The 113,476-nt window shown below is 55.3% G+C and carries 110 protein-coding genes, 1 other RNA gene and 1 other annotated feature (2 of these 112 only partly in view); of the genes, 58 read left to right on the top strand and 53 right to left on the bottom strand.

Translation table 11 applies throughout. From position 1 onward, the window contains the following. From nrdR to thiL, 5 genes are all read left to right on the top strand, one after another. Positions 1 to 279, top strand: the 3' portion of a protein-coding gene (nrdR, locus tag ECL_RS05700) for a transcriptional regulator NrdR (RefSeq protein WP_008503337.1). 171 nt of this gene lie to the left of the window's left edge; only the last 279 of its 450 coding nucleotides appear in the window; its start codon lies off the left edge, out of view; its stop codon occupies positions 277 to 279. A gap of 4 nt (positions 280 to 283) precedes the next feature. Continuing rightward, positions 284 to 1,387: a bifunctional diaminohydroxyphosphoribosylaminopyrimidine deaminase/5-amino-6-(5-phosphoribosylamino)uracil reductase RibD gene (gene ribD, locus ECL_RS05705; protein ID WP_013095839.1), complete on the top strand. Its 1,104-nt coding sequence runs from the start codon at positions 284 to 286 to the stop codon at positions 1,385 to 1,387. 87 nt (positions 1,388 to 1,474) lie between these two features. Then, on the top strand, positions 1,475 to 1,945 hold the full coding sequence (gene ribH / locus ECL_RS05710; RefSeq protein ID WP_003859098.1) for a 6,7-dimethyl-8-ribityllumazine synthase: 471 nt from the start codon (positions 1,475 to 1,477) through the stop codon (positions 1,943 to 1,945). 21 nt (positions 1,946 to 1,966) lie between these two features. Next, positions 1,967 to 2,386: a transcription antitermination factor NusB gene (gene nusB / locus ECL_RS05715; protein WP_006809908.1), complete on the top strand. Its 420-nt coding sequence runs from the start codon at positions 1,967 to 1,969 to the stop codon at positions 2,384 to 2,386. A 77-nt stretch (positions 2,387 to 2,463) separates the two neighbouring features. Beyond that, positions 2,464 to 3,435 (top strand): thiamine-phosphate kinase, encoded by a 972-nt coding sequence (gene thiL, locus ECL_RS05720; RefSeq protein ID WP_013095840.1) that lies wholly within the window; start codon positions 2,464 to 2,466, stop codon positions 3,433 to 3,435. A gap of 74 nt (positions 3,436 to 3,509) precedes the next feature. Here thiL and ECL_RS05725 read toward each other — a convergent pair whose 3' ends face one another. From ECL_RS05725 to xseB, 4 genes are all read right to left on the bottom strand, one after another. Next, entirely contained in the window at positions 3,510 to 4,484 is a 975-nt protein-coding gene (locus tag ECL_RS05725) for an aldo/keto reductase (RefSeq protein ID WP_013095841.1), read from the bottom strand. Between the two features lie 63 nt (positions 4,485 to 4,547). Then, complete coding sequence (gene dxs, locus ECL_RS05730; protein ID WP_013095842.1) at positions 4,548 to 6,410, bottom strand: 1-deoxy-D-xylulose-5-phosphate synthase; 1,863 nt, start codon at positions 6,408 to 6,410, stop codon at positions 4,548 to 4,550. Positions 6,411 to 6,434: 24 nt separating this feature from the next. Further along, positions 6,435 to 7,334, bottom strand: coding sequence for a (2E,6E)-farnesyl diphosphate synthase (gene ispA, locus ECL_RS05735; RefSeq protein ID WP_013095843.1), 900 nt, complete (start codon positions 7,332 to 7,334; stop codon positions 6,435 to 6,437). Next, positions 7,335 to 7,577: an exodeoxyribonuclease VII small subunit gene (xseB, locus tag ECL_RS05740; RefSeq protein ID WP_008503331.1), complete on the bottom strand. Its 243-nt coding sequence runs from the start codon at positions 7,575 to 7,577 to the stop codon at positions 7,335 to 7,337. A 191-nt stretch (positions 7,578 to 7,768) separates the two neighbouring features. Here xseB and thiI point away from each other — a divergent pair, with 191 nt between their 5' ends. Beyond that, positions 7,769 to 9,217: a tRNA uracil 4-sulfurtransferase ThiI gene (thiI, locus tag ECL_RS05745; protein ID WP_013095844.1), complete on the top strand. Its 1,449-nt coding sequence runs from the start codon at positions 7,769 to 7,771 to the stop codon at positions 9,215 to 9,217. A 135-nt stretch (positions 9,218 to 9,352) separates the two neighbouring features. Here the strand turns inward: thiI and yajL are convergent, their stop codons facing one another. After that, complete coding sequence (yajL, locus tag ECL_RS05750) at positions 9,353 to 9,946, bottom strand: protein deglycase YajL (RefSeq protein WP_013095845.1); 594 nt, start codon at positions 9,944 to 9,946, stop codon at positions 9,353 to 9,355. Beyond that, the gene (gene panE, locus ECL_RS05755) at positions 9,909 to 10,820 is read right to left on the bottom strand and encodes a 2-dehydropantoate 2-reductase (RefSeq protein ID WP_013095846.1); all 912 of its coding nucleotides are present in this window, start codon (positions 10,818 to 10,820) and stop codon (positions 9,909 to 9,911) included. The genes yajL and panE overlap by 38 nt, the downstream gene beginning before the upstream one ends. 128 nt (positions 10,821 to 10,948) lie before the next feature. Here panE and ECL_RS05760 point away from each other — a divergent pair, with 128 nt between their 5' ends. After that, positions 10,949 to 11,440: a YajQ family cyclic di-GMP-binding protein gene (locus tag ECL_RS05760; RefSeq protein ID WP_008503327.1), complete on the top strand. Its 492-nt coding sequence runs from the start codon at positions 10,949 to 10,951 to the stop codon at positions 11,438 to 11,440. A gap of 32 nt (positions 11,441 to 11,472) precedes the next feature. Here the strand turns inward: ECL_RS05760 and ECL_RS05765 are convergent, their stop codons facing one another. The 8 genes from ECL_RS05765 to ECL_RS05800 all read right to left on the bottom strand — a co-directional run bounded on the left by ECL_RS05765 (position 11,473) and on the right by ECL_RS05800 (position 20,347). Beyond that, positions 11,473 to 12,834 carry an MFS transporter gene (locus ECL_RS05765; RefSeq protein WP_013095847.1) on the bottom strand — a complete coding sequence of 454 codons (1,362 nt, stop codon included), beginning with the start codon at positions 12,832 to 12,834 and terminating at the stop codon, positions 11,473 to 11,475. 149 nt (positions 12,835 to 12,983) lie between these two features. Continuing rightward, positions 12,984 to 13,871, bottom strand: a complete 888-nt coding sequence (cyoE, locus tag ECL_RS05770) for a heme o synthase (RefSeq protein ID WP_013095848.1) — start codon at positions 13,869 to 13,871, stop codon at positions 12,984 to 12,986. 11 nt (positions 13,872 to 13,882) lie between these two features. Beyond that, positions 13,883 to 14,209 carry a cytochrome o ubiquinol oxidase subunit IV gene (locus ECL_RS05775; protein WP_006176899.1) on the bottom strand — a complete coding sequence of 109 codons (327 nt, stop codon included), beginning with the start codon at positions 14,207 to 14,209 and terminating at the stop codon, positions 13,883 to 13,885. After that, on the bottom strand, positions 14,209 to 14,823 hold the full coding sequence (locus ECL_RS05780) for a cytochrome o ubiquinol oxidase subunit III (RefSeq protein ID WP_003859057.1): 615 nt from the start codon (positions 14,821 to 14,823) through the stop codon (positions 14,209 to 14,211). Before ECL_RS05780 ends, ECL_RS05775 begins: the two co-directional genes overlap by 1 nt. Beyond that, positions 14,813 to 16,804: a cytochrome o ubiquinol oxidase subunit I gene (gene cyoB / locus ECL_RS05785; RefSeq protein WP_013095850.1), complete on the bottom strand. Its 1,992-nt coding sequence runs from the start codon at positions 16,802 to 16,804 to the stop codon at positions 14,813 to 14,815. The genes ECL_RS05780 and cyoB overlap by 11 nt, the downstream gene beginning before the upstream one ends. Before the next feature lie 16 nt (positions 16,805 to 16,820). Continuing rightward, complete coding sequence (cyoA, locus tag ECL_RS05790) at positions 16,821 to 17,768, bottom strand: cytochrome o ubiquinol oxidase subunit II (RefSeq protein ID WP_013095851.1); 948 nt, start codon at positions 17,766 to 17,768, stop codon at positions 16,821 to 16,823. A 479-nt stretch (positions 17,769 to 18,247) separates the two neighbouring features. Further along, positions 18,248 to 19,723: a muropeptide MFS transporter AmpG gene (ampG, locus tag ECL_RS05795; RefSeq protein WP_013095853.1), complete on the bottom strand. Its 1,476-nt coding sequence runs from the start codon at positions 19,721 to 19,723 to the stop codon at positions 18,248 to 18,250. Positions 19,724 to 19,768: 45 nt separating this feature from the next. Then, entirely contained in the window at positions 19,769 to 20,347 is a 579-nt protein-coding gene (locus tag ECL_RS05800) for a lipoprotein (RefSeq protein ID WP_013095854.1), read from the bottom strand. Positions 20,348 to 20,650: 303 nt separating this feature from the next. On the opposite strand from ECL_RS05800, the gene bolA reads away from it, so the two are divergent. The 11 genes from bolA to ECL_RS05855 all read left to right on the top strand — a co-directional run bounded on the left by bolA (position 20,651) and on the right by ECL_RS05855 (position 31,731). Beyond that, positions 20,651 to 20,968 (top strand): transcriptional regulator BolA, encoded by a 318-nt coding sequence (gene bolA, locus ECL_RS05805; protein WP_013095855.1) that lies wholly within the window; start codon positions 20,651 to 20,653, stop codon positions 20,966 to 20,968. Between the two features lie 330 nt (positions 20,969 to 21,298). Then, a complete protein-coding gene (gene tig, locus ECL_RS05810; RefSeq protein ID WP_013095856.1) occupies positions 21,299 to 22,597 on the top strand; it encodes a trigger factor in 1,299 nt (432 codons plus the stop codon). Between the two features lie 258 nt (positions 22,598 to 22,855). Continuing rightward, a complete protein-coding gene (gene clpP, locus ECL_RS05815; RefSeq protein WP_013095857.1) occupies positions 22,856 to 23,479 on the top strand; it encodes an ATP-dependent Clp endopeptidase proteolytic subunit ClpP in 624 nt (207 codons plus the stop codon). A 127-nt stretch (positions 23,480 to 23,606) separates the two neighbouring features. Then, positions 23,607 to 24,881 (top strand): ATP-dependent protease ATP-binding subunit ClpX, encoded by a 1,275-nt coding sequence (gene clpX / locus ECL_RS05820; RefSeq protein ID WP_013095858.1) that lies wholly within the window; start codon positions 23,607 to 23,609, stop codon positions 24,879 to 24,881. A 184-nt stretch (positions 24,882 to 25,065) separates the two neighbouring features. Further along, positions 25,066 to 27,420 carry an endopeptidase La gene (lon, locus tag ECL_RS05825; RefSeq protein ID WP_013095859.1) on the top strand — a complete coding sequence of 785 codons (2,355 nt, stop codon included), beginning with the start codon at positions 25,066 to 25,068 and terminating at the stop codon, positions 27,418 to 27,420. A 210-nt stretch (positions 27,421 to 27,630) separates the two neighbouring features. Beyond that, complete coding sequence (gene hupB, locus ECL_RS05830) at positions 27,631 to 27,903, top strand: nucleoid-associated protein HU-beta (protein WP_002444653.1); 273 nt, start codon at positions 27,631 to 27,633, stop codon at positions 27,901 to 27,903. Between the two features lie 212 nt (positions 27,904 to 28,115). Then, positions 28,116 to 29,987 (top strand): peptidylprolyl isomerase, encoded by a 1,872-nt coding sequence (gene ppiD / locus ECL_RS05835; RefSeq protein ID WP_013095860.1) that lies wholly within the window; start codon positions 28,116 to 28,118, stop codon positions 29,985 to 29,987. Between the two features lie 148 nt (positions 29,988 to 30,135). Further along, complete coding sequence (locus ECL_RS05840; protein ID WP_013095861.1) at positions 30,136 to 30,516, top strand: helix-hairpin-helix domain-containing protein; 381 nt, start codon at positions 30,136 to 30,138, stop codon at positions 30,514 to 30,516. Positions 30,517 to 30,615: 99 nt separating this feature from the next. Further along, complete coding sequence (locus ECL_RS05845) at positions 30,616 to 31,014, top strand: YbgC/FadM family acyl-CoA thioesterase (protein WP_013095862.1); 399 nt, start codon at positions 30,616 to 30,618, stop codon at positions 31,012 to 31,014. A 47-nt stretch (positions 31,015 to 31,061) separates the two neighbouring features. Next, positions 31,062 to 31,415 carry a type II toxin-antitoxin system RelE/ParE family toxin gene (locus tag ECL_RS05850; RefSeq protein ID WP_044158855.1) on the top strand — a complete coding sequence of 118 codons (354 nt, stop codon included), beginning with the start codon at positions 31,062 to 31,064 and terminating at the stop codon, positions 31,413 to 31,415. Continuing rightward, positions 31,402 to 31,731 carry an addiction module antidote protein gene (locus ECL_RS05855; RefSeq protein WP_013095863.1) on the top strand — a complete coding sequence of 110 codons (330 nt, stop codon included), beginning with the start codon at positions 31,402 to 31,404 and terminating at the stop codon, positions 31,729 to 31,731. The genes ECL_RS05850 and ECL_RS05855 overlap by 14 nt, the downstream gene beginning before the upstream one ends. 2 nt (positions 31,732 to 31,733) lie before the next feature. On the opposite strand, the gene queC is transcribed toward ECL_RS05855, so the two are convergent. Both queC and ECL_RS05865 read right to left on the bottom strand, forming a co-directional pair. Then, complete coding sequence (gene queC / locus ECL_RS05860) at positions 31,734 to 32,429, bottom strand: 7-cyano-7-deazaguanine synthase QueC (RefSeq protein ID WP_013095864.1); 696 nt, start codon at positions 32,427 to 32,429, stop codon at positions 31,734 to 31,736. Positions 32,430 to 32,495: 66 nt separating this feature from the next. Further along, positions 32,496 to 34,196, bottom strand: coding sequence for an SgrR family transcriptional regulator (locus ECL_RS05865; protein ID WP_013095865.1), 1,701 nt, complete (start codon positions 34,194 to 34,196; stop codon positions 32,496 to 32,498). A 101-nt stretch (positions 34,197 to 34,297) separates the two neighbouring features. Here ECL_RS05865 and cof point away from each other — a divergent pair, with 101 nt between their 5' ends. Beyond that, on the top strand, positions 34,298 to 35,116 hold the full coding sequence (gene cof / locus ECL_RS05870; protein WP_013095866.1) for an HMP-PP phosphatase: 819 nt from the start codon (positions 34,298 to 34,300) through the stop codon (positions 35,114 to 35,116). 41 nt (positions 35,117 to 35,157) lie between these two features. Here cof and ECL_RS05875 read toward each other — a convergent pair whose 3' ends face one another. Next, positions 35,158 to 36,204 carry a PLP-dependent cysteine synthase family protein gene (locus ECL_RS05875; protein WP_013095867.1) on the bottom strand — a complete coding sequence of 349 codons (1,047 nt, stop codon included), beginning with the start codon at positions 36,202 to 36,204 and terminating at the stop codon, positions 35,158 to 35,160. Positions 36,205 to 36,319: 115 nt separating this feature from the next. On the opposite strand from ECL_RS05875, the gene ECL_RS05880 reads away from it, so the two are divergent. From ECL_RS05880 to amtB, 5 genes are all read left to right on the top strand, one after another. Next, a complete protein-coding gene (locus tag ECL_RS05880; protein ID WP_013095868.1) occupies positions 36,320 to 36,778 on the top strand; it encodes an Lrp/AsnC family transcriptional regulator in 459 nt (152 codons plus the stop codon). A gap of 30 nt (positions 36,779 to 36,808) precedes the next feature. Beyond that, the gene (locus ECL_RS05885) at positions 36,809 to 38,581 is read left to right on the top strand and encodes a SmdA family multidrug ABC transporter permease/ATP-binding protein (protein WP_013095869.1); all 1,773 of its coding nucleotides are present in this window, start codon (positions 36,809 to 36,811) and stop codon (positions 38,579 to 38,581) included. Beyond that, positions 38,574 to 40,355, top strand: coding sequence for a SmdB family multidrug efflux ABC transporter permease/ATP-binding protein (locus tag ECL_RS05890; protein ID WP_013095870.1), 1,782 nt, complete (start codon positions 38,574 to 38,576; stop codon positions 40,353 to 40,355). Before ECL_RS05885 ends, ECL_RS05890 begins: the two co-directional genes overlap by 8 nt. Before the next feature lie 222 nt (positions 40,356 to 40,577). After that, on the top strand, positions 40,578 to 40,916 hold the full coding sequence (gene glnK / locus ECL_RS05895) for a P-II family nitrogen regulator (protein ID WP_008503304.1): 339 nt from the start codon (positions 40,578 to 40,580) through the stop codon (positions 40,914 to 40,916). Between the two features lie 35 nt (positions 40,917 to 40,951). Then, entirely contained in the window at positions 40,952 to 42,238 is a 1,287-nt protein-coding gene (amtB, locus tag ECL_RS05900) for an ammonium transporter AmtB (RefSeq protein ID WP_013095872.1), read from the top strand. Between the two features lie 614 nt (positions 42,239 to 42,852). On the opposite strand, the gene tesB is transcribed toward amtB, so the two are convergent. Continuing rightward, positions 42,853 to 43,713, bottom strand: coding sequence for an acyl-CoA thioesterase II (gene tesB, locus ECL_RS05905; RefSeq protein ID WP_013095873.1), 861 nt, complete (start codon positions 43,711 to 43,713; stop codon positions 42,853 to 42,855). 203 nt (positions 43,714 to 43,916) lie between these two features. Here tesB and ECL_RS05910 point away from each other — a divergent pair, with 203 nt between their 5' ends. Further along, positions 43,917 to 44,444 (top strand): YbaY family lipoprotein, encoded by a 528-nt coding sequence (locus tag ECL_RS05910; protein WP_013095874.1) that lies wholly within the window; start codon positions 43,917 to 43,919, stop codon positions 44,442 to 44,444. 29 nt (positions 44,445 to 44,473) lie between these two features. On the opposite strand, the gene ECL_RS05915 is transcribed toward ECL_RS05910, so the two are convergent. Further along, on the bottom strand, positions 44,474 to 44,785 hold the full coding sequence (locus ECL_RS05915) for an MGMT family protein (protein WP_013095875.1): 312 nt from the start codon (positions 44,783 to 44,785) through the stop codon (positions 44,474 to 44,476). 169 nt (positions 44,786 to 44,954) lie between these two features. On the opposite strand from ECL_RS05915, the gene ffs reads away from it, so the two are divergent. The 3 genes from ffs (at position 44,955) to ECL_RS05930 (ending at position 45,781) form a co-directional block, all read left to right on the top strand. Further along, positions 44,955 to 45,051: signal recognition particle sRNA small type (gene ffs / locus ECL_RS05920), an RNA gene on the top strand. A gap of 266 nt (positions 45,052 to 45,317) precedes the next feature. Then, complete coding sequence (locus ECL_RS05925; RefSeq protein ID WP_013095876.1) at positions 45,318 to 45,569, top strand: hypothetical protein; 252 nt, start codon at positions 45,318 to 45,320, stop codon at positions 45,567 to 45,569. Continuing rightward, positions 45,566 to 45,781, top strand: a complete 216-nt coding sequence (locus ECL_RS05930; RefSeq protein ID WP_013095877.1) for a hypothetical protein — start codon at positions 45,566 to 45,568, stop codon at positions 45,779 to 45,781. The genes ECL_RS05925 and ECL_RS05930 overlap by 4 nt, the downstream gene beginning before the upstream one ends. A gap of 78 nt (positions 45,782 to 45,859) precedes the next feature. Here ECL_RS05930 and yczR read toward each other — a convergent pair whose 3' ends face one another. Continuing rightward, positions 45,860 to 47,281, bottom strand: coding sequence for a MocR-like transcription factor YczR (gene yczR, locus ECL_RS05935; RefSeq protein ID WP_013095878.1), 1,422 nt, complete (start codon positions 47,279 to 47,281; stop codon positions 45,860 to 45,862). An 85-nt stretch (positions 47,282 to 47,366) separates the two neighbouring features. Here yczR and yczE point away from each other — a divergent pair, with 85 nt between their 5' ends. The 3 genes from yczE to ECL_RS05950 all read left to right on the top strand — a co-directional run bounded on the left by yczE (position 47,367) and on the right by ECL_RS05950 (position 52,322). Further along, positions 47,367 to 47,978 (top strand): membrane protein YczE, encoded by a 612-nt coding sequence (yczE, locus tag ECL_RS05940; RefSeq protein WP_013095879.1) that lies wholly within the window; start codon positions 47,367 to 47,369, stop codon positions 47,976 to 47,978. 77 nt (positions 47,979 to 48,055) lie between these two features. Next, positions 48,056 to 49,126: a LacI family DNA-binding transcriptional regulator gene (locus ECL_RS05945; RefSeq protein ID WP_013095880.1), complete on the top strand. Its 1,071-nt coding sequence runs from the start codon at positions 48,056 to 48,058 to the stop codon at positions 49,124 to 49,126. A gap of 103 nt (positions 49,127 to 49,229) precedes the next feature. Next, a complete protein-coding gene (locus ECL_RS05950) occupies positions 49,230 to 52,322 on the top strand; it encodes a beta-galactosidase (RefSeq protein WP_013095881.1) in 3,093 nt (1,030 codons plus the stop codon). Positions 52,323 to 52,355: 33 nt separating this feature from the next. Here ECL_RS05950 and ECL_RS05955 read toward each other — a convergent pair whose 3' ends face one another. Then, positions 52,356 to 53,159, bottom strand: coding sequence for a nickel/cobalt efflux protein RcnA (locus tag ECL_RS05955; protein WP_013095882.1), 804 nt, complete (start codon positions 53,157 to 53,159; stop codon positions 52,356 to 52,358). Between the two features lie 134 nt (positions 53,160 to 53,293). On the opposite strand from ECL_RS05955, the gene ECL_RS05960 reads away from it, so the two are divergent. Then, positions 53,294 to 53,569 carry a metal/formaldehyde-sensitive transcriptional repressor gene (locus tag ECL_RS05960; protein ID WP_014830896.1) on the top strand — a complete coding sequence of 92 codons (276 nt, stop codon included), beginning with the start codon at positions 53,294 to 53,296 and terminating at the stop codon, positions 53,567 to 53,569. Here the strand turns inward: ECL_RS05960 and ECL_RS05965 are convergent. After that, positions 53,550 to 55,127, bottom strand: coding sequence for an EAL domain-containing protein (locus tag ECL_RS05965; protein ID WP_013095884.1), 1,578 nt, complete (start codon positions 55,125 to 55,127; stop codon positions 53,550 to 53,552). The genes ECL_RS05960 and ECL_RS05965 overlap by 20 nt on opposite strands. 231 nt (positions 55,128 to 55,358) lie before the next feature. Here ECL_RS05965 and ECL_RS05970 point away from each other — a divergent pair, with 231 nt between their 5' ends. Further along, on the top strand, positions 55,359 to 55,619 hold the full coding sequence (locus tag ECL_RS05970; protein WP_006176933.1) for a type B 50S ribosomal protein L31: 261 nt from the start codon (positions 55,359 to 55,361) through the stop codon (positions 55,617 to 55,619). A 2-nt stretch (positions 55,620 to 55,621) separates the two neighbouring features. Further along, entirely contained in the window at positions 55,622 to 55,762 is a 141-nt protein-coding gene (gene ykgO / locus ECL_RS05975; protein WP_003859006.1) for a type B 50S ribosomal protein L36, read from the top strand. On the opposite strand, the gene ECL_RS05980 is transcribed toward ykgO, so the two are convergent. Beyond that, positions 55,759 to 56,469 carry a GNAT family N-acetyltransferase gene (locus tag ECL_RS05980; protein WP_013095885.1) on the bottom strand — a complete coding sequence of 237 codons (711 nt, stop codon included), beginning with the start codon at positions 56,467 to 56,469 and terminating at the stop codon, positions 55,759 to 55,761. The genes ykgO and ECL_RS05980 overlap by 4 nt on opposite strands. 101 nt (positions 56,470 to 56,570) lie before the next feature. On the opposite strand from ECL_RS05980, the gene pdxR reads away from it, so the two are divergent. Then, on the top strand, positions 56,571 to 58,031 hold the full coding sequence (gene pdxR / locus ECL_RS05985) for a MocR-like pyridoxine biosynthesis transcription factor PdxR (protein ID WP_013095886.1): 1,461 nt from the start codon (positions 56,571 to 56,573) through the stop codon (positions 58,029 to 58,031). Here the strand turns inward: pdxR and ECL_RS05990 are convergent. From ECL_RS05990 to acrA, 6 genes are all read right to left on the bottom strand, one after another. Further along, a complete protein-coding gene (locus ECL_RS05990; RefSeq protein ID WP_013095887.1) occupies positions 58,003 to 58,470 on the bottom strand; it encodes a YlaC family protein in 468 nt (155 codons plus the stop codon). The genes pdxR and ECL_RS05990 overlap by 29 nt on opposite strands. A 115-nt stretch (positions 58,471 to 58,585) precedes the next feature. Then, positions 58,586 to 59,137, bottom strand: a complete 552-nt coding sequence (gene maa / locus ECL_RS05995) for a maltose O-acetyltransferase (protein ID WP_013095888.1) — start codon at positions 59,135 to 59,137, stop codon at positions 58,586 to 58,588. Positions 59,138 to 59,346: 209 nt separating this feature from the next. Beyond that, a complete protein-coding gene (locus ECL_RS06000) occupies positions 59,347 to 59,565 on the bottom strand; it encodes an HHA domain-containing protein (RefSeq protein ID WP_013095889.1) in 219 nt (72 codons plus the stop codon). Positions 59,566 to 59,592: 27 nt separating this feature from the next. After that, positions 59,593 to 59,967 (bottom strand): Hha toxicity modulator TomB, encoded by a 375-nt coding sequence (gene tomB / locus ECL_RS06005; RefSeq protein WP_008499288.1) that lies wholly within the window; start codon positions 59,965 to 59,967, stop codon positions 59,593 to 59,595. Positions 59,968 to 60,479: 512 nt separating this feature from the next. Continuing rightward, positions 60,480 to 63,626 (bottom strand): multidrug efflux RND transporter permease subunit AcrB, encoded by a 3,147-nt coding sequence (acrB, locus tag ECL_RS06010; RefSeq protein WP_013095890.1) that lies wholly within the window; start codon positions 63,624 to 63,626, stop codon positions 60,480 to 60,482. Positions 63,627 to 63,648: 22 nt separating this feature from the next. Further along, positions 63,649 to 64,842, bottom strand: coding sequence for a multidrug efflux RND transporter periplasmic adaptor subunit AcrA (acrA, locus tag ECL_RS06015; RefSeq protein WP_013095891.1), 1,194 nt, complete (start codon positions 64,840 to 64,842; stop codon positions 63,649 to 63,651). A gap of 141 nt (positions 64,843 to 64,983) precedes the next feature. Here acrA and acrR point away from each other — a divergent pair, with 141 nt between their 5' ends. Next, positions 64,984 to 65,637 (top strand): multidrug efflux transporter transcriptional repressor AcrR, encoded by a 654-nt coding sequence (gene acrR / locus ECL_RS06020; RefSeq protein ID WP_013095892.1) that lies wholly within the window; start codon positions 64,984 to 64,986, stop codon positions 65,635 to 65,637. Positions 65,638 to 65,750: 113 nt separating this feature from the next. Then, a complete protein-coding gene (gene mscK / locus ECL_RS06025; protein WP_013095893.1) occupies positions 65,751 to 69,098 on the top strand; it encodes a mechanosensitive channel MscK in 3,348 nt (1,115 codons plus the stop codon). A gap of 1 nt (position 69,099) precedes the next feature. Here the strand turns inward: mscK and rsmS are convergent, their stop codons facing one another. Next, positions 69,100 to 69,291 carry a pleiotropic regulatory protein RsmS gene (rsmS, locus tag ECL_RS06030; protein ID WP_013095894.1) on the bottom strand — a complete coding sequence of 64 codons (192 nt, stop codon included), beginning with the start codon at positions 69,289 to 69,291 and terminating at the stop codon, positions 69,100 to 69,102. Positions 69,292 to 69,303: 12 nt separating this feature from the next. Next, entirely contained in the window at positions 69,304 to 69,831 is a 528-nt protein-coding gene (gene priC, locus ECL_RS06035) for a primosomal replication protein N'' (protein WP_013095895.1), read from the bottom strand. Positions 69,832 to 69,881: 50 nt separating this feature from the next. On the opposite strand from priC, the gene ECL_RS06040 reads away from it, so the two are divergent. The 9 genes from ECL_RS06040 to ECL_RS06080 all read left to right on the top strand — a co-directional run bounded on the left by ECL_RS06040 (position 69,882) and on the right by ECL_RS06080 (position 79,246). Beyond that, a complete protein-coding gene (locus tag ECL_RS06040; protein WP_013095896.1) occupies positions 69,882 to 70,259 on the top strand; it encodes a DUF454 family protein in 378 nt (125 codons plus the stop codon). A gap of 151 nt (positions 70,260 to 70,410) precedes the next feature. Continuing rightward, positions 70,411 to 70,962: an adenine phosphoribosyltransferase gene (gene apt, locus ECL_RS06045; protein ID WP_000127359.1), complete on the top strand. Its 552-nt coding sequence runs from the start codon at positions 70,411 to 70,413 to the stop codon at positions 70,960 to 70,962. Between the two features lie 88 nt (positions 70,963 to 71,050). Beyond that, positions 71,051 to 72,976 (top strand): DNA polymerase III subunit gamma/tau, encoded by a 1,926-nt coding sequence (gene dnaX / locus ECL_RS06050; RefSeq protein ID WP_044158848.1) that lies wholly within the window; start codon positions 71,051 to 71,053, stop codon positions 72,974 to 72,976. After that, positions 72,306 to 72,370, top strand: a sequence feature (DnaX frameshifting element). It overlaps the preceding gene by 65 nt. A 53-nt stretch (positions 72,977 to 73,029) precedes the next feature. After that, positions 73,030 to 73,362: a YbaB/EbfC family nucleoid-associated protein gene (locus ECL_RS06055; protein ID WP_003858972.1), complete on the top strand. Its 333-nt coding sequence runs from the start codon at positions 73,030 to 73,032 to the stop codon at positions 73,360 to 73,362. Next, positions 73,362 to 73,967: a recombination mediator RecR gene (recR, locus tag ECL_RS06060; RefSeq protein WP_013095898.1), complete on the top strand. Its 606-nt coding sequence runs from the start codon at positions 73,362 to 73,364 to the stop codon at positions 73,965 to 73,967. Before ECL_RS06055 ends, recR begins: the two co-directional genes overlap by 1 nt. 110 nt (positions 73,968 to 74,077) lie before the next feature. Beyond that, positions 74,078 to 75,952: a molecular chaperone HtpG gene (gene htpG / locus ECL_RS06065; RefSeq protein ID WP_013095899.1), complete on the top strand. Its 1,875-nt coding sequence runs from the start codon at positions 74,078 to 74,080 to the stop codon at positions 75,950 to 75,952. 195 nt (positions 75,953 to 76,147) lie between these two features. Continuing rightward, on the top strand, positions 76,148 to 76,792 hold the full coding sequence (gene adk, locus ECL_RS06070; RefSeq protein WP_006809841.1) for an adenylate kinase: 645 nt from the start codon (positions 76,148 to 76,150) through the stop codon (positions 76,790 to 76,792). Positions 76,793 to 76,916: 124 nt separating this feature from the next. Then, the gene (gene hemH, locus ECL_RS06075) at positions 76,917 to 77,879 is read left to right on the top strand and encodes a ferrochelatase (RefSeq protein WP_013095900.1); all 963 of its coding nucleotides are present in this window, start codon (positions 76,917 to 76,919) and stop codon (positions 77,877 to 77,879) included. A 62-nt stretch (positions 77,880 to 77,941) separates the two neighbouring features. Continuing rightward, positions 77,942 to 79,246, top strand: coding sequence for an inosine/guanosine kinase (locus ECL_RS06080; protein WP_013095901.1), 1,305 nt, complete (start codon positions 77,942 to 77,944; stop codon positions 79,244 to 79,246). Between the two features lie 92 nt (positions 79,247 to 79,338). On the opposite strand, the gene ybaL is transcribed toward ECL_RS06080, so the two are convergent. Next, positions 79,339 to 81,015 carry a YbaL family putative K(+) efflux transporter gene (ybaL, locus tag ECL_RS06085; protein ID WP_013095902.1) on the bottom strand — a complete coding sequence of 559 codons (1,677 nt, stop codon included), beginning with the start codon at positions 81,013 to 81,015 and terminating at the stop codon, positions 79,339 to 79,341. Between the two features lie 228 nt (positions 81,016 to 81,243). Then, entirely contained in the window at positions 81,244 to 82,464 is a 1,221-nt protein-coding gene (locus ECL_RS06090; protein ID WP_013095903.1) for an MFS transporter, read from the bottom strand. 163 nt (positions 82,465 to 82,627) lie between these two features. Between ECL_RS06090 and ushA the strand changes: the two genes are divergently transcribed. Beyond that, a complete protein-coding gene (ushA, locus tag ECL_RS06095) occupies positions 82,628 to 84,280 on the top strand; it encodes a bifunctional UDP-sugar hydrolase/5'-nucleotidase UshA (RefSeq protein WP_013095904.1) in 1,653 nt (550 codons plus the stop codon). A gap of 122 nt (positions 84,281 to 84,402) precedes the next feature. Here ushA and ybaK read toward each other — a convergent pair whose 3' ends face one another. From ybaK to copA, 3 genes are all read right to left on the bottom strand, one after another. Beyond that, positions 84,403 to 84,882: a Cys-tRNA(Pro)/Cys-tRNA(Cys) deacylase YbaK gene (gene ybaK / locus ECL_RS06100; RefSeq protein WP_010428207.1), complete on the bottom strand. Its 480-nt coding sequence runs from the start codon at positions 84,880 to 84,882 to the stop codon at positions 84,403 to 84,405. 199 nt (positions 84,883 to 85,081) lie between these two features. Beyond that, positions 85,082 to 85,876 carry a TraB/GumN family protein gene (locus ECL_RS06105; RefSeq protein WP_013095905.1) on the bottom strand — a complete coding sequence of 265 codons (795 nt, stop codon included), beginning with the start codon at positions 85,874 to 85,876 and terminating at the stop codon, positions 85,082 to 85,084. Positions 85,877 to 85,970: 94 nt separating this feature from the next. Beyond that, positions 85,971 to 88,469 (bottom strand): copper-exporting P-type ATPase CopA, encoded by a 2,499-nt coding sequence (gene copA / locus ECL_RS06110; RefSeq protein ID WP_040021500.1) that lies wholly within the window; start codon positions 88,467 to 88,469, stop codon positions 85,971 to 85,973. A 108-nt stretch (positions 88,470 to 88,577) separates the two neighbouring features. Here copA and cueR point away from each other — a divergent pair, with 108 nt between their 5' ends. After that, on the top strand, positions 88,578 to 88,988 hold the full coding sequence (cueR, locus tag ECL_RS06115) for a Cu(I)-responsive transcriptional regulator (protein ID WP_013095907.1): 411 nt from the start codon (positions 88,578 to 88,580) through the stop codon (positions 88,986 to 88,988). Here cueR and ECL_RS06120 read toward each other — a convergent pair. Both ECL_RS06120 and ECL_RS06125 read right to left on the bottom strand, forming a co-directional pair. Beyond that, positions 88,985 to 89,437 carry an NfeD family protein gene (locus tag ECL_RS06120; protein WP_013095908.1) on the bottom strand — a complete coding sequence of 151 codons (453 nt, stop codon included), beginning with the start codon at positions 89,435 to 89,437 and terminating at the stop codon, positions 88,985 to 88,987. The two genes, cueR and ECL_RS06120, sit on opposite strands and share 4 nt — an antisense overlap. Then, positions 89,434 to 90,348 carry an SPFH domain-containing protein gene (locus ECL_RS06125; RefSeq protein WP_008499312.1) on the bottom strand — a complete coding sequence of 305 codons (915 nt, stop codon included), beginning with the start codon at positions 90,346 to 90,348 and terminating at the stop codon, positions 89,434 to 89,436. The genes ECL_RS06120 and ECL_RS06125 overlap by 4 nt, the downstream gene beginning before the upstream one ends. A gap of 162 nt (positions 90,349 to 90,510) precedes the next feature. Here ECL_RS06125 and fetA point away from each other — a divergent pair, with 162 nt between their 5' ends. Continuing rightward, positions 90,511 to 91,182, top strand: coding sequence for an iron efflux ABC transporter ATP-binding subunit FetA (gene fetA / locus ECL_RS06130; RefSeq protein ID WP_013095909.1), 672 nt, complete (start codon positions 90,511 to 90,513; stop codon positions 91,180 to 91,182). Further along, positions 91,175 to 91,957 (top strand): iron efflux ABC transporter permease subunit FetB, encoded by a 783-nt coding sequence (gene fetB, locus ECL_RS06135; protein ID WP_013095910.1) that lies wholly within the window; start codon positions 91,175 to 91,177, stop codon positions 91,955 to 91,957. Before fetA ends, fetB begins: the two co-directional genes overlap by 8 nt. A 48-nt stretch (positions 91,958 to 92,005) precedes the next feature. On the opposite strand, the gene ECL_RS06140 is transcribed toward fetB, so the two are convergent. From ECL_RS06140 to tesA, 3 genes are read right to left on the bottom strand one after another with little or no spacing between them, the layout of a single operon-like run. After that, positions 92,006 to 92,860, bottom strand: coding sequence for a co-chaperone YbbN (locus tag ECL_RS06140; RefSeq protein ID WP_013095911.1), 855 nt, complete (start codon positions 92,858 to 92,860; stop codon positions 92,006 to 92,008). Between the two features lie 58 nt (positions 92,861 to 92,918). Then, positions 92,919 to 93,689 (bottom strand): SDR family oxidoreductase, encoded by a 771-nt coding sequence (locus ECL_RS06145; RefSeq protein ID WP_013095912.1) that lies wholly within the window; start codon positions 93,687 to 93,689, stop codon positions 92,919 to 92,921. A gap of 28 nt (positions 93,690 to 93,717) precedes the next feature. Then, a complete protein-coding gene (gene tesA, locus ECL_RS06150; protein WP_013095913.1) occupies positions 93,718 to 94,341 on the bottom strand; it encodes a multifunctional acyl-CoA thioesterase I/protease I/lysophospholipase L1 in 624 nt (207 codons plus the stop codon). Here tesA and ybbA point away from each other — a divergent pair. The 3 genes from ybbA to ECL_RS06165 all read left to right on the top strand — a co-directional run bounded on the left by ybbA (position 94,312) and on the right by ECL_RS06165 (position 98,737). Further along, a complete protein-coding gene (gene ybbA / locus ECL_RS06155; protein WP_013095914.1) occupies positions 94,312 to 94,998 on the top strand; it encodes a putative ABC transporter ATP-binding protein YbbA in 687 nt (228 codons plus the stop codon). The two genes, tesA and ybbA, sit on opposite strands and share 30 nt — an antisense overlap. Then, positions 94,995 to 97,409 carry a putative ABC transporter permease subunit YbbP gene (ybbP, locus tag ECL_RS06160; RefSeq protein ID WP_013095915.1) on the top strand — a complete coding sequence of 805 codons (2,415 nt, stop codon included), beginning with the start codon at positions 94,995 to 94,997 and terminating at the stop codon, positions 97,407 to 97,409. The genes ybbA and ybbP overlap by 4 nt, the downstream gene beginning before the upstream one ends. A 182-nt stretch (positions 97,410 to 97,591) precedes the next feature. Further along, positions 97,592 to 98,737: a porin gene (locus tag ECL_RS06165; protein WP_013095916.1), complete on the top strand. Its 1,146-nt coding sequence runs from the start codon at positions 97,592 to 97,594 to the stop codon at positions 98,735 to 98,737. Between the two features lie 123 nt (positions 98,738 to 98,860). Here the strand turns inward: ECL_RS06165 and mnmH are convergent, their stop codons facing one another. From mnmH to ppiB, 7 genes are all read right to left on the bottom strand, one after another. After that, a complete protein-coding gene (mnmH, locus tag ECL_RS06170; protein ID WP_013095917.1) occupies positions 98,861 to 99,931 on the bottom strand; it encodes a tRNA 2-selenouridine(34) synthase MnmH in 1,071 nt (356 codons plus the stop codon). Positions 99,932 to 100,026: 95 nt separating this feature from the next. Further along, positions 100,027 to 101,094: a 5-(carboxyamino)imidazole ribonucleotide synthase gene (gene purK / locus ECL_RS06175; RefSeq protein WP_013095918.1), complete on the bottom strand. Its 1,068-nt coding sequence runs from the start codon at positions 101,092 to 101,094 to the stop codon at positions 100,027 to 100,029. After that, complete coding sequence (purE, locus tag ECL_RS06180) at positions 101,091 to 101,600, bottom strand: 5-(carboxyamino)imidazole ribonucleotide mutase (protein WP_013095919.1); 510 nt, start codon at positions 101,598 to 101,600, stop codon at positions 101,091 to 101,093. The genes purK and purE overlap by 4 nt, the downstream gene beginning before the upstream one ends. A 160-nt stretch (positions 101,601 to 101,760) precedes the next feature. Next, the gene (locus tag ECL_RS06185; RefSeq protein WP_013095920.1) at positions 101,761 to 101,946 is read right to left on the bottom strand and encodes a hypothetical protein; all 186 of its coding nucleotides are present in this window, start codon (positions 101,944 to 101,946) and stop codon (positions 101,761 to 101,763) included. Positions 101,947 to 102,011: 65 nt separating this feature from the next. Beyond that, positions 102,012 to 102,221: a YdgH/BhsA/McbA-like domain containing protein gene (locus tag ECL_RS06190; protein ID WP_013095921.1), complete on the bottom strand. Its 210-nt coding sequence runs from the start codon at positions 102,219 to 102,221 to the stop codon at positions 102,012 to 102,014. Positions 102,222 to 102,360: 139 nt separating this feature from the next. Further along, complete coding sequence (lpxH, locus tag ECL_RS06195; protein WP_013095922.1) at positions 102,361 to 103,083, bottom strand: UDP-2,3-diacylglucosamine diphosphatase; 723 nt, start codon at positions 103,081 to 103,083, stop codon at positions 102,361 to 102,363. Positions 103,084 to 103,086: 3 nt separating this feature from the next. Further along, positions 103,087 to 103,581 (bottom strand): peptidylprolyl isomerase B, encoded by a 495-nt coding sequence (gene ppiB / locus ECL_RS06200; protein WP_013095923.1) that lies wholly within the window; start codon positions 103,579 to 103,581, stop codon positions 103,087 to 103,089. Positions 103,582 to 103,755: 174 nt separating this feature from the next. Here ppiB and cysS point away from each other — a divergent pair, with 174 nt between their 5' ends. Further along, the gene (gene cysS, locus ECL_RS06205) at positions 103,756 to 105,141 is read left to right on the top strand and encodes a cysteine--tRNA ligase (protein WP_013095924.1); all 1,386 of its coding nucleotides are present in this window, start codon (positions 103,756 to 103,758) and stop codon (positions 105,139 to 105,141) included. A gap of 89 nt (positions 105,142 to 105,230) precedes the next feature. On the opposite strand, the gene ECL_RS06210 is transcribed toward cysS, so the two are convergent. The 5 genes from ECL_RS06210 to folD all read right to left on the bottom strand — a co-directional run bounded on the left by ECL_RS06210 (position 105,231) and on the right by folD (position 109,748). After that, complete coding sequence (locus ECL_RS06210) at positions 105,231 to 105,758, bottom strand: metal-dependent hydrolase (RefSeq protein ID WP_013095925.1); 528 nt, start codon at positions 105,756 to 105,758, stop codon at positions 105,231 to 105,233. 74 nt (positions 105,759 to 105,832) lie between these two features. Further along, positions 105,833 to 106,849, bottom strand: a complete 1,017-nt coding sequence (gene malI / locus ECL_RS06215; RefSeq protein ID WP_013095926.1) for a Mal regulon transcriptional regulator MalI — start codon at positions 106,847 to 106,849, stop codon at positions 105,833 to 105,835. A gap of 83 nt (positions 106,850 to 106,932) precedes the next feature. Continuing rightward, positions 106,933 to 108,432, bottom strand: coding sequence for a PTS transporter subunit EIIC (locus ECL_RS06220; protein WP_013095927.1), 1,500 nt, complete (start codon positions 108,430 to 108,432; stop codon positions 106,933 to 106,935). A gap of 235 nt (positions 108,433 to 108,667) precedes the next feature. Further along, positions 108,668 to 108,880: a ribosome-associated protein YbcJ gene (ybcJ, locus tag ECL_RS06225; protein WP_013095928.1), complete on the bottom strand. Its 213-nt coding sequence runs from the start codon at positions 108,878 to 108,880 to the stop codon at positions 108,668 to 108,670. Position 108,881: 1 nt separating this feature from the next. Next, complete coding sequence (folD, locus tag ECL_RS06230; protein WP_013095929.1) at positions 108,882 to 109,748, bottom strand: bifunctional methylenetetrahydrofolate dehydrogenase/methenyltetrahydrofolate cyclohydrolase FolD; 867 nt, start codon at positions 109,746 to 109,748, stop codon at positions 108,882 to 108,884. Between the two features lie 310 nt (positions 109,749 to 110,058). On the opposite strand from folD, the gene fimA reads away from it, so the two are divergent. The 4 genes from fimA to ECL_RS06250 form a co-directional block, all read left to right on the top strand. Continuing rightward, on the top strand, positions 110,059 to 110,622 hold the full coding sequence (gene fimA, locus ECL_RS06235; RefSeq protein WP_013095930.1) for a type 1 fimbrial major subunit FimA: 564 nt from the start codon (positions 110,059 to 110,061) through the stop codon (positions 110,620 to 110,622). Between the two features lie 68 nt (positions 110,623 to 110,690). Beyond that, positions 110,691 to 111,236 (top strand): type 1 fimbrial protein subunit FimI, encoded by a 546-nt coding sequence (gene fimI / locus ECL_RS06240; protein WP_013095931.1) that lies wholly within the window; start codon positions 110,691 to 110,693, stop codon positions 111,234 to 111,236. A 34-nt stretch (positions 111,237 to 111,270) separates the two neighbouring features. Beyond that, positions 111,271 to 111,963 carry a type 1 fimbria chaperone FimC gene (fimC, locus tag ECL_RS06245; protein WP_013095932.1) on the top strand — a complete coding sequence of 231 codons (693 nt, stop codon included), beginning with the start codon at positions 111,271 to 111,273 and terminating at the stop codon, positions 111,961 to 111,963. Between the two features lie 14 nt (positions 111,964 to 111,977). Then, positions 111,978 to 113,476, top strand: the 5' portion of a protein-coding gene (locus ECL_RS06250) for a fimbrial biogenesis usher protein (RefSeq protein WP_013095933.1). Its footprint extends 1,066 nt past the window's final position; the window shows 1,499 of its 2,565 coding nt (coding positions 1–1,499); it begins with the start codon at positions 111,978 to 111,980; its stop codon lies beyond the right edge, outside the window.

Below are 113,476 nucleotides of genomic sequence, written 5' to 3' on the forward strand. Positions count from 1 at the left end.
CGCGAGCCGTTTAACGAAGAGAAACTGCGCAGCGGAATGCTTAAGGCGCTGGAGAAACGCCCCGTCAGCGCGGATGACGTCGAAATGGCGTTAAACCACATTAAATCTTACCTTCGTGGTCTGGGTGAACGTGAAGTGCCCAGCAAGATGATCGGCAATCTGGTGATGGAGCAGTTGAAAAAGCTCGATAAGGTTGCCTATATCCGCTTCGCCTCTGTCTACCGCAGTTTCGAAGATATCAAAGAGTTTGGCGAAGAGATCGCCCGCTTACAGGATTGAGTCCATGCAGGATGAGATGTACATGGCGCGCGCCATGAAGCTGGCGCAGCGCGGTCGATTTACCACCCATCCCAACCCCAACGTCGGGTGCGTCATTGTTAAAGATGGCGAGATCGTGGGCGAAGGTTTCCACTACCGCGCGGGCGAGCCCCATGCTGAGGTGCATGCCCTGCGTATGGCGGGTGAAAAAGCGCGCGGAGCTACGGCCTATGTGACGCTTGAGCCGTGCAGCCATCACGGGCGCACGCCGCCATGCTGTGAAGCGCTGATCGCGGCGGGAGTGTCACGCGTTGTCGCTGCGATGCAGGATCCTAATCCCCAGGTGGCCGGACGTGGTCTGTACCGTCTGCAGCAGGAAGGGATCGATGTTAGCCACGGCCTGATGATGCAGGACGCGGAAGCGATTAACAAAGGCTTCCTGAAGCGTATGCGTACCGGGTTCCCGTATATTCAGCTCAAGCTGGGCGCCTCACTGGATGGCCGCACGGCGATGGCGAACGGCGAAAGTCAGTGGATCACCTCGCCGCAGGCAAGGCGCGATGTGCAACATCTGCGTGCGCAAAGCCATGCTATCCTCACCAGCAGTGAAACGGTTCTCGCGGACGATCCGGCCATGACCGTGCGCTGGAACGAACTGAATGCCGATACCCAGGCGCTGTATCCGCAGGAAAACCTGCGTCAGCCGCTGCGTATTGTCATTGATAGCCAGAACCGCGTCACGCCTGAACACCGCATTGTGCAGCAGCCCGGTGAAACCTGGATTGCCCGCACAAAAGAAGATTCACGCGACTGGCCGGAAAGCGTGCGCAGCATTATGGTGCCGGAGCACAACGGTCATCTGGATTTAGTGGTGCTGATGATGCTGCTGGGTAAGCAGCAGGTGAACAGCATCTGGGTGGAAGCCGGCCCGACGCTGGCAGGCGCACTGCTCCAGGCAGGTCTGGTCGATGAACTGATTGTCTACGTTGCGCCTAAACTGCTGGGTAGCGACGCGCGTGGCCTGTTTGTGCTGCCCGGCCTTGAAAAACTGGCCGATGCACCACAACTCAAATTTAGCGAGATTCGTCCGGTGGGTCCGGATGTTTGCCTCCATTTAACGACAGCGTAATTGCTCCTGAAATAGGGAAGCAGTGCGCAAAGTATTATGATAAAATCCGCCCCCCTGCGGGGCCAAATGAACCCGTAAAGGAAGAGTATGAACATTATTGAAGCTGCTGTAGCTACCCCGGACGCTCGCGTCGCCATCACCATTGCGCGTTTCAACAACTTCATCAACGATAGCCTGCTGGAAGGTGCGGTTGACGCCCTGAAACGTATCGGCCAGGTTAAAGATGACAACATTACCGTTGTGTGGGTTCCAGGTGCTTACGAACTGCCACTGGCAGCGGGCGCGCTGGCGAAAACCGGTAAATACGACGCGGTGATTGCGCTGGGTACCGTTATTCGTGGCGGCACTGCGCACTTCGAATACGTTGCGGGCGGTGCAAGCAATGGTCTGGCGCACGTTGCACAGGACGCTGAAATTCCTGTCGCGTTCGGCGTGCTGACCACCGAAAGTATTGAACAAGCCATCGAACGTGCTGGCACTAAAGCCGGTAACAAAGGTGCAGAAGCTGCACTGACCGCGCTTGAAATGATCAATGTATTAAAAGCCATCAAGGCCTGATTTTTTTGTAAGGGGAATTCCGTGAAACCTGCTGCTCGTCGCCGCGCCCGTGAATGTGCCGTTCAGGCACTTTACTCCTGGCAGTTGTCCCAGAACGACATCGCTGATGTTGAATACCAGTTCCTGTCAGAACAGGACGTGAAAGATGTTGACGTTCTGTACTTCCGTGAACTGCTGTCGGGAGTGGCGACTAATAGCGCGTATCTCGATGGTCTGATGAAACCCTACCTCTCCCGTCTGCTCGAAGAGCTGGGTCAGGTAGAAAAAGCAGTGCTGCGCATTGCGCTGTTTGAGCTGTCTAAACGTGATGATGTGCCGTACAAAGTGGCCATCAACGAAGCGATCGAACTGGCGAAAACCTTCGGCGCTGAAGACAGCCACAAGTTTGTAAACGGCGTTCTTGATAAAGCAGCACCTGCGATCCGTCCCCACAAAAAGTGATCCGCAAACCGGAGCTCTGCATTGCCTGACGGGCAGTGCGGCTCCGGTTTTTTCTTTTATTTGCTGAGGCATAACGTATGGCATGCGGCGAATTCTCCCTGATTGCCCGTTATTTCGACCGTGTCAGAACTTCTCGTCTTGATGTTGAAACCGGCATTGGCGATGACTGTGCACTTCTCAATATTCCCGAAAAACAGACGCTGGCAATCAGCACCGACACCTTAGTGTGCGGGCGCCATTTCTTACCTGATATCGATCCTGCCGATCTGGCGTATAAAGCGCTGGCGGTCAACGTGAGCGATCTGGCTGCGATGGGGGCCGATCCGGCGTGGTTAACGCTGGCCCTGACGCTGCCAGAGGTCGATGAACCCTGGCTTGAAGCCTTTAGTGACGCTCTGTTTGAGCAGCTTAACTACTACGACATGCAGTTGATTGGCGGCGATACCACGGCGGGGCCGCTATCGATGACGCTCGCGATCCACGGTTATGTGCCGGCTGGGCGCGCGCTGAAACGCTCCGGGGCGAAACCTGGCGACTGGATCTACGTCACCGGTACGCCGGGCGACAGCGCAGCGGGACTGGCGATCCTCCAGGATCGCTTAACCGTGAATGACACTGACGACGCGGCGTATCTGGTCAAACGCCATCTGCGGCCAACGCCGCGTATTCTTCACGGCCAGGCGCTACGCGAACGGGCAAGCTCAGCTATCGATCTCTCGGACGGGTTAATCTCAGACCTCGGTCATATTCTGAAGGCCAGCGGTGTCGGCGCGCGCGTTGACCTGGATCTGTTCCCGCTATCAGAGCAGTTGCTTCGACACGTCGAGCCTGAACAGGCGCTGCGCTGGGCGCTCTCCGGTGGAGAAGATTATGAGCTGTGCTTTACCGTGCCTGAGCTCAACCGTGGGACGCTGGACGTGGCGTTAGCGCATCTCGGCGCGAAGTTTACCTGTATCGGCCAGATCATGCCGGAGAGTGAAGGGCTGAAGTTTGTGAAAGATGGTGCGCCCGTTACGCTGGACTGGAAAGGGTACGATCACTTCGGGTGATGTTGTGCGATCTGTACTGCCGGGTGGCGGCTTCGCCTTACCCGGCTTACGTATTTGAGGGTTAGGGAGAGGGATTACTTAAACCCTACCACCGGATGCTGCTGATACGGTGTCTCCAGCTCGGCAATCTGCTCCGGCGTCAGCGTGATATCCACCGCATTCAGCAATTCATCAAGCTGCTCTTCCCGCGAAGTGCCAATAATCGGTGCCGCGACGCCGCGTTTACCCAGCAGCCATGCCAGCGCGACCTGGGCGCGGGTTGCTCCGGTATCGTCGGCGATCCCGGCTAACCGTTCGGCAATTAACGCATCGCTGGCTTCTGTACTGGAATAAAGATTTTTTCCTACTTCATCCGATACCAGGCGGGCCGTGGTTTCCCCCCACGGACGGGTCAGACGACCACGTGCCAGCGGGCTCCACGGGATCACCGCCACGCCTTCCTGATAGCAGAGCGGTAGCATCTCGCGTTCTTCTTCGCGATAGATCAGGTTGTAGTGATCCTGCATGGTGACGAAGCGCGCCCAGCCATGTTGCGCCTGCAGAGCCAGCGCCTGAGCAAACTGCGACGCGTGCATAGACGATGCGCCGATGTAGCGCGCTTTACCGGCTTTCACCACATCATTGAGCGCTTCAAGCGTCTCTTCAATGGGCGTGTTGTAATCCCAGCGGTGAATTTGCAGCAGGTCGACATAGTCCATGTTCAGGCGTCGAAGGCTGTCATCAATGGAACGCAGGATCTGGGCGCGAGAGAGCCCCTCAGCCAGATCGCCCACCGGGTAATAGACCTTGGTGGCGACGACGATTTCATCACGACGCGCAAAATCGCGCAGGGCACGGCCGACGATCTCTTCACTGCTGCCGTCGGAGTAGCTGTTGGCGGTGTCAAAGAAGTTAATGCCACCTTCAATGGCGCGTTTGATGATAGGGCGGCTGCTCTCTTCCGGCAGCGTCCAGGCGTGATTACCCCGGTCAGGCTCGCCAAAGGTCATACAGCCCAGGCAAAGTCGGGAAACGTTAAGATCCGTTTTTCCTAATGTCGTGTATTGCATGGTTCCACTCCTGCTTTTTTAAACAATACGTTTAAGCATAGCAGGAGCGGAAAAGGGGAAGGATCAGGCAAGCCAGCTACGAATTTTGGCTTCAATACCTGCGGCGTCCAGGCCAATTGCCGCGCGGGCTTCGTCCTGAGTACCTTGCGGAATGAAGTGATCCGGCAGACCAAGGTTCAGTACCGGAACGGCTTTACGGTTCGCCATCAGCACCTCGTTCACGCCGCTGCCTGCGCCGCCCATGATGGCATTTTCTTCCAGCGTCACCAGCACCTCATGGGTTTCTGCCATTTCCAGGATCAGGGATTCATCGAGCGGTTTCACAAAGCGCATATCCACTAGAGTGGCATTCAGCGCTTCAGCGACCTTAGCGGCCTCTGGCATCAGGGTACCAAAGCTCAGAATTGCCACTTTCTCACCGCGACGTTTCACCAGACCTTTACCTATCGCCAGTTTTTCCAGCGGTTGCAGCTCAACGCCCACCGCGTTACCGCGTGGATAGCGAACCGCGCTTGGACCATCCTGGTAGTGATAGCCGGTATACAGCATCTGACGACATTCGTTTTCGTCGCTTGGCGTCATGATAACCATGTCCGGGATGCAGCGCAGGAACGAAAGATCGAATGCACCCTGGTGCGTCTGGCCGTCAGCACCCACGATGCCTGCGCGGTCGATCGCAAACAGCACCGGCAGCTTCTGGATGGCAACGTCGTGGATCACTTGATCGTAGGCACGTTGCAGGAAGGTGGAGTAGATCGCCACCACAGGTTTGTATCCACCAATCGCCAGACCCGCCGCGAAGGTGACTGCGTGCTGCTCGGCAATCGCCACGTCAAAATACTGGTCAGGGTATTTTTTGGAGAACTCGACCATGCCGGAACCTTCTCGCATAGCCGGGGTGATCGCCATCAGCTTGTTGTCTTTCGCCGCGGTTTCACATAACCAGTCGCCGAAGATTTTGGAATAGCTCGGCATACCGCCGCTGCTTTTTGGCAAACAACCGCTGGTCGGATCGAATTTAGGTACCGCGTGGAAAGTGATCGGATCTTTTTCCGCTGGTTCGTAACCACGGCCTTTCTTCGTCATGATGTGCAGGAACTGCGGGCCTTTCAGGTCGCGCATGTTCTTGAGCGTGGTGACCAGCCCCAGCACGTCGTGCCCATCAACCGGGCCGATATAGTTAAAGCCCAGCTCTTCAAAGAGTGTGCCCGGCACGACCATGCCTTTGATGTGTTCTTCGGTGCGCTTGAGCAGCTCTTTGATTGGCGGTACGCCAGAGAAGACTTTCTTGCCGCCTTCGCGCAGCGTGGAGTAAAGCTTGCCGGAGAGCAGCTGTGCCAGATGGTTATTCAGCGCGCCGACGTTCTCGGAAATCGACATTTCGTTATCGTTCAGGATAACCAGCATGTCCGGCTTGATATCGCCCGCGTGGTTCATGGCCTCAAAGGCCATCCCGGCGGTGATGGCGCCGTCGCCGATCACGCAGACGGTGCGGCGCTGCTTGTTCTCTTTTTCGGCGGCCACGGCAATACCGATACCCGCAGAGATGGAGGTGGAGGAGTGGCCGACGCTTAAAACATCGTACTCACTCTCACCGCGCCACGGGAACGGATGCAGGCCGCCTTTCTGGCGGATCGTGCCAATTTGATCGCGACGACCCGTCAGAATTTTATGTGGATAGGCCTGATGGCCCACGTCCCAGATGAGCTGATCGAACGGGGTGTTGTAGACGTAGTGCAGCGCAACGGTCAGCTCGACCGTGCCAAGCCCGGAGGCGAAATGTCCGCTGGAGCGGCTTACGCTGTCGAGCAGATAGCGACGCAGCTCGTCGCACAGCTTCGGCAGGTTCTCTTTCGGCAACAGACGCAACTCCTGGGTGGAGTCAACTAACGCCAGTGTCGGGTATTTGGCAATATCAAAACTCATCAAAGGCTCATCGAGATAGTGTGTTTATTTATCACGCTGGATTATATAGTCCGCTAGCGCTTCCAGTGCCGAGGTATCGAGAGACTGCGCGGCCAGTTCATTCAGCGACTGGCGGGCTTCCTCTATCAGATCCCGGGCTTTACGCTGGGCTTGCTCAAGACCCAGCAGGGCGGGGTAGGTACTTTTGCCAAGCTGCTGATCCGCACCCTGACGTTTACCCAATGTTGCAGTATCGCCCACCACATCCAGAATGTCATCCTGAACCTGGAACGCCAGACCGATACTTTCTGCGTATCTGTCCAGAATCGGCAGGGCTTTGCGCCCCTGTACACCCGCGCTCAGTGCGCCCAAGCGTACGGCGGCACGGATGAGTGCGCCCGTTTTATGCCGGTGAATACGCTCCAGCTGTTCCAGATTAACCTGACGTCCTTCTGCCTCCAGATCCAGCGCTTGCCCACCGCACATGCCGGCAACGCCGCTGGCCATCGCCAGCTCGGAAACCATTGCCAGACGGTCGCGATCGCTGACTTCTGCCATCGGCGCATCGCTCAGAATAGAGAATGCCAGCGTTTGCAGGGCATCCCCCGCCAGGATGGCATTCGCTTCGCCAAACTTAATATGGCAGGTTGGCTGACCGCGACGCAGATCGTCATCATCCATCGCCGGTAAATCATCGTGGATCAGCGAGTAGGCATGGATGCACTCAACGGCGGCAGCCGGGGCGTCCAGCGTAGTATCGCTGATACCAAACATATTGCCTGTGGCGTAGACGAGGAACGGGCGCAGGCGCTTTCCACCCAAGAGTGCGCCATAGTGCATGGCCTCAACCAGTGGAGTGTTCTGAAAAGGTTGTGGCGCAATAAAACGGCGCAGGGCGTCGTTGGCGCGTATGACTCGCGCCTGAAGCTCGTTAGCAAAATCCATTTACTCGGCGTCCGGTGTGAAAGGCGTTGTCTTAGCGTCTTCGCTATCGGAAAGCAGGATCTGCACACGCTGCTCGGCCTGCTGCAGTTTAACCTGCCCCTGGCGCGCCAGCTGCACGCCACGCTCGAATTCATTGAGCGCCTCTTCCAGCGGTAGATCACCGCTCTCAAGGCGGGTGACGATCTGCTCCAGTTCACTCAGCGCAGTTTCAAAACTGGCCGGTGCGTCGTTCTTCTTCGGCATAGTGAATTGACTCTTATATTCTCAGCCCCGACATGGTAACGGACTCGGGGCAATTATCAAATAACGCGCAATGTGCACAGGAACGGCGCGATGGTGGTATACTTGCGCGCCTGGATGCAGCCACGGGTGTGGGCTGTAATATTATTTTCCATTACAAGCCTTAATACGCTTGCCTAAGAAACATTGCCGCCATGAAGTTTATCATTAAATTGTTCCCTGAAATCACCATCAAAAGCCAATCTGTGCGTTTGCGCTTTATTAAAATTCTCACCGGGAACATTCGTAACGTTTTAAAACACTACGACGAAACCCTCGCCGTGGTGCGCCACTGGGATCACGTTGAAGTTCGCGCGAAAGATGAAAACAAACGTCAGGACATTCGCGACGCGCTGACCCGTATTCCGGGTATTCACCATATTCTGGAAGTGGAAGATGTTCCGTTCACTTCCCTGCATGACATCTTCGAAAAAGCGCTGGTGCAGTATCGCGACCAGATCGAAGGCAAAACCTTCTGCGTGCGCGTGAAGCGCCGCGGCAAGCACGAATTCAGCTCTATCGAGGTGGAACGTTACGTTGGCGGCGGTCTGAACCAGCATGTTGAAACGGCGCGCGTGCGTCTGACCAACCCGGATGTCACTGTGAACCTGGAGATCGAAAACGATCGCCTGCTGCTGGTGAAAGGGCGTTATGAAGGTATCGGCGGCTTCCCAATCGGTACCCAGGAAGATGTGCTGTCCCTGATTTCCGGTGGTTTCGACTCTGGCGTCTCCAGCTACATGCTGATGCGTCGCGGCTGCCGTGTGCATTACTGCTTCTTTAATCTGGGCGGCGCGGCGCATGAAATCGGCGTGCGTCAGGTGGCACACTATCTATGGAATCGCTTTGGCAGCTCGCACCGCGTGCGCTTTGTGGCGATCAACTTCGAGCCAGTGGTTGGCGAAATCCTGGAGAAAGTGGATGACGGCCAGATGGGCGTGGTCCTCAAGCGTATGATGGTGCGTGCGGCCTCTAAAGTAGCGGAACGCTACGGTGTGCAGGCGCTGGTCACCGGTGAAGCGCTGGGTCAGGTTTCCAGCCAGACGCTGACCAACCTGCGTCTCATCGACAATGTCTCTGACACCCTGATCCTGCGTCCGCTGATCTCTCATGACAAAGAGCACATCATCGATCTGGCGCGCGAAATCGGCACTGAAGATTTTGCCCGTACCATGCCAGAGTACTGCGGCGTGATTTCGAAGAGCCCGACGGTCAAAGCGGTAAAAGCGAAGATCGAAGCGGAAGAAGAGCACTTCGATTTCAGCATTCTGGATAAAGTGGTGGAAGAAGCCTCCAACATCGACATCCGTGAGATTGCCCAGCAGACCGAGCAGGAAGTGGTTGAAGTTGAAACCGTGAGCGGTTTCGGTGCCAACGACGCGATTCTGGATATCCGCTCCGTTGATGAGCAGGACGACAAGCCGCTACAGGTGGAAGGGGTGGAAGTGGTTTCTCTGCCGTTCTATAAGCTGAGCACCAAATTTGGCGACCTCGACCAGAGCAAAACATACCTGCTGTGGTGTGAGCGTGGGGTGATGAGCCGCCTGCAGGCGCTGTATCTGCGTGAGCAGGGCTTTGCGAATGTGAAGGTGTATCGCCCGTAGTTTTTTGCGGGTGTGTGTGTGGCTTGATGCCCTCACCCCGACCCTCTCCCACGGGGAGAGGGCGCAAACATTAAAAACGGCAACCTGAGGTTGCCGTTTTGCTTTTACCTACCGCCACCCCGGCTTTTCTTTGCACTACTCTTCATAGTAGTTATAAATCCCCGCCGCCATCACCAGCGTTGAGGCGACTTCGTAGGCTTTCTCTCGCCCGACCAGCAGGTCAACAATCTTTAAGCCAAAGTCTATCGCGGTACCTGGCCCCTGGCTGGTGAGCAGGTTGACGCGCGGATCCCAGACGACGCGTTTATCCACCCATTGCTCTTCCGGGATGGTCTCTTTCAGCCCCGGGAAACCGGTCATGTTACCGATGGGAAAGATATTATGCGGAACCAGCACGGTACCGGCGGCGGCACAAATGGCAGCAACGATACGTCCCGACAGATGAAACTGTCTGACGGTTTCGACTAACAGAGTGCTGTCGCGAAAATACTCCGCCCCTTTCAGGCCGCCGGGCAGCACGATGATGTCATAGTCCCCGTCGGCCACCTGTACCAGTGGCGCATCCGCGAGGAGTTTCACTCCTCGGGAGCAGGTAATAGCCAGGTTGCCATCGCTGGCGACGCTGGCGGTGGTCACCTGAATACCACCACGCACCATGATATCGATGGTGGTGACCGCTTCTGTCTCTTCGCTACCAGGGGCGAGGCAAACCAGTGCCGACGCGCTCATATTCACTCTCCTTACGTTTTACCAGGTCATACAGGCGGGCGTTTTCCGGCACAGTGATACCGTGTGCGCGGGCGCGTTTTAACAGATAGCCGGTGATGTAGTCGATTTCCGTGTGGCGTAGCGCCCGAACATCCTGCAACATGGATGAGATATTTTCTGCCGTACTATCAATAACCTGCTCAACATAATAGCGTAAATCATCCGCCGATGTGTGTAAGCCTTCACGCTCGATCACCGAGGCGACTTCAGCACAGAGGGTGGCAACCTCCTGCGGATGGTGCTTCAGTTCCCCGTTCGGGCAGTCCCACAGCGCCGTCAGCGGATTGATCACACAGTTAACGGCCAGCTTACGCCACAGCTGAGGGCGGATGTTGTTGTGCCAGGCCACGTCCGGAAGCACCGTTTGCAGGGTGTCTGCCAGATAACTGTAGTCGCCGTCCTCATCCCGGGCAGGTCCAATATGCGTGACGCCGCTGGCCACGTGCACAATGATATTGCCGTCGCGGCGCGCGGCATGCGTGGTGGTGGCCATCAGCAGCGGCTGCACAATGCTTTTCAGTTCATCAATCGTCCCCATGCCGTTATGCAGTAATAAAACGGGCGACGTGGGGGGAAGCTGGGCGGCCAGCGCTTTTACTGCATCTGAAACTTGCCACGCTTTGAGCGTCACCAGCAGCAGGTCGCTATGCGCCAGGAAATCAGGATCGTTCGCGGTGAGGGATTCGTTAAAGATACTTCCGTCTTCACCAATCAGGTTTACACTGCAATAGGGCTGAGGTACGCGCAGCCAGCCCTGAACTTCGTGTCCGTGCTTGCATAGTGCGGTCAGCCAGAGTTGACCAAGGGCTCCGCATCCGAGCACTGTAATTTTCATTGTTCCTCCTCACCTGCAACTGCGCCAGGTGTTACGGCCTAAGTATAGCGCCGTCAGCTAAGCTTCTGTTGAGTTATGCCTCGTAGCGGGTATTATGCAACGCAACAAAAATGAAGGGAGAAGAAAAGATGCCATCTTTCGATATTGTTTCCGAAGTTGATATCCAGGAAGTTCGCAACGGCGTAGAAAACGCAACCCGCGAAGTTGAGTCACGTTTCGATTTTCGTGGCGTTGAAGCCTCGTTTGAGCTGAACGATGCCAATAAGACCATTAAGGTGCTGAGCGAATCTGATTTCCAGGTCAACCAGCTGCTCGATATTCTGCGTGCCAAGCTGTTAAAACGCGGCATTGAAGGGACCTCGCTGGATGTACCGGAAGAGTTCGTGCACAGCGGTAAAACCTGGTTTGTTGAAGCCAAACTGAAGCAGGGCATTGAGAGCGCGGTTCAGAAGAAAATCGTTAAGCTCATCAAAGACAGCAAGCTGAAGGTTCAGGCGCAGATCCAGGGCGAAGAAATTCGTGTTACCGGAAAATCCCGTGATGATCTGCAGTCCGTCATGGCGCTGGTGCGCGGCGGCGATCTGGGACAACCGTTCCAGTTTAAAAACTTCCGCGATTAAAACGAAAAAGCCCGGTTTAACCGGGCTTTTTTTCAGGCTTTCAGCGCCTGTTCAACTTCAAAGCGGTTTGTCACCTTACTGTCTATTTTGACATACGCGCTGCGCTCTTCTGCCGCGAGAAGCACTTCACTCACGCCCTCTGTCGATGCAAGACGCTGTTTCAGCGCATCGTTAATCTCAACGTCGTCAGGAATTTCTACCCGCAGGCTACTGACGTAGCGCGGCTCTTTCATGGTACCGGCAACCAGCAGCCAGACCGTCGCCAGCAGTGCGCCTGCGAGGAAGACGGTTTGGGAATCAAACAGGCCGTCGACCCAGCCGCCGAGGGCACCGCCAATGGCCACGCCGATGAACTGGCTGGTGGAGTAAATCCCCATCGCCGTGCCTTTATAACCGGCAGGGGATTCTTTGCTGATCAGTGACGGCAGCAGGGCTTCCATCAGGTTAAACGCCAGGAAGAAGAGCTGCACACCGGCAACCAGTTCCCAGAAGTGGGGGCCAGCGCCCCAGAGCACGATCTCGGCAATCAGCAATACCGCCACACAGCCAATGAAAACGCGCTTCATTTTGCGCTTCACTTCGGCATAGATAATAAACGGTACCACCGAGACGAACGAAATCACCATCGTCACCAGATAGATTTTCCAGTGTTCTGCCGCCGGGAAACCTGCGGCAGCCAGTTGACCGGGCAGGGCGACAAAGGTCGACATCAGCAGAATGTGTAGACACATAATGCCGAAGTTAAGCTTCAACAGGCGCGGCTCAACCAGTACCTTGCTAAAGCAGCCTTTGACCATCCCGGATTCACGGTTGAGGACGTGGTTTTTGCTGTCCGGTACCACCCACAGCGTTAAGGCAATACCGATGGTCGCCAGCACGGCAATCATCCAGAACAGGGCGTGCAGGCCAAGCGTGTGGGTAATAATGGGGCCGAGCACCATCGCAATCGCAAACGTGACGCCAAAGCTCACGCCGATAAATGCCATCGCTTTGGTACGGTTCTGTTCACGGGTTAAATCCGACAGCAGCGCCATCACGGCGGCGGCAATCGCGCCGGAGCCCTGCAGGGCGCGGCCAAGAATAATTCCCCAGATGGAGTGGGAGAGGGCGGCGATGATGCTACCGAGCACAAAAACCAGCAAACCACCGACAATGAGCGGCTTGCGGCCGACGCGGTCAGAGAGCAGACCAAACGGGATCTGGAATACCGCCTGAGCCAGACCATAAATACCAATCGCCAGGCCAATCAGCGCTTCGCTGGCGCCCTGCAATGCCATGCCGTATGTGGTCAGAACAGGCAGGACCATAAACATGCCAAGCATCCGTAGCGAGAAAACAGTCCCTAAACCCCAGGTCGCACGCAGCTCGCCCGGTGTCATTTTATAATCGTTCATTGCCACCTCAATTCAAAAGCAGGCCATAGTGTAGTGCGGGGAAGGGGCGGGGTAAATAAAGGGTTATTTAACAAATATTACATGCGTTATTGATAGATTCAGTGAATAAAAAAGGGTGCCGAAGCACCCCTTTATTCACCTGTTGTGGCTTACCAGACGTAAGTCAGCAGGTTATGCGAATCCGGCACCATAAAGTCCACGGACATCATCACGGACAGCGAGGTGATGGCAACAATCGAGAACACAAACAGTTTGCGCGCCCAGACTTTGTCATCTTCCACTTTGTAACCGCGCAGGGCCATACCGAGCCACCAGACGCTTACCGCTGCGGCCACCGCCAGATATTTATACCCGGCGTAACCTCCCAGCGAGAGCATCAGCGTTGCCACGGCAAAGGCGATGATGTACAGCGTGATGTGGTTCTTGGCAACGGAAATACCTTTCACGACCGGCAGAACCGGAATGTTCGCTGCCTGATAATCCTTAAAGCGGAAAATCGCGATGGCATAGGAGTGCGGCATCTGCCACAGGCTAAAGATAGCCAGCAGGATCAGCGCACCGCTGTCGAACTCGTTCGTGACGGCGCAGTAGCCAATCACCGGCGGCGCAGCGCCGGAGAGAGAACCAATCAGCGTGCCGTAGACGGAGTGACGCTTCATATACAGGCTGTAGACGCCCACATACACCACGAACCCCATCACCCCCAGCCAGCAGGCCAGCGGGTTAGCACCAAACCACAGCAGCATAAAGCCAGCAATACCCAGCAAGGTGGCGTACACCAGCGAGACGGAAGGGGCGATCAGGCCTTTCACCAGCACCCGATTTTTGGTCCTTTCCATCTTCTTGTCGATATCCATGTCGATGTAGTTGTTAAATACACAACCGGACGCAACAACCAGTGACACACCGACCAGCGTGTAGATAAAGAGGGTGTAATCAATGCTGCCTTTGGAGGCCAGCAGGAACCCTCCGATCACGGAGATCAGGTTGCCAAAGATGATGCCTGGTTTCGTTACTTGCAGGTATTGCTTAAACATACTCGCCGCTCTTAGTGAACCATCATGTTGTAGTTAAGGTTCCACATAATCCAGATGGAACCGACTACCAGGATAGCGATGATAATCACGGTAAAGATGAAAGCCGTCATGTTCCAGCCTTCATCGGACTTGGTGTTCATGTGCAGGAAGCAAACCAGATGCACCAGAATCTGAATCACCGCGGTCACCAGGATTGCACCCAGAATAACCGGCTTAGACGCAGAACCGCTCATCACCATCCAGAACGGGATCACCGTCAGGATGATCGACAGGATAAAACCTGTCATGTAGGTTTTTACGCTACCGTGGGAAGCGCCATGATCGTTTGAATGACTCATTACATCGCCCCCATCAGATAGACAACAGAGAACACACAGATCCAGACCACGTCCAGGAAGTGCCAGAACAGGCTCAGGCACATGATACGGGTACGGTTAGTGCTGGTCAGGCCGCGACGGGAGATCTGGAACATCAGAACCGCCATCCAGATCAGACCGGAGGTCACGTGCAGACCGTGGGTACCGACCAGTGCGAAGAACGCAGACAGGAAGCCACTGCGATCCGGCCCGAAGCCTTCCATAATCAGGTGATGGAATTCATAGATTTCCATCCCGATGAATCCAGCACCAAACAACCAGGTCAACGCCAGCCAGGAGACAACCTGGCTCTTGTTGTTTTTGTACATGGCGATAGCCGCCATGCCGTAGGTGATGGAGCTGAATAACAGCAGTGCGGTTTCAACCAGAACGAACGGCAGTTCAAAAATGTCCTTGCCGGTCGGGCCGCCCGCTGTGCCGTTCACCAGAACGGCATAGGTTGCGAACAGACAGCAGAACAGAATGCAGTCGCTCATCAGGTAGATCCAGAACCCGAAGACTTTCGTCGGTCCTGTATCGTGGTGCGCATGTTCATGCGCGTGGGCAGTCGAGTGCGCCAGAGTATCAGTTGCCATTTTTCAGCCCCGCTTTAGAAATCTCGTCGAAATGCTGATTTTCCAGCTTTTCAACTTCACGGACTGGTACGTAGTAGTCCACGTCCTCGTCAAAGCTCTTCACAATCCAGCTGATTACGATGCCAGCGAAGCCAACAATCGCCATCCACCAGATGTGCCAGATCATTGCGAAACCAAATACCGTTGCGAAAGCGGCAATCACGATGCCCGCTGCGCTGTTTTTCGGCATATGGATCTCTTCGTAATGGTCAGGTTGCTTGTACGCTTCACCTTTTTCTTTCATTTCCCAGAATGCATCACGTTCGTGAATGTGCGGCACTACGGCAAAGTTATAGAACGGAGGTGGAGAAGAGGTCGCCCACTCCAGCGTACGGCCACCCCATGGGTCACCGGTCAGGTCGCGGTTCAGGTTACGGTCACGGATGGACACGTAGTACTGAATCAACTGGCACAGAATACCGCAGGCAATCAGCGCGGCACCGCCCGCTGCAACCATCAGCATTGGGTGGAACTGCGGATCGATCTGCTGGCTCAGACGACGGGTCATACCCATGAAGCCCAGCACGTACAGCGGCATAAATGCTACGAAGAAGCCAATGATCCAGAACCAGAACGCGCGTTTACCCCATTTCTCGTTCAGCGTGAAGCCGAACGCTTTTGGCCACCAGTAGGTTACGCCAGCGAAGCAGCCGAAGACCACGCCACCGATGATAACGTTATGGAAGTGCGCAATCAGGAACAGACTGTTGTGCAGAACGAAGTCAGCACCCGGTACCGCCAGCAGTACGCCGGTCATCCCACCTACGGAGAAGGTGACGATGAAGCCGATGGTCCACAGCATCGCTGAGTGGAACACGATACGGCCCTGGTACATGGTGAACAGCCAGTTGAAGATCTTCACCCCGGTAGGGATGGCGATAATCATGGTGGTAATACCGAAGAAGGCGTTTACGTTCGCGCCCGCACCCATAGTAAAGAAGTGGTGCAGCCAAACGATGAACGACAGAACGGTAATACAGACGGTTGCCCACACCAGAGAGGTGTAACCAAACAGACGTTTACGCGAGAAGGTTGCTGCGATTTCGGAGAACACACCGAAGACAGGCAGAACCAGAATGTACACTTCCGGGTGACCCCAGGCCCAAATCAGGTTGATGTACATCATCATGTTGCCACCCATGTCATTCGTGAAGAAATGGGTGCCCAGGTAGCGGTCCAGGGTCAGCAGCGCGATGGTGACGGTTAGAATTGGGAAGGATGCGATAATCAGTACGTTGGCGCACAGAGATGCCCAGGTAAATACCGGCATCTTGAACATGGTCATACCAGGCGCACGCATCTTCAGGATGGTCACGAAGAAGTTGATACCGGTCAGGGTGGTACCGACACCGGAGAGCTGAAGCGCCCAAATCCAGTAGTCAACGCCAACGCCCGGGCTGTACTCAATTCCTGACAGCGGTGGGTAAGCCAGCCAGCCGGTCTGAGCGAATTCGCCCACGCCCAGTGACAGGTTAACCAGGATAACGCCGACAACCGTAAACCAGAAGCTCAGGTTGTTCAGGAACGGGAACGCAACGTCGCGCGCGCCAATTTGCAGCGGAACGACAACGTTCATCAGACCGATAACCAGCGGCATCGCCACGAAGAAGATCATGATAACGCCGTGAGCGGTAAAGATCTGGTCGTAGTGGTGCGGTGGCAGGAAGCCGGCTTCACCCGCAGACGCGAGTGCCTGCTGGCTACGCATCATGATCGCATCCGCAAAGCCACGAATTAACATGACGATACCGACGATGCAGTACATGATACCGAGTTTTTTGTGGTCAACCGAAGTCAGCCACTCGTTCCACAGGTAGCTCCACTTACCGAAGTAAGTGATTAAGGCCAGTAAGGCCGCGCCACCGATGATAATGGCAGCCACCGTAACCATGATAATCGGTTCATGGTAGGGCACTGCATCCAGTGTCAATTTTCCGAACATTTTCTTCCTCGGCCCCTTAGTGAGCGGTTTCCGCGTGGCTCATGTCCATGCCTTCCATACCTTCATGTGCGCTATGCTCGCCTTCAGGCTGGGTCATGTCCATGCTCTTGCCGTGATCCATAAATTTGCCAATAACGTCTTTGAACAAATCAGGTTTCACGTTAGAGAAGTACTCCACCTTGTTGTATTCGCTAGGTGCAGCCACTTTTTCGAACGCCGCCATGTCAGACATGGTGTTTGGAGACTGCTTCGCTTTTGCAACCCATTGGTCGAAAGCGGCACGGTCCGGCGTCGCAATAGCTTTGAACTTCATACCTGAGAAGCCCGGGCCGCTATAGCTGGCGGAGATACCATCATAGGTGCCTGCTTCATTCGCGATCAGGTGCAGGTTGGTCTGCATACCAGCCATCGCGTAAATCTGGCTACCCAGACGTGGGATGAAGAAGGAGTTCATTACGGAGTTGGAGGTCACTTTGAACTGAACCGGAGTGTTCGCCGGGAAGGCGATTTCATTCACGGTAGCAATGCCCTGCTCTGGATAGATGAAGAACCATTTCCAGTCCATGGAGACCACTTCGATGGTAATTGGTTTTTCATCGTGAACCAGCGGTTTGCTTGGCTCAAGTGCGTGAGTGGTTTTCCAGGTCAGCACAGCGAGGAACAGGATGATCAGAATAGGAACCGTCCAGACCACAGCTTCCACTTTATTGGAGTGTGACCAGTTAGGGCTATACTTCGCATCTTTATTGCTCGCACGATACTTCCAGGCGAAACCAACAGCCATCAAAATGGCTGGAATAACCACAATCAACATCAGGCCAAATGCCGTCAGTATCAGTGAACGTTGTTCCAGTCCAATCTGTCCTTTGGGGTCAAGTAGTGCAGAATCGCAGCCACTGAGTAATACAGTGCCTGCGAATAATGACAACCATCCCAAACTTTTATTGTATTTCCTGAGTCTCATTTAACGACCTCAATTCCACGGGAGTCTGGTGGCGTTTAAAGTGTGGGGGCATTTTACGGGAAGGTTACATTACTGTAAACATCATTAGGCCTGTGTCAGGAAGGTGTTACCGGGTTCTGCCGCACGTGTCACAAGTGTTGCAAATTATGTCGGTTTTTATGACCGAAGCCGCATGGCATGGGCTTTATAACGAAAGGACCCCCAAGCATACTCTAAAAGGGGCAATTGGTATAACCATTGTTAAAAATAAACAAAAAATTAACAATTAATTATCAATAAAAAGACAATTAAAAAACGAAAATTCAATCTTTCCTAAGCTGAATCGTTTAATGAAAAATAGCCTGAAAGAAATGGCTCCAATAATTTCCGAATCCTATCCCGCACAAAACAACAAATATTTTTTTTAGCGTTTGTCGGTTATTTCACCGTTATAATTTCGGCCGGTGATTACAACGGGAAATAACCTTTCGCTTTTATCTTCAGGTTGTCTGCGTTTTACGCAGAGCCAGAAAATCGAGCAGCCCACCGAGCAGGATCCCGACGACCGCCAGCAGGGCGCCGACATCAAGGAGAAGGGCTTCAAGAGGAAGCACCAGGGGGGTAGTGGCATTGATGATGAGCACCACGAGCCATAACCCCAGCGTCAGACATCCCACCATTAACAGGCGTAGCGCAAAACGGTAGGCGCGCTGATATTCCGTTCGCGGCATAAAGTGTTCTGTTCGCTGGGTATATTCCAGCGTCTGGCGGCAGACCAGCAACAATAAAATGCCTGGCACGGCTGCAACCACGGAGAAGAGATAAAACGTTGGCCAACCGTGCGCTTCAACAAACCAACCGGCAATCGGCCCCACATATACGCGGCCCACGGCAGAAAGCGCCGAGAGCAGGGCGAACTGCGTTGCAGAAAACGACTTGTTGCAGAGCGTCATCAGCAGGGCGACAAACGCCGCGGTACCCATTCCGCCACACAGGTTCTCAAAGAACACTGCTGCCGCCATGCTAATCATATGTTTATCGGTAATCGACAGCAGCCAGTAACCCGCGTTAGACGCCCCCTGCAGAATGCCGAAGATCAGCAACGCCCGGAACAAGGTCAGGCGCTGCATCAACACCCCGCCGTAAAGTGCGCCGACGATAGTGGCAAACAGCCCGAGGGTTTTGTTAACCACTCCCACTTCACCGGCATCAAACCCGACGCCGCGGATCAGGAACGTGGTGGTCAGGCTCATCGCGAAGGCATCACCCAGCTTATAAAGGACGATGAGCAGCAGGATCAGCCAGGCATTGTTGCGGCCAAAGAAATCACGCAGCGGTTCGGCAACGGCCTGCTCCAGAGAACGGGGGACCGGAATCACGTCGCTCGGTTCAGGGGCGAGGAGGGTGGCAATAATGCACGGGATCAGCAGGGCGGCCATCAGCCAGTACATGCCCTGCCAGCCCATATAGCGGTCAGCCAGCCACAGCGCCAGCCCACCAGATACCAACATGCCGAGGCGATAGCCCAGCACGCTGATGGCTGCACCGGCTCCACGCTCTTCTGCGGGTAACACGTCCGTTTTCCAGGCATCAAACACGATATCCTGTGACGCGGAACAGAAGGCGATCACCACCGCAAGCGCCGCCATCCAGCGAAGCTGTGTCGACGGCTCAAGGAATCCCATGGCGGCAATGGCCAGCAACAGCAGGACCTGCGTCATCACCAGCCAGCCACGACGACGGCCCAGGAACGGCGGGGTGTAGCGATCCATCACCGGCGACCACAGGAACTTAAAGACATACGCCTGGCCGACGAGCGAGAAGAAGCCAATGGTTTTGAGATCGATATTCTCAACCGTCATCCAGGCCTGCAACGTGCCGGAAGTGAGCGCGAGGGGTAAACCGGAGGCAAAGCCAAGGATCAGCAGAATGGCTGATTTGGGTTGCTGGAAAATGCGTAAGTAATGACTGGACATGTTCTTAAAAACTGACCCGGTAGAACACCGGGTCAGTCAGCAGGATTAACGCGCGTTTTGCTTGATAAAGTCGTGAATGCTGGTGTCCTGCGCCATATCGGCGATGGTATCGGTCAGCACGCTGTTTACGGCGTTCGCAATGTTTTGGTTAGAGGCCTGGAAAGCACCTTCTACGGAGTAGCTGGCACGATAGTTTTTGGTCATCTTGTTGCCGTTCTTCGCGGTAGCGATGATGGCGATGTCCGCTTTGGTGGAGATGTTGTAGCGCACGTTACCCTGGGAAACGTCAGCGTACAGGTTGTTAACGATGATCTGCAGATCAACCGCGCCGCTTGGGCCAATCATGTAACCACGAGAGGTCATCTGTTTCTCCAGCACTTCCTGCAGCAGGAAACGCAGGTCACGGGAAGCGGTCAACGTCACCAGCTGGTTGTCGCGGGTCACTTTCGCCAGGGCCTGATCCTGACGCTGATCGGCACCGTTAATGCTCACGGTCACGCCCATCAGGCTTGGATCCTGCTGAGGCAGCGTGATTTTTGGTGAGACATCAATAGTTGTTGGCGGGGTAGCGCAGCCTGCCAGCATAAAGAGGGCTACCAACGGAAAGAAGAGTTTTTTTAACATTTTCGGGTTCTCAACGAATCGTAAGCATATAGAGAAAAATTGCCGCCATCATAACATCGCTAACGGCCAGGGGAAGTGGTCAACGCATGTAAATTCATCGCCTTGTCTGAAAACTGACCAGTTCGCCCTTTTTCTCAACCTGTGTGTGACAAAACGTATGAGCCTCACAGTGAACTTCATTCGTTTGAATGAGAAAATAAGACGAAAGCTAAATATTTGTTGTCTTGTTGTAATGGAACCGGTAAAAGCGGCTAACATTTAAAGGGATGGGTGACATCCTGGCGTTGTCGGAGGAGTAATTTCATGATGATACGTGAGCAGATAGAAGATAAATTAAGGGCAGCGTTCAACCCTGTGTTCCTCGAAGTCGTCGACGAAAGCTATCGTCATAACGTGCCGGCAGGTTCTGAAAGCCACTTCAAAGTGGTTCTGGTTAGCGATCGCTTCACGGGAGAACGTTTCCTGAACCGACACCGCTTGATCTACAGCACCTTGACGGAAGAACTCTCCACAACCGTACATGCGCTGGCATTGCATACCTACACCATTAAGGAGTGGGAAGGCTTGCAGGATACGGTTTTTGCATCCCCGCCTTGTCGCGGTGCAGGCACCATCGCCTGATAAATCGGATTTGCAACCGCTGGAGTTTTTCCAGTATGTTGCTTACAGATTTCCTCAAAACGGCCTTCGGGCCGTTTTGTTTTGTCTGAGTTTTGAGCGGATGGTGCGATTTTAAGGCTAAAAATAGCCTTAAAGTGTGAAAAAAGCCGCAGCAACATGCCCCAACCGTTCTCGACTCACCTAAGTGATGCCGCTATAATGCCGCGTCTTATTGAATGTCTTCGGGATGATTCTGGCGACAGGGAATGTGAATCTGCACTAAGAGAGCATCCCGGTAAAACAGACAGATTCAGAGTTGACCGAGCACTGTGATTTTTTTGAGGTAACAAGATGCAAGTTTCAGTTGAAACCACTCAAGGCCTTGGCCGCCGTGTAACGATTACTATCGCTGCTGACAGCATCGAAACTGCTGTGAAAAGCGAGCTGGTCAACGTAGCAAAAAAAGTACGTATTGACGGCTTCCGTAAGGGCAAAGTACCAATGAATGTTGTTGCTCAGCGTTATGGCGCTTCCGTGCGTCAGGATGTGCTGGGTGAACTGATGAGCCGCAACTTTATCGATGCGATCATCAAAGAAAAGATCAATCCGGCCGGTGCGCCGAACTACGTTCCAGGCGAATACAAACTGGGCGAAGACTTCACCTACTCTGTAGAGTTCGAAGTGTATCCGGAAGTAGAACTGAAAGGTCTGGAATCTATCGAAGTTGAAAAACCGATTGTTTCCGTGACCGACGAAGATGTTGACGGCATGCTGGATACCCTGCGTAAGCAGCAGGCTAACTGGAAAGAGAAAGAAGGCGCTGTTGACGCTGAAGACCGCGTCACCATCGACTTTACCGGTTCTGTAGACGGCGAAGAGTTCGAAGGCGGCAAAGCGACTGACTTCGTACTGGCAATGGGTCAGGGTCGTATGATCCCGGGCTTCGAAGACGGTATCAAAGGCCACAAAGCGGGCGAAGAGTTCACCATCGACGTGACCTTCCCTGAAGAGTACCACGCTGAAAACCTGAAAGGTAAAGCAGCGAAGTTCGTCATCAACCTGAAGAAAGTGGAAGAGCGCGAGCTGCCAGAACTGACTGAAGAATTCATCAAGCGTTTCGGCGTGGAAGATGGTTCTGTTGCCGGTCTGCGTACTGAAGTACGTAAAAACATGGAACGCGAGCTGAACGGCGCTGTGCGTAACCGTGTGAAATCTCAGGCTATCGAAGGTCTGGTGAAGGCGAACGAAATCGACGTTCCAGCTGCGCTGATCGACAGCGAAATCGACGTACTGCGTCGTCAGGCTGCACAGCGTTTCGGTGGCAACCAGCAGCAAGCGATGGAACTGCCACGCGAGCTGTTCGAAGAGCAGGCAAAACGCCGCGTTGTTGTTGGTCTGCTGCTGGGCGAAGTGATTCGTACCCACGAGCTGAAAGCTGACGAAGAGCGTGTGAAAGGCCTGATCGAAGAGATGGCTTCTGCATACGAAGATCCATCAGAAGTTATCGAGTTCTACGGTAAGAACAAAGAGCTGATGGACAACATGCGCAATGTTGCCCTGGAAGAGCAGGCTGTTGAAGCGGTACTGGCGAAAGCGAAAGTGACCGAAAAAGCGACCTCTTTCAACGAACTGATGAACCAGCAGGCGTAATTTCGCCCCGAAGGTTTAAAGTTTGAACAAAAACCCGTTGCCTTCCGGCAACGGGTTTTTTTTATCGCACCAATAGCCCTGGAAGGGTGCTAAAACGCCCTTTCGGTGTTAGCGTAACAACAAAAGGTTGTTATGCTTGAAATAGGGCAATGTAAACCCCATAAGTGTGTAATCAGATGAATGAGACTGGCTGATAATCCGTCCGTAAGGTTACAATCAGTACAGCAGGTGTTTTCAATTTTGATCCAGGAGACGGAAATGTCATACAGTGGCGAACGAGATAACTTTGCACCCCATATGGCTCTGGTGCCAATGGTTATTGAACAGACCTCACGTGGTGAGCGTTCTTTTGATATCTATTCCCGTCTGCTCAAGGAACGCGTTATCTTTCTGACCGGCCAGGTGGAAGACCACATGGCGAACCTGATCGTGGCGCAGATGCTGTTTCTGGAAGCGGAAAACCCGGAAAAAGACATTTACCTGTACATTAACTCCCCAGGCGGCGTGATTACGGCAGGTATGTCCATTTATGACACCATGCAATTCATCAAGCCTGATGTGAGCACTATCTGTATGGGTCAGGCAGCATCTATGGGTGCCTTCCTGTTAACCGCAGGGGCAAAAGGCAAACGTTTCTGCCTGCCGAATTCCCGTGTGATGATTCACCAGCCGCTGGGTGGTTACCAGGGGCAGGCGACGGATATCGAAATCCACGCCCGCGAAATTCTCAAAGTAAAAGCGCGCATGAATGAACTTATGGCGCAGCATACGGGTCAATCTCTTGAGCAGATCGAGCGCGATACCGAGCGCGATCGCTTCCTCTCTGCTTCAGAGGCAGTTGAGTACGGCTTAGTCGACTCCATTTTGACCCATCGTAATTGATGCCCGCGACGCGAGTGTGCCGCTATACTAAGGTAAAGCGGCACTCTGCTTGAGAGCAGCTTGCGTCTGAAAATGGCATTTGCGTCGTCATGTGCGGCACAAAGAACTTAAAAAGAGGTTTGGACTCATGACAGATAAACGCAAAGATGGTTCGGGCAAACTGCTGTACTGCTCTTTTTGCGGCAAAAGCCAGCATGAAGTGCGTAAACTGATTGCCGGGCCGTCCGTGTATATCTGCGACGAATGTGTTGATTTATGTAATGACATCATTCGCGAAGAGATTAAAGAAGTAGCGCCTCACCGTGAGCGTAGCGCGCTGCCGACACCGCATGAAATTCGTCATCATCTTGATGACTATGTCATCGGTCAGGAGCAGGCTAAGAAAGTGCTGGCGGTAGCGGTATATAACCACTACAAACGCCTGCGTAACGGTGATACCAGCAATGGCGTTGAGCTGGGTAAAAGTAACATTCTGCTGATTGGCCCAACCGGTTCCGGTAAAACGCTGCTGGCTGAAACGCTCGCACGCCTGCTGGATGTGCCGTTCACCATGGCGGATGCCACCACCCTGACCGAGGCCGGTTACGTGGGTGAAGATGTGGAAAACATCATCCAGAAACTGCTGCAGAAGTGCGATTACGACGTACAGAAAGCCCAGCGCGGGATCGTCTATATCGATGAGATCGACAAGATCTCCCGTAAATCAGACAACCCGTCTATCACCCGTGACGTATCAGGGGAAGGTGTACAGCAGGCATTGCTGAAGCTGATCGAAGGGACCGTTGCCGCAGTGCCCCCGCAGGGTGGCCGTAAACATCCGCAGCAGGAGTTCCTGCAGGTTGATACCTCCAAGATCCTGTTCATCTGTGGCGGTGCTTTCGCCGGTCTGGATAAAGTTATCTCCCACCGTGTTGAAACCGGCTCCGGCATTGGTTTTGGCGCAACGGTGAAGGCCAAATCCGAGAAAGCGAACGAAGGCGAACTGCTGTCTCAGGTTGAACCAGAAGATCTGATCAAGTTTGGTCTGATCCCAGAATTCATTGGGCGTCTGCCGGTTGTGGCTACGCTGAATGAACTGAGTGAAGAAGCCCTGATCCAGATCCTGAAAGAGCCGAAAAACGCGCTGACCAAGCAGTATCAGGCGCTGTTTAACCTGGAAGGCGTTGAGCTGGAATTCCGTGATGAAGCGCTGGATGCAATTGCGAAGAAAGCGATGATCCGTAAAACCGGTGCCCGTGGTCTGCGTTCCATCGTTGAAGCCGCGCTGCTTGATACCATGTACGACCTGCCTTCCATGGAAGATGTCGAAAAAGTGGTTATCGACGAGTCCGTTATCGGTGGTCAAAGCAAGCCGCTGCTGATTTACGGGAAACCGGAAGCGCAGCAGGCATCTGGCGAATAATTCACCAAATCATACAAGCAGTTAATCAAAAAGGGGGGATTTTATCTCCCCTTTACTTTTTCCGTATTCATGGCGTTGAATGTGTGGGAAACATCCCCATATACTGGATTACATGTTAATGGTTGTGTGAAGCACAGTTACATGACCAGTTTACCTGGCGGACACTAAACTAAGAGAGAGCTCTATGAATCCTGAGCGTTCTGAACGCATTGAAATCCCCGTATTGCCGTTGCGCGATGTGGTGGTTTATCCGCACATGGTCATACCCTTATTTGTAGGGCGGGAAAAATCTATCCGTTGCCTCGAAGCCGCCATGGATCATGATAAAAAAATCATGTTGGTTGCGCAGAAGGAAGCTTCGACGGATGAGCCGGGTGTAAACGATCTTTTCACCGTCGGGACCGTGGCCTCTATTTTGCAGATGCTGAAGCTGCCTGACGGCACCGTTAAGGTGCTGGTAGAAGGCCTGCAGCGTGCGCGTATTACCACCCTGTCTGACAATGGCGAACATTTCTCTGCCAAGGCAGAGTACCTTGATTCGCCTCAGCTTGATGAGCGCGAGCAGGAAGTGCTGGTGCGCACCGCGATTAGCCAGTTTGAAGGCTATATCAAGCTGAACAAGAAAATCCCACCAGAAGTGCTGACGTCGCTGAACAGCATCGACGATCCCGCACGTCTGGCGGACACCATCGCAGCGCATATGCCGCTGAAGCTGGCGGACAAACAGTCCGTGCTGGAGATGTCCGACGTTAACGAACGTCTGGAATATCTGATGGCGATGATGGAGTCTGAAATCGATCTGCTGCAGGTTGAGAAGCGTATTCGCAATCGCGTAAAAAAGCAGATGGAAAAATCGCAGCGTGAGTACTATCTGAATGAGCAAATGAAAGCCATTCAGAAAGAGCTCGGCGAGATGGACGACGCGCCGGACGAAAACGAAGCGCTGAAGCGTAAGATCGACGCGGCAAAAATGCCGAAAGAGGCCAAAGAGAAAGCGGAAGCTGAACTGCAGAAGCTGAAAATGATGTCTCCGATGTCGGCTGAAGCGACGGTGGTGCGTGGCTACATCGAGTGGATGGTTCAGGTGCCGTGGAATGCCCGCAGCAAGGTCAAAAAAGACCTGCGTCAGGCGCAGGAGATCCTGGATACCGACCACTACGGCCTGGAGCGTGTTAAAGACCGCATCCTTGAGTACCTTGCGGTACAAAGCCGTGTAAACAAACTGAAAGGCCCAATCCTCTGTCTGGTTGGACCGCCAGGGGTAGGTAAAACCTCTCTGGGTCAGTCGATTGCGAAAGCGACCGGACGTAAATATATCCGTATGGCGCTGGGTGGCGTACGCGACGAAGCGGAAATCCGCGGCCACCGTCGTACCTACATCGGTTCTATGCCGGGTAAATTGATCCAGAAGATGGCGAAAGTAGGGGTTAAAAACCCACTGTTCCTGCTCGATGAGATCGACAAAATGTCGTCGGATATGCGTGGCGATCCGGCCTCGGCTCTGCTGGAAGTGCTTGATCCAGAACAGAACGTGGCGTTCAGCGATCACTACCTGGAAGTGGACTACGATCTGAGCGATGTGATGTTCGTGGCAACCTCCAACTCCATGAACATTCCGGCACCGCTGCTGGATCGTATGGAAGTGATCCGTCTGTCTGGTTATACCGAAGACGAGAAGCTGAATATTGCGAAGCAGCATCTGCTGCCGAAACAGATTGAGCGTAACGCACTGAAAGCCAACGAACTGACCGTCGAGGACAGCGCGATTATCGGCATCATTCGCTACTACACTCGCGAAGCGGGCGTGCGTAGCCTTGAGCGTGAAATCTCTAAACTGTGCCGTAAGGCGGTGAAACAGCTGCTGCTGGATAAGAGCCTGAAGCATATCACCATTAACGGCGACAATCTGCATGCCTATCTGGGCGTTCAGCGTTTCGACTATGGTCGTGCGGACAACGAAAACCGCGTGGGTCAGGTCACCGGTCTGGCATGGACGGAAGTGGGCGGCGATCTGCTGACCATCGAAACCGCCTGTGTACCAGGTAAAGGTAAGCTGACCTACACCGGTTCTTTGGGTGAAGTCATGCAGGAGTCCATCCAGGCGGCCTTGACCGTGGTTCGCGCACGTGCGGAGAAACTGGGGATCAACCCGGATTTCTACGAAAAACGTGACATTCACGTTCACGTCCCGGAAGGGGCAACGCCGAAAGATGGCCCAAGCGCCGGTATCGCGATGTGTACCGCACTGGTCTCCTGTCTCACAGGGAACCCTGTGCGCGCTGATGTCGCAATGACTGGTGAAATTACCCTGCGTGGTCAGGTTCTGCCAATTGGTGGGTTAAAAGAAAAACTGCTGGCGGCACATCGTGGTGGGATCAAAACCGTATTGATTCCTTACGAAAATAAACGCGATCTGGAAGAGATTCCGGACAACGTGATTGCCGATCTGCAGATCCATCCTGTTAAGCGAATTGAGGAGGTTCTTACTCTCGCATTGCAGAATGAACCCTCCGGAATGCAGGTTGTGACCGCAAAATAGTGACCTCGCGCAAAGAGCGTCAATAAAAACAAGGCTGGTAAGTCATTTCGCACTTGCCAGCCTTTTTTTGTATAGCTAATTTAGATTGCTGATTAGGTCAGCCATCAACAACGGGTGTTGTAAGGTCATGGCAGGCCTGATATAACTGCTGCGCGGTCGCGTTGTGAAGGATTCAGGCGCGATATAAATTATAAAGAGAGGAAGAGAACAGTGAATAAATCTCAACTGATTGACAAAATTGCTGCTGGTGCTGATATTTCTAAAGCTGCAGCTGGACGTGCGTTAGATGCATTAATTGCTTCTGTTACTGAATCTCTGCAGGCTGGGGACGACGTTGCACTGGTAGGCTTCGGTACTTTTGCTGTTAAAGAGCGTGCTGCCCGTACTGGCCGCAACCCTCAGACCGGTAAAGAGATCACCATTGCTGCCGCTAAAGTGCCGGGTTTCCGTGCAGGTAAAGCGCTGAAAGACGCAGTAAACTGATTGCTTTCCCGTTTCAGGGAAGCCGAAAAGTACAAGGGCGCATCATTTGATGTGCCTTTTTTATTTGTCCAGACCTGATTTGTGCGAGTTTATGCGAGTTGTGGGCTGACAATCGCCCCGTTTTCTTGTCACAATACGCCTTTACGCGCGACGGTCAGGATTTTCCGTTAGCGTCAGGTAACCAGTCACCTACAGCGGAGTGTTGTTACACCATGATGGACAGCTTACGCACGGCTGCTAACAGTCTCGTGCTCAAGATTATTTTCGGTATCATTATCGTGTCGTTCATATTGACCGGCGTGAGCAGTTACCTTATCGGCGGTGGCGCAAACTATGCCGCAAAAGTGAACGGCCAGGAAATCAGCCGCGGTCAGTTCGAGAACGCGTTTGCCGGTGAACGTAACCGTATGCAGCAACAGCTGGGCGACCAATTCTCTGAGCTGGCTGCGAACGAAGGATACATGAAAACCCTGCGCCAGCAGACGCTGAACCGCTTGATTGACGAAGCGCTCCTCGATCAATATGCCAAAAAACTGGGTCTGGGTATCAGCGATGAGCAGGTTAAAAAAGCCATCTTCTCGACTCAGGCTTTCCAGTCTAACGGCAAGTTCGACAACGCTCGCTATAACAGCATTGTGAATCAGATGGGCATGACGGCCGATCAATACGCGCAGGCGCTGCGTAACCAGCTGACGACGCAACAGCTCATCAATGCGGTGGTTGGTACTGATTTCATGCTTAAGGGTGAAACTGACGAACTGGCAGCCCTGGTGGCACAGCAGCGTGTTGTGCGTCAGGCGACCATCGATGTGAATGCGCTCGCGGCGAAGCAGCAGGTGAGCGACGCAGAGGTTAACGCCTGGTACGAGCAGAATAAAAACAGCTTTGTTGCACCTGAGCAGTTCCGCGTGAGCTATATCAAGCTGGATGCTGCTGCGTTGCAGGAAACCGCGACTGATGCAGAAATCCAGTCTTACTACGATCAGCATCAGGATCAGTTCACTCAGCCGCAGCGTAACCGCTACAGCGTGATTCAGACCAAAACCGAAGCCGATGCCAAAGCGGTGCTGGATGAGCTGAACAAAGGCGCAGATTTCGCCACCGTTGCGAAAGCAAAATCCACCGACATCATTTCTGCCAAAAATGGCGGCGATATGGGCTGGCTGGAAGCGGCGACTACGCCGGATGAGCTGAAAAATGCCGGTCTGAAAGACAAGGGTCAGCTGTCGGGTGTGATTAAATCGTCCGTTGGTTTCCTGGTTGCGCGTCTGGATGATATCGAAGCCGCTAAAACCAAACCTCTGGCTGAGGTGCGTGATGATATCGCCGCCAAAGTGAAGCAGGAAAAAGCGCTTGATGCGTACTATGCCCTGCAGCAGAAAGTGAGCGATGCGGCGAGCAACGACAACGAATCTCTGGCCGGTGCAGAGCAGGCTGCTGGCGTGAAAGCGGTTGAGACCGGCTGGTTTGGCCGTGACAACCTGCCGGAAGAGCTGAACTTCAAACCGGTTTCGGATGCCATCTTCAACGGTGGTCTCGTGGGTGAGAACGGTACGCCGGGCAGCAACTCCGATATCATTACCGTTGACGGTGACCGTGCGTTTGTTCTGCGCGTGAGCGAGCACAAGCCTGAAGCGATAAAACCGCTGGCGGAAGTGAAAGATCAGGTTGTGGCGCAGGTTAAACATAGCAAAGCGGAACAGCAGGCAAAACTGGATGCTGAGAAGATCCTGGCTGACCTGAAAGCCGGTAAAGAAGACGCCCTTAAAGCGGCGGGTCTGAGCTTCGGTGACGCGAAAACGCTGAGCCGTACCGGTCAGGACCCAATCAGCCAGGCTGTGTTTGGTCTGAGCCTGCCAGCGAAAGACAAACCGAGCTTCGGGACAACAACCGACATGCAGGGGAACGTCGTTCTGCTGGCGCTGGATGAAGTGAAAGCCGGCACCATGCCAGAAGCGCAAAGGAAAGCAATGGTTCAGGGTATCACCCAGAACAATGCCCAGATTGCTTTCGAAGCGATGATGAGCAACCTGCGTAAAGAAGCCAAAATCAAGCTGGGCGATGCCATCACTCAGCAGCAATAATTACGTATCTGCTCGCAGATTTTCGTAACGCTCTGCAAACCCTGAAGGCCGCTTTCGCGGCCTTTTCCATTTCTGCAAATGCATGTTTGAGCCTCTTTTGGCTGACGGCTATGGTGACATGGCTGTCAACAAACAAGGAGATAACAGCATGAAATGTGGAATCAAAGCACTGCTAATCACACTGGCTATTGCCACTACCGGAATGAGCGCAGGCGCACTGGCGGCGGCCCCCGCAGCCAAAACGCAGTCTGTACAGAGCAAAACTGACCCCGCTGCACAGGCATCTGCCCAAACTAAAGCCGCTGAACCTGGCAAAAGCACAGAGGACGACGGTACACGCGTCAGCATCAATACGGCCTCGGCTGAAGATCTCGCCCGCGTGATGAACGGCGTAGGGCTCAAAAAAGCGCAGGCTATCGTCAGCTACCGTGAAGAGTACGGCCCGTTTAAAACGGTTGACGACCTCAGGCAGGTTCCGGGGATGGGCAATTCACTGGTTGAGCGCAACCTCTCACACCTGACGTTGTAATCTCAGTTTTACTTGCACAGCAGCAAAAGTTTGCCAGGATAAAGAGGTCATACCAGTCTTGACCTCTTATCCTATAACAACAGTAAAGGCTATTGCGCTATGCAGACAAAAATCAAAGTACGCGGTTTTCATCTTGATGTTTACCAGCACGTGAATAACGCCCGCTATCTCGAATTTCTGGAAGAGGCGCGCTGGGATGGGCTGGAAAACAGCGAAAGCTTCCAATGGCTGACCGCGCACAACATCGCGTTCGTGGTCGTCAACATCAATATCAACTACCGTCGCCCGGCCGTGCTGGGGGATGTGCTTACAGTGACCAGCCAGGTGCAACAGCTAAACGGGAAGAGCGGCGTGCTCAGTCAGATCGTGACGCTGGATCCGGAAGGGCAGGTGGTAGCCGATGCGCTGATCACCTTCGTTTGTATCGATCTGAAAACGCAGAAAGCACTGCCGCTGGAAGGGGAGTTGCGGGAAAAGCTGGAGCTGATGATCGTGTGATTTTTTGTCTTTTATAAAAGACAAAATGTTTTTCCAGGGATAGAATAATGGACAGGGACTATGTTGTTGAGCGTTATCGGACCCGTGACGGCAAAGTGCCGTTTGAGGAGTGGATAACCAGGATGCGTAGAAAGGGTCCGGAGACTGTTTTACGGATCCTTATGCGTATTAACCGTGCAATAAAGCATAATTTTGGTGATTACAAATACCTTAGAGAAGGTGTTTGGGAGATGCGAATTGATAGTGGTCCCGGTTACAGGATCTATTTTGCCGTAGAGCATCAGAGGGTCTTGTTGTTACTCATCGGTGGTGACAAGAAGAGTCAAAAACAAGATGTTAAACAGGCGGTAGATTTCTTGAAAGATCATCTATCTAAAGGAAAAACAGATGAGCACTTCTAAACGACACTATTCAAGTTCTGTTAACCATCACGATGCGGTTGTAAAAATGCTTCGTGAAAACCCTTCCTACGCTCAACTTTACCTGCAAATAGCACTGGAAGAAATTTATGAGGATCAGGGGATCCCTGCCTATCTCATTGCACTCCGCCAGGTCATCGAATCCCGCGGCGGCATAGGTGAAATTGCTGCCAAAGCAGGTCTTTCCCGCCAGCAGCTATACCGAACCTTGTCTGATAATGGCAATCCAACACTGACGACGCTAATGAAAGTCACGCGTGCTGCCGGTGTAAAACTGTTCGACAGCACGGTCAAATAACCCTATTTCAGCCCGGTTTTTTTCTGCATTGCGGCCATCACACCGGCTTTATCTGCCAGGTAGTGATTCAAGCCATTGGCACGCAGGTTACAGGCGGCGCACTGGCCGCATCCGTCGCCCTTGATGCCGTTGTAGCAGGTCAGGGTTTCGCTGCGAACCAGATCCAGCTTGCCCCAGTAGTCCGCCAGTGCCCAGGTTTCCGCTTTATCAAGCCACATTAGCGGCGTTTCAAAGCGCGTCTCCTTGGCCATCCCCAGATTTACCGCATGATTAAGCGCTTTTACAAACTCGTCGCGGCAGTCCGGGTAACCGGAGAAGTCGGTTTCGCAAACGCCGGTGATCACCGCTTCGGCTTGCACCTGGTAGGCGTAGATGGCCGTCAGGGTCAGAAAAAGAATATTACGGCCCGGCACAAAGGTATTGGGAATACCGCTGGCGTCAGGTTTGTAATCAGGAACAGGAATACTGTCGCGAGTGAGGCTGCTGACGGCCAGTTCGTTTAACAGCGTGACGTCCAGCACCTTATGCGCGCGTGCGCCCAGTTTCAGCGCCAGTTCGCGGGCAACGTCGATTTCAGCGCGATGGCGCTGGCCATAATCGAAAGTGACACAATGCACTTCATCGTACTGGTGAAGCGCCTGAACCAGGCAGGTAGTGGAATCTTGTCCTCCGCTGAACACGACGACGGCACGTTTCATAAATCATCTCGACAGTTACGGTAAAAACATTATGTTACCGTCTGACTTCGGCGACGACCAGCTTCTTCACGACCGGGGGGCTGGAAGCCAGGCTTCAGTGAAATCAAACCAGCCACGGGTATTCAGTCGTATTCCGTTTACTCCCGGTGGTGCGCTGATTTGATACTGGTAGTTAAACAGCGGCGTCAGCACCGCATTATCCATCAGCCGGGTAAAGATGGCTCTCAGGCCAGCGTGTCTTGCCTGCTCATCGGCCTGAGTCTGTACGGCATCCAGCGTGGCCTGCAGATGCGCAACTTGCGGCGCGCTTAGCAGATGCGGCCAGAGGGTATCGCACCGAAGCCACTGTTCAAGCGTGTACTCCGGCGCTTCGCCAATCAGCCTGTCTCCCATCATCATGTCCGCATCGGCAAGCTGCGGACACCCGTCCCACGTCTTCGCATCGTGAAAGATAACGGTCAGTTCGCAGCCCTGCTGCGCAAGGTACTGTTTTAGCTGGTTTGCCATGGTGTGTAACTCAACGGGCAAATGGTAAACGAGGGTTAACGCTGCCGGTAAAGGAACGTGCGTTAAATCCGGCCACCGGGGAATAGGCAGGCCTGGAAGCAGCTCTTCTGTTGGGGTAATCAACCCTTCGTTCAGCGGGAGCGTATGCAGCAGCGTTGAGAGATGGATGATATTAATTAGCCGTCGAGCCTGCAGTTCATTCATCCGGTCGCGCTGTTTCAGGGTGAGATAACAGAAGCCCAGGCTGGTGCTGTTACTTACCAGCCGCAGGCTCTCCAGTTCATCAGGCTCGCCAATGGCAATCTGGACCGGATGACGACAGCTGGTCCCCAGTCCGTAATCAAATAGCGTCGGCGTGATCCAGTATTCAATCGCCTTGATCAGCGGGTGGCTAAGATGGTACTGCTCGTGGCTTTCCAGACGCACCAGCTCGGAATCAAACACGCTCAGCCTGAAAGGGCCGCTGCCCGTCATGGGCTGATCGGGGTGGGCCAGACGGCTACAGTAGGTCGCCAGACGATGGGGCAACCAGTAGTCCGGTTGATGCAGGGTAAACGTCAGGCACTGCGGGTGAGTGACCTCGATATCTAATACGCTCTGGAACAGTTTGCGCAGGGCTGGCAGCATAAGCAGGGCCTTCAGGCTCCGCTGCAACTGCGTTGTCTCAATTTTGTCGCCATTATGCCAGTGCAGGGTCGAGCGGATATAAAAATGCCAGCGCAGGCCGCCATCCGTGACTTCCCAGTGATGGGCAAGATCGCCCGTCGGTTCGCTGCTGTTGCCGTTAAAGCGCGTCAGCCCGGAGAAAACCTGGCCTGCCAGGTGCTGCTCCGCCCGGCCGGGTAAAAAGCCAGGCTGCAGCGCATCCAGCGAGCGGTAATAGGGAATGCGCAGCGTCGGCGTATCGTTTTGCCACTGTCCGCCCAAAAAGGGATGCAGCAACTCCCGCAACTCTTCCGGCGCAAGCTGGGCTAGCTCCAGGGCGTTATGCTGCTGCCCATGCTTCAGCGCTTCTTCCATCATCGTATTGCGCAGTGATTCCGGGCTGACATAAAACCTGAGCTCGCCGCGCTTGCCGCGACCAGGCTGCGCATGCCAGTTCAGCCAGCCAGCCTCCTGCGCCTGACGCAGCAGGGTGCGAACATGCCGCTCGCTGCAAAAACAGCGGCTGGCGAGCTCCGCAATGGTGACCTGCTGCGGTGCCCCTTCGGAGGGCTGCCACAGGCGTTGATACTGTTTGAGGCGGTTGAGCTGGCGCATAATAAACCCGGAACAATAATTCTCATCTATTCACTATTACTTCCGTATATCCCACGCAATACTGATGCACAAGTTAATCGCATCACATTTCGGGAGTTATGATGGCTCGGCTCGCTGCATTTGATATGGACGGCACGTTGTTAATGCCGGATCACCGTTTAGGGGAGAAAACCCTGAACACCCTTAAGCGCCTGCGTGAGCGTGATGTAACCCTGACGTTTGCCACTGGCCGTCATGTGCTGGAGATGCGCCATCTGCTGGGCGCATTTTCCCTGGATGCATTTCTGATTACCGGCAACGGAACACGAATTCATTCGGTCGAAGGGGAGGTGCTGCACCGTCAGGATCTCAACCCGGAAGTGGCGGATATCGTGCTGCACAGTACCTGGGATACCCAGGCCAGCGTTCATGTCTTTAACGATAACGGCTGGTTTACCGGTCGTGAAATCCCTCAACTTCTCCATGCGCATGTCTACAGCGGTTTTCGCTATCAGCTGATGGATCTGCGCCGCATACCTGCCCACGCGGTGACCAAGATCTGTTTTTGTGGCGATCACGACGATCTCTGCCGCTTACGTATTCAGTTGAATGAGGCGTTAGGCGACCGGGCCCATCTGACCTTTTCGGCGGTGGATTGTCTGGAAGTGTTGCCGGTGGGGTGTAACAAAGGTTCTGCCCTGGCGGTCCTGAGCGACCACCTGGGCTTGACGCTGCAGGAGTGTATGGCGTTTGGTGACGCCATGAACGACCGCGAGATGCTGGGCAGCGTCGGGCGCGGTTTGATTATGGAGAATGCTATGCCGCAGCTGATCTCTGCGCTTCCTCATCTGCCGGTTATCGGACACTGCCGTAATGAAGCGGTGTCCCATTTTTTAACACATTGGCTGGACAACAACACCCTCCCATATTCCCCCGAATAGTGAGACCCTTCCAGCAAGCCAGACTTCGGTCTGGCTTTTTTTTATTTCACCAGCTGTGCGATTTGCGCTTGCCACGGCGCAATATCACCAATGTTTGCCTGCACCCACTCCGCGTTGTAATAGGTTTCCAGGTAGCGCTCCCCGCTGTCGCACAGCAGCGTGACGATAGAGCCCGTGCGGCCCTCTTCACGCATGCGTGCTGCCAGCTGCAGCGCACCCCACATATTGGTACCGGTAGAGGCACCCACCTTGCGGCCCAATTGCGTCTCCAGCCAGTGGGCCGTCGCGACGCTGGCGGCATCCGGTACGCGGAGCATTTCATCCACTACATCAGGAATGAACGACGGCTCAACGCGCGGGCGGCCAATCCCTTCAATTTTACTGCCCACCGGACTGCGCAGGTCGGCATTGCGGCTTTGCCAGTAGTCGAGGAAGACCGAGTTTTGCGGATCAACCACCATCAGTTGCGTATCGTAGCCCTGACAGCGGATATAGCGGCCAATGGTGGCCGAGGTTCCGCCCGTACCGGCGCTCATGACGATATATGACGGAACCGGATGAGGCTCATGAGTCATCTGGCGGAAAATACTGTCCGCAATATTATTATTGCCACGCCAGTCGGTTGCACGCTCGGCGAAGGTGAACTGATCCATATAGTGGCCGTTCAGCTCACGGGCCAGCATTTCCGAGGCGGCGTAAATTTCGCAGGCGCTTTCTACAAAGTGGCAGCGTCCGCCATAAAATTCGATCTGTTCGATTTTGCGTTTCGCGGTGCAGGAGGGCATGACAGCGATAAACGGCAGGCCCAGCAGACGGGCGAAATAGGCTTCGGAGACGGCGGTCGAACCGGATGACGATTCAATAATTGTCGTGCCTTCTTTAATCCAGCCGTTACACAAGCCATACAGGAATAGCGAACGCGCCAGACGATGCTTCAGGCTGCCCGTAGGATGGGTACTTTCATCTTTCAGATACAGCTGAATCCCCGCAAACCCCGGCAGGGCGAGGCGGATTAAATGGGTGTCGGCCGAGCGCTGGTAGTCGGCATTGATTTCGCTGATGGCATGTTTAACCCAGTTGCTATTCATCGTAATTATCCGTTTGTCATTTTGTGCCCAGCATAGCGAAAAGCACAGAAAAAATTGTTGCTATCTGGCCTTTAAAATAGAATGAAGGGAGAAAAATTTTCTCTGTGAGGTGGGTATGCTAGATAAAGTTGACCGCAAGCTGCTTTCATTGCTGCAAAGTGACTGCACCCTCTCTTTGCAGGCGCTGGCAGATGCCGTTAATCTGACCACCACACCGTGCTGGAAGCGCCTCAAGAAGCTGGAAGATGACGGCATTCTGCTGGGGCGTGTCGCGTTATTAGATCCCGAAAAACTGGGGCTGGGCCTGACGGCCTTTGTCCTGATAAAAACGCAGCACCACAGCAGCGAATGGTATTGCCGCTTCGTAAACCAGGTCTCTGACATGCCGGAGGTTCTCGGCTTCTGGCGTATGGCCGGGGAGTACGATTATCTGATGCGTGTCCAGGTGGCAGACATGAAGCGCTATGATGATTTCTACAAGCGGCTGGTGAATAGCGTACCGGGCTTGTCGGACGTCACCTCAAGCTTCGCCATGGAACAGATTAAATACACCACAGCGTTACCCATTGAATAACTCCATAAAATACCTTCAGGAACAAACCGCGTGCGATTATTTGCCCAACTAAGCTGGTACTTTCGTCGGGAGTGGCAGCGCTACCTCGGCGCAGTTCTCCTGCTTATCATCATTGCCATTTTGCAGCTGATCCCGCCGAAGGTGGTGGGCTACGTCGTGGATGGCGTTACGGAACAGCATTACACCACCGCACGGGTGTTGATGTGGGTTGGCACGCTGGTGCTGACGGCCGTCATCGTCTATTTGCTGCGTTACGTCTGGCGCGTGCTGCTGTTTGGCGCGTCCTATCAGCTGGCCGTTGAGCTGCGCGAGGATTTTTACCGTCAGCTTAGTCGCCAGCACCCCGAGTTTTACCTGCGCCATCGCACCGGGGATCTCATCGCCCGCGCCACCAACGACGTCGATCGCGTGGTGTTCGCAGCCGGGGAAGGGGTGTTAACGCTGGTGGATTCGCTGGTGATGGGCTGCGCGGTTCTGATTGTGATGTCCACTCAGATCAGCTGGCAACTTACCCTGCTGGCATTGCTGCCGATGCCGCTGATGGCGCTGGCGATCAACCGTTATGGCGAACAACTGCACGAACGTTTCAAGCTGGCGCAGGCGGCGTTTTCGTCACTAAACGATCGCACGCAGGAGAGTATGACCAGCATCCGCATGATCAAAGCCTTTGGTCTGGAGGATCGGCAATCTGCCCTGTTTGCGGCCGATGCCGCAGACACCGGCGCAAAAAACATGCGTGTTGCGCGTATTGATGCGCGCTTTGATCCGACCATCTATATCGCTATTGGCATGGCCAACCTGTTGGCCGTCGGTGGCGGGAGCTGGATGGTGGTGCAGGGCACCTTGACCCTGGGGCAGTTAACCAGTTTTGCCATGTACCTGGGGCTGATGATTTGGCCGATGCTGGCGCTGGCCTGGATGTTTAACATCGTGGAGCGCGGCAGTGCCGCCTATAGCCGCATTCGCGCCATGTTGTCTGAAGCGCCAGTGGTCAACGACGGTACCGAACCGGTACCGGAAGGGCGTGGGGTGATGAACGTCAACATCCGTACGTTTGTTTATCCGCAGACGGAACATCCGGTGCTGGAAAACGTCAGCTTTACGCTGCAACCGGGGCAAATGCTCGGGATCTGTGGCCCGACGGGATCCGGCAAAAGTACCGTTCTTTCGCTGCTCCAGCGTCACTTTGATGTCACGCAGGGGGATATTCGTTTCCACAATCTTCCCCTCACGACACTGCAACTTGACGACTGGCGTCGCCGACTGGCCGTGGTCAGCCAGACGCCGTTTCTCTTTTCTGACACCGTGGCGAACAACATAGCCCTTGGCTGTCCATCGGCCACGCAGGAAGAGATTGAGCATGTGGCGCGCTTAGCCAGCGTACATGACGATATTTTGCGTCTGCCTCAGGGGTATGAAACGGAGGTGGGTGAACGTGGCGTTATGCTCTCTGGCGGGCAAAAACAGCGAATTTCCATTGCCCGTGCGCTGCTGCTCAATGCTGAAATCCTGATCCTGGATGATGCGCTTTCTGCTGTGGATGGTCGAACCGAGCACCAGATCCTGCATAACCTTCGCCAGTGGAGCGACGGACGGACGGTGATCATCAGTGCCCACCGTTTGTCGGCGCTGACGGAAGCCAGTGAAATTCTGGTGTTGCAGCACGGGCACATTGCCCAGCGCGGGCAGCATGACCAGCTTGCGGAGCAACCGGGCTGGTATCGCGATATGTATCGCTATCAGCAGCTTGAAGCGGCACTCGACGATGCCCCGGAACAGGAAGAGGAGGACGCTAATGCGTAAATCAAAAACGCAGTGGCCGACGCTAAAACGCCTGCTGGCCTACGGTTCGCCATGGCGAAAACCCCTTGCTCTTGCCGTCGTGCTGCTGTGGATTGCGGCGATTGCAGAAGTGAGTGGTCCGCTGCTCATCAGTTATTTCATCGACAATATGGTTGCGAAAAGCTATTTGCCGCTGGGGCTGGTGGCGGGGTTAGGCGTGGCCTATGTGGGGCTACAGCTGGCAGCGGCTGGCCTGCACTATGCGCAGTCGCTACTCTTTAACCGGGCGGCGGTGGGTGTGGTTCAGAAGCTGCGTACCGACGTTATGGATGCTGCGCTGCGCCAGCCGCTGAGCGAGTTTGATATCCAGCCGGTCGGGCAGGTGATTTCGCGGGTGACCAACGATACCGAGGTGATCCGCGATCTGTACGTGACGGTCGTGGCGACCGTGCTGCGCAGTGCCGCGCTGATTGGCGCCATGCTGGTGGCGATGTTCAGCCTTGACTGGCGCATGGCGCTGGTGGCGATCGCGATTTTCCCGGCAGTGCTGATTGTGATGGTGATCTATCAGCGCTACAGCACGCCTATTGTACGTCGGGTGCGGACCTACCTGGCCGATATTAACGATGGCTTCAACGAAGTGATCAACGGCATGAGCGTCATCCAGCAGTTCCGCCAGCAGGCTCGCTTTGGCGAACGCATGGGCGAAGCCAGCCGTTCGCACTATATGGCGCGTATGCAGACGCTGCGCCTTGATGGTTTCCTGCTGCGTCCGCTGCTGAGCCTCTTCTCGGCGCTGGTGCTTTGTGGCCTGCTGATGCTCTTTGGCCTGAGTCCGGGCGGAACGATTGAAGTGGGGGTTCTGTATGCTTTTATCAGCTATCTGGGACGCCTGAACGAGCCGCTGATTGAACTCACAACCCAACAATCCATGTTGCAGCAGGCAGTGGTTGCCGGCGAGCGCGTCTTTGAACTGATGGACAGACCGCGTCAGACCTATGGTGAGGATACAGCACCGCTGCAAAGCGGGGCGATTACGTTTGACCATGTCTCGTTTGCCTACCGTGAAGACAGGCTGGTGTTGCAGGACATCAATCTTGATGTGCCGTCGCGCGGCTTTGTGGCGCTGGTGGGGCATACCGGCAGCGGCAAGAGTACGCTTGCAAGCCTGTTGATGGGCTACTACCCGTTAACGAAAGGCGAAATTCGTCTGGATGGACGTCCGCTGGCGTCGCTCAGCCACAGCGTATTGCGTAAAGGCGTAGCGATGGTGCAGCAAGACCCGGTCGTGCTGGCCGATACCTTTTACGCCAACGTGACCCTGGGGCGTGATTATACCGAGGAGCAGGTCTGGGCAGTGCTGGAAAAAGTGCAGCTCGCTGAGCTAGCACGCGGATTCAGCGACGGAATCAACACCCGGCTGGGCGAGCAGGGGAATAATCTTTCTGTCGGGCAAAAACAGCTTCTGGCGCTGGCGCGTGTGCTGATTGAAACGCCACAGGTGCTGATTCTGGATGAAGCGACGGCCAGCATCGACTCCGGTACTGAACAGGCTATCCAGCAGGCACTGGCCGCCGTGCGCGATCACACGACGCTGGTGGTTATCGCGCACCGTCTTTCAACGATTGTCGACGCAGATACCATTCTGGTGCTGCATCGCGGGCAGGCCGTTGAACGCGGTACGCACCGGGCGCTCCTGGAGGCGAAAGGCCGCTACTGGCAGATGTATCAGCTGCAACTGGCGGGTGAAGAGCTGGCGGCCAGCGTCCGTGAGGAAGAGTCGCTTAGCGCCTGATGCACCAAAAACAGGCAACGTGCTAACAGTCACCGCTGTTGGTGCAAAACCGAAACGCGCCATGCACTGCCATGGTGCGTTTTTTTTCACCTGTTGACCATGAATGGTCTTTTAACGCGCATTGCACCGCTTTTCCCTTCCGTTTTCATTTCTGGCACACCCCTTGCAATGTCTCCTGCGTGTTAGCTGCGGCCATTACCGAATTCTGACTGGAGGGGATCTATGAAGCTGGTTACGGTGGTAATCAAACCATTCAAACTCGAAGACGTGCGTGAAGCGTTGTCTTCAATGGGTATTCAGGGACTGACTGTCACCGAAGTGAAAGGCTTCGGTCGTCAGAAGGGTCATGCCGAGCTTTATCGCGGGGCGGAATACAGCGTTAATTTCCTGCCAAAAGTAAAAATTGATGTCGCGATTGCTGATGACCAGCTTGATGAAGTCATCGATGTGATCAGCAAAGCGGCCTATACCGGCAAAATTGGCGACGGCAAAATTTTCGTTGCCGAACTGCAGCGTGTCATTCGCATCCGTACCGGCGAATCTGACGAAGCGGCACTGTAAGTAACTCCTGGCACACAGTGATAGGGATCGAGAAAATGAAGATAGCAACAATCAAAACGGGTCTGGGTTCGCTGGCACTGCTGCCGGGCCTGGCAATGGCTGCTCCTGCGGTGGCAGACAAAGCCGATAACGCCTTTATGATGATCAGCACCGCGCTGGTGCTGTTCATGTCTATTCCGGGCATCGCGCTGTTTTACGGCGGCCTGATCCGTGGCAAAAACGTTCTCTCCATGCTGACGCAGGTTGCCGTGACGTTCGCGCTGGTTTGCGTGCTGTGGGTGGTCTACGGCTACTCTCTGGCCTTCGGTGAAGGTAACGCCTTCTTCGGCAACTTCAACTGGGCCATGTTGAAAAATATTGAACTGACCGCGGTGATGGGCAGTTTCTATCAGTACATCCACGTTGCGTTCCAGGGATCGTTCGCCTGTATCACCGTGGGGCTGATTGTGGGTGCGCTGGCTGAGCGTATTCGCTTCTCTGCCGTTCTGATCTTTGTGGTGGTCTGGCTGACGCTCTCCTATGTGCCGATTGCACACATGGTCTGGGGTGGCGGTCTGCTGGCGTCGCACGGCGCGCTGGATTTCGCAGGCGGTACCGTTGTTCACATCAACGCTGCGGTGGCGGGTCTGGTGGGGGCATACCTGATTGGCAAACGCGTGGGCTTTGGCAAAGAAGCGTTCAAACCACACAACCTGCCGATGGTCTTTACCGGTACAGCAATCCTCTATTTTGGCTGGTTCGGCTTCAACGCTGGCTCTGCGAGCGCTGCTAACGAAATCGCTGCGCTGGCCTTCGTGAATACCGTGGTGGCCACGGCGGGTGCAATCCTCTCATGGGTGTTTGGTGAGTGGGCGGTTCGCGGTAAACCTTCTCTGCTGGGCGCGTGCTCGGGTGCCATTGCCGGTCTGGTGGGGATCACCCCAGCATGTGGTTACGTCGGTGTCGGTGGTGCGCTGCTTGTCGGCCTGGTGTCAGGTCTGGCGGGTCTGTGGGGTGTGACGGCGCTGAAACGTCTTCTGCGCGTGGATGACCCTTGCGATGTCTTTGGCGTGCACGGCGTGTGCGGTATCGTCGGTTGTATCATGACCGGTATCTTCGCCGCGAAATCGCTGGGCGGAGTGGGTTACGCTGAGGGCGTTGACATGGTTCACCAGGTGCTGGTACAGCTGGAAAGTATCGCCATTACCGTTGTGTGGTCTGCTGTGGTGGCCTTCATTGGTTACAAACTGGCGGACATGACAGTGGGTCTGCGCGTACCGGAAGAGCAGGAACGCGAAGGTCTCGACGTCAACAGCCACGGCGAGAATGCGTATAACGCATAATAAACAGCAAAACGGCAATCTCCGATTGCCGTTTTTAGTATTTATTCCCTCTCCCTGTGGGAGAGGGCCAGGGTGAGGGCATCAGGCCGCACAAGGTAAAAGCAAAACGGCAATCCCTGATTGCCGTTTTTAGTATTTATTCCCTCTCCCTGTGGGCTGAGGGTTCCCCACAAAATAATGCCTGCACGGAGGACTCCCTCTCCCTTGAGGGAGAGGGCTGGGGTGAGGGGGAACATATGGCTGTAGAGGTAATTCCGTTCACTTTACTTTCCTTGCTGCTCTGTAACAACATGACCCGTGAACGTGCCAGGGTGGCTCAGTCGCCACCACCCTGGCGACCCGGGCTCCCGGCGGTAAATCGCCGCTTCGCGGTGCCCTCGGCTTATTCCTTCCGGCTTATCGGGGACGGGCGGATGTAACGTCCCTGTAAAGCCGCCCTCTCGGCGCATCCATGCGCCTCGCCCCGGCCTGCAGGAAACGCCTCAGCGATTTACAGCCGGACCAGGACGTCGCTGTAAATCATTCATTTTCCTGAAACAACATTCGTCGCTTCCGGTAAAAAAATTACTGGGGATCCCTCAGCCCTGTGGGAGAGGGCCAGGGTGAGGGCATCATCACCCGCGATTACGCATCACCCCTTCCTGCACCGTCGAGGCGACCAGCACGCCGTCCTGCGTATAAAACTCTCCACGTACAAACCCGCGAGCGCTGGACGCCGAGGTGCTTTCCACGCTGTAGAGTAGCCAGTCATTCATGTTAAATGGACGATGGAACCACATCGAGTGATCGATCGTCGCAACCTGCATCCCTTTTTCAAGGAACCCTACGCCGTGCGGCTGCAGTGCAACCGGCAGGAAGTTAAAATCTGACGCATAGCCCAGCAGATACTGATGCACGCGGAAATCCTCTGGTACGGTGCCGTTGGCGCGGATCCAGACCTGGCGTTTCGGCTCGGCCGTATGGCCTTTCATCGGGTTATGGAATTCGACCGGACGGATCTCCAGAGGTTTATCACAAAGGAATTTCTCTTTGACCTGCGGTGGCAGCAAGTGGGCCAGCGCGCGGGCGATATCGGTCTCCGATTTGAGATCGTCCGGCGACGGTGCCGCTGGCATCGTTTTCTGGTGCTCATAACCCGGTTCCGGTGCCTGGAAAGAGGCGGTCATGTAAAAGATGGGCTTGCCATTCTGAATGGCTGCCACGCGGCGCGCGCTAAAGCTGTTGCCGTCACGCAGCACTTCTACATCGTACACAATGGGTTTTGCGCTATCGCCAGGACGCAGAAAATAGCTGTGAAAGGAGTGCACCAGACGGTCTGCCGGGACGGTCTCCTTGGCAGCGTACAGTGCCTGTCCGACGACCTGCCCGCCGAAGACCTGACGCAAGCCCAAATCTTCGCTCTGTCCGCGAAAGAGACCTTCCTCTATTTTTTCCAGATTCAGTAATGTCAGCAGATTGTTCAGTGCCTGACTCATAGTTGTCCTCAATAAACGCCGTGGCGAAAGATATGCAGAGTATAACGCAGAAATGAAAGTGGTCCGACGGGTAGAATTATCTGAATATCAGGGAGAATTTAGGCATTAATCAGTGATCTGTGCCACACTTGAATACGATATGTGTTTGAAACGACATCGGATGGGATCGATCCCGCTGGTGCATTGATGATAAGGAGACTTCAATGAAACTCGTGCCCATGCTAAGTGGTGTAGCTATTGCGGTGGCGTTGTCCGCCTGTGCAGGTAAGAGCGCCCAGGTGCCGGTGCCAGCAGCAGATCCAAATGGGATTAATACACTCTCACAGCAATCCATTCAGCAACCTAATGTTTCCGGTACTATCTGGATCAAACAGCGAGTCGCTTTACCACCGGATGCGGTATTAACGGTCACGCTGTCTGATGCTTCTCTGGCCGACGCGCCGTCGAAAGTGGTGGCCCAGCGTGCTGTTCGTACCGAAGGTAAGCAGGCACCGTTTAGCTTCGTGCTGCCGTATAACCCGGCAGACGTACAGCCGAACGCCCGTATCCTTCTGAGCGCTGCGGTAACCATCAACGGTAAGCTGGTGTTTATTACCGATACGGTTCAGGAAGCCATCAACAACGGTGGGACGAAAATCGACCTGAACCTGGTGCCGGTGCAGCAAACCGAAGTGCCGATTGCACCACAGACGAACCAACCGTCTGTACCTACCCCACCGACTCAGCTGTAATGTGTTCCCCTCTCCTTCGGGGGAGGGGGTCAATACACCCAGCGATACTTCTGCAAATCAATCTGCCCTGACCCGGACACCTGTACCCCTTCTGAAAGTAATGCCTGCCTCTGGCGCTGCAAATCCGGCCCGGTGAGCGAGATGGCACCATGACGATTCACAACCCGATGCCAGGGCAATGTACTGCCTTCAGGAAGCCGTTTTAGCACGCCACCCACCTGACGCGCCGCGCGGGGGGAGCCAGCAAGACGTGCGACGTCACCATAGGTTGTCACGTAGCCCTCCGGAATGGAGGCCACAATTTGCCACACTCGCTGTGGAAAGGAGTCGTGTTCGTCCATCAGTACACCTGTGGGGATGAGTGAAGTGCCATGTTAAACGAAGATTGCGCCGATTGCTGTGCCTGTTTGCGCAAGAAACCACCATCCGGTTGCTGGCAGCTTGCAATTGACCGTTAGCACAGGGATAATGCGCCAGCGCGTTGGGTAACAACGCTCACAATGGGGGCTCTGTTGGTTCTCCCGCAACGCTACTCTGTTCACCAGGTCAGGTCCGGAAGGAAGCAGCCAGGGCAGACGACGTGTGTGCCGGGATGTAGCTGGCAGGGTCCCCACCCATTTGTGCTTCTGGCAACATCTCCCCGTTTTTTTACTTCCTTCCGGCATGGCTATTCCACAGAATTAACAGGGTTTAATTCGTGGTGTAATATATATTTCATCGCGCTGAAATATTACTGTCATAAACTTGTAATAATAGACTGTCATTTTATTTCTGGGCGTCTTTTTTCTGTCATAAGTTAAAAATATATATCTGGATTACATTGTTAACATCGTGTATTAAATAAAGCACTTATTCCGAAGGGAAGTGACAATCATGGCTACTGCGGTATTAAACGTTAAGATTGACGAAGCGCTAAAAGACAGACTTCGCCACTATGCGGAAGTGAATAACGAAAACTTAAGCGTGACCACAGAGAAGTTGCTGCTGCTGGCATTTGAAGCCGCAGACGAGGTGGGAGTATCGGAAGAGGATATTGATAATCAGCATACGGAAGAAGAGAGTGTAACGCCTTTTACTCCTAAAGAAATCAAAGCTCTACGTAAACTTCTGAAGAAGAGAAAATGAAACAACAACTATCGACCGCCAGTGACTACAAAGAAGCCTGCGATCTGTTGCGTTCAGGCTACGTGAAGCATGTCCGTCTTGGCTGGAATGTAGGAAGTGATGAGTTCTTTCGTATTGCGTCTGACTGGTGTGATACCGGCGCAAAAATAAAGAAAGACGGTGAAAGTTTTGTTATTTCACTGAAAGGTTTTCCTATTCCTCCTCAGCACTGATTCCTGACTGGTGAAAACTGCTGACTGCCGTATGACAGTCAGCAGTTTTTATTTTATGATCCACTTCAAACTTTTATATTAAACAAGACTGCGTTTTACCGACGGCGCGGTTTTATTTAATGCGAGCCAAACCGGTTTGATTCGTAGCAACGCCTGCTCAAGCTCTGCCGACTCAAGCGAGAAGGGCATGCGTAAGTAGCGGTCAAACGCACCCGATAACCCAAAGCGTGTGCCGGTTCCCAGATTAATCCCCAACATCTCTGCACGTGCGGCGAGTTGTGTCGCCAGCATGCCCGGCAGCTCGATCCAGTAGGATAGCCCGCCTTCCGCCTCCTGAAACCGCCACTGGGGAAAATGTTCGCGCAGCAGTTCACCGCAGCGGTCGCGTCGCTCCTTCAGTATTTTCCGGCGCGCAGGCAGAAATGTCTCGCTATTGCTGATAAGCCACAGCGTGGCCAGCTGTTCCAGCAGCGGCGAGCCTAAATCCAGCGTATCCCGCGTCTGGGCAAGTGTGGCAATGGTGCGCGACGAGGCGCGGATCCAGCCGAGGCGCAGCCCACCCCAGAAACTTTTTCCCGCCGAACCCAGGGTGATCACCGTAGCCTGCGAATTAAACGACGCCAGCGGCGGCGGGGGCGGTGCTTCAAACCAGAGATCGACCATCGTTTCATCGACCACCAGCGTGGTACGGGTGCGAGCGGCAATGTCGGTTATTGCCTGACGGGTGGCGATATCCATGCATCGCCCTGTTGGATTGTGAAAATCCGGCATCAGGTACGCCAGGCGCGGTGCTGTCTGCGCAAGTGTGGCGGCAAAGCCATCCGTATCCCAGCCGCTTTCCGGCAGCGACACGCCCACCGGCCGACACGATGCCCCCTGGATGGCTGCAATCGCCAGCGGATAGGTGGGATGATCGACCACGACGCGATCGCCCGGGCCGGCCATCATCCGCAGTACCAGCGCAAAACCGCTGACGGCACCATTGACCACCATCACTTCGTCTGCGCGGGTCGGCAGCCCGCGTGCGGTATAGCGAGCGGCAATGGCGTCGCGCAGAGCCGCCAGGCCGAGCTGATCGTAACCGGTCAGCGTAAGATGCTGGGTGATTGCGGCGAGCGCCCAGGTGTAAGCCTGGTGGATCTCTGGCCCGGCATTCAGGGCGGCAGTGGAGAGATCCAGCGCTGCGCTTGCCGCTGAAAGCGTCGGTATGGCACGGGTATCGGGCAGGATCACGCGTGAACCGCTGCCGTGGCGGCTCTCCAGATACCCTTCCTCTCGCAGATGGGCCAGCGCGCTGCTGATGGTCGTCCGGCTTACATCTAACGCCGTGGCCAGTTCACGTTCACCGGGCAGGCGCGTGCTCAACGCCAGCCTGCCGTCTAGGATCAGCAGGCGCAACGCGTCGGCCAGCTGTCGCCAGAGTGGGGTTCGGGACGGGGTTTGTTGCCAGTGGCCCAAAAGGCGAACCAGCGACTGACTTCCGAAACGGCGTGATGACATATGCAGTCCACTATTTGAAAACTGGACATTAATCATAGTGCCATTTTCGAACAAGATGAAAGCCTGGTTCACTGGAGAAGCTAAAATGGTACGTCGTCTGCTGCAACTGTACGTTGGTTTAGGCCTGTACGGGCTTTCAACCGCGATGTTTATTCGTTCGGATCTGGGGGTTGACCCATGGGATGTGTTTCACCTTGGGGTGGGATTACAACTGGGGATGACCATCGGTACGGTGATTATTTTGACCGGTGCCGCGGTGCTGCTGCTCTGGATCCCGCTGCGTCAGATGCCTGGGCTGGGAACGCTCAGTAACGTAGTCTGTATTGGCCTGGCGGCGGATGCCTCGATGGCCCTTATCCCCGAGCTGGATCTTCTCCCCATTCGGATTGCTCTGCTGGTTGGGGGCATTGTGCTGAACGCGATAGCAACCGGTATGTATATCGGTGCCGGGTTCGGGGCGGGCCCACGCGATGGACTGATGACCGGCATTCACGCCCGGCTGGGGTGGTCAATCCGCAGCGTTCGAACCTCAATTGAAGTGAGTGTTCTGCTGATTGGCTGCGTCCTTGGCGGAACGTTTGGCGTCGGGACGGTACTGTATGCCCTGACCATCGGCCCGCTTATCCAGCTCTGTTTGCCGTGGTTCCGTCAGAAGCCGCGTACGGATAACGTTCCTCAGCCAGAGCGGGTTGTTTAATTTTGCGAAGCGCTCACAGGTATTAATGGCCGCGCTGTGCCACAATAGACGGCTCTGTTAACACCAGGCCGGAACGCATGAAAGCCATTACCCTCTATGATGTTGCCCTCCTTGCGGGGGTGTCTTATCAAACCGTTTCCCGTGTGATTAACGACGCGGAGCATGTTTCTGCCCGGACACGGGAAAAGGTGCAGCAGGCCATGGCGGAGCTGCACTATGTTCCTAACCGTGGCGCGCAGCAGCTGGCGGGCAAGCGCATCCGTACGCTGGGACTGATCACTACCGATCTGGCGCTGCACGCGCCTTCGCAAATTGTCTCTGCGGTCAAATCCCGGGCGGTAGAAAAGGGGGCGAGCGTACTGATCTCAATGGTGGAACATCCGCAACAGTGCCAGACCGCGCTTCAGGAGCTGCTGGCGCAGCGCGTGGAAGCCCTGCTGGTGAACGTGCCGCTTGACGATCCCCATGCCGAACAACTCAAGGCACTGGCGTCGCCCGTGCCGGTGCTGTTTCTGGATGTCTCTCCGTCGGCAGTGGTCAACAGCCTGGTGTTTAATGCTGAACAGGGCGCTCGTCTGGGCGTTGAACATTTGCTGTCGCTCGGGCATCAGCGTATTGCATTGCTGAGCGGGCCGGAAAGCTCTGTTTCCGCTCGTGCCCGTCTGGCGGCATGGAAAGCCGCGCTGGCGGAAGCTGGCCTTGAGGCGGCGGCGGTGGCCTACGGCGACTGGAGCGCAGCCTGCGGTTATGAAAAGGGGCATGCGCTGTTGTCTGCTGCAACGTTACCGGATGCCATTCTGGTGGCTAACGATCAAATGGCGCTGGGGGTGATGCGAGCCTGCGCGGAAAAAGGGGTGACGATCCCGGGCCAGATATCGATAGTGGGGTTTGACGATACCGCCGACAGCGCCTGGTTTTCACCTCCGCTTACCACCATCCGTCAGGCATTTCGCGAGGCAGGTGAACAAAGTGTGGAGTGGCTGCTGGCTCCCGCCCGCCATGAAGCCTGCTGGCAGGTTCAGTTGCCCGTCACGTTGATTAGCCGACAATCCAGTGCCCGTCGCACCCCGCAGCAGGCCGATCGTGAGGATCTTGCGCAACAGCTGAGAAGCCTGGCCCTGCTGGCAGAGCAACTTGCTCGCCAGTAACACTTTTGTGATCTGACTCGCTACACGGCGATCCCACGCTTTACCGCGGCAGTTTGCCAGGGCATGTTGAGTAAAATTGTGAGCGCTTCGCAAAGAGGATAATATGTCCAATACTGTCTCGCTGACTCTCAGCGCACTTCTGGCCCGTCGGGACTGGGAAAATCCCGGCGTCACCCAGTGGAACCGGCTGGCGGCGCATGCGCCATTTCATAGCTGGCGTAATGAACACGCCGCCAGAGAGGACGCGGCATCCATCAGCCGACGTTCCCTGAATGGGGAGTGGCGATTTAGCTTCTTTTCTGCACCTGAGCAGGTTCCGCAGGCATGGACAGGCGAAGATTGCCCGGATGCCGTTGCGATGCCGGTGCCGTCAAACTGGCAGATGCAGGGGGTTGATACACCTGTTTACACCAACGTCACCTATCCCATTCCCGTCAATCCGCCCTTTGTTCCGGCAGAGAATCCGATCGGTTGTTACTCGCTCACATTTGAAGTGGAGGACGCGTGGCTCGAGGGCGGGCAAACCCGCATTATCTTTGATGGCGTGAACTCGGCGTTTCATCTCTGGTGCAACGGTCAGTGGGTGGGGTATTCCCAGGACAGCCGTCTGCCGGCCGAATTCGATCTTTCGGGCGTGTTGCGTGCTGGCCAGAACCGCCTGGCCGTGATGGTTTTGCGCTGGTGCGACGGAAGCTATCTGGAAGATCAGGACATGTGGCGCATGAGCGGGATTTTCCGCGATGTGTCGCTGCTGCATAAGCCGGAGACGTACATCGCGGATTATCAGGTGGTTACCGACCTCAATGCGGAGCTGGATCGCTCCGTGCTTAAGGTGGATGTCTCCCTGGCGGGCGCTCACTTTGCGGAGTGCGAGGTGGCAATAACGCTCTGGCGCAACGGTGAACGCTGTGCCAGCGCCACCCGGCGGCCAGGCTCGGCCATTGTGGATGAACGTGGCAACTGGGCCGAGCGGTTGACGGTGGCGATCCCGGTTGCGTCACCCGCCTTATGGAGTGCTGAGACCCCAGCGCTTTATCGGCTGACGATCGCGCTGCTGGACCCGCAGGGTGAGGTGCTGGAGATTGAAGCCTGTGATGTGGGCTTCCGCCGCGTTGAAATCAGCAATGGCCTGCTGAAGCTCAACGGCAAGCCACTGCTGATCCGCGGGGTCAACCGGCATGAACATCACCCGGAAAACGGCCAGGTGATGGACGAAGCGACGATGCGTCGCGATATCGAAATCATGAAGCAGCACAACTTCAACGCCGTGCGCTGCTCGCACTACCCAAACCATCCTCTGTGGTACCGGCTTTGCGATCGCTACGGCCTCTATGTGGTTGACGAGGCCAATATCGAAACCCACGGCATGGTGCCGATGAGTCGTCTCGCTGACGATCCCCGCTGGCTGCCCGCCATGAGCGAGCGCGTGACCCGCATGGTGCAACGCGATCGTAATCATCCGTCCATTATCATCTGGTCGCTGGGCAATGAGTCTGGTCACGGTGCAAACCACGACGCGCTGTATCGCTGGCTAAAAACCGCCGATCCGACGCGCCCGGTTCAATATGAAGGCGGTGGAGCGAACACGGCGGCGACCGATATCATTTGTCCGATGTATGCCCGTGTTGATCAGGACCAGCCGTTCCCGGCGGTGCCTAAATGGTCCATTAAAAAATGGATCGGGTTGCCGGATGAAACCCGACCGCTGATCCTCTGCGAATACGCCCACGCAATGGGCAACAGCTTTGGCGGCTTCGCCAGATACTGGCAGGCGTTTCGTAGCCATCCACGTCTGCAGGGAGGATTTGTCTGGGACTGGGTCGACCAGGCGCTGACGAAGAAAGATGAAAATGGCACCCCGTTCTGGGCCTACGGCGGCGATTTTGGTGATACACCCAATGACCGACAGTTCTGCCTTAACGGGCTGGTGTTCCCCGATCGCACGCCGCACCCGGCACTGTATGAGGCTCAGCGCGCGCAGCAGTTCTTTACCTTTACGCGGGTAAGCACTTCTCCGCTGGTGGTGGACGTGCAAAGCGATTACCTGTTCCGTCATACGGATAACGAGCTGCTCAGATGGTCGGTGACCCGTGACGGAACGGTGCTGGCTAAGGGGGAGGTTACGCTCTCCATCGCGCCTCAGGAGACTCAGCGTCTGGACATCTCGCTGCCCGCGCTGACGGCGGAGCCGGGCGAGGTCTGGCTGAATGTAGAGGTGTACCAGCTGAAGGCAACGCCGTGGTCACCGGAAAACCATCGCTGCGCGTGGGATCAATGGCCACTCCCGGCACCGTTGTTTATCGCCCCGCCCGCACCGGTGGGTGTGCCGCCGGTACTGACGCAAACCGATGAGATGCTGACCCTGACGCACCAGCAGCAGCGATGGATAGTTGACCGTACCTCAGGACACCTGACGCAGTGGCTGAACAATGGCGTTGAAACGCTGCTCTCGCCGCTGACGGATAACTTTACCCGCGCGCCGCTGGACAATGATATCGGGGTCAGCGAGGCCACGCGTATCGATCCAAATGCATGGGTGGAGCGCTGGAAGGCGGCGGGGATGTACGACATTACCCCGCGGTTGCTGCGTTGTGAAGGAGAGCAGCATGCCCGCGAGGCGGTAGTCACGACGCTGCATGCCTGGGAACATCTCGGCAAAGCGCTGTTCCTGAGCCGTAAAGTCTGGCGGGTGGACGATCAGGGTGTGCTGCACGGTGAGGTTGAGGTAGAGGTTGCGTCTGATATTCCGGAGCCTGCGCGTATTGGCCTGAGCATGCATCTTGCCCGGCCGCCGGAAGCCGTTCACTGGCTGGGGCTGGGGCCGCATGAAAACTACCCGGACAGAAAGCTGGCAGCACAGCAGGGGCGCTGGACGTTGCCGCTGCAGGCAATGCATACGCCGTACATCTTCCCGACGGAAAACGGCTTGCGGTGCGATACCCGTGAACTGGTGCTGGGGACGCATCAGTTGAACGGGCAGTTCCATTTCTCTGTGAGCCGCTACAGCCAGCAACAGCTGCGTGAGACAACCCATCACCATCTGCTGCGTGACGAGCCGGGGTATTGGCTCAATCTTGATGCGTTCCATATGGGCGTGGGTGGAGATGACTCCTGGAGCCCCAGCGTCTCGCCGGAATTCATCCTGCAAAATTGTCAGCTTCGCTATCGCTTTAGCTGGCGTCAGAACCTCAACTGACCTTCGGTGGCGGCCACGCGTTGGCCGCCTGGTTCAGGCCAGGATACCGCCTAACCCGTGCAGGATCATGTAACCCCCCACCAGGATAATCAGTGCCGCAGAGAACCACGGTGCTTTGCGTGAAAACTCGCTGAACCCCGGCCAGCGTTTTGTGGCATGTTTAAGGCTTAACGCGGCAATCGCGCCCGATGCCACCAGCGTTAACGCCAGACCAATACTGAAGCTAAATACCAGCGTGGCGCCCAGGGCAAAGTGCTTGAGCTGCAGGCAGATCAGCAGGACGGTGATTGACGCCGGGCAGGGGATCAACCCGCCGGTCAGCCCAAACATCGCAATTTGCCCGGTGGTGACGTTTTGTCCGTTAAAACGACGATTGATATCCTGCGCATGGGCGCGCTGGTGGACGTCTTGCCACTCCTCTGCAACCAGTTGATGTTCATGGTGGTGATGATCATGATGGTGGTCATGGTCATGGTGGTGATGATGATCGTGCGGCTGATTCTCCTTCCAGGTACGCCACGCCATCCACAGCGCGATCAAAACGATCAATACCCCAGAGATAAGCTGGAACCAGGGTTCAGAGGTTTGCGCATCCCAGCCGCGACCAAACCATAATCCCGCCATGGCAATGATCCAGACCACCGCGGTATGGGAAAGCGTGGCCGCCAGCCCCAACAATACCGCCTGTTTCAGCGTGCCGCGGATCGCCACAATAAAGGCCGCCATCATTGTTTTAGAGTGGCCCGGCTCAAGACCATGCAGGGCACCGAGCAGGATCGCGCTGGGAATGAATAGCCATGCGTTGCCCTGTTGCAGAAGAGAAGCAAAATCGTTCATTACAAAATCCGCACTGGAAAAGGTGCGCAGATAGTACTCCCCCCCAGTAGTTGAATACTACCCCCCAGTAGAAAAATACTCAGGGGGAGTAGGGCGTGTTATGCTTTACCCGCCAGAAGAAGAAGGATGCAGAGATGTCACATACGGTTCGTCACAAGAAGATGTTATTGACTCGCCTGAAGAAAATTCAGGGACAGAGCACCGCGCTGGAAAAAATGCTCAGTAACGACGAGCATGAGTGTGCCGAGGTATTACAGCAGCTGGCCGCGATCCGCGGTGCGGTGAATGGCATGATGCTGCAGGTGATCGAAGGCCATTTAACCGATCACGTCGTCAAAGAGCCTGAGGAAGATCAGCGTGAGGCCGATCTTGGCGTGGTTTTACAGGTGATCAAATCTTATCTGAAGTAGAAGGGGCGTTAAGGTTATTTTCTGCCCATGCCATAAATTCCGCTTTTGGCAGCGCCTTACTGTAGTACCAGCCTTGCCCGTATTGCACGCCGTGACGGTGCAGCCAGGCGAGCTGCCCTGCGGTTTCCACGCCCTCAGCAACCATCGCCAGCTTCAGTGATTTCGCCATTCCTATAATGTGTGGCGTTACGTTTTTGTACTCCAGCGCATCCACGAACGACTTATCAATTTTCAGCGTGTCGACGTCCAGATCCTGCAGATAGCTCAGGCTGGAATAGCCCGTGCCAAAATCATCGATGTAAATGGCGTGGCCCGAACGGCGAAAAGCGGCGATGGCCGGTGCGCTGATTTTGGGATCGGCAAAGCCGCGTTCGGTTAATTCAAGCGCTATCTGTTCCGGGCGGACTTGCCATTTATTGAGTAGCTGGCTCAGAAGCGGCGGCAGCTTGCCGGAGGTTAAATCTGCAGGCGCGAGGTTGACGGAGATATGCTGATCGGCATGGAGATGCAGCCAGTTGCCCATATCCTCGAACACTTTTTCGATCACCAGATGCGTGAGGCGCGAGATAAGCCCCGTTTGTTCCGCCAGCGGGACGAAACTGTCAGACGACAGGCTACTCCCGTCAGGCTGAGGCCAGCGCGTTAGCGCCTCTGCGCCCACTATTTTCCCGCTACAGAGCGCCACAATAGGCTGGTAATAAACCTCGAATTCGCGGTTATTGATGGCATCAAGCAGGCGGTTACGCGGTGACTGGATGCGACGCAATATCCGCAGAACAAACAGGGCGGCAAGCAGGCTTATCAGCATGCCAAACGGCAGCCAGAAAAGGAGCTGCCGGTGCCAGGTTTCCGCCAGCGGTTTTAGTGCAGCCCATGCAACAACGTTTATTCCCAACTCCGGTACGGGCTTCATGACGTACATTGCACCGTTGTACTCAACACTGACCATCTCCTGATCTTTAATCATGTTGCGGATGTGCGGATCCAGTTTACTGCTGCTGGAGAACACGAGATGCGTTGCGTTCGCTACCAGGGCGGCATCGATAGAAATATCGGCGAAGGGGATCACATCCACCAGCGAGGCGGGATCGACCAGTACAAGATAATGTCCTTGCCCCAGCACGGCCATGTTGCGGTTGAAACCGAGTTCGTTTGGCCTCGTAAGCCACGCGCTATAGCCATCTTCCGTAATGCGCATGGGCGGCGGGAACGCGGTCGCTTTGCTGACCTGTTCCAGCGACGAGCACAGTGGTTTAAGGTTATCGGTGTAGATCACTTCCTGAACATAGAGCCACGAGAAGGCGATCCGGCGCATTTCCCGTAAATGCAAATGGCTACACGGAGGGCCTTTAAAGGTCTGCAGCTGCGTGAGTGCTTCCTTGGCCTGCCCAACAACCCTGTCCGTACGCAACAGCACGCGTGAGGCATAGCTGTCCAGCGCATCGACAAATTTTTCTTCCGCCTGGCGATGCGCCAGCCAGATACTGAGGCAAATCGGTATCAGCACAGAAAAGATCAGTATGCCAGTCACCAGGCTGACCAGATGTCGGGTTTTCATGCTGCCGTGTCCTTCCTCATATGCCCACTCCAGGGCACTGAGACGCTTGCCAGAGGAGAAAGTTTTTACCGCGAAATGATATAGTTATAGCACGTGAGCGTCATGGTTTTCGTTCCGCAGCAGCGAAATCAAAAAATATCGTCGGAAATGTGATGCACTCTCGGGGGTTGTTTTTACCGCACAGCCTGGATATTATTTTGTTATGTTATAACAAAACATGAGTGATTCACGATGAAACCCAATATCCATCCAGCCTATCGCACCGTGGTGTTTCACGACACCAGCGCCAATGAATACTTTAAAGTTGGTTCAACCATCAAGACTGACCGCGAAATTGAACTCGACGGTGAAACCTATCCTTACATCACCATCGAGGTCTCTTCAAAATCGCATCCGTTTTATACCGGCAAACAGAAAACCTTCTCGACGGATGGCAGCGCGGCGCGCTTCCGTAAACGTTTTGGCGGCTTTCTTAATGCGAAGCGGGGGTGATCATGCAGGTACTTAACTCGTTGCGGAGTGCGAAACAGCGTCACCCGGATTGCCAGATAGTCAAACGTAAGGGACGCCTGTATGTGATTTGCAAATCAAACCCGCGCTTTAAAGCGGTGCAGGGACGTAAAAAAAGACGCTAGACGCCCGTTTCACGCCAGCTTTCCAGGGATCTCTTCTGTTTGCCATCGGCTGTAAAATTGTCGGTGGCAAGCCAGCTTTCAAAGGCGCTCGCCAGCGCAGGCCACTCTTTGTCGATAATCGAAAACCAGTCCGTATCCCGGTTATGGCCTTTGGTGACCAGCGCCTGGCGAAAACGCCCCTCAAACAAAAAGCCCAGACGCAGCGCAGCCTTGCGGGAAGGCTCGTTCAGGCTGTTGCACTTCCACTCATAACGCCGGTAGCCCAGGGTATCGAACACGTATTGCATCAGCAGAAACTGCGCTTCGGTAGACATTGGCGTGCGGCTCAACAGCGGGGAAAAATGAACGTGTCCCACCTCCACAACGCCATTTTTGGGGTCGATACGCATCAGGGCCAGGGTTCCCACCGGGGAGCGGGTCTGATTATCGAAGACGGTAAAGTGTATCGGGTCTGATAATTCACTCACGCTTGCCACCCATGCGGCAAATTCACCTGCCGTGGCATCGGGTTCACGCAGAAGCCATGTCCAGCTTCGGGTATCTTCGGCGAGTGAATAAGCGGCAAACAGCGCACCGGCATGCTCCACCTGCAGCGGCTCAAGCCAGCAGTAGCGGCCCTGAAGGACCACCCGGGAAGGGTGCTGACGGGGCTGCCAGTCGATTAGCGCTTCGCCCACCGGCTGCCCAAACTGATTGAAAGTATTCATCTTCATCTCCGTGACGTTGTAAAGAGTTCCAGACTAGTGAAGAAGTGGTTCCTTAAAAAGGACCAACAGGCTATGTTTTGGTGGTACCACGAGGAGGGGCGATGAATATTCCTGGCGATGAACTGTATACTTTGCTGAATACGGCGCTGAAAAACCGCGGACAAGAGACGCTGCAGCGCACGCTTTATCTTTCATTGCGGGAGTACATATTGTCCGGCAGGTTACAGTCCGGTAGCCGCCTGTCTGGTTCCAGGACGCTGGCCGGGCACCTCTCCCTTTCCCGAAACACCGTTAATGCGGCACTGGAACAGCTCACGCTCGAAGGGTATCTGTTGTGTAGCCGCCAGGGAACGCGGGTGGCACCGCTGGCGGCCCGTCAGCTCGCGCAGGATTTACCGGCGCCCGCGGTTGCGCTTGCCGGGCGGGTTAGCGCACTGCCTGCCCCTGTACCGCGTAGCACGCCGGTTCTGGCCTTTACGCCGGGGACACCGGCCATCAACTATTTTCCCTTGCCGCTCTGGCGGCGCCTGTACGATCGCGTGTTGCGGGAGGAGGGAAGTACCCTGTTGGGCTACGGCGATCCCGCCGGGGAACCTGCTTTGCGGGCGGCCATTGCCCGCCACCTTGCGCTTTCCCGCGGGATTGACTGCGACGCCAGCCAGATTGTGATCACCGAAGGCGCACTGGAAGGTGTGAACCTCTGCACCCTGCTATTGAGTGAGCCGGGCGATGTTGCCTGGGTGGAAGATCCCGGCTATGCCGGCGCAAAAAGCGCCTTTGTGAAAGCGGGTTTAGCCATAACGGGAATACCGGTTGATGGAGAGGGCATGTGCTGGGAAGGAACAGATGCGCCGTCCCCTTCGCTTATTTTTACTTCACCTTCACATCAGTTTCCGTACGGAAGTGTCCTCAGCGCGCGGCGGCGTCTGGCGTTACTGGATGTGGCGCGACAACATAACGCCTGGATTATCGAGGATGATTACGACAGCGAGTTTCGTTATAGCGGTGAGCCGGTACCGGCGATGCTGGGAATGATTAACCATGCGCCCGTTGTTTATCTGGGAACATTCAGCAAAACGTTATTCCCGTCGCTCAGAATGGGGTTTATGGTTTTCCCCCCGGCGCTGGCGAAAGCGGCACGCCCGGCCATCGGTTCGTTATTGCGCGGCGGGCATCGCGCCGAGCAGCGTACCCTGGCGCTGTTCATTGAAGAGGGCCACTATGCGCGCCATTTGGCAGCCATGCGTCGTCTCTATCGTAAACGCTACCGACAGCTGCGTGAGGCTCTGAATGCGGAGCTTCATGTACCACACCGGGTTCTGGCGGGGGAAGGGGGCATGCATCTGACGGTGGCGATTGACGGAATCGACGACAGGCAACTGGTGGAACAGGCCAGGGCGTATCAGCTGGCTCCAGCGGCATTGAGCGGGTATTACCTTGATACAAAACAGGGGCAGAGCGGTCTGGTATTAGGCTACGGGAACACATCGGCTTCACTGTATGCGTCGGCTATCCGACGCATACAGATACTGATCACGCAACAGCAGGGCGGGAAAGGGTAAAGACATCATAGAAAGAGAGCTGGCCTTTGGTTGAGACCATTTTTTGCAGTTTCTCTTTTTGTTCGGTTTCTACCGCAGGGGAGTGCAGAATGCTGTCGATCAGCTCCGGCGGGACAAAACGGGTGTTGTACCACTCGCCGTTGTAGCAGACCCGGAAATCGAGCACGTCGATATCTTCATAACGATAGCGCGGATGCACGTCAAAAAAGAAAAACGCGTTAAATACCACAAACAGCACCACAAGCAGCCAGACGGAGTCCACCAGCGTTTCGGATTTCAGCATGACAATCAGCGTTGCCAGCCAGGCGGCATACATTGCGACAAACAGGCCTGGATGTTTGCGAATAAAGCTAATGCTAAAGCGCGGGCGATTATCGCGCTTTTCGCGGATGTTGAGATCGTCGATGGTGGCGGTAAGCAGGCGCTGTATTTCGGTCATTTTTTGCCTTCATGATTGTTGAATACAGGGGATCTGCCTATTTTAGGGGAGCCATTTGACTGAAAAAAGTAACAGTTACGCGCTGAAAGACCATAACAGTTGACTCCCCACACCTTCACAGCATTTTGATAATTTTCGCCGGATTACCCCCGACGACGGCATTGGCCGGGACATCTTTTGTCACCACAGCGCCGGAGGCGATCACCACATTATCCCCCACCGTGACGCCCGGGTTAATCACTGCCCGTCCGCCGATCCAGACATTATTGCCAATGCGCACGGGTTTACCGTATTCCACTCCGCTGTTGCGTTCTTCGGCATCCAGCGGGTGGGTGGCCGTATAAATATGCACGCCAGGCGCGAGCATACAGTTATCACCAATATGAATAGGGCAGACATCGAGCATCACGCAGTCGAAGTTAGCGTAAAATTCTTTGCCCAGGAAAATGTTATAGCCATAGTCACAACGGAAAGCTGGCTCAATATAAGCCCCTTCACTTTGCCCCAGCAGTTCCGCCAGAATCTTCTGGCGTTCTGTTTTCTCATCGGGGGCTGAGTGGTTATAGCGGTGAACCAGATGGCGGGCACGCAGTCGGTCGGCCCGTAATGTTTCATCGCCAGGACGGTAATGTTCACCCGCAATCATTTTCTGTTTTTCTACGCTCATAGGATGCCTCTCTGGGTTCGATTACCGCAGGGTAATCGGGATAAGCCAGGAAGGGAACGTTCCCGAAAGGCGCGTGTGACTAAAGTCACAACATTGTTGCTAATGATCACGTTTTACACGGAGACCTGGCTTTAACACCGGGATCGTAATTCGAAAGGTATAAACAACTAAGAGAGTGGCGTAGAACCTCTACAGACACACTGCAACAACTAACGGACAAATTTCCACACGGAAGGAGGGATTTTGTCATACAGTTTATTCATGGTCAGCTCGGCAAGGCGATGGTCAGCGGCTGAATAAAATACGGTCAGTTCATTATCAGAAAGCTCGTATTTATTTTTTTCAATCACGCGTTCGAGTGTGTCAATTGACTGACAACGTCGTAAGCGCATCAAATAATCGGTTTTTGTGAGTGGTTTATCAGACATAAATTCACCTTAGTCATTGTAATAATTTTAACAGGAAAGGCTAACCGGGTTAGCTCTGCTCACGTTGACGAAACAGCGGAATAGCCGGTTTCCAGATTTACGCCATTTCTGCAAATCCTGCGCGTTAATGCCGTAGCTGCTGAACAACATAAAGGTGTCATCCAGGTATTCGTCAATTTGCTCAATCAGTTTATTATCTTCATTGTACTTAATTTTATAATTAAGTGCGAAGGTCGCGATATGCTCTATCAACTCATTCAATTGCAAATTGATGGCCGATGTTGGATCGTTCACCCAGCCATGATTACTTTCATCAAGATTGGCAAGGCAGTCATGGTACAAGGATTCGCAGAGAAATTTCAACTGCGCGATATCATGCCTTTTTGGCGAGTACTCGTCCATAGCGCATCCCCTTCTGAGTGATTTCTTACTCACCGAACATCATTGTCGGGATGGATACAACCTACTTAGCTCTACGGGTGCTGTGCTCCTGTTCACTCTAACTATAAGCCACTCTGATCAGGATTTCACCGCGCTATTACGAAAAATTACAATTAAAATCAGAGTCTGCGAGCGTTTACGCAATAGTACATCCTAAGATGAACACTTTTATCCAAATTAACGCTGGTTTTTTTTCGCTTCCTTACGTTTCATTGATTTAGCGTAAACACGCGGAAAAAGTCCGGATTCAGAATTTTCTTTGTATGGACTTGTTATTAGGAATATTCCTAATAAGTTAAGCGGCGAAATGGAATTAAAACAATCCTGAGTTCGCCCATTAAGTTTTCTGCTAATTATGATATGCCTTTTAAACATGGCATAAAATAAATAAAACGACAATAAGCGTATTTTATGATTTTTTTCAGAAATGAAAAAGGCCGCTAATGCGGCCTTTTTATCATGTGAAACCGGTATCAGTGAGGTTCTACCGAATGACTGTGTTCAATATCTTCATTCTTCCGGCTGAAGCGGCGGCGAACCACCACAAAGAACACCGGTACGAAGAAGATAGCCAGTACGGTCGCGGTGATCATACCGCCCATTACCCCGGTACCTACCGCGTTCTGTGCGCCGGAACCCGCACCAGAGCTGATAACCAGCGGCAGTACCCCGAGGATAAATGCCAGTGAGGTCATCAGAATAGGACGCAGACGCATACGAACAGCTTCAAGCGTGGCTTCGATCAGGCCTTTACCTTCTTTCTCCATCAGATCTTTGGCGAATTCGACGATAAGTATCGCGTTCTTCGCCGACAAGCCAATGGTTGTCAGCAGGCCTACCTGGAAGTACACGTCGTTGGTCAGCCCACGGAACGTTGCGGCCAGCAGCGCACCGATAACCCCCAATGGCACCACCAGCATAACGGAGAACGGAATTGACCAGCTCTCATACAGTGCCGCCAGACACAGGAACACCACAATCAGTGAAATGGCGTACAGGGCAGGGGCCTGGTTACCGGACAGACGTTCCTGATAGGACATACCGGTCCAGTCATAGCCAATACCCGCAGGCAGCTTGCTGGCTAACTCTTCCATCAGGTTCATGGCTTCACCGGTGCTTCGACCCGGCGCGGCCTGACCCAGAATTTCCATGGATGGCAGCCCGTTATAACGTTCCAGACGCGGTGAACCGTATTCCCAGCGCGACGTCGAGAAGGCTGAGAACGGCACCATCTGGCCATCGCTGCCGCGAACGTACCAGTTGTTGATATCGTTCGGCAACATACGGTATTGCGCTTCAGACATCACGTACACTTTCTTCACACGACCGCGGTCGATGAAGTCGTTAACGTAGCTACCGCCCCAGGCTGCGCCCAGTGTGGTATTGATGTCGCTGATGGATACACCCAGCGCCTGTGCTTTCTCCTGGTCGATGTCGATCTTGTACTGCGGCGTATCTTCCAGGCCGTTAGGACGCACGCCGACCAGCAGGTCAGGGTGTTTAGCCACTTCGCCAAACAGCTGGTTACGCGCCTGAGTCAGTTTCTCGTGGCCCAGACCGCCCTGGTCAATCAGCTGGAAGTCGAAACCGGTCGCCGTACCCAGTTCAACGATCGCTGGCAGGTTAAAGGCGAAGACCATCGCATCTTTAATCTGCGAGAAGGTGCCCATTGCACGGCCGGTGATCGCCTCAACCTTGTTCTCTTCGCCCGGACGTTCAGACCAGTCTTTCAGTGAAACGAAGGCGATACCGGTGTTCTGGCCACGACCCGCAAAGCCAAAGCCGTTAACCGCAAACACGGATTCAACGTTCGCTTTTTCTTTGGTGAGGTAGTAATCCGTCACTTCATCCAGCACTTTCTGGGTACGTTCTTGCGATGCACCCGCCGGAAGCTGCGCCATCGTCAGGAATACGCCCTGGTCTTCATCTGGCAGGAACGAGCTTGGCAGACGAACGAACAGATAGGCCATGCCCACCACGATGATGATATAGAGCAGCAGATAACGACCGGTGCTGCGCAGAATGTTCCCTACGCTGTCGGTATAGTGGTGCGTACTCTTATCAAACATGCGGTTAAACCAGCCGAAGAACCCTTTGTGCTCGCCGTGACCGCCTTTCTGAATCGGTTTCAGCATGGTTGCACACAGCGCAGGCGTCAGGATCAACGCCACCAGCACCGACAGCGCCATCGCAGAAACGATAGTGATGGAGAACTGACGGTAAATCGCACCGGTAGAGCCCCCGAAGAAGGCCATCGGAATAAATACGGCGGACAGCACCATCGCGATACCGACCAGCGCGCCCTGGATCTGGCCCATGGATTTACGGGTTGCTTCCTTCGGCGGCAGACCTTCTTCCGCCATGACGCGCTCGACGTTTTCTACCACCACGATGGCGTCATCCACCAGCAAGCCGATGGCGAGCACCATCCCGAACATCGTCAGGGTGTTTATCGAGTAGCCAAATATTGCCAGTATGGCGAAGGTTCCGAGCAAGACGACCGGTACGGCGATGGTTGGAATCAACGTCGCGCGGAAGTTCTGCAGGAACAGATACATCACGAGGAAGACCAGGATAATCGCTTCTACCAGGGTTTTAACCACTTCGTGAATCGAAATTTTAACGAATGGCGTGGTGTCATACGGATAAACGATCTTCAGACCTGACGGGAAGAACGGTTCCATCTTCTTCAGTTCTGCACGGATAGCCGTTGCGGTGTCCAGGGCGTTAGCACCGGTCGCCAGTTTGATACCCAGACCAGAAGCCGGTTTGCCGTTAAACTTCGCAATGATGTCGTAGTTTTCGCCACCCAGCTCCACTTTTGCCACGTCACGCAGGCGAACCTGCGAACCGTCCTGATTCACTTTCAGCAGAATTTTGCTGAATTCATCGGCGGAGGTCAGACGGGTTTGCGCGATGATGGACGCGTTAAGCTGCTGGCCTTTCACCGGCGGCGTACCGCCTAACTGACCGGCTGCAACCTGGGCGTTCTGTGCTTTAATGGCGTTGATGACGTCAACCGGCGTCAGCTGGAAGTTGTTCAGTTTGTTCGGGTCCATCCAGATACGCATCGCGTACTGGGAACCAAACAGCTGAACGTCACCCACACCTGAAGTACGGCTGATGGCGTCCTTCATGTTGGCGCCCACGTAGTCGGAAATATCCTCCTGCGTCATGGTGCCGTTGGTGTTGATAACGCCAACAACCATCAGGAAGCTACTGGACGATTTCTCGACGCTCACACCCTGCTGTTGTACTTCCTGCGGCAGCAGCGGCATCGCCAGCTGCAGTTTGTTCTGTACCTGAACCTGCGCGATGTCAGCATCAGTACCAGACTCGAAGGTCAGGGTGATCTGAACCGTACCGGTGGAGTCACTGTTTGAGGACATGTACATCAGGTTATCGATACCGTTCATGTTCTGTTCGATAACCTGCGTAACGGTATCCTGCACCGTTTTCGCATCCGCCCCCGGGTAGGTTGCGGAGATCGTCACCGCCGGTGGCGCAATGGTCGGATATTGCGCAACAGGCAGCTTCAGGATCGCAAGTCCCCCGGCCAGCATGATAATAATGGCGATCACCCATGCGAATATGGGGCGATCGATAAAGAAATTAGGCATGTCTTAACGGCTCCTGTTTAAGTTAAGACTTGGTTTGTTCTGACTGGCCAGCGGCCGAAGCTTGTTGTTTATCGTCAGACTTCACTTCCTGTGCTTTAACCTGCGCGCCAGGACGAACTTTTTGCAAACCAGTAACAATCACGCGATCGCCATCTTTCAGACCGTCCGTCACCAGCCATTTATCGCCAATCGCCTGCGTAGCAGTGATATTGCGCATTTCGACTTTGTCACCAGCGCCAACAACCAGTGCGCTCGCATCGCCGCGTGGCGTACGGGTCACACCCTGCTGTGGAACCAGAAGTGCGGTTGGGTTAGTGCCTTCTTCCAGACGTGCGCGAACGAACATACCTGGCAACAGGGTGTGGTCAGGGTTCGGGAAGATCGCACGTAAGGTGATGGAACCGGTGGTCTGGTCGACCGTTACATCAGAGAATTCCAGCGTACCCGCCTGTGGATATTTGATGCCGTCGTTAGTGACCAGCTCCACTTTGGCTTTACCGTTCTCCTGCTTCAGGGTGCCGTTTGCCAGCTCTTGTTTCAGTCGCAGGAAATCGTTGCTGGACTGCGTCACGTCAACGTAGATCGGATCAAGCTGCTGCACGGTTGCCATCGCTGTGGCCTGACCGTTTTGTACCAGCGCCCCTTCCGTCACGGAGGATTTACCAATACGACCGCTGATAGGGGAGGTCACTTTGGTATAGGCCAGGTTGATGCGCGCGGTTTCGACAGCTGCTTTTGCTGCCACAACGGCCGCGTTAGCCTGCTGTGCATCCGCCAGGGCTGTGTCGTAGTCCTGTTGGCTGATGTACTGCGTACCGAGCAGTTTTTTGTAACGATTCAACGTCAGCTGAGAGATTTTGGCCGCCGCTTCCGCTTTCGCCAGGTCGCCTTTCGCGCTTTCATACGACGCCTGATACGTTGCGGGATCAATCTGATAAAGAGACTCACCGGCTTGCACATCGCCGCCTTCGGTAAAGTTACGTTTCAGGATAATGCCGCTCACCTGAGGACGAACTTCTGCAATGCGATAAGCACTTGTGCGGCCAGGCAATTCGGTGGTGATCTGAAGAGGTTCGGATTTGAGCGTCACAACGCCAACTTCTGGCATCTGCTGCGCTCCTTGTTGAGCCTGTTTGTCGTCACATCCTGTAAGCGTTAAGCTGCCTGAGAGCATCAGAACGACCGCCAGAGGCGTTAACCCTCTGTTTTTGTTCATATGTAAACCTCGAGTGTCCGATTTCAAATTGATCAATGGTCCTGAGTCCAAAAACCCATTGCTGCGTTTATATTATCGTCATGCTATGGTACATACATTCACAAATGTATGTAAATCTGACGCCTGTAAATTCACCCACTTATGGCACGAAAAACCAAACAACAAGCGCTTGAAACCCGACAACACATTCTGGATGTGGCAATCCGCTTATTTTCTCAGCAAGGTGTTTCGTCAACCTCGCTGGCACAGATTGCTCAGGCCGCTGGCGTTACGCGGGGAGCGATTTACTGGCATTTTAAAGACAAGTCAGATCTGTTCAGTGAAATCTGGGAGCTTTCAGAGTCCAGCATTAGCGATCTCGAGAGTGAGTATCGGGCAAAATTCCCTGACGATCCACTCTCAGTATTAAGAGAAATATTAGTATATATCCTTGAAGCGACGGTAGTTGAAGAGCGCCGTCGGTTAATGATGGAAATTATTTTCCATAAATGTGAGTTTGTGGGAGAGATGGCTGTTGTGCAGCAGGCGCAACGCAGCCTTAGCCTGGAAAGCTATGACCGCATTGAACAGAACCTGAACCAGTGCATGCAGGCTAAACTGTTACCGGCCAATCTCCTGACCCGCCGGGCGGCTATTCTGATGCGCAGCTACATTTCGGGCCTGATGGAAAACTGGCTTTTCGCCCCGCAATCCTTTGACTTAAAAGCGGAAGCCCGCAGCTACGTGGCGATTTTACTGGAAATGCTACAGCTCTGCCCGACGCTGCGCAGCGACGCGCCTTCGCTCACTGCCTGAGCCATTTCCAGGATTTATCTCAGAGGCTCACGTTCGCGCTATTCTGCTTCAGGCGAGCGTGATATTCTGCACGCCGGACTATTTTCGGTCATCTTCTGACATCACTCACGACTATGCTGCACACCAATCGCTCGCAACATCCTGTTCTTGCACTACTCTTCGCGACGCTGTTTTTCTTCGCAACGGCACCGCTTTCCTGGGCCCGCGCCGATAACGGCAATGACATTCCATCACGTGCTGATGTTCAGTCGCAGCTCGACGCCCTGAATAAACAAAAAGATCTCACGCCGCAGGACAAACTCGTTCAGCAGGATCTGACGGAAACGCTGGAATCACTGGATAAAATCGATCGCGTTAAAGCGGAAACTACCCAGCTTCGTCAGAAGGTGGCGCAGGCGCCTGAAAACATGCGTAAAGCAACGGATTCGCTAAATGCCCTGAGCGACGTAGATAACGACGACGAAACGCGCAAAACGCTGGCAACACTGTCGCTGCGTCAGCTGGAGTCACGCGTCGCACAACTGCTCGACGACCTGCAAACCGCACAGTCGGATCTCGCCACCTACAACAGTCAGCTTGTCTCTTTGCAGACTCAGCCCGAGCGCGTACAAAACGCAATGTACGCCGCGTCTCAGCAGCTGCAGCAAATCCGCAATCGCCTGAACGGCACCACGGTGGGTGAAGGCACGCTGCGCCCGACGCAGCAAACGCTGCTGCTGGTTCAGCAGTCGTTACTGAATGCGCAAATTGAACAGCAGCGTAAAAGCCTGGAAGGGAATACGGTGCTGCAGGACACGCTACAAAAACAGCGTGATTACGTGACCGCCAACATTAACCGTCTGGAACATCAGCTTCAGCTGTTGCAGGAGGCGGTGAACAGCAAGCGCCTGACGCTGACGGAAAAAACCGCCCAGGAGGCGGTATCGCCGGACGAAACCGCCCGCATCCAGGCCAATCCGCTGGTGAAGCAGGAGCTCGATGCGAACCATCAGCTGAGCGAGCGCCTGATTCAGGCGACCGAAAACGGTAACTCGCTGGTTCAACAGAACATTAAAGTTAAAAACTGGCTGGACCGCGCGCTCCAGGCGGAACGTAACATCAAAGAGCAAATTGCGGTGCTGAAAGGCAGCCTTCTGCTGTCACGCATTCTTTACCAGCAACAGCAGACGCTGCCCTCTGCCGACGAGCTGGAGAACATGACCAACCGCATTGCGGATTTACGTCTGGAACAGTTTGACGTCAACCAGCAGCGCGATGCCCTTTTCCAGAGCGATACCTTTGTCGCCAAAATAGAAGAGGGCCACTCCAGTGAAGTGAACCCGGAAGTTCACGACGCACTGTTGCTGGTGGTGGATATGCGCCGCGAGCTGCTTGACCAGCTCAATAAACAGCTGGGTAACCAGCTGATGATGGCGATTAACCTGCAGATCAACCAGCAGCAGCTGGTGAGCGTTTCTAAAAGTCTGCAGGAGATTTTAACCCAGCAGATTTTCTGGGTTAACAGCAACAAGCCGATGGACTGGGACTGGGTTAAATCCTTCCCCGAAACGCTGAAAACGCAGATTAAAAGCATGAAAATCACCGGGAACTGGGAGAAAGCCTGGCCCGCGGTGATGATTGCCTTCCTGGCGGGATTACCGCTGCTGCTGATTGCGGGCGTGATCCGCTGGCGTCTGGGATGGCTGAAGAACTATCAGGCGAAGCTGGCCTCAGAAGTGGGGCAATTGCGAAATGACAGCCAGCTGCATACGCCAAAAGCGATTCTGATCGATCTCATTCGCGCGCTGCCGGTGTGCCTGATCATCCTGGCGGTTGGCCTGATCCTGCTTACCATGCAGCTCAACGTCAGCGATTTGCTGTGGGCTTTCAGTAAAAAGCTGGCCCTGTTCTGGCTGGTGTTTGGTCTGTGCTGGAAGGTGCTGGAAAAAGACGGCGTGGCGGTGCGTCACTTCAATATGCCGCAGCAACTGACCAGCCACTGGCGTCGTCAGATTGTCCGCATCAGCCTGGCGCTCCTGCCGCTGCACTTCTGGTCGGTGGTTTCCGAGCTTTCTCCGCTGCATCTGATGGATGACGTTCTGGGTCAGCTGGTCATTCTGCTGAACCTGCTGTTGATTGCCATCCTGATGTGGCCGATGTGCCGCGATAGCTGGCGTGATAAAGAGTCCCACAATCTGCGCCTCGCCACCGTCACGGTGCTGGCAATCATTCCGCTGGCGCTGATGGTGCTCACGGCGACGGGCTACTTCTACACCACGCTGCGTCTGTCCGGCCGCTGGATAGAAACCGTCTATCTGGTGATTGTCTGGAACCTGCTCTACCAGACCGTGCTGCGCGGCCTGAGCGTGGCGGCTCGCCGTATCGCTTATCGCCGCGCCATTGCGCGTCGTCAGCATCAGGTGAAAGAGGGCGCCGAAGGCGCGGAGCCGCAGGAAGAGCCGACCATCGCGCTGGAGCAGGTTAACCAGCAGACGCTGCGTATCACCATGCTGGTGATGATTGCCCTGTTCGCGGTGATGTTCTGGGCCATCTGGTCTGATTTGATTACCGTCTTTGCCTATCTCGACAGTATCACCCTCTGGCAGTACAGCGGGACCGAAGCAGGCGCTGCGGTGATGAAGAGCGTCACCATGGGCAGTCTGCTATTTGCGGTGGTGTCGTCGATGGTGGCCTGGGCGCTGATTCGAAACCTGCCGGGTCTGCTGGAGGTGCTGGTGCTGTCGCGCCTGAACCTGCGTCAGGGGGCGTCCTATGCCATTACCACCATCCTCAACTACGTCATTATTATTGTCGGGGCGATGACGGTCTTCGGCTCGCTGGGCGTGTCATGGGACAAACTGCAGTGGCTGGCGGCAGCTCTCTCTGTGGGTCTCGGTTTTGGCCTGCAGGAGATTTTCGGTAACTTCGTTTCCGGCCTGATCATCCTGTTCGAACGTCCGGTGCGAATTGGCGATACGGTGACCATCGGGACCTTCTCCGGTACCGTCAGCAAGATCCGCATTCGTGCGACCACTATTACCGACTTCGATCGCAAAGAGGTGATCATCCCGAACAAAGCGTTCGTGACCGAGCGTCTGATCAACTGGTCGCTCTCTGATACGACGACGCGTGTGGTGATCCGCCTCGGCGTAGCCTACGGTTCGGATCTGGATAAGGTGAAAGAGGTATTGCTGAAGGCCGCAAAAGAGCATCCAAAGGTCATGCACGAGCCAGCGCCAGACGTCTTCTTCACCACCTTCGGGGCAAGCACGCTGGATCACGAGCTGCGTTTATACGTGCGTGAGCTTCGCGATCGCAGCTACACCGTGGATGAACTGAACCGCTCCATCGACCGTCTGTGCCGTGAAAACAATATCAATATTGCTTTCAACCAGCTTGAGGTTCACCTGCATAACGAGAAAGGTGACGAGCATACGGAAGTGAAGCGTGAGATTAAGGGTGACGATCCGACTCCCGCCTGAACTATTTTCCCTCTCCCTGTGGGAGAGGGTTAGGGTGAGGGTGAGGGCAACCGGCCTTCACCTTTCCCTCAAAATCCCGCCGCACAATCTCCAGTGCCTTCAGCACCGTCTCAGCCGGGATCTCATGATTCTCCAGCAGCATAATCAAATCGACGGCCAGTTTGACCTCATCGGGGGCATTTTCCAGCGACATGTGTGGCTCCTTTTAACAGGTCAGGCGTTCAATGACGCGTTCGATCTCATCCAGCGCCTGACGGCAGCGGACAAGACGTCCATCCAGCGCGTCGATTTCGCGCATCAATAACTGCTGCTCTTCCAGCGTTTCACTGTTGTTCAGACGTGCTTCCCGCTCGCGCTTCATCTCAAACAGACGGCGTTCAAACTCCTGGTGCTCCAGCCGTTTGCGCTGCCATTTACCGAGGCCGGGCGACGCGCTGTCCCACGTACGCAGGGGCCAGGCTGCGATCTCCCGGTGCAAGGCGGTGATCTGACTGGTGAGATGCTCCGCAAGCCAGGCCACCTGCTCATGTTTACCGTCATTCACGGCCTGTCGCAGTTCGTCGAGGTTGGTCTGCGCCTCATCAAGATAGTCTTTCATCAGCGTACTTCGCGTATGAAATAACAGCCGGTCAAAGCGCGGTTTGAGCGTCGCATGCTGCATCAACGGTGACGCCTGCGTGCGCAGGGCAACGAGCTGATTTTGCAGCGTCTCTAAAAGCAGGGCTATTTTCAAGGCGCGCTCCAGTGGTAAAGTAGCCGTTCAGTTTGATAACGATTCGCATTATGCAGCGTACTATTTTAATCATCATTGGCTGGCTGGCGGTAGTGTTAGGCACCCTGGGCGTGGTTTTGCCACTTTTGCCCACGACGCCGTTTATTCTGCTGGCAGCCTGGTGTTTTGCCCGCTCATCCCCGCGTTTTCATCACTGGCTGCTGTATCGCTCGTGGTTTGGCGGCTATCTGCGCCACTGGCAGAAACACCGGGCCATGCCGCCTGGCGCAAAGCCGCGTGCGATTGCAGTCATCCTCATCACCTTCGCCATTTCATTATGGCTGGTGAAAATGATGTGGGTGCGGATCCTGCTGCTGGTTATCCTGACCTGCCTGCTTATCTTCATGTGGCGGATCCCCGTGGTTGATGAAAAGCAACAAAAGCACTGAAGCCTTATAATGGCTGTTGCAATTATTGCGCGCAGCCAGTAAATTCGACCGTTTTCGAGCACAGGCGCGCCTGGTTAAAGGTTAAACAATTGTTACCTTTACCGCCTCTTTGCGCGCTGTGAGTAACACTGTTTCATTTAGGCACAAACCGATGACCGCAACTGCACAGCAGCTTGAATATCTGAAAAACAGCATCAAAAGCATCCAGGACTATCCAAAACCTGGCATTCTTTTCCGTGATGTCACCAGCTTGCTGGAAGACCCGAAAGCGTACGCGCTCAGCATTGAACTGCTGGTAGAGCGTTATAAAAACGCCGGGATCACCAAAGTAGTAGGTACCGAAGCCCGTGGCTTCCTGTTTGGCGCACCGGTGGCGCTGGCAATGGGCGTAGGTTTTGTGCCAGTGCGTAAGCCGCGCAAACTGCCGCGTGAAACCATCGCGGAGAGCTATGAGCTGGAATACGGCACCGATCAGCTGGAAATCCACGTTGATGCCATTAAGCCTGGCGACAAAGTGCTGGTGGTGGACGATCTGCTGGCAACCGGCGGCACTATCGAAGCGACCGTGAAGCTGATTCGTCGCCTGGGTGGTGAAGTGACCGACGCGGCCTTCATCATCAATCTGTTCGATCTGGGCGGCGAACAGCGCCTGGAAAAACAGGGTATTACCAGCTACAGCCTGGTGCCTTTCCCGGGTCATTAATCCCGTTTCTCACAACCTCGCTCAATGGGTGAGGTTGTGATAGCATTCCCCTCCATTAATTCACCTTCCAGCGTTGCAGAGCCTGCCCATGAGTTATCAGGTGTTAGCCCGTAAATGGCGACCACAAACCTTTGCCGACGTTGTCGGTCAGGAACATGTGCTGACGGCCCTGGCGAACGGCTTGTCGCTAGGTCGTATCCATCACGCCTATCTCTTCTCCGGTACCCGCGGCGTCGGTAAAACCTCTATTGCCCGTTTGCTGGCAAAAGGTCTGAACTGCGAAACCGGGATCACCGCCACGCCATGTGGCGTGTGTGACAACTGCCGTGAGATCGAGCAGGGGCGCTTTGTCGATCTGATCGAGATCGACGCCGCCTCGCGCACCAAAGTTGAAGATACCCGTGAACTGCTGGATAACGTGCAGTACGCCCCGGCGCGTGGCCGCTTCAAGGTCTATCTGATCGATGAAGTGCACATGCTGTCACGTCACAGCTTCAACGCCCTGCTGAAAACGCTGGAAGAGCCGCCTGCGCATGTGAAATTCCTGCTGGCGACCACCGATCCGCAAAAGCTGCCGGTGACGATTCTGTCGCGCTGTTTGCAGTTCCATCTGAAGGCGCTGGACGTTGAACAGATCCGCACTCAGCTGGAACACATTCTCGACGAAGAGAACATTGTCCACGAGCCGCGCGCCCTGCAACTGCTGGCCCGTGCAGCGGACGGCAGCCTGCGCGATGCGCTCAGCCTGACGGATCAAGCCATTGCCAGCGGTGACGGTAAACTGTCGACGGAGGCGGTCAGCACCATGCTCGGCACGCTGGATGACGACCAGGCGCTCTCCCTGATTGAAGCCACGATCGCCGCGAACGGTGAGCGCGTCATGTCGCTGGTGAATGCCGCTGCAGCCCGTGGCGTCGAGTGGGAAGCCCTACTGGTCGAGATGCTTAGCCTGCTGCACCGTGTAGCGATGCTTCAGCTCTCTCCGTCAGCGATGGGGGCGGATATGGCGGCCATTGAACAGCGGATGCGTGAACTTGCCCGTACCGTGCCGCCTGCTGATGTACAGCTTTACTACCAGACCTTGCTGATTGGCCGTAAAGAGCTGCCGTTTGCGCCGGATCCTAGAATGGGCGTTGAAATGACGCTGCTGCGTGCGCTGGCATTCCACCCGCGTATGCCGCTGCCAGAGCCTGAAGTGCCCCGGCAGTCATTCGCCCCGACCGCTCCAACGGCAGTGATGTCGCCGCAGCAGGTGCCAGCACAGCCGGCAGCGCCGCCGCAAAATGTACCGCTGTCGGATGCCACCAGTTCGGTGCTTGCCGCCCGCAGCCAGTTGCAGCGAGCGCAGGGAGCAACCAAACCAAAAAAGAGTGAACCGGCAGCGCCAGGAAGAGCGCGGCCGGTAAACAACGCCGCGCTTGAACGACTGGCCTCGGTAACGGAGCGCGTACAGGCGCGCCCGGCACCGTCCGCGCTCGAGCAAAAAGCCCCGGTGAAAGAAGAGGCTTACCGCTGGAAGTCGACGACCATCGTCGAAGAGGTGAAGAAAGAGGTTGCCACGCCAAAAGCGCTGAAGAAAGCGCTGGAGCATGAAAAAACACCGGAGCTTTCCGCGAAGCTCGCGGAAGAGTCTATCGCGCGTGACGCCTGGGCCGCGGAGGTCAGTAAACTGCATTTGCCTAAGCTGGTCGAGCAGGTCGCGCTGAATGCCTGGAAAGAGCAGGACGGTAATCAGGTGCGTCTGCATCTGCGTCCTGGTCAACGGCATCTGAACTCCCCCGGCGCACAAAAAGCGCTGGCGGAGGCGCTGGCCACATTGCAGGGTGCACCGGTTGAATTGACTATCATTGAAGATGATAATCCGGCGGTGCGAACGCCACTGGAGTGGCGCCAGGCCATTTATGAAGAGAAACTCGCGCAGGCGCGTGAGTCGATTATTGCGGATAACAACATCCAGACCCTGCGCCGGTTCTTCGACGCCGATCTGGATGAAGAGAGTATTCGCCCCATTTGATCGTGAGTCTGACTTACGGTTGTCATCGTTAAACGTGAAAGAGAGAGAAGCCTATGTTTGGTGGAAAAGGCGGTCTGGGTGGCCTGATGAAGCAGGCTCAGCAGATGCAGGAAAAAATGCAGAAAATGCAGGAAGAGATCGCTCAGCTGGAAGTCACGGGTGAATCCGGTGCCGGTCTGGTCAAGGTGACCATCAACGGTGCGCATAACTGCCGCCGCGTTGAAATCGATCCAAGCCTGCTCGAAGACGACAAAGAGATGCTGGAAGATCTGGTTGCAGCCGCGTTCAACGATGCCGCTCGCCGTATCGACGAAACCCAGAAAGAGAAAATGGCCTCTGTATCCAGCGGTATGCAACTGCCGCCGGGCTTCAAGATGCCGTTCTGATGCAAACCAGTCCGCTGCTCACGCAGTTAATGGAAGCGTTGCGCTGCCTGCCGGGCGTAGGCCCGAAGTCGGCGCAGCGTATGGCGTTTACGCTATTGCAGCGCGACCGCAGCGGCGGGATGCGCCTGGCGCAGGCTCTGACCCGCGCCATGTCAGAGATTGGTCACTGTGCGGATTGCCGTACTTTTACCGAGCAGGACGTCTGTAATATTTGCTCGAATCCGCGTCGTCAGGAGAACGGTCAGATTTGCGTGGTGGAGAGTCCGGCGGACATCTATGCCATCGAACAAACCGGGCAGTTTTCTGGCCGCTATTTCGTGCTGATGGGGCATCTCTCCCCGCTGGACGGTATTGGCCCGGATGATATCGGTCTTGATCGCCTTGAACAGCGTCTGGAGTCCGAGACCATCAAAGAGGTGATCCTCGCCACCAACCCCACGGTGGAAGGGGAGGCAACCGCCAACTACATCGCCGAGCTGTGCGCGCAGTACGGCGTTGACGCCAGCCGTATCGCTCACGGCGTGCCGGTTGGCGGCGAACTAGAGATGGTTGACGGCACCACGCTGTCGCACTCTCTGGCCGGACGTCATAAGATTATTTTCTGACCAAACGGAGGCGGCATTCGCAGCCTCCGCTTGAAAATTTCCCTGCTTATCCCCATCTCTCCCTCAACGTTTTACAACCCCATTAAATGGCATTGTTGAGGTCGACTTAGATGAAAGGACAAGAAACCCGTGGTTTCCAGTCAGAAGTAAAACAGCTTCTGCACCTGATGATCCATTCCCTGTATTCCAACAAAGAAATCTTCCTGCGTGAGCTGATTTCCAACGCCTCCGATGCGGCGGACAAGCTGCGTTTCCGCGCGCTGTCTAACCCGGATCTGTATGAAGGCGACGGCGAGCTGCGCGTGCGCGTCTCTTTCAATAAAGAGAACCGCACCCTGACCATCGCCGATAACGGCATCGGCATGAACCGTGACGAGGTGATCGACCACCTCGGGACTATCGCCAAATCCGGGACCAAAGCGTTCCTGGAATCAATGGGCTCTGACCAGGCGAAAGACAGCCAGCTGATCGGCCAGTTCGGTGTGGGCTTCTATTCGGCGTTTATCGTGGCGGACAAAGTGACCGTGCGTACACGTGCGGCGGGTGACAGCGCGGAAAACGGCGTGTTCTGGGAATCCAAAGGTGAAGGTGAATACACCGTTGATGACATCACCAAAGCGGATCGCGGCACCGAAATCACCCTGCACCTGCGTGAAGGCGAAGACGATTTCCTGAACGACTGGCGCGTGCGCTCCATCATCAGCAAATATTCCGACCACATTGCCCTGCCGGTTGAGATTGAAAAGCAGGAAGAGAAAGACGGTGAAACCGTGGTCTCCTGGGAGAAAATCAACAAGGCGCAGGCCCTGTGGACGCGCAATAAGGCTGAAATCAAGGACGACGAATACAACGAGTTCTACAAACACATCGTCCACGACTTTACCGATCCGCTGACCTGGAGCCATAACCGTGTGGAAGGTAAGCAGGAGTACACCAGCCTGCTGTATATCCCGTCGCAGGCACCGTGGGATATGTGGAACCGCGATCACAAGCACGGTCTGAAGCTTTACGTTCAGCGTGTCTTCATCATGGACGACGCCGAGCAGTTCATGCCGAACTACCTGCGCTTTGTCCGTGGCCTGATAGATTCCAACGATCTGCCGCTGAACGTCTCCCGTGAAATTCTGCAGGACAGCACCGTGACCCGCAACCTGCGTAACGCGCTGACCAAACGTACGCTGCAGATGCTGGAAAAACTGGCGAAAGACGACGCGGAAAAATACCAGACCTTCTGGAAGCAGTTTGGCCTGGTGCTGAAAGAAGGCCCGGCGGAAGACACCGCGAACGTAGAAGCGATCGCCAAACTGCTGCGCTTTGCCTCTACGCACACTGACTCCTCCGCGCAGAGCGTGTCGCTGGAAGAGTACGTTTCCCGCATGAAAGAAGGGCAGGAGAAGATCTACTACATCACCGCCGACAGCTACGCCGCGGCGAAGAGCAGCCCACACCTGGAGCTGCTGCGTAAGAAAGGCATCGAAGTGCTGCTGCTTTCTGACCGCATCGACGAGTGGATGATGAACTACCTGACCGAGTTCGACGGTAAGCCATTCCAGTCTGTTGCCAAAGCCGATGAATCCATCGACAAGCTGGCGGATGAAGTGGATGAAAGCGCGAAAGAAGCCGAGAAGGCGCTGGAGCCGTTCGTTGAGCGCGTGAAAACCCTGCTGGGCGATCGTGTGAAAGAGGTGCGCTTCACCCACCGTCTGACCGATACGCCGGCGATTGTGACTACCGATGCGGACGAAATGGGTACCCAGATGGCGAAACTGTTCGCCGCGGCAGGTCAGGCGATGCCAGAAGTGAAATATATCTTCGAGCTGAACCCGGATCACCCGCTGGTGAAACGCGCGGCGGATACCCAGGACGAAACCCGCTTCGCTGAGTGGGTTGAACTGCTGCTGGATCAGTCTCTGCTGGCCGAGCGCGGCACGCTGGAAGATCCTAACCTCTTCATTAAACGTGTGAATGCGCTGCTGCTGGCGTAATTGACCACGCCTCCCCTGGTCTTCTCCCTCTCCCCGTGGGAGAGGGCCGGGGTGAGGGCACCAGACCGCACTCCCCCAAATAATCTCCCCCCATTAACCGTTTCAGCCCTCCCGCCTTCCTTGAGCCGCATCCGTTCTGGTGGTATTGTTTAGCGCTTTTGAAAAATTGAATCGACTTTTGAGGGGATTTTCGCAATGCGTATTATTCTGCTTGGCGCTCCGGGCGCGGGTAAAGGAACTCAGGCTCAGTTCATCATGGAGAAATACGGTATTCCGCAAATCTCCACCGGTGATATGCTGCGCGCTGCTGTTAAATCTGGCTCTGAGCTGGGTAAACAAGCGAAAGACATCATGGACGCTGGCAAACTGGTGACCGACGAGCTGGTTATCGCTCTGGTCAAAGAGCGCATTGCTCAGGAAGACTGCCGTAACGGTTTCCTGCTGGACGGCTTCCCACGCACCATTCCTCAGGCTGACGCCATGAAAGAAGCGGGCATCAACGTAGACTACGTGCTGGAGTTCGACGTACCAGACGAGCTGATCGTTGATCGTATCGTTGGTCGCCGTGTGCACGCTGCTTCTGGCCGCGTTTACCACATTAAATTCAACCCACCTAAGGTTGAAGGTAAAGACGACGTAACCGGCGAAGAGCTGACCACCCGTAAAGACGATCAGGAAGAGACCGTGCGTAAGCGCCTGGTGGAATACCATCAGATGACTGCGCCGCTGATCGGCTACTACACCAAAGAAGCGCAGGCGGGTAACACCAAATACGCGAAAGTTGACGGCACCAAAGCCGTGGCTGACGTTCGTGCAGAGCTGGAAAAAATCCTCGGCTAATCGCACTGCTCTCACCCGGGTCCCCGGGTGAGAATATTTCTCATCTTACCTATTACAGCAATGGGTTCCGTTTAAACGCATTTCCGCTACAATTGACAACCATTCAAATGGTTAAGAGGCGTGAATGAGTCAGGCGAAAACCGGCATCCTGCTTGCCAATCTGGGCACCCCAGAAGCACCTACGCCAGAAGCGGTAAAACGCTATCTGCGACAATTTTTAAGCGACACGCGCGTTGTGGATACCCCAAGACTGCTGTGGTGGCCATTACTGCGTGGCGTGATTCTGCCCATTCGTTCACCGCGCGTCGCCAAACTCTATCAGTCTGTCTGGATGGAAGAGGGCTCGCCGCTGATGGTCTACAGCCGTCGTCAGGAGAAAGCGCTGGCTGCCCGCCTGCCGGATATGCCTGTCGCGCTCGGCATGAGCTATGGCAAACCGTCTCTGGAAAGTGCGGTCGACGCGCTGCTCGCGCAGGGGGTTGAGCACATTGTGGTGCTGGCACTCTACCCGCAGTACTCCTGCTCGACGGTTGCTGCGGTGTGGGACGAACTGGCCCGCATTCTGGCGACCCGCCGCCGCATTCCGGGCGTGACCTTTATACGCGACTACGCCGATAACGAACTCTATATCAAAGCGCTTGCCAGCAGTGCCCGCGCGTCGTTTGAAAAACACGGCGAGCCGGATCTGCTGCTGCTGTCCTATCACGGCATTCCGCAGCGTTTCGCTAACGAAGGGGATGATTATCCGCAGCGCTGTCGCGATACCACGCGTGAGCTGGTGTCCGCGCTCGGCCTGCCGCCGGAGAAGGTGATGATGACTTTCCAGTCGCGCTTTGGTCGCGAGCCGTGGTTGACACCGTATACGGACGAAACCCTCAAAATGCTCGGCGAGAAAGGCGTGAAGCATATTCAGGTGATGTCGCCGGGCTTTTCGGCCGATTGCCTGGAAACGCTGGAGGAGATCGCGGTGCAAAACCGGGAGTTTTTCCTGGAGGCTGGCGGTGAGAAGTACGAGTACATTCCGGCACTTAACGACGCTCCGGAACATATCGACATGATGGTCTCGCTGGTGACCAACAGCCGCTGATCGCACTCTGGGCCGGGTTTGTGCTACCATTCCCGGCCCATATTCTATGCACAGTTCAGACCATGAAATTTCCCGGTAAACGCAAATCCAAACACTACTTCCCTGTTGATGCCCGCGATCCGCTCCTGCAGCAAATCCAGCCTGAAAATGAAACCAGCGCGGCATGGGTCGTCGGTATCGATCAGACGCTGGTGGACATTGAAGCGAAAGTGGATGATGCGTTTGTCGCCCGTTACGGTCTGAGCGCCGGCCACTCGCTGGTAATCGAAGACGATGTTGCGGAGGCGCTCTATCAGGAGCTGGTGCGTGACAACCTGATCACCCATCAGTTTGCCGGTGGCACCATCGGCAATACCATGCATAACTACTCCGTTCTGGCAGACGACCGCTCAGTGCTGCTCGGCGTGATGTGCAGCAACATCGAAATTGGTGGCTACGCCTACCGTTACCTGTGCAATACCTCCAGCCGTACCGATCTTAACTATCTGCAGGGTGTCGACGGCCCCATTGGCCGCTGCTTTACGCTGATCGGTGAATCCGGCGAGCGTACCTTTGCCATCAGCCCCGGCCACATGAACAAGCTGCGTGCCGAGAGCATTCCCGAAGAGGTGATTGCGGGCGCGTCGGCGCTGGTGCTCACCTCCTACCTGGTGCGCTGCAAGCCGGGCGAGCCGATGCCGAAAGCCACCATGAAGGCGATTGAGTATGCGAAAAAGTACGATGTGCCGGTGGTCCTGACGCTGGGAACGAAATTTGTGATTGCCGACAACCCGGAGTGGTGGCAGGCCTTCCTGAAAGAGCATGTCTCGATTCTGGCGATGAACGAAGAAGAAGCTGAGGCCCTCACCGGCGAGAGCGATCCGCTGCTGGCCTCCGATAAAGCGCTGGACTGGGTGGATCTGGTGCTCTGCACCGCCGGACCGGTAGGGCTGTATATGGCAGGCTTCACGGAAGAAGAGAGTAAACGCAAAACCCAGCATCCGCTGCTGCCTGGCGCCATCGCCGAGTTCAACCAGTATGAGTTCAGCCGTGGCATGCGTTATAAAGACTGTGTTAATCCGCTGCGGATCTACTCGCACATCGCCCCGTACATGGGCGGCCCGGAGAAGATCATGAACACCAACGGTGCGGGCGACGGTGCGCTGGCGGCGCTGCTGCATGACATCACCGCCAATGCCTACCACAAAACCAACGTGCCGAATTCCAGCAAACATAAGTTCAGCTGGCTCACCTATTCGTCGCTGGCGCAGGTGTGTAAATACGCGAACCGCGTCAGTTATCAGGTGCTGAACCAGCACTCCCCGCGCTTAACACGTGGCCTGCCGGAAAGGGAAGACAGCCTCGAAGAGGCGTACTGGGACAGGTAAAAGCAAAACGGCAACGCATGTTGCCGTTTTTAGTGTTTATTCCCTCTCCCGGTGGGAGAGGGTCAGGGTGAGGGCATCAGGCCGCACGAAACTTACCTCGTCACAGCCTCTTCAACCGGCGGCTTCGCCAGCAGCGCCAGCATCGTATTCGCAATTTCGCGCTCACCCATCACCACCTGATTCGCACCCCGTTCGGTGATGTAATCCACCTCGTCGTCGTAATGGGCGCGGGCAATGATCTCAATCGTTGGGCATTTCTCACGTGCAGTGGCCACAATCTCACCCGCTTCGTAGCCGTTTGGAATGGTCAGCAGCAGCCAGCGGGCGCAGTCCAGATGCGCCAGGTTCATAATTTCTTCGTTCGCCGCATTGCCCAGCACTGCGCGAATACCGCGCTCGCGCAGCTCATCGACGCGGGTGCGCGAGGTTTCAATCACCACCAGCGGGATCCCCTGCGCCATCAGCTTCTCGCCGAGCAGGCTTCCCACGCGGCCAAAGCCGACCAGCAGGGCGTGGTTGCAAATATCCACCGGGATCTGCTTCTCTTCTTCAATGGCCTCTTCGAGCGTCTGCTCTTCAAGGGTTTCGGTTTTATCGAGATATTTTTCCAGCAGCGCGAACAGCACCGGGTTCAGCATAATCGAGAGGATCGCTCCCGCCAGCACCAGGTTCTGCCCGGCCTGCGGCAACAGGTTGAGCGCCATCCCCAGACCCGCCAGAATAAAGGCGAACTCACCAATCTGTGCCAGGCTGGCGGCGATGGTAAGAGCGGTACGCGGCGAGTGGCCGAACATTCGCACCAGGAAAAAGGCGGCGACCGACTTACCAAAGATGATAATCGCCAGCGTCCCCAGTACGGCCAGCGGCTGCTGAACCAGAATCATCGGATCAAACAGCATCCCGACGGAGACAAAGAACAGCACCGCGAAGGCATCACGCAGGGGGAGGGTGTCGTGCGCCGCTCGGTGGCTCAGTTCGGATTCGTTCAGCACCATCCCGGCGAAGAACGCGCCAAGGGCAAAGGAGACGTCAAAGAGCTCCACCGCACCAAAGGCAATCCCCAGCGCCAGCGCAAGGACGGAAAGGGTGAACAGTTCACGCGAGCCGGTGGCCGCGCTGCGCGACATGATCCACGGCACCAGACGGCGGCCTACCAGCATCATGATGGCGATAAACGCCACCACTTTTCCGATTGTGATGCTCATATCCAGCGCCAGCGAGGCAAAGCCGTGGGTGTCTTTTTCCATCATTCCGGCGACGGCAGGCAGCAGGACCAGCGTCAGCACCATCACCAGATCTTCAACAATCAGCCAGCCGATTGCGATTTGTCCGCGCTGGCTGTCTATCAGCTGCCTCTCTTCAAGCGCGCGCAGCAGCACCACGGTACTGGCGGTTGAGAGACACAGCCCAAATACGATGCCGGTCATTAACGACCAGCCCAGTACGGCCGAAAGCGCCATGCCCAGCAGCGTCGCCACCCCTATCTGGGCGATCGCTCCCGGTATGGCGATCGACTTTACCGCCATCAGGTCCTTCAGGGAAAAATGCAGCCCCACGCCAAACATCAGCAGAATCACGCCCAGTTCCGCCAGTTCAGGTGCCAGTTTGGTATCCGCAACGAAGCCAGGCGTAAACGGTCCCGCCAGTACCCCGGCTAACAGATAGCCCACAAGAGGGGAAATACGCAGTTTATTGGCAATCATGCCGAGAATAAAAGCGAGCACAAGTCCACCAACAATGGTGGTGATAAGCGGTGTGGCGTGGTGCATTCCGTCTCCTTTCGTTGTGGGTGTTCCATTTTGGTGAAAACCAAAAACCGAGTAATAGTTTATGACAATTTTTACCCTTGTGTTTATGAATAATTGTTGAAGTTTGAATAAAACGGCAATATGCCTCAGAAAAGGCAGGTTTTGATAAATTCAGAGAAGGGATGAACAGGAAAGCCTTATGCCATGAGGGCATCAGGCTGCCAAAGTTACACTTTGGCAGCCATGAAATTACGCTTTATGACGATTATCAGGCAGGAATATGGTCAACATCCCCAGAAGTGGCAGGAAAGCGCAGATTTTATAAACCAGGAAGATACTGGTGTGGTCGGCAACCATGCCTAACACGGCTGCACCAAGGCCGCCCATGCCGAAGGCGAAACCAAAGAAGAGCCCGGAAACCATACCAATACGCCCCGGTAACAACTCCTGCGCATACACCAGGATAGCCGAGAACGCCGAAGCCAGAATAAAACCAATAATCACCGTTAAAATGCCCGTCCATTCAAGGCTGGCGTAAGGCAAAATAAGGGTAAAGGGAGCAACGCCAAGGATAGAGCCCCAAATAACATATTTACGGCCAATTTTATCCCCGACTGGCCCGCCAATCACCGTCCCTGCTGCGACGGCAAACAGGAAAGCAAACAGGTGGAACTGCGCGTTTTGTACCGATAATCCGAATTTTTGCATCAGGTAAAAGGTGTAATAGCTGCTGATGCTCGCCATATAGAAATATTTCGAGAAAATCAGCACCAGCAGCACGGACACGGCCAGGATAACCTTATTGCGTGGAAGGGGATTGATAACCTTCACTTTTGGTTTGCCTTTGTTTACGCGGTGCTGTGCGGCATACCAGCGACTGATCTGGGCGAGCACAACGATCGCCAGCAGGGCGGCCAGCACAAACCAGGCGACGTTACCCTTGCCGTAGGGGGCGATGATCACTGCCGCCAGCAGCGGGCCGAGGGAACTGCCAAAATTACCGCCCACCTGGAAGAGTGATTGCGCCAACCCGTGGCGCCCGCCGGAGGCCATACGTGCCACGCGGGAGGACTCCGGATGGAAGACCGACGAGCCGGTCCCCACCAGCGCGGCGGCAAGCAGCACCGCTTCAAAACTGCCCGCCATAGCCAGCAGCACCAACCCGCTCAGGGTGAAGCACATGCCAATCGGCAGCGACCACGGCATCGGATATTTATCCGTCCAGTAACCGACGATAGGTTGCAGTAGCGAAGAGGCCAGCTGGAAGGTCAGGGTGATCATCCCGATCTGCACGAAGGTTAATGAAAACTCGGATTGCAGCAGCGGGTAAATCGCCAGGATCAGCGACTGGATCATGTCGTTGAGCAGATGGGAGAGGCTAATAGCGCCTAAGACTTTAAATGAGGTGCGCGAGGGTGGCGGCGACGCCGGCGCGCCCGAAACGGGCTGGGTTGATTCACTGATTGCCATAAATACCACGTCGTTAGTGATGAAAAATGCAGGGGGTAATTATTATCCAACTAACATACCTGCCAGCGACATTTGAAGAAAGTCGCAATTATGAAAACTTATTTGTCTATTCTTGTTACTCACTGTAATTTTTGCGTTTGTCTATTGGTCAGGGAGAGAGAAGATGAAGTTAATGAAGCATGGCGTCGCGTTGGCGCTGCTCGCCGCCTGGGGTCTGGCAAGCCTGCCCGCACAGGCGTATGAAAAAGACAAAACGTATAAAATTACGATCCTGCATACCAACGATCACCACGGCCATTTCTGGCGCAGCGAGTACGGCGAATATGGTCTCTCCGCGCAAAAAACGCTGGTGGATGGCATTCGTAAAGAGGTTGCCGCCGAAGGGGGCAGCGTGCTGCTGTTATCGGGGGGCGATATCAATACCGGCGTGCCGGAGTCCGATTTACAGGATGCTGAGCCTGATTTTCGTGGCATGAATTTAATCGGTTACGATGCAATGGCCGTCGGAAACCATGAGTTTGATAACCCACTGAGCGTGCTGCGCCAGCAGGAAAAATGGTCCAAATTCCCGTTCCTCTCCGCCAATATCTATCAGAAAAGTACCGGTGAACGCCTGTTTAAACCGTGGGCGCTGTTTAAGCGTCAGGATCTGAAAATCGCGGTGATTGGCCTCACCACGGACGATACGGCAAAAATTGGCAACCCGGAGTTCTTTACCGATATCGAATTCCGTAAACCGGCAGACGAAGCGAAGCTGGTGATTCAGGAGTTGCAGCAAAATGAAAAACCGGACGTGATCATCGCCACCACCCATATGGGACATTACGACAACGGCGAGCATGGTTCTAACGCACCGGGCGACGTTGAAATGGCGCGCAGCCTCCCTGCGGGCTCGCTGGCAATGATTGTGGGTGGTCACTCACAAGATCCGGTGTGCATGGCCTCGGAGAATAAAAAGCAGGTGGATTATGTTCCGGGCACGCCGTGTGCACCAGACCGTCAGAACGGGATCTGGATTGTGCAGGCACACGAGTGGGGTAAATACGTTGGCCGTGCCGACTTTGAGTTCCGTAACGGCGAGATGAAACTGGTGCATTATCAGCTCATCCCGGTCAACCTGAAGAAAAAAGTGACCTATCCGGACGGGAAAAGTGAGCGCGTACTCTACACCCCGGAGATCCCCGAGAACCCACAGATGCTCTCCCTGTTAACCCCGTTCCAGAATAAAGGCAAAGCGCAGCTGGACGTGAAAATCGGTACGCTGAACGGGCGTCTGGAAGGGGACCGCAGCAAAGTCCGTTTCGTACAGACCAATATGGGTCACCTGGTGCTGGCGGCACAAATCGCGCGCACCGGCGCTGATTTTGGTGTGATGAGCGGCGGCGGGATCCGTGATTCCATCGAAGGCGGGAATATCACCTATAAAGATGTGCTGAAGGTGCAGCCGTTTGGCAACGTGGTGGTTTATGCCGATATGAGCGGGAAAGAGGTGATTGAGTACCTTACCGCCGTGGCGCAGATGAAGCCGGACTCTGGCGCCTATCCGCAGTTCGCTAACGTCAGCTTTGTGGCCAAAGACGGCAAGCTCAACGATCTCAAAATCAAGGGTGAGCCGGTTGATCCCGCGAAAACCTACCGTCTGGCAACCTTAAGCTTTAACGCCACCGGCGGCGACGGTTATCCGCACATCGATAATAAACCGGGCTATGTGAATACCGGCTTTATTGATGCCGAGGTTCTGAAGCAGTTTATCGAGCAGAATTCACCGATCGACGTGAATGCGTATGAGCCGAAAGGCGAGGTGAGCTGGCAGTAACGTTGTGCGGCCTGATGCCCTCACCCCAACCCTCTCCCACCGGGAGAGGGCGTGAACACAAAAAACGGTAACGTCTGTTACCGTTTTGCTTTTACCTCGCAGCCGCCACCCGGCTTTTTCTTTTAATCCCGGCGCGCAATATCCGCAAACTTCGCATCCAGCATTTTGGCCAGATCGCCTGCGGCCAGTTCGATATCCAGCCCGCGCTTGCCGCCGGAAATATAGATGGTTTCAAATTCCTGAGAAGGGGCGTCAATCAGCGTTGGCAGGCGTTTTTTCTGTCCGAGCGGGCTGATCCCGCCCACCAGATAACCCGTGGTGCGTTGCGCAACCATTGGGTCTGCCATATCTACCTTTTTCGCTCCCAGCGCTTTGGCCACTTTCTTCAGGTCCAGTTGACCAGCCACGGGCGTGACCGCGACGGCGAGATGCTTCATATCTCCATTCACGGCCACCAGCAGCGTTTTATAGACCTGGTCGGCGTTCAGCCCCAGTTTGCGCACCACTTCATCACCAAAATTGGTTTCGTTCGGATCGTGATCGTAAGTGTGGATCCGGAAAGAAATTTTGTTTTTTTCGAGTAATTTAACGGCGGGAGTCATAGCTATCCTTCTTACGACAGACAATTCATGCTGACAGCATACGCCTGACGTTTGTCTAAAAAATAGCACCATCTTGCGCAATAGTATTGGCAGTGATGGTCACTTTGAGCGACAATCGGCTCAACCGAAGGTCTCCTTCGGCATAATAAAAACGATGAAATTCCTCTTTGACGGGCCAATAGAAATATTGGCCATTTTTTTATTTCAGCAGCGACGGCAAGTTTCCTTCTCCGTACAAATGTAATGCCCCCACCGCAACCACGTAATGCCCGGCAGGTAACGCATGCAGCGTCTGCCGCCATGCCGCATTGCGTGCATTCATCAGCACATCATACAGCGATTCACTGAACGTCGACGGCAGCGTTAATTTCCCCTCAGCAGGCGGGGCATCCAGCCACCAGCCAATCATGGTTTGCAGCAGACGGGCGTTGGTATGCCAGTGCGTTAGCGTATCATCAAGAAGAATGAGACCGTCATCAGGCAACTGGCGAAGGAGGGCAATCTGGCTATCGGTACCTTCCAGCTCAATGATCGGCAGACGGCGTGCCCGGGCCGCATTCAGCAGCTGGTAATCAATACCATAATCACCGCGCAGACCCAGACGCTGCGCCTGCGTCGCCTGTAATATCATGGCAATCTGCCAGAGCGGCAGGGTGTCCAGCATCGAGAGCGAAACGCCGGTTTCATCCGCCACGCGCGTCAGTTCGGCGAGCTGAGCCTCGTCCAGACGGTCGGCCAGGGTGAGATCGCTCTCCAGCCCGGCAAAGGGAGACTCGTGGCCTGAAATATCCGCCTCAACCACCAGCGCATCGGCCTGCTTCAGGAGGGATAACAGACCAGAGGGCAGCGGGGACATATCCTGCGTGCCCATATGTATGCTGCCCACCAGGTGCAGATGCTGACCGCCGGGGAGCGAGATATCCATTCCGGGCCAGGTATAACGGCGGGGGAAGAGGGCGCGAAACGATGTTTTTATACGGCGAAACAGACTCATACGCGCTCCATAAACGGAAAGGTTCATGCTAACGCGTGGGGCAGGGCGGCGCAACAGGTGAACGTCGGCACGTTTCGTAGGCCGGGGAAGCGTATTACGCTTTCGGTTTAAAGCGCAGCAGACGGTTGGCGTTGCTCACCACGGTAATGGAGGAGAGCGCCATCGCTGCACCTGCGACCACCGGGTTAAGCAGCGTACCGGTCAGGGGCCACAGAATGCCGGCAGCAATCGGGATACCGAGCGAGTTATAGATAAACGCACCCAGCAGGTTCTGCTTCATGTTGCGCAACGTGGCTTTCGAAATCGCCAGCGCATCGGCAACACCCATCAGGCTGTGTCGCATCAGAGTGATAGCTGCCGTCTCAATGGCAACGTCGCTCCCGCTTCCCATGGCAATCCCCACCTCTGCCTGTGCCAGCGCCGGCGCATCGTTAATACCGTCGCCAACCATCGCGACCTGGCGCCCCTGTTGTTGCAGCGTTTTAATGGCGTCCGCTTTGCCGTCCGGCAGGACACCGGCAATGACTTCATCGATCCCCGCCTCTCTGGCGATGGCGTTGGCCGTGGTTGGGTTATCCCCGGTTAACATCACCAGGCGGTAGCCCGCGCGGTGCAGTCGTTGTAAGGCATCCACACTGTCCTGACGTAACGGATCGCGCACGGCCAGCAGGGCCGCAATATGACCGTCCACCGCAAGCAGGACAGGGGTTGCGCCCTGTGATGCCTGGGCATTCAGTTCACTTTCCAGCGCTGAAGTTGCTATGCCGTTTTCATTCATCAGGGCCTGGTTACCCAGCAGCAGTGTGTGCCCTTCGGCCTCACCGCTGACGCCTAATCCGCGCAGGGTGCGGAAGTTGTTCACCTGCGGCAGGCTGGCCTCACCGGCTTTCTCAATGATGGCTCGCGCCAGCGGGTGGCTGGAGCCTTGTTCCAGGGCCGCGGCGAGACGCAGCGCGTCAGCCTCCGCGAAGCCTGAGGTATGCACGGATACAACCTGCGGTTTACCTTCGGTCAGGGTACCGGTTTTATCAAAGACCAGCGTGTCGAGAGTGCTGGCGCGTTGCAGGGCGTCGGCATCACGCACCAGCACGCCAAACTCGGCGGCGCGTCCCACGCCGGAGATAATCGACATCGGCGTCGCAAGGCCGAGCGCGCAAGGACAGGCGATAATCAGTACCGTGGTGGCGATCACCAGGGTATAGACAATTTGCGGCGCCGGGCCGAAGAAATACCAGATAGCCGCGCTCAGCAGCGCAATGCCCACCACCACCGGCACAAAAATGGCGGAGATTTTATCGGCCAGCTGACCTATTTCAGGCTTACTGCTCTGTGCCTGGCGCACCATGCGGATAATACGGGACAGCGTGGTGTGGCTTCCCACTGCACTGGCGGTGAACAGCACGCTGCCGTCCTGCACCACCGTACCGGCATGCACGCCATCACCCTGTGATTTCTGCTGCGGAATGGGTTCCCCGGTGAGCATCGCTTCGTCAAACCAGGCTTCGCCCTGCGTAATGTCTCCGTCCACGGGAACGCGGTCACCGGTGGTCAGACGCAGCGTCATACCGGGCTGAACCTCGGCCAGAGGAACGCTTTTTTCTCCGTCGTCAGTGACCACGCGGGCGGTCGGGGGGGTTAAATCCAGCAGCCGCTCCAGCGCCTTTGAGGAGCGCTGACGGGCACGGGCTTCCAGCATATGGCCCAGGTTAATCAGGCCGATGATCATCGCGCTCGCTTCATAATAGAGATGGCGGGCTTCCATCGGGAACCACTGTGGCCAGACGTTCACGCTCATGGAGTAGAGCCATGCCGCACCCGTGCCGAGTGCCACCAGCGTATCCATGGTTGCGGTGCGGTTTTTCAGGCTCTTCCAGGCGCTGGAGTAGAAATGTCCGCCTGCAAATACCATTACACCAAGCGTAATGATACCAATGACCAGCCACAGCGTGCGGTTGTCGTCGGTGACCATCATGTTGTCACCGATCATGCCCCACACCATCACCGGGATCCCGACCAGCAGCGCAACAATGGCCTGCCAGCGGAAGCGTTTCATGGTGGCGATGGCCGTTTCCTGCTGACGTTCACGGCGTTTGGCATCATCTTCGATGGCCTCTGCGCCATAGCCCGCTTTTTCAACGGCCTGCACTAATTCTGCGGCGGAGGCACTGCCCATGACCAGCGCAGTACGCTCCGCAAGATTGACCCGTGCCTGCGCGACTCCGGGTACCGCCTGCAAGGCATTTTGCACCCGGGAGACGCAGCTGGCGCAGCTCATGCCGTTGATCAGCAGCTGTTGGCTGTCATCGATATCATCAGCTGCCGGAAGCTCAGGAGTGGCCGCTGTCAGTGCTTCCGACGGGGATGATGACTCTGCCAGCGGTTTAGCCTTTGGGTGGCTCAGCTCCGCCCCATAACCTGCCTGTTTGATGGTATCAATCAGCGCTTGCGCACTGGCGCTGCCGGTGACGGCGGCGTGATCGATAGTGACGTCAGCGCTTTCGACATCAGGACGCTGTTCCAGACTTTCTTTTACGCGTTTGACACAGTGGCCGCAGGAGAGGCCGTCCAGTGTCAGGTCAATTGTGTGAGACATAACAAAACTCCCGTATAATGAACTGGTCAGTTGTTGACCGGAGTAACGCTTTTCGCTAACTGTTATGAAGGTTAAACCTTCCATCAAGGGGAAGGTCAAGGGGGAAATGTGAATATCAGCGATGTTGCGAAAAAAACCGGATTGACCAGCAAAGCAATCCGCTTTTATGAAGAGAAGGGGCTGGTGACGCCGCCGCTGCGCAGCGAAAACGGCTACCGTAGCTACACGCAACTGCATCTGGACGAGCTGACCTTACTGCGTCAGGCGCGTCAGGTGGGTTTTAACCTTGAAGAGTGCGGTGAGCTGGTGAATCTGTTCAACGATCCAAAACGCCACAGCGCAGATGTAAAAAAACGGACGCTGGAAAAAGTGGCGGAGATTGAACGGCACATTACGGAACTGGAAGCGATGCGCAAGCAGCTGCTGGCGCTGGCGGAATCCTGTCCGGGAGATGACAGCGCTGACTGCCCGATTATCGATAATCTTGCCGGCTGCTGTCATCGTAAGGCGCAGGCTTAGCAGGCTTTCACCCGAAGCGTAATCCCTTCCACCGCGATGACCTCAACCCGCGTCCCGGCGCTGAGGTCATCGTCGGCCACCACCGGCCAGGAGCTATCGCCCACGCGCATATGTCCGCGGCCGTTCACCAGCGCGGTCTCAAGCGTAAAGCGCTGGCCGACGATCTGCTGTCCACGCTGATTGAGATGGGTATCCAGCGGTTCTTGCTCGTTAACCTGACGGTTCAGCCAGCGCCACCACAGCCAGGCGGCCACCAGCGTCAGCACGGCAAACAGCGCGCCCTGCCACGCCCAGTCCAGGGGGAGCAGCCAGACCAGCAGCCCGGTAATCACCGCGGCCACACCGCTCCAGAGCAGATAACCGTTGCCACCAAGCATCTCTGCGGCCAGCAGTAAGCCACCCAGGCTTAGCCAGAAAGCATGAGGATGTGCGACGATCAGCTCAATCATTTTTTGCGCTCATTTCCGCTGTCTTTGATAAGTTCAGCAATCCCGGCGATGGAGCCCATCAGACTGCTGGCATCCAGCGGCATCATCACCACTTTGCTGTTATTTGCCGAGCCGATCTCTTTCAGCGCATCGGTATATTTTTGCGCGACAAAGTAGTTCACGGCCTGGATGTCACCGGCGGCAATGGCCTCGGATACCATCTGGGTTGCGCGGGCTTCCGCTTCGGCAGAACGTTCACGCGCCTCTGCCTGCAAGAAAGCAGACTGGCGATCCCCTTCCGCTTTCAGAATTTGCGACTGTTTTTCCCCTTCTGCTTTCAGGATCTCCGCCTGACGCACCCCTTCGGCTTCCAGAATATAGGCGCGCTTGGTTCGTTCTGCCTTCATCTGGGCGTTCATCGAAGCGATAAGCTCCGCAGGTGGGCGAACGTCCCGGATTTCAATGCGGGTGACTTTAATGCCCCACGGGTTTGTCGCTTCATCAACAATGTGCAGCAGACGGGTGTTGATGCTGTCACGCTGAGAGAGCATTTCGTCCAGCTCCATAGAGCCGAGTACCGTACGGATGTTGGTCATCGTCAGATTAACAATCGCTAGCTCCAGGTTGCTCACCTCATAGGCGGCTTTGGGCGCATCAATTACCTGAATAAAACAGACGGCATCGATGGTGACGTTGGCGTTATCCTTCGAAATAACTTCCTGCGAGGGGATATCCAACACTTGTTCCATCATATTGATCTTGCGACCAATTCTGTCCATGAAGGGAACAATCAGGCTCAAGCCTGGCTGGAGTGTATTGGTGTAGCGGCCGAAGCGTTCAACGGTCCACTGATATCCCTGCGGGACAATTTTGACCCCGGCGCCCACAATAACCAGCGCAACGAATATAAGGACAGGAACAACGATAAGCATAAAAACCTCCTGTTTTGCATGCTGTTGATGAGTAAAAATGCATGTTTATTGTTCATAAGTATATCGGCTATCGGGCTGAAATTCGCCTCTGAAAATAGGCTGGGAAGGGACAAAGGATTATGCTACAGACGATTTTTACCAGAAGCGGTTAACGGAAGCGGAATGAACGATCAAAAAAACATATTACATCTCAGGGATGTCGGATTTCGTGTTGGGGGAAATACGATCCTTCAGCACGTCGAATTTTGCCTTTCACCGGGCGAGTTTAAATTAATCACCGGGCCGTCAGGCTGCGGCAAAAGCACGTTATTGAAAATTGTGGCTTCACTGCTAAGTCCTACGGAGGGAACCGTTCTGTTTGAGGGCCACGATATTGCGACCCTCTCCCCGGAACGCTATCGCCAGCAGGTCTCTTATTGTGTACAGACCCCTTCACTGTTCGGCGAAACGGTCTATGACAACCTGATCTTCCCGTGGCAGATTCGCCAGCAAACGCCGGAGCCGAATAAATTTATCGCTGACCTGGCCCGCTTTGGCCTGGCACAAGAGACATTGACCAAATCCATTAATGAGCTCTCCGGGGGCGAAAAGCAGCGCGTTTCGCTGATTCGTAACCTGCAGTTTTTACCTAAGGTGCTGCTGCTGGACGAGATCACCAGCGCGCTGGATGAGGCCAACAAGCGCAACGTGAACGACATCATCCATCGCTACGCCAGTGAACAAAATATTGCCGTGCTGTGGGTGACGCACGACGCAAATGAAATTGCCCATGCGGATGATGTCATCACGCTGCAGCCGCAGGGTGGGAAATGGCAGGAGGCAAACCATGGGTGAGCATAATATCACCAACGCATCGCTGGCGTTTTCGATGGTGCTGGTACTGGTGGCGATTTTTGTGAGCTACCGGGAAAAGCTGGGGCTGGAGAAAGATATTCTCTGGAGCATCTGCCGCGCGGTGATTCAGCTCATCATCGTTGGCTATGTGCTGAAGTACATCTTTAACGTCAACCACGCGGTGCTTACGCTGCTGATGGTGCTGTTTATCTGCTTCAACGCAGCGTGGAATGCTCAGAAGCGCAGCAAATATATCGATAAGGCGTTTGTCTCGTCATTTATTGCCATTACGACCGGGACCGCGCTGACGCTGGCGGTGCTGGTGCTATCTGGCTCTATTGAGTTTACGCCGATGCAGGTGATCCCCATCTCCGGGATGATCGCCGGGAACGCCATGGTGGCGGTAGGGCTGTGCTACAACAACCTTGGCCAGCGCTTCAGCAGTGAGCAACAGAAGCTGCAGGAGAAGTTAAGCCTGGGGGCCACGCCTAAAGTGGCGTCGGCGCGGCTGATTCGTGAGAGTATCCGCGCGTCGCTGATCCCCACGGTGGATTCGGCGAAAACGGTCGGACTGGTGAGTCTGCCGGGGATGATGTCAGGGCTGATCTTCGCTGGCATTGATCCGGTAAAAGCGATCAAATATCAGATCATGGTGACCTTTATGCTGCTCTCCACGGCGAGCCTGTCGACCATCATTGCCTGTTATCTGACGTATAGGAAGTTCTACAACGAGCGCCACCAGCTGGTGGTCACACAGCTAAAAAAAGCGGATTAAGCCTGTTTGTGTAGGCCCGGTAAGCGTGAGCGCCACCGGGCATTTTTTTTAGTAGAGCAGCGCGTACAGCTGACGACGGTACTTCGACGCCAGCGCATCGCCGGTACCCAGTGCGGCCAGGATCTCCTGGAACATTTTCCGCGCCTGACCGTCTGCGGCAGCCAGATCGTTTTGCAGGTGGCTGAACAGCAGTTCCAGGGCCTCTTCATTTCGACCCACCTGATGCAGCTGGAGTGCCAGCTGGCTTGCCAGCGCTGCGTCGGCCGGGTTATCGGCAACCTGCTGCTGGAGTTGCTGGATTTCCGGGGTATCCGCCGCCTGTTTCAGCAGATCAATTTGCGCCACCAGGCCCTGATAGCGGGTGTCCTGATCCTGCAACGGGATCGTTTTTAGCACGGCTTCAGCATCTTCTGAGCGGTGCAGGGCAATCTGTGTTTCAGCCAGCAGCAGGCCAATCTGGCTGTTCTGCTTAGAGAGCTGCCAGGCGTCTTTCAACAGCGGCAGGGCTTCGTCGTATTTACCTTCCTGCATCAGCGCCATGGCTTCCTGCGCTTTTAGCTCCTCCTCACGCGGCAGCACTTTATCCAGCAGGGCGCGGATCGCCTCTTCAGGCTGCGGTCCCTGGAAGCCATCAACAGGCTGTCCATTCTGGAAAAGATAGACCGTGGGGATGGCGCGCAGGCCAAACTGAGAGGCCACCATGGGTTCTGCATCACAGTCCAGTTTGGCGAGAATGAACTGGCCATTATATTGCGCGGCAAGGCTTTCGAGGACCGGCGTCAGTTGCAGACAGTGTTGGCTGCGTTCAGACCAGAAGTAGAACAGTACCGGTTTAACCATCGACTGTTCGAGGACCTGTTGCAGGTTTGCTTCAGTAATATTGACGATATTCTGTACGGACATGCGGCATTCTCTTTTATCGGTTTGTTATTTACATGGGGGTGAGCGTCGTCGCTTCAACTCAACCGTGTAAAATTTTGTCCATCATCCGGCCCGGCAGCAGACGTTTTAACCAGCCTACGGCATGGGTGACCAGCGTTACCGGATAGCGCATTTTTGGGTTATCGCTCTCAAAAGCATGGCGCACTTTCGCGACAACCGCTTCCGGCCCAAGGGTAAAACGTGCGGCGATGCCGGGGTTTTCGACCGGTTTGTCCGCCTGCGTCTGGTTGACGTTATCCGTAAAACGGGTGCGGATGGGGCCGGGTTCAATCAGGCTCACCTTAATCCCGCTGTGACGCAACTCCATGCGCAGGGCGTCCGACCATGCTTCCAGCGCATATTTGCTGGCGGCATACGCGCCGCGGCCGGGGGTAGAAATCAGCCCCATGACCGAGGAGGTCATCACGATACGCCCTTCACCGTGAGGCAGCATCGCCGGAAGCAGGCGCATGGTGAGCTGATGCACACCGAAAAAGTTGCTGGAAAACTGTTGTTCAAGCTGTTCGCGGGAGATCGTATTCAGCGGGCCATAGAGACCGTAACCGGCATTATTGAACAGACCGTATAGACGGTTGCCGGTAAGGGCGATCACCTCATCGGCGGCGCGTTCAACGCTTTCCGGTGAGTCCAGATCCAGCAACACGCTGGTGAACCCCATCCCGTTGAGGCGTTCCACATCGTCAGGTTTACGGCAGGCCGCCAGCACCTGAAATCCCTGACGCTTTAATTCGAGCGCGCTTTCAAGACCAATTCCGCTGGAACATCCTGTAATTAAGACCGATTTTTGCATAACTTTACCTGTCAGGATCTCCGCTTAATCAGGAGTCATGGTTAACTAAAGGAGCCAGCCGCGTTGCCATCCAGTCGGCAATAAACGGCTGTGCATCGCGATTGGGGTGGATCCCGTCATCCTGCATCCAGTTGGGTTTGAGATAGACCTCTTCCATGAAAAATGGCAGCAGCGGAATATCAAACTCGTTGGCAAGCTTAGGGTAGATCGCGCTAAAGGCTTCATTATACCGACGACCGTAGTTGGCGGGCAGGCGAATTTGCATCAGCAGCGGCTGGGCGTTCGCCGCTTTAATGTCCTTCAGGATGGTGCGCAGGGTTTGTTCCGTTTGCTGAGGCTGGAAGCCACGCAATCCGTCGTTACCGCCCAGCTCCACCAGCACCCATCGCGGTTGATGCTGTTTGAGCAAAGCCGGCAGGCGCGACAAGCCCTGTTGCGAGGTATCACCGCTGATGCTGGCGTTGATAACAGACGTTTTGCTCTGCCATTTTTCGTTGAGCAGAGCCGGCCAGGCCGCACTGGCCGCCATACGATAGCCTGCGCTGAGGCTGTCGCCGAGAACCAGTAACGTGTCCGCTGCCGCCGCGCGGAAAGTCATCAGAATCAAAAACAGGAAGGGCAAATGCCAGCGGAAAACATTGTTGAAGTTCATCGTCTTAAGAAGTCCGTCGGTCAGGGGGAACACGAGCTTTCCATCCTTACCGGAGTTGAACTCGTTGTCAAACCTGCCGAAACCATTGCGCTGATTGGCGAATCCGGTTCCGGTAAGTCCACGCTGCTGGCTATTCTGGCCGGACTGGACGACGGCAGCAGCGGCGAGGTTAATCTGGTCGGACAGCCGCTGCATCAGCTTGATGAAGAGGCGCGTGCCGCGCTACGTGCCCGTCACATCGGCTTTGTGTTTCAGTCCTTCATGCTGATCCCCACCCTGAACGCGCTGGAAAATGTTGAATTACCCGCGCTGCTGCGCGGAGAAAGCAGCCGTGAAAGCCGCGATCATGCGAAGGCATTGCTGGAACAGCTGGGGCTGGGGAAACGCCTTGACCATCTTCCGGCGCAGCTTTCCGGTGGAGAGCAGCAACGCGTGGCGCTGGCCCGCGCATTTAATGGTCGCCCGGAGGTGCTGTTTGCCGATGAACCCACCGGGAACCTGGACCGTAAAACCGGAGACAAAATTGCCGATCTGCTGTTCTCGCTCAACCGGGAACATGGCACCACGCTGATTCTGGTCACGCACGATCCGCAGTTGGCCGCCCGCTGCGATCGCCGCCTGCGGCTGGTCAACGGTGAATTGCAGGAGGAAGCATGATTGCCCGCTGGTTCTGGCGCGAGTGGCGCTCGCCTTCGCTGCTGATCGTCTGGCTGGCGTTAAGCCTGGCGGTGGCCTGCGTGCTGGCGCTGGGCAGCGTCAGCGATCGCATGGAGAAAGGGCTTAGCCAGCAAAGCCGCGAATTTATGGCGGGCGACAGGGCGCTGCAAAGCTCGCGCGCCGTCCCGCCGGGCTGGATCGACGAAGCGCGCAAGCGGGGGCTCAAGGCCGGGGAGCAGATAAGCTTCCAGACCATGACCTTCGCCGGTGACACGCCGCAGCTGGCCAGCGTCAAAGCCGTGGATAATATCTACCCGATGTACGGTGAACTGCAGACCAGCCCGCCAGGCGTCAAGCCGAAACCCGGTACGGTGCTGCTGGCACCGCGACTGATGGCGCTGCTGAACCTGAAAACAGGTGACAGCATCGACGTGGGGGACGCGACGCTGACCATTGCCGGGGAGGTGGTTCAGGAACCCGATTCCGGCTTCAATCCGTTCCAGCTCGCCCCACGCTTGCTGATGAACACCGCAGACGTGGCAAAAACCAACGCCGTCCAGCCGGGGAGCCGTGTCACCTGGTGCTATAAGTTTGGCGGCACGCCTGCGCAGCTGGAGGCGTATGAAAAATGGCTTCTGCCGCAGTTAAAACCGGAGCACCGCTGGTACGGGCTTGAGCAGGATGAGGGTGCGCTCGGCAAGTCTCTTGAACGCTCTCAGCAGTTTCTGCTGCTCTCGGCGCTGTTAACCCTGCTGCTGGCTGTCGCGGCGGTAGCCGTGGCGATGGGACACTACTGCCGCAGCCGTTACGATCTGGTGGCGATCCTCAAAACTCTTGGCGCGGGCAGGGCGCAATTGCGGAGGCTGATTGTCGGCCAGTGGCTGATGGTGCTGGCGCTGTCGGCCGTCACCGGTGGGGCGACAGGTCTGCTGTTTGAAAAGCTGCTGATGATGCTCCTGAAACCGGTACTGCCTGCCGCGCTGCCGCCAGCAAGCCTCTGGCCGTGGCTGTGGGCGATTGGCGCGATGACCGTGATTTCATTGCTGGTGGGGTTGCGCCCGTACCGGCTCCTGCTCGCCACCCAGCCGCTGCGCGTGCTGCGCCGCGATGTGGTGGCCAGCGTCTGGCCGCTTAAATACTACCTGCCGGTGATGATAGCCGTTGTGATCGGGCTCCTTGCCTGGCTGATGGGCGGGAGTACCCTGCTGTGGGCCGTGTTGGTTGGGGCGGTGGTTCTGGCGCTGCTGTGTGGCATGCTGGGCTGGATGTTGCTCACTGTTCTGAAAAGGATGACGATTAAATCCCTTCCCGTGCGGCTGGCGGTGAACCGTCTGCTGCATCAGCCGTGGTCAACGCTGAGCCAGCTTTCGGCGTTTTCGCTCTCGTTTATGCTGCTGGCGCTTTTGCTGGTGCTGCGCGGCGATCTGCTGGATCGCTGGCAACAGCAGCTTCCGCCGGAAAGCCCGAACTATTTTCTGATCAATATTGCTCCAGAACAGGTGACACCACTGAAGGGTTTTCTCTCTGAGCATCACATTATTCCCGAGTCGTTCTATCCGATCGTGCGTGCGCGCCTGACGCAGATCAACGGTCAGTCGACGGAGGGGAATAAAGATGAGTCGCTCAACCGTGAGCTAAACCTGACCTGGCAGGAGAAGCGCCCGGATCACAACCCGATCACCGCCGGAAGCTGGCCGCCAAAGGCCGGGGAAGTGTCGATGGAAGAGGGGCTGGCAAAGCGTCTGAATGTGAAGCTGGGAGATAGCGTGACCTTTACCGGCGACACGCAGGATTTCAGCGCCAGAGTGACCAGCCTGCGCAAAGTGGACTGGGAAAGCCTGCGGCCAAACTTCTTCTTTATCTTCCCTGTCGGGGCGCTGGATGGACAGCCGCAGAGCTGGCTCACCAGCTTCCGCTGGGAAAACGGCAACGGCATGTTGACGCAGCTTAACCGGGAATTCCCGACGGTCAGCCTGCTGGATATTGGCGCGATACTGAAACAGGTCGGTCAGGTGCTGGAGCAGGTCAGCCGCGCGCTGGAGGTGATGGTGGTACTGGTGACGATTTGCGGCGTGCTGTTGCTACTGGCACAGGTGCAGGTTGGCATGCGTCAGCGTCATCAGGAGCTGGTGGTCTACCGTACGCTGGGAGCCAGCAAGCGTCTGCTGAGGGCTACGCTGTGGAGCGAGTTCGCCCTGCTGGGGCTGGTGGCAGGCCTGGTGGCCGCCATTGGCGCAGAGGCGGCGCTGGCAGTGCTGCAGTCGAAAGTCTTCGACTTCCCGTGGGAGCCAGACTGGCGCCTGTGGCTGACGCTGCCGGTGTGCGGTGCGCTTTTGCTTTCGCTTTGCGGCGGCTGGCTTGGAACGCGGCTGTTAAAAGGCAAAGCATTGTTCCGCCAGTTTGTCAGTTAGTTCACAGACGTGATGGTTGCGTGCCGGTTTAAATGCTGGTGCGCAGTCCGTTAACAGCACAAATCGATAATATCCACTCATTTAGTAGCACAAAACATTAAAAACCCGCCCACACAGCCCGATTATTTCCAGTTAATATTCACACGCTAAATATTTAGCAGCGTGTCTATTAAGGAAAAATAATGACTATAAAAACAACCGCGCTGGCGACAGCTATTGGCGCAGCAGTGGCATTAACCTCCTTCGCATCTCAGGCGGAAATCACAGTTCTTAAGCAAGATCCTCAGGCGGGTAACCCGCTGAGCCGTCTGAACTTTACCGTTGGCGGCAGTATTCGTCCTCAGTTCCAGAACATGACGGGCGACGATGGTAAAAACAGCTACAAACGTAACGGTTTCGACGGCGGCACCCGTTTCCGTTTTGCGGCAGATTACTATCTGTTCGACGACATCAGCTGGATCAGCTACTACGAACTGGGTGTGAATATCCCTGCCCAGTTCAACTGGGATCATCACTATGCCGAAGGTGCTCACGACACCACGCGCCGTATGCTCTACACCGGCCTGAAGAGCGACACCTGGGGTACGCTGACCTTCGGTCAACAGAACAGCGTGTACTATGATGTGGTGGGTGTGAAAACCGATATCTGGGACTACGACATGATCGGTCAGGCACCAGGTAACGGTATCAACGGCGACTACGATGGCTCTTATCGTTCACGCAATATGCTGAAATATAAGAAAACCGTTGGCGATGCTGATATCTACGCCTCTTACCTGTTTGAAGACAGCGAATACCTGCCGGGCAACGGTCTGCGCTACAAGCGTAAAGGCGGCGGTTCCCTGGGTATCGATTACCACCTGACCACCGATCTGACCTGGGGCGCGGCATGGAACTACACCCGTGCGGATATGCGTAACCCGGACAACGGCGACAGCAAAACCTATGACCAGAACATCCTCGGTACCGCGCTCAGCTGGACACCGGATAACTGGACCTTCTCTGCTGGCGGCGGCTGGTACCAGAACTTCCTGACCACCAAAAAAGTGTCTGTTAACGACTACTTTGCCGGTGACGCATGGGGTATCGAATACTTCGCAGGGTACAAATTCCCAATCAATCAGTATGCGGTTAAATCCATCCAGCCATACTTCATGGGTGACCGTATCGAGTACGTGAACGGCCGTAACTACCAGCGCATCGACAACGGTGTGGGTATCAGCTTCCAGCTGGACTACGGTTTCCGTGTGGATTACGAACACGTGTTCACCTCCAGCACCGACAACCTGGGCGATATGAACCTGGTGCGTCTGCGTTACGACTTCTAATGTCGAAGCACAGGGTGCGGTCTGATGCCCTCACCCTGACCCTCTCCCACAGGGAGAGGGTACAAACATTAAAAACGGCAACCAGGTTGCCGTTTTGCTTTTACCTCGCCACCCGGCTTTCTTTCAGCGATCAAGCCAGTTAGCGACCTCGCCATACGTCCCGCGATATACAATCTTTTCTTCCTTCTTCTCCAGCTGATAACCGTACATCGGGTCGTAATAATCTCTGAGCAGCGGCGCAAGCCAGCTAAAGTGTGCGTCAGTGCTGCCAGAGCGTTGTTGTTCCAGCAGTGCGGAATCTAACAGCGCGGTGAATTCCGCATAACGCTGCAGCCCCAGACGGCGGCGAATGGCGAACAGACCGTGGTGCAGATACTCGCTATACTCCTTCCAGCCCGCCTCTTCGCCGTAGGCGGCAGAAAAATCGGCCCACATATGGTCGAAATACTCTTCGCGCAGGCGCTCAAGACGAATGTCAAACGGATCCTCTACCACCACGATAGGGGCTTCGGCCATCCGGTCGCGCAGGCATTCCGGCAGATGGTTAGAGCCAATCATCCTGCCCTCATCCTCCAGCACCCAACGTGTAGCATCTTTTTTCAACAGCTCGACGGCCAGATGATTTTCAAAGCTTGCCTGGGAAAGCTGTGGTGTAAGCGTGCGGCCAAACGATGAGCCGCGATGGTGGGCCAGCCCTTCCAGATCGATCCCCTGCGCGTGCTGCTTCACCAGCAACGTTTTACCGTTTCCGGTACAGCCGCCGATAAGCACCATCGGTTTTTGTGACTGCTCAATAGTGACCTGAATCGCCGTCTGACGCAGGGCTTTATAGCCGCCGCGGATCAGCGTGTAATCCACGCCCGCCTCTTTCAGCCAGGCCTGCGTGATATGCGAGCGCTGTCCGCCGCGCGCACAGCAGATAAAGCCCTCAGGTCGGGCAAGACAGGCTTCGCGCCAGGCGTTGATCCGGGCCTCCCGCGTGTCGCCGTTCACCAGACTATGGCCGAGCGCCAGCGCAGCGTCGGGCCCCTGGCGTTTGTAGCAGGTCCCCACGGCGGCGCGTTCGTCGTCGTTCATCAAAGGCAGGTTGATTGCCGCAGGCATCGCACCCTGCGCAAATTCGATCGGCGCGCGAACGTCAATCAAAGGGGTATCGGACGCGAGTATCGCGCGATAATCCGTTCCATCGTTCATGGTTTTTCCAGAAATCAAAACAGCAATGGAGGGGGATTTTACGCGCGTGAGGAGAGGCCGGGGAAGGGGAAGATCAACTCCCCGGCAATTATCGCTTATTTGAGCTTTGATTGCGCCCAGACAATCCCGCTTGCGTATTCCGGCGGCAGGAGAGGGATCATCGCTTCCAGGGTAGCGCTCAGGCGGCCTGCGTCGCTGTCGTTCAGGTTCAGGTGACCCACTTTACGCCCCGGACGAACCTCTTTGTCGTACCAGTGCAGGTGCACCAGCGGCAGCTTCAGCCAGTCGTAGTTCAGATCGGTACCGATCAGGTTGATCATCACTGAAGGGCTGTTAACCACCGGCTGCGGCAGCGGCAGGTCAGTAATGGCGCGCAGGTGCAGCTCAAACTGGCTGATTGATGCGCCGTTTTGCGTCCAGTGACCGCTGTTGTGAACGCGCGGTGCCAGTTCGTTGATCAGCAGACCAGACGGCGTTACAAAACACTCCATAGCCATCACGCCCACATAACCCAGTTCATGCATAATGGCCGAGAGCATCTCTTCCGCCTGGGCCTGCTGTTCAGCATTGGCCTGCGGGAAGGCGACGCTGGTGCGTAAGATCCCGTCCTGATGCAGGTTATGGGTCAGAGGATAAAATACGGTACGCCCGTCGTGGCCGCGAGCGCCAACCAGCGACACTTCACCGCTGAAGTTGATGCCCTGCTCAACGATGCACTCTCCGTAGCACTCTTCCGGCAGTTCGGCGGTTTCGTGCGCGCGCAAACGCCACTGTCCGCGGCCGTCATAACCGCCGACGCGACGCTTTACAATCGCCAGTTCGCCCAGCATAGCGAAGACATCGTTCCACTCGCTTTTATCAGACAGCAACTGCCACGGCGCGGTCGCCAGTCCGAGCTTGTCGAACAGCTGTTTTTGCGTCAGACGGTCAGCAATGATTGGGAACACGTCGCGGTTCACAAAAGCGTTATGGCGCGCCAGTTCACGGGTCAGCGCGGTTTCCGGCCAGCGTTCAATCTCAGCGGTAATGACGCTCTGGTGGAACGGCACGGCTTCGGGTTCGGCATCCAGACCGACCGGCCAGACGGCAATACCCAGTGGTTCACCGGCCTGGCGCAGCATGCGGCCTAACTGACCGTTACCGAGGACGCAAACCTGCTTCATGCCGCACCCCGCGGGTCCGGGTTGTCCAGCACTTCGTCGGTCTGGGCTTTACGCCAGTCCGCCAGACGCTGATGTAAGGCTTTATCGTGCGTCGCCAGGATCTGCGCCGCCAGCAGAGCCGCGTTTGCCGCGCCCGCTTTGCCGATGGCCAGCGTACCCACAGGAATGCCACGCGGCATCTGCACGATGGAGTAAAGGCTGTCGACACCGCTCAGTGCGGCGCTCTGCACCGGAACACCCAGTACCGGCACCAGCGTTTTGGCGGCAATCATGCCCGGCAGATGTGCTGCGCCACCCGCACCAGCAATGATCACCTCGTAACCGTTCTCTTGCGCGCTTTCGGCAAAGCTGAACAGTTTATCCGGCGTGCGGTGTGCGGAAACCACTTCAACGTGGTGAGGAACATTCAGGATTTCAAAGATTTCGGCGGCGAACTGCATGGTAGCCCAGTCGCTTTTGGACCCCATCACGATGGCGACACGCGCCGGATTATTGCGGGAAGACATGCGTCTTAAAACTCCTGTGGTGCGAAACACACTGCTTTCGAGGGCACAGAGAATAGCATGTAATACGGGCAAGGAAAACGGTTGCGCGGTTAAAAACCGAGCCGTTGTGGTGCGCGGGAATAACAAAACAGACCGCATTCAGGCGGTCTGTTTTGAGAGGTTACTGAAGATCCCCTGCGGTCAGGTTCTCTTTGTCGAATGCGTGGCTGACATCAATATGATTCACCATGCTGGTGTCGATATTCGAGCCGGCTTCCGGTACACAGAAGCCATTCTCTGCTGCCATCGCGCCAGTGGACAGTCCAGCGACCAGCAGCAGGGCACTTACGATGCTGATTTTTTTCATTCTCTTTCCTTCCTCATCGTCTTGTCGCTGTCGCGGATCTACTGGCGGCACGGCAAACGGCGATCTTATTTAGTCAGTTCTGCAGTCATGTGCACGCGGTTATTGAACTGTGCGCTGGTGATTTTGTAAGACGCGCCCTGTTCAGCAGCCTGAGCGGCAATTTTCGCTTCTGCACGATCCAGAGTTGAGGCTGTCGCGCTAACGCTTTGTGCGAAAGAACCGAAAGAGATCAGAGACAGAGCGGCAACTGCAACGAAAGTTTTGATAGATTTCATGGTCGTAATCCTTAAGTGTTTTGTTTGGGATAGGGCGTGTTGCCCTGATGTGATAAATGATAGGCCGACCACGGGCTGATTAAAATCGAAACAATTTGCCGATATCGTTCAAAAAAATAGAATGAGTTTTGCGGGGAGATTAAAACGGGAAAGCGATCAGTTCCACACCTTCAGGCGTGACTTTCACCATCGATCCTTCGCTGTGCCACGCGCCCAGTACCACACGGTGAGCCGGTTCGCCGTTGGCGACCAACGTATGCACGTCGGGACGGTGGGTATGACCATGGATCAACCACTGGATGTGGTGTTTCTCCATCATGTTGACCACTGCCTGCGGGTTGACGTCCATGATGGTCATCGACTTACTGCTGTTGGCGGCTTTACTGCCCGCGCGCATTCTGGCGGCGATACGGTTCCGGATAAACAGCGGCAGGGCAAGAAACACCTTTTGGATCCACGGGGTGTGGACCTTCGCGCGAAACGCCTGATAGCCGGTATCGTCCGTACAGAGCGTGTCACCGTGCATGATCAGGACTTTTCGACCATAGAGGTCAAGCACCTGTTCTTCTGGCAGCAGCGTCATGCCGCTTTCGCGGGCGTAGCGAGGGCCGACCAGAAAATCGCGGTTGCCGTGAATGAAGTAGCAGGGAACGCCGGAGGTGACCAGCGCGTGAATGGCGGCAGCCATTTCACGGTGCAGCGGGTTGGGGTCGTCGTCGCCGATCCAGGCTTCAAACAGGTCGCCAAGGATGTAAAGCGCGTCGGCGTGTCTGGCTTCACCCGCTAAAAAACGCAGAAAACCGGCGGTGATCGCCGGTTCTTCTGTTTGCAGGTGCAAATCTGCAATAAAGAGTGTCGCCACGAATTACTCGCTGACGGCCACGCTGGTAATCACAACGTCTTCTTTTGGAACGTCCTGATGCATGCCGCTGCGGCCGGTGGAAACAGCTTTGATCTTGTCGACCACGTCCATGCCTTCAACCACTTCTGCGAATACGCAGTAGCCCCAACCCTGCAGGCTTTCGCCGGAGAAGTTCAGGAAGTCGTTGTCAGCCACGTTGATGAAGAACTGCGCGGTGGCAGAGTGAGGTGCCTGAGTACGCGCCATCGCCAGCGTGCCGCGGGTGTTTTTCAGGCCGTTATTGGCTTCGTTTTTGATCGCTTCTTTTGTTTCTTTCTGCTTCATACCCGGTTCAAAACCGCCGCCCTGGATCATAAAGCCGTTGATCACACGGTGGAAAATGGTGTTGTTGTAGAAACCTTCGCGGCAATAGTCCAGGAAGTTTTTAACTGTTTCAGGCGCTTTGTCATCAAAGGTTTTGATTACGATATCGCCATGATTAGTGTGGAAAGTAACCATTTTTGCATCCTGTTCCGTTATTGTGGTACGTCGACCCGCGTTCGGGTCAGATATAGGGGCCTGTTATAGCATAACCACAGGATGCGATCACCTTGCATTGTGTGCTGCTTCGGGTTTGAATTACGGGTAGAATACCCGGTTTTCGTCCACACACGTGTTTACATGGAATCTTCGATGTTAAAAATCTTTAATACAATGACGCGCCAGAAAGAGGAATTTAAACCTATCCATGCCGGGGAAGTCGGCATGTACGTGTGTGGTATTACGGTTTACGATCTCTGTCATATCGGCCATGGCCGTACCTTTGTCGCATTCGATGTCGTGTCGCGTTACCTGCGTTTCCTCGGGTATAACCTGAAGTACGTGCGTAACATCACCGATATTGACGACAAAATCATCAAGCGCGCTAATGAAAATGGCGAAAGCTTTGTCGCACTGGTGGATCGTATGATCGTTGAGATGCACAAGGATTTCGACGCGTTAAACATTTTGCGCCCGGACAGCGAGCCGCGTGCGACCCACCATATTCATGAAATTATCGACATCACTGAAAAGCTGATCGCACGCGGCCACGCGTACGTTGCGGACAATGGCGACGTGATGTTCTCAGTGCCAACCGATCCTACCTACGGCTCGCTTTCCCGTCAGGATCTTGACCAACTGCAGGCTGGCGCGCGCGTTGACGTGGTTGACGTGAAGCGTAACCCCATGGACTTCGTGCTGTGGAAGATGTCCAAAGAGGGCGAACCAAGCTGGCCATCTCCATGGGGAGAAGGGCGTCCGGGCTGGCACATTGAGTGCTCGGCGATGAACTGCAAACAGCTGGGCAAACATTTTGACATTCACGGCGGCGGTTCAGACCTCATGTTCCCGCACCACGAAAACGAAATCGCGCAGTCCACCTGTGCGCACGGCGGCGAGTATGTGAACTACTGGATGCACTCCGGGATGGTGATGGTTGACCGCGAGAAGATGTCTAAATCGCTGGGCAACTTCTTCACCGTGCGTGACGTGCTGAAGTATTACGATGCGGAAACCGTGCGTTACTTTTTGATGTCGGGCCACTACCGCAGCCAGCTGAACTACAGTGAAGAGAACCTGAAACAGGCACGCTCTGCGCTGGAGCGTCTGTACACTGCGTTGCGCGGTACCGACAAGTCCGTGGAGGCCGCGGGCGGCGAGGCGTTTGAGGCCCGCTTTGTTGAGGTGATGAACGATGATTTCAACACCCCGGAAGCCTACTCGGTGCTGTTCGATATGGCGCGTGAAGTCAACCGCCTGAAGTCAGAAGATATGGCGGCGGCGAATGCGCTGGCTGCTCACCTGCGTAAACTCTCTTCCGTGCTTGGCCTGCTGGAGCAGGAGCCGGATGCCTTCCTGCAGAGCGGTGCGCAGGCGGATGACGGCGAAGTGGCAGAGATTGAAGCGCTGATTAACGCGCGTCTGGAAGCCCGTCAGGCGAAAGACTGGGCGGCAGCGGATGCGGCGCGCAATCGCCTGACCGAGATGGGGATCATCCTGGAAGATGGCCCACAGGGGACCACCTGGCGCCGTAAGTAATTTTCCCCTCACCCTAACCCTCTCCCACAGGGAGAGGGGATTGTTAGGTGTTCTCCCTCTCCCTGTGGGAGAGGGCCGGGGTGAGGGCATCAGCGTGCACGCTTTCGCCACCACAACAACCCCATCAGCACCACTCCCGGCAGCCACACCCACAGTAGTTCAGAGATAATCACCTGATGCCCGTACGGCGTGGTATAGCGCGACAGGGCAAACGGGGCGACCTTAATCACCTGCCAAGGCGCAAAGAAGCGTTCATCTGACCACGGCCACAGCCAGCCGACGCCCTTACCGCCGGTGGTGATGGAATCCAGCAGGCTGTGCGACAGCAGCGACACGGTTAAAAACAGCCAGCAGCGCGTCAAACTTGCCCTGAACCATCGTCGCCCGACCAGTACGCAGAGTATCGGCACCACAAAGGCAAACAGCAGTGAATGGGTAAAGCCGCGATGGCCGAAAACATTGCCGTAAGCAACGCCGAACTTAAACGCCAGCACGTCGGCATCGGGCAGCATCGCGAGCACGACACCGGCGAAAAGCAGGCGGGGAGGAATAACCCGGGTTCCCAGGCCTAAGCCCAGGCAAAGCGGAACAGCAGCGTGTGTGATAACGGTAGGCATCGTAATTTTCCATGACAAATCATGGGAATATAGCAGCGATTTTGCTGGAACTGACCTGTGCTAAATTCCGATTTTTACGCCGATTCCCGCGCGATAAGCTGGCCGGAGAGGGTAATGCGCTGCGTCTGCAGCTCTGGCTCTTTCAGCTTACGGATGATAAGACCCGCCGCCTGGCGGCCTGTCTCGTCACTGGCGGAGGAGACATAGGTAAACGACGGCGAGGTCAGGTTGACGTGCAGCATATCTTCAAAGCCCACCAGCGCGACCTGCTGCGTCAGAAACACGTCTTTTCCCACGGTGCGGCCCACCTGATGAATGCCGCTAATGCAGCCGATCATCGCATCCGGTGAATGACATAGCAGGGCGGTGATGGTGTTGTTTTTCTCAAGCAGCTGGCGGGTCGCCATTGCGGCGGCTTGCGTGTCATCGCTGCAGGCCGGGGAGCTTTCATCGCGCCACACCAGCCCGTTCTGGGTCATTGCGCTGCGAAATCCAAGCAGGCGCTGCTCGCGAATAAGGCAGCCTTCCCGTCCGCCAATGTAGGCGATGTTGCGGTGCCCGCGCTCGATAAGATAGCGCGCGGCCAGGTTTGCCGCCTGGCGGTTATCGCGCATCACCAGGTTGCATTTTTCATCCAGTAGAGACTGCGAGACCACCACCAGCGGCAGCAGGCACTGGCGGATCTGCTCCGGCAGGGTTGGGGAGCGCGTATCCGACGCGAGATAGATCACGCCCGCCACGCCCTGTTGCTTAAAGGAGAGCAGGGTGCGCTCTAAATGCTCCCGATCGTTCAGCGGCTGGCCGAGAAAAACCATATAGCCCTGCTTCTCCAGCTCCTGGACGATACTCGCCATGACTTTGATGGAAAAACTGTCGCTGAAATCACGCAGGATCAGGCCGATCAGGTTGGAGGTGTTGGCGCGAAGGTTGGCAGCGGCAACGTTATGAACATAGCCCAGCGTCGTGATGGCGGCATTGACCTTCTCGATCGTTGCTTCGGAGATTTTCCCTTTCTGGCGCAGCACCAGCGATACGGTAGAGACCGACACACCCGCGTGCTTTGCGACATCAATGATGCTGACTTTCTTCAAAACCGCTCCCTGAAATTTACCGATTATCAGCCAGATACGACACGTCTCTCAGCCTACAGGAGACGTGTCGTTCCGGCATCTTATTATTTGCCAATCATGGTGGACATGGTCTGGGCGATAAACTGTGCTCTGGCACCGAAAATCACCTGAATTCCGTTATCACCCACGAAGACCACGCCGCGTGCACCGAGTCCGTTCAGGCCATCTTTATCCACCGCATCACTTTTTGCCACTTCCAGGCGCAGACGGGTGATACAGGAGCCAACGGAGTCGATGTTGTGCGCACCGCCCAGCAGGGTAATGATTTCGGTGGCGAGTTCAGAATCGGATTTATCATCCGCGCTGGCGGTCACTTCGGTACGGCCCGGCGTTTTCACGTCAAAGCGACGGATCACGAAACTGAAGGTGAAGTAATAAATCAGGCCCATCGGAATACCAATGATAATGGCATTGAGGAAGTTGGTCTGATAGCCGTTGAATGACGGCAGGATCCCGAACGACAGATAATCGATAAAGCCTGCCGAGAACGACTTGGCGATATGGGCGTGCAGCAGATACATGGTCATGTACGCCAGGCCCGCCATAATGGCGTTAAAGACGTAGAGGATCGGCGCGACGAAGATGAAAGTGAACTCCACCGGCTCGGTGATCCCCGTCAGGAAGCAGGTGAGTGCCGCAGAGAACAGAATACCGGCCGCGATTTTTTTATTTTTGGTATGCGCTTCATGATACATCGCCAGACACGCCGCAGGCAGGGCAAACAGCATCAGCGGGAATTCACCCTGCATGAACTTACCGGCGTTCTGGTAGGTGTCGCTGCTGAAGGATTTCACCCCTTCTTCCAGCATCTTGAACCAGATGGTCTGGTCGCCGTGGATCACCTGGCCCGCCTGAGTGGTGTAATCACCAAATGAATACCAGAAAGAGGGATACCAGATATGGTGCAGACCGAGCGGGATGAGGGCGCGTTCGACCAGACCGAAGATAAAGGTTGAGGCGGCCTGATTATCGCCGTTCACCACCACGGAGAGCGCGTCGATGCCTGCCTGAATGTGTTGCCAGACGTAGGGCAGCAGCAGACCGAGCAGGAACGAGAGAAACGCCGTGGCAATCGCCACAAAGCGTTTGCCGGAGAAGAAGCCAAGGAACTCCGGCAGCTGCATGGTGTGGAAACGGTTATAGCACCACGCCGCCAGAATACCGCAGATAAGCCCGCCAAAGACGCCCATCTGCAGCGTCGGGATGCCTACCACCATAGCGTATTTACCGCCCTGAGAGGCCATTTCCGGCGTAATGCTCAGCACGGTACTGATGGTGATATTGGTAACAAACACCGAGACGGCGGCAGACAGTGCGGCAATGCCGGATTCCGATGCCAGACCCACGGCGGAGCCAATGGCAAACAGCATGGGCAGGTTATCAAAGATAACCCCACCCGCGTTCATCATCAGCGGCAGGTGAAACTTATCGCCAAAGGCCAGCAGCAGGCCCGCAGCGGGAAGCAGTGAAATTGGCAGCATTAAGGCGCGACCAATCATCGATAACTTAGACAGCGATTTAACAAACCCTGATATCAGACTCATGCTGATTTCCCCCGAGAAGCGCTTTTTTTGGCGCTGTTATTGTAAGTATAACGTTTTAGTAGAACGTTCTACTTATCGTGGGCAAAGCGTGAAAAACGCGCAACTCAATTTTCACTTTTCAACAGATGAAATAGTGATTATTTGAAGTTGATCGATAATTAACCGTGATAGGTGTGCGGGGATTGTTATCCCCTCTCCCGGCCGGGAGAGGGTTAGGGTGAGGGCATCAGACGGCTCAGGCCGTAACGGTCACGCTCTGACCTTCAAAGCTGACGGTCTGACCGGCAACAATCTTGCAGCGCTTACGCGTTTCTACCACGCCGTCGACGAAAACCAGCCCGTCGGCAATGGCGATCTTGGCCTGCGCACCGCTCTCGCTCCAGCCTTCCAGCTTCAGCAGATCGCACAGCTCAACGTGTGGATGTTTACCTAATGAAAATGTCGCCATGTTACGCGTCCTCTACGTCGTGATACTCCTCGCATGCCTGCAAGGTATTCTGAATCAGGGTTGCTACGGTCATTGGGCCTACGCCGCCCGGTACCGGGGTGATGTAAGAGGCACGCGCTGCGGCATCTTCATAAACCACGTCGCCAACCACTTTGCCGTTTTCCAGACGGTTAATCCCGACGTCCACGACAATCGCCCCTTCCTTAATCCATTCCCCGGGAATGAAGCCCGGCTTACCGACCGCGACGATCAGCAGATCGGCATTCTCGACGTGATGACGCAGGTTTTTGGTGAAGCGGTGGGTCACGGTGGTGGTGCAACCGGCCAGCAGCAGCTCCATGCTCATCGGACGGCCCACGATGTTGGAGGCGCCAATCACTACGGCGTTCAGACCGTAGGTGTCGATGTTATAACGCTCCAGCAGCGTCACGATGCCGCGTGGGGTGCAGGGACGCAGGCGCGGCGCGCGCTGGCACAGACGGCCAACGTTATACGGGTGGAAACCGTCCACGTCTTTATCCGGTGCGATACGCTCCAGTACCTTCACGTTGTCGATGCCTGCCGGCAGCGGCAGCTGGACCAGAATACCGTCGATCTCTTTATCGGCATTCAGGGTGTCAATAAGTTCCAGCAGTTCTGCTTCGGTGGTGGTTTCTGGCAAATCGTAAGAGCGGGAGACGAACCCCACCTCTTCACACGCTTTGCGTTTGCTGCCGACATAAATCTGCGATGCCGGGTTGCTACCAACCAGCACAACGGCAAGCCCTGGTGCGCGAAAACCAGCCGCTTTACGCGCCTTCACTTTTTCCGCAACCTCAGAGCGCACCTGCTGCGCAATCGTTTTACCGTCAATAATCTTTGCTGCCATCAGAGAGAAGATTCCGTCTGTAACGTTTGAAAGGGGGGATGGCCTGTATTTTGTCAGAAGCGAGCGCCGCTGTCAGTCACCCTTTGCGAGTTTTCCTCCGGCGGGCGTAAAGACCCTTCTCGGGTGATGGTCAATTTCTTAGGCGGGATTAGGATGTGACCTGGTAAAATGGCAGCGTTTTGACATATTTAAAAATAGTTTCCTGAGCTACTTTGTCTCCTCCGAAATAAGCTTTCAATTTTTCAATTGAACATATTTCTTATTCCCGATAATTCGCGGGAAGGGTTATTTACATTTTAAAGGAATAGACATGAAACTCAGCAACATTGCTTCTACTGTTATTGCTTCACTGGCCCTGGTCGCGGGTGCCGCTCACGCTGCCGATCCGGTTACGCCAGTTTCCGTAAATGGCGGTACCGTGCATTTTAAAGGTGAACTGGTTAATGCTGCATGTTCAGTAAATACCGATTCTTCCGAGCAGACTGTTAATCTCGGTCAGTACCGTACCGCGAAATTCACCAAAGTGGGTGATACCACCACCAATATTCCATTCACCATCGAACTGAACGATTGCGATCCGCTGGTGGCGAAAACGGCTGCTGTGGCGTTCACCGGTCAGATCGACGCAACTGACAAAACCCTGCTGGCAGTGACTTCCGGTAGCAACGACAACACCGCGAAAGGTGTTGGTATCGAGATCCTCGACAGCAAATCCAGCGTTCTGACGCCAGACGGTGCCACCTTCTCTGCTGCGCAGAACCTGATCCAGGGCACCAACACCCTGAACTTCAGCGCGCGTTATAAAGCCACTGCTGCGACCACTGAACCAGGCCAGGCAAACGCTGACGCCACTTTCGTTATGAAATACGAATAATTCCTCCGTACAGGGATGTTTTGGCCTCAGGGATGAGGCCCGTCATACGCTCAGGCCAGGAACGAAGGATGACAAGGACAGGAACACTACTGCTGTTAACCCTTGCGATGGCTTCCCAGGCATTCGCCCATACGGTGGTGATTGACGGCGGCAAAGTACACCTCCGGGGTGAACTGGTGAACGGCGGCTGCGCCGTGGCGCCGGACAGCCAGAATATGCGCATCGATATGGGACAATACCGGACCAACTCGTTTTCCGGGGTGGGCAGTTTTTCCACCGTAAATGTGCCTTTTACCGTGCGGCTGCTGGATTGCAGCGTGGATGTCTCACGCACCGTCGGGATCCAGTTCCAGGGAATCACGCCCGCGGAAGACCCGCAGGTTTTTCTGGCAACATCGCGCCCCGGTGAAACACCCATCAGCAGCGGGGTGGGGCTGGCACTCTTTGACGAACAGCAGCGTCAGATTATCCCCAACGCCACGGCGGTCAGCTGGCTGCCCATTGATACCCGCGAGCTTGCGTTTCATTTTAGCGCCCGATATCGGGCTATTTCCGAACACCTTGTGCCAGGCAATATTCAGTCGGATGTCTGGTTTACGTTGATTTATCCATAACACCTGCGAACACATTATTAAAGGTACGGTTTTGATGAATACCCTAATTAAACCAGGACTGATTTTATCGTTTATTTTAATGATGGTTTCTGCAAGCGCGAATGCGTCCGGCGGTATTGCACTTGGAGCCACGCGCGTTATTTATCCGGCAGATGCTAAACAAACTTCACTGGCGATCACCAACAGTAACAAGCAAGAACGCTATTTAATTAACGCGTGGATCGAAAACGCAAACGGGCAAAAAGAAAAAACCTTTGCCGTCACGCCACCCCTGTTTGTCAGCGAGCCGGACAGCGAAAACACGCTGCGCATTATTTACGCCGGGCCTGCGTTGCCTGCCGATCGTGAATCGCTGTTTTACATGAACGTGAAAGCGATCCCGTCAGTGAACAAAGCCAAAACCGAAAACAACAACGTGCTGCAACTGGCCATCCTGTCGCGTATCAAGCTGTTTGTGCGTCCGAATAACCTGGCAATGCAGCCGGAAGAGGCGCTCTCTCAGCTGCGCTTTGAGCGCGTTGGCTCGCATCTGAAGATCAGCAACGCCTCACCGTATTACATCACGCTGGTCAATCTGAAGCTGGGCGGTCAGACGCTGGATAACATCATGATTGCACCAAAAAATTCGGCACAGCAGGCGCTGCCGGCTGGTGCGGGCGGTACGCTCTCCTGGCAGAGCGTCAATGACTACGGTGCCATTACTCCGGCGCGTAGTGTCAACCTGTGAGCAGAGTCAGGGCGATGAATAATCATCAATGGCGTTACTGCCCGGTTGCACTGGCGCTGATGGCAACGCTCTGGCCGCAGTCGGGCTGGAGCGAAAGCTACTTTAACCCGGCCTTTTTGTCCGATGATACCGCCAGCGTGGCGGATTTATCGCGTTTTGAACAAGGTCACCAGCAGGCACCCGGCGTGTATCGCGTGGATATCTGGCGTAACGATGAGTTTATCGCGACCCAGGACGTGCGCTTTGAGCAGGCCGACGATACGCCACCGGTGGCGGGCGGACTGGCGCCGTGCATCACACGTAAAATGCTGGAACGGTTTGGCGTTAACCTCGCCGCGTTTCCCGAGCTGGTAAAGGTGCAGGACGACACCTGTGTCCCGCTGGCGACAGCGATCCCCGGCAGTCTGGTCGCATTTAACTTCGCCTCGCAGCGTCTGAATATCAGCCTGCCGCAGGTGGCGATGCAGAACAGCGCCCGTGGCTATATCCCGCCTGAACAGTGGGATGAAGGGATCCCCGCCGCGCTGTTGAACTACAGCTTTACCGGCAACCGGGGAAGCGAGGATGACAGCTACTATCTGAACCTGCAGAGCGGGCTGAACTATGGCGCCTGGCGTTTACGCAATAACGGCGCCTGGCGTTATACGCAAAACAACGGCCAGCGGCACAGTAACTGGCAGAACATTGGCACCTGGGCGCAGCGCACCGTCATTCCGCTCAAAAGCGAGCTGGTGCTGGGCGACAGCAATACCGGCAATGATGTCTTTGACAGCGTCGGTTTCCGCGGCGGGCGGCTTTTCTCGTCCGACAGCATGTACCCGGACAGCCTGCAGGGCTACGCGCCAACCGTGCGCGGTATCGCCCGTACCCCGGCCAAAGTGGTTGTTCGCCAGAACGGCTATGTTATCTACCAGAGCTATGTCCAGCCTGGCGCGTTTGCCATTACCGATCTGAACCCTACCTCCTCAAGCGGCGATCTGGAAGTGACCGTAGAAGAGAAGGACGGCAGCCAGCAACGCTATACCGTGCCGTACTCCACCGTGCCGCTGTTGCAGCGTGAAGGTCGCTGGAAGTATGACCTCGTGGCCGGGGATTACCGCAGCGGTAACAGCGATCAGGACACGCCGTTCTTCACCCAGGGCACGCTGATTACCGGTCTGGCCAATGGTTACACGCTCTACGGCGGTACGCAGCTGGCGTCGCGCTATACTGCGGTGGCCATTGGCGCCGGGAAAAACCTCGGTGACTGGGGGGCGGTGTCGGTCGATATCACCCATGCCCGCAGCCAGCTGGCGGACGACAGCCGCCATGAGGGCCAGTCCCTGCGTTTCCTGTATGCAAAATCACTCAACGGATTCGGCACCAACTTCCAGCTGCTGGGCTATCGCTACTCCACGAAAGGGTTTTACACCCTGGATGATGTGGCCTGGCGTTCGATGGAAGGCTATCAGTATGCCGACAGCAAGGATGATGACGGCGTGCCGGACGTGCAGAGCTATCACAACCTGACGTG

Origin of the sequence: Enterobacter cloacae subsp. cloacae ATCC 13047, assembly GCF_000025565.1 — a bacterium.
Taxonomy (GTDB): Bacteria; Pseudomonadota; Gammaproteobacteria; order Enterobacterales; family Enterobacteriaceae; genus Enterobacter; species Enterobacter cloacae.

Excerpts from the sequence above, each read along its gene's own strand:
- ECL_RS05950 (WP_013095881.1), top strand. The coding sequence starts at position 49,230 with ATGTCCAATACTGTCTCGCTGACTCTCAGCGCACTTCTGGCCCGTCGG.
- clpX (WP_013095858.1), top strand. The coding sequence starts at position 23,607 with ATGACAGATAAACGCAAAGATGGTTCGGGCAAACTGCTGTACTGCTCT.
- ECL_RS06055 (WP_003858972.1), top strand. The coding sequence starts at position 73,030 with ATGTTTGGTGGAAAAGGCGGTCTGGGTGGCCTGATGAAGCAGGCTCAG.
- cyoB (WP_013095850.1), bottom strand. The coding sequence starts at position 16,804 with ATGTTCGGAAAATTGACACTGGATGCAGTGCCCTACCATGAACCGATT.
- tomB (WP_008499288.1), bottom strand. The coding sequence starts at position 59,967 with ATGGACGAGTACTCGCCAAAAAGGCATGATATCGCGCAGTTGAAATTT.
- ybaL (WP_013095902.1), bottom strand. The coding sequence starts at position 81,015 with ATGCACCACGCCACACCGCTTATCACCACCATTGTTGGTGGACTTGTG.
- ECL_RS05780 (WP_003859057.1), bottom strand. The coding sequence starts at position 14,823 with ATGGCAACTGATACTCTGGCGCACTCGACTGCCCACGCGCATGAACAT.
- ECL_RS06080 (WP_013095901.1), top strand. The coding sequence starts at position 77,942 with ATGAAATTTCCCGGTAAACGCAAATCCAAACACTACTTCCCTGTTGAT.
- thiL (WP_013095840.1), top strand. The coding sequence starts at position 2,464 with ATGGCATGCGGCGAATTCTCCCTGATTGCCCGTTATTTCGACCGTGTC.
- ECL_RS06140 (WP_013095911.1), bottom strand. The coding sequence starts at position 92,860 with ATGTCCGTACAGAATATCGTCAATATTACTGAAGCAAACCTGCAACAG.
- ybbA (WP_013095914.1), top strand. The coding sequence starts at position 94,312 with ATGCCAGCGGAAAACATTGTTGAAGTTCATCGTCTTAAGAAGTCCGTC.
- ECL_RS05945 (WP_013095880.1), top strand. The coding sequence starts at position 48,056 with ATGAAAGCCATTACCCTCTATGATGTTGCCCTCCTTGCGGGGGTGTCT.
- ECL_RS06105 (WP_013095905.1), bottom strand. The coding sequence starts at position 85,876 with ATGAGTCTGTTTCGCCGTATAAAAACATCGTTTCGCGCCCTCTTCCCC.
- ECL_RS06190 (WP_013095921.1), bottom strand. The coding sequence starts at position 102,221 with ATGAAATCTATCAAAACTTTCGTTGCAGTTGCCGCTCTGTCTCTGATC.
- ECL_RS06220 (WP_013095927.1), bottom strand. The coding sequence starts at position 108,432 with ATGAGTCTGATATCAGGGTTTGTTAAATCGCTGTCTAAGTTATCGATG.
- yczR (WP_013095878.1), bottom strand. The coding sequence starts at position 47,281 with ATGTCATCACGCCGTTTCGGAAGTCAGTCGCTGGTTCGCCTTTTGGGC.
- ECL_RS05930 (WP_013095877.1), top strand. The coding sequence starts at position 45,566 with ATGAAACAACAACTATCGACCGCCAGTGACTACAAAGAAGCCTGCGAT.
- ushA (WP_013095904.1), top strand. The coding sequence starts at position 82,628 with ATGAAGTTAATGAAGCATGGCGTCGCGTTGGCGCTGCTCGCCGCCTGG.
- ECL_RS05910 (WP_013095874.1), top strand. The coding sequence starts at position 43,917 with ATGAAACTCGTGCCCATGCTAAGTGGTGTAGCTATTGCGGTGGCGTTG.
- ECL_RS05890 (WP_013095870.1), top strand. The coding sequence starts at position 38,574 with ATGCGTAAATCAAAAACGCAGTGGCCGACGCTAAAACGCCTGCTGGCC.
- ECL_RS06145 (WP_013095912.1), bottom strand. The coding sequence starts at position 93,689 with ATGCAAAAATCGGTCTTAATTACAGGATGTTCCAGCGGAATTGGTCTT.
- panE (WP_013095846.1), bottom strand. The coding sequence starts at position 10,820 with ATGAAAATTACAGTGCTCGGATGCGGAGCCCTTGGTCAACTCTGGCTG.
- ECL_RS06120 (WP_013095908.1), bottom strand. The coding sequence starts at position 89,437 with ATGATTGAGCTGATCGTCGCACATCCTCATGCTTTCTGGCTAAGCCTG.
- cysS (WP_013095924.1), top strand. The coding sequence starts at position 103,756 with ATGTTAAAAATCTTTAATACAATGACGCGCCAGAAAGAGGAATTTAAA.
- ECL_RS05990 (WP_013095887.1), bottom strand. The coding sequence starts at position 58,470 with ATGACCGAAATACAGCGCCTGCTTACCGCCACCATCGACGATCTCAAC.
- ECL_RS05765 (WP_013095847.1), bottom strand. The coding sequence starts at position 12,834 with ATGAACGATTATAAAATGACACCGGGCGAGCTGCGTGCGACCTGGGGT.
- ECL_RS05980 (WP_013095885.1), bottom strand. The coding sequence starts at position 56,469 with ATGAATACTTTCAATCAGTTTGGGCAGCCGGTGGGCGAAGCGCTAATC.
- ECL_RS05845 (WP_013095862.1), top strand. The coding sequence starts at position 30,616 with ATGCAGACAAAAATCAAAGTACGCGGTTTTCATCTTGATGTTTACCAG.
- lon (WP_013095859.1), top strand. The coding sequence starts at position 25,066 with ATGAATCCTGAGCGTTCTGAACGCATTGAAATCCCCGTATTGCCGTTG.
- ECL_RS05725 (WP_013095841.1), bottom strand. The coding sequence starts at position 4,484 with ATGCAATACACGACATTAGGAAAAACGGATCTTAACGTTTCCCGACTT.
- ampG (WP_013095853.1), bottom strand. The coding sequence starts at position 19,723 with ATGTCCAGTCATTACTTACGCATTTTCCAGCAACCCAAATCAGCCATT.
- fimA (WP_013095930.1), top strand. The coding sequence starts at position 110,059 with ATGAAACTCAGCAACATTGCTTCTACTGTTATTGCTTCACTGGCCCTG.
- ECL_RS05925 (WP_013095876.1), top strand. The coding sequence starts at position 45,318 with ATGGCTACTGCGGTATTAAACGTTAAGATTGACGAAGCGCTAAAAGAC.
- acrR (WP_013095892.1), top strand. The coding sequence starts at position 64,984 with ATGGCACGAAAAACCAAACAACAAGCGCTTGAAACCCGACAACACATT.
- ECL_RS05915 (WP_013095875.1), bottom strand. The coding sequence starts at position 44,785 with ATGGACGAACACGACTCCTTTCCACAGCGAGTGTGGCAAATTGTGGCC.
- copA (WP_040021500.1), bottom strand. The coding sequence starts at position 88,469 with ATGTCTCACACAATTGACCTGACACTGGACGGCCTCTCCTGCGGCCAC.
- ribD (WP_013095839.1), top strand. The coding sequence starts at position 284 with ATGCAGGATGAGATGTACATGGCGCGCGCCATGAAGCTGGCGCAGCGC.
- tesA (WP_013095913.1), bottom strand. The coding sequence starts at position 94,341 with ATGAACTTCAACAATGTTTTCCGCTGGCATTTGCCCTTCCTGTTTTTG.
- adk (WP_006809841.1), top strand. The coding sequence starts at position 76,148 with ATGCGTATTATTCTGCTTGGCGCTCCGGGCGCGGGTAAAGGAACTCAG.
- folD (WP_013095929.1), bottom strand. The coding sequence starts at position 109,748 with ATGGCAGCAAAGATTATTGACGGTAAAACGATTGCGCAGCAGGTGCGC.
- dxs (WP_013095842.1), bottom strand. The coding sequence starts at position 6,410 with ATGAGTTTTGATATTGCCAAATACCCGACACTGGCGTTAGTTGACTCC.
- purE (WP_013095919.1), bottom strand. The coding sequence starts at position 101,600 with ATGTCTTCCCGCAATAATCCGGCGCGTGTCGCCATCGTGATGGGGTCC.
- amtB (WP_013095872.1), top strand. The coding sequence starts at position 40,952 with ATGAAGATAGCAACAATCAAAACGGGTCTGGGTTCGCTGGCACTGCTG.
- ECL_RS05875 (WP_013095867.1), bottom strand. The coding sequence starts at position 36,204 with ATGAATAGCAACTGGGTTAAACATGCCATCAGCGAAATCAATGCCGAC.
- ECL_RS05855 (WP_013095863.1), top strand. The coding sequence starts at position 31,402 with ATGAGCACTTCTAAACGACACTATTCAAGTTCTGTTAACCATCACGAT.
- cyoA (WP_013095851.1), bottom strand. The coding sequence starts at position 17,768 with ATGAGACTCAGGAAATACAATAAAAGTTTGGGATGGTTGTCATTATTC.
- xseB (WP_008503331.1), bottom strand. The coding sequence starts at position 7,577 with ATGCCGAAGAAGAACGACGCACCGGCCAGTTTTGAAACTGCGCTGAGT.
- fetA (WP_013095909.1), top strand. The coding sequence starts at position 90,511 with ATGAACGATCAAAAAAACATATTACATCTCAGGGATGTCGGATTTCGT.
- acrB (WP_013095890.1), bottom strand. The coding sequence starts at position 63,626 with ATGCCTAATTTCTTTATCGATCGCCCCATATTCGCATGGGTGATCGCC.
- cyoE (WP_013095848.1), bottom strand. The coding sequence starts at position 13,871 with ATGTTTAAGCAATACCTGCAAGTAACGAAACCAGGCATCATCTTTGGC.
- tesB (WP_013095873.1), bottom strand. The coding sequence starts at position 43,713 with ATGAGTCAGGCACTGAACAATCTGCTGACATTACTGAATCTGGAAAAA.
- ECL_RS06090 (WP_013095903.1), bottom strand. The coding sequence starts at position 82,464 with ATGGCAATCAGTGAATCAACCCAGCCCGTTTCGGGCGCGCCGGCGTCG.
- apt (WP_000127359.1), top strand. The coding sequence starts at position 70,411 with ATGACCGCAACTGCACAGCAGCTTGAATATCTGAAAAACAGCATCAAA.
- ybaK (WP_010428207.1), bottom strand. The coding sequence starts at position 84,882 with ATGACTCCCGCCGTTAAATTACTCGAAAAAAACAAAATTTCTTTCCGG.
- ECL_RS05800 (WP_013095854.1), bottom strand. The coding sequence starts at position 20,347 with ATGTTAAAAAAACTCTTCTTTCCGTTGGTAGCCCTCTTTATGCTGGCA.
- ECL_RS06165 (WP_013095916.1), top strand. The coding sequence starts at position 97,592 with ATGACTATAAAAACAACCGCGCTGGCGACAGCTATTGGCGCAGCAGTG.
- ECL_RS05960 (WP_014830896.1), top strand. The coding sequence starts at position 53,294 with ATGTCACATACGGTTCGTCACAAGAAGATGTTATTGACTCGCCTGAAG.
- ECL_RS05865 (WP_013095865.1), bottom strand. The coding sequence starts at position 34,196 with ATGCGCCAGCTCAACCGCCTCAAACAGTATCAACGCCTGTGGCAGCCC.
- hemH (WP_013095900.1), top strand. The coding sequence starts at position 76,917 with ATGAGTCAGGCGAAAACCGGCATCCTGCTTGCCAATCTGGGCACCCCA.
- recR (WP_013095898.1), top strand. The coding sequence starts at position 73,362 with ATGCAAACCAGTCCGCTGCTCACGCAGTTAATGGAAGCGTTGCGCTGC.
- ECL_RS06125 (WP_008499312.1), bottom strand. The coding sequence starts at position 90,348 with ATGCTTATCGTTGTTCCTGTCCTTATATTCGTTGCGCTGGTTATTGTG.
- ispA (WP_013095843.1), bottom strand. The coding sequence starts at position 7,334 with ATGGATTTTGCTAACGAGCTTCAGGCGCGAGTCATACGCGCCAACGAC.
- ybcJ (WP_013095928.1), bottom strand. The coding sequence starts at position 108,880 with ATGGCGACATTTTCATTAGGTAAACATCCACACGTTGAGCTGTGCGAT.
- tig (WP_013095856.1), top strand. The coding sequence starts at position 21,299 with ATGCAAGTTTCAGTTGAAACCACTCAAGGCCTTGGCCGCCGTGTAACG.
- fimC (WP_013095932.1), top strand. The coding sequence starts at position 111,271 with ATGAATACCCTAATTAAACCAGGACTGATTTTATCGTTTATTTTAATG.
- queC (WP_013095864.1), bottom strand. The coding sequence starts at position 32,429 with ATGAAACGTGCCGTCGTCGTGTTCAGCGGAGGACAAGATTCCACTACC.
- yczE (WP_013095879.1), top strand. The coding sequence starts at position 47,367 with ATGGTACGTCGTCTGCTGCAACTGTACGTTGGTTTAGGCCTGTACGGG.
- fetB (WP_013095910.1), top strand. The coding sequence starts at position 91,175 with ATGGGTGAGCATAATATCACCAACGCATCGCTGGCGTTTTCGATGGTG.
- acrA (WP_013095891.1), bottom strand. The coding sequence starts at position 64,842 with ATGAACAAAAACAGAGGGTTAACGCCTCTGGCGGTCGTTCTGATGCTC.
- pdxR (WP_013095886.1), top strand. The coding sequence starts at position 56,571 with ATGAATATTCCTGGCGATGAACTGTATACTTTGCTGAATACGGCGCTG.
- maa (WP_013095888.1), bottom strand. The coding sequence starts at position 59,137 with ATGAGCGTAGAAAAACAGAAAATGATTGCGGGTGAACATTACCGTCCT.
- mnmH (WP_013095917.1), bottom strand. The coding sequence starts at position 99,931 with ATGAACGATGGAACGGATTATCGCGCGATACTCGCGTCCGATACCCCT.
- ECL_RS06185 (WP_013095920.1), bottom strand. The coding sequence starts at position 101,946 with ATGAAAAAAATCAGCATCGTAAGTGCCCTGCTGCTGGTCGCTGGACTG.
- purK (WP_013095918.1), bottom strand. The coding sequence starts at position 101,094 with ATGAAGCAGGTTTGCGTCCTCGGTAACGGTCAGTTAGGCCGCATGCTG.
- ECL_RS06210 (WP_013095925.1), bottom strand. The coding sequence starts at position 105,758 with ATGCCTACCGTTATCACACACGCTGCTGTTCCGCTTTGCCTGGGCTTA.
- bolA (WP_013095855.1), top strand. The coding sequence starts at position 20,651 with ATGATGATACGTGAGCAGATAGAAGATAAATTAAGGGCAGCGTTCAAC.
- yajL (WP_013095845.1), bottom strand. The coding sequence starts at position 9,946 with ATGAGCGCGTCGGCACTGGTTTGCCTCGCCCCTGGTAGCGAAGAGACA.
- htpG (WP_013095899.1), top strand. The coding sequence starts at position 74,078 with ATGAAAGGACAAGAAACCCGTGGTTTCCAGTCAGAAGTAAAACAGCTT.
- thiI (WP_013095844.1), top strand. The coding sequence starts at position 7,769 with ATGAAGTTTATCATTAAATTGTTCCCTGAAATCACCATCAAAAGCCAA.
- ppiD (WP_013095860.1), top strand. The coding sequence starts at position 28,116 with ATGATGGACAGCTTACGCACGGCTGCTAACAGTCTCGTGCTCAAGATT.
- fimI (WP_013095931.1), top strand. The coding sequence starts at position 110,691 with ATGACAAGGACAGGAACACTACTGCTGTTAACCCTTGCGATGGCTTCC.
- rsmS (WP_013095894.1), bottom strand. The coding sequence starts at position 69,291 with ATGTCGCTGGAAAATGCCCCCGATGAGGTCAAACTGGCCGTCGATTTG.
- mscK (WP_013095893.1), top strand. The coding sequence starts at position 65,751 with ATGCTGCACACCAATCGCTCGCAACATCCTGTTCTTGCACTACTCTTC.
- ybbP (WP_013095915.1), top strand. The coding sequence starts at position 94,995 with ATGATTGCCCGCTGGTTCTGGCGCGAGTGGCGCTCGCCTTCGCTGCTG.
- ECL_RS05970 (WP_006176933.1), top strand. The coding sequence starts at position 55,359 with ATGAAACCCAATATCCATCCAGCCTATCGCACCGTGGTGTTTCACGAC.
- ECL_RS05955 (WP_013095882.1), bottom strand. The coding sequence starts at position 53,159 with ATGAACGATTTTGCTTCTCTTCTGCAACAGGGCAACGCATGGCTATTC.
- ECL_RS05880 (WP_013095868.1), top strand. The coding sequence starts at position 36,320 with ATGCTAGATAAAGTTGACCGCAAGCTGCTTTCATTGCTGCAAAGTGAC.
- ECL_RS05965 (WP_013095884.1), bottom strand. The coding sequence starts at position 55,127 with ATGAAAACCCGACATCTGGTCAGCCTGGTGACTGGCATACTGATCTTT.
- clpP (WP_013095857.1), top strand. The coding sequence starts at position 22,856 with ATGTCATACAGTGGCGAACGAGATAACTTTGCACCCCATATGGCTCTG.
- ECL_RS05840 (WP_013095861.1), top strand. The coding sequence starts at position 30,136 with ATGAAATGTGGAATCAAAGCACTGCTAATCACACTGGCTATTGCCACT.
- ECL_RS05850 (WP_044158855.1), top strand. The coding sequence starts at position 31,062 with ATGGACAGGGACTATGTTGTTGAGCGTTATCGGACCCGTGACGGCAAA.
- ECL_RS05775 (WP_006176899.1), bottom strand. The coding sequence starts at position 14,209 with ATGAGTCATTCAAACGATCATGGCGCTTCCCACGGTAGCGTAAAAACC.
- glnK (WP_008503304.1), top strand. The coding sequence starts at position 40,578 with ATGAAGCTGGTTACGGTGGTAATCAAACCATTCAAACTCGAAGACGTG.
- ECL_RS06000 (WP_013095889.1), bottom strand. The coding sequence starts at position 59,565 with ATGTCTGATAAACCACTCACAAAAACCGATTATTTGATGCGCTTACGA.
- cof (WP_013095866.1), top strand. The coding sequence starts at position 34,298 with ATGGCTCGGCTCGCTGCATTTGATATGGACGGCACGTTGTTAATGCCG.
- ECL_RS06040 (WP_013095896.1), top strand. The coding sequence starts at position 69,882 with ATGCAGCGTACTATTTTAATCATCATTGGCTGGCTGGCGGTAGTGTTA.
- ECL_RS05760 (WP_008503327.1), top strand. The coding sequence starts at position 10,949 with ATGCCATCTTTCGATATTGTTTCCGAAGTTGATATCCAGGAAGTTCGC.
- ribH (WP_003859098.1), top strand. The coding sequence starts at position 1,475 with ATGAACATTATTGAAGCTGCTGTAGCTACCCCGGACGCTCGCGTCGCC.
- ykgO (WP_003859006.1), top strand. The coding sequence starts at position 55,622 with ATGCAGGTACTTAACTCGTTGCGGAGTGCGAAACAGCGTCACCCGGAT.
- ppiB (WP_013095923.1), bottom strand. The coding sequence starts at position 103,581 with ATGGTTACTTTCCACACTAATCATGGCGATATCGTAATCAAAACCTTT.
- dnaX (WP_044158848.1), top strand. The coding sequence starts at position 71,051 with ATGAGTTATCAGGTGTTAGCCCGTAAATGGCGACCACAAACCTTTGCC.